This window comes from Sphingorhabdus sp. Alg239-R122, from assembly GCF_900537065.1.
GTDB lineage: Bacteria > Pseudomonadota > Alphaproteobacteria > Sphingomonadales > Sphingomonadaceae > Alg239-R122.
In genome coordinates, this window is sequence record NZ_UNRC01000002.1 from 172,155 (window position 1) to 287,497 (window position 115,343).

At 55.2% G+C, this 115,343-nt stretch carries 108 protein-coding genes and 1 pseudogene (2 of these 109 cut by a window edge); 59 read left to right on the forward strand and 50 right to left on the reverse strand.

Translation table 11 applies throughout. From position 1 onward, the window contains the following. The 4 genes from cysS to G6Q15_RS02740 all read left to right on the forward strand — a co-directional run. Window positions 1-1,001, forward strand: partial view of a cysteine--tRNA ligase gene (cysS, locus tag G6Q15_RS02725; protein ID WP_164115411.1) — the 3' portion only. The gene continues 460 nt to the left of window position 1, outside the view; the window shows 1,001 of its 1,461 coding nt (coding positions 461-1,461); its start codon lies beyond the left edge, outside the window; the stop codon is at window positions 999-1,001. After that, window positions 998-1,942 carry a D-2-hydroxyacid dehydrogenase gene (locus G6Q15_RS02730; protein WP_164115413.1) on the forward strand — a complete coding sequence of 315 codons (945 nt, stop codon included), beginning with the start codon at window positions 998-1,000 and terminating at the stop codon, window positions 1,940-1,942. Before cysS ends, G6Q15_RS02730 begins: the two co-directional genes overlap by 4 nt. A gap of 217 nt (window positions 1,943-2,159) precedes the next feature. After that, window positions 2,160-3,806: an acetolactate synthase large subunit gene (locus G6Q15_RS02735; RefSeq protein WP_164115415.1), complete on the forward strand. Its 1,647-nt coding sequence runs from the start codon at window positions 2,160-2,162 to the stop codon at window positions 3,804-3,806. 48 nt (window positions 3,807-3,854) lie between these two features. Next, window positions 3,855-5,288, forward strand: a complete 1,434-nt coding sequence (locus G6Q15_RS02740) for an aldehyde dehydrogenase family protein (RefSeq protein ID WP_164115417.1) — start codon at window positions 3,855-3,857, stop codon at window positions 5,286-5,288. Between the two features lie 3 nt (window positions 5,289-5,291). On the opposite strand, the gene G6Q15_RS02745 is transcribed toward G6Q15_RS02740, so the two are convergent. Continuing rightward, window positions 5,292-5,969, reverse strand: coding sequence for a cyclic nucleotide-binding domain-containing protein (locus G6Q15_RS02745; RefSeq protein ID WP_164115419.1), 678 nt, complete (start codon window positions 5,967-5,969; stop codon window positions 5,292-5,294). Between the two features lie 251 nt (window positions 5,970-6,220). Between G6Q15_RS02745 and G6Q15_RS02750 the strand changes: the two genes are divergently transcribed. From G6Q15_RS02750 to G6Q15_RS02765, 4 genes are read left to right on the forward strand one after another with little or no spacing between them, the layout of a single operon-like run. Beyond that, window positions 6,221-7,684, forward strand: a complete 1,464-nt coding sequence (locus tag G6Q15_RS02750) for a cytochrome c family protein (protein WP_240330713.1) — start codon at window positions 6,221-6,223, stop codon at window positions 7,682-7,684. Beyond that, window positions 7,684-9,663 carry a heme-binding protein gene (locus tag G6Q15_RS02755; RefSeq protein WP_164115420.1) on the forward strand — a complete coding sequence of 660 codons (1,980 nt, stop codon included), beginning with the start codon at window positions 7,684-7,686 and terminating at the stop codon, window positions 9,661-9,663. Before G6Q15_RS02750 ends, G6Q15_RS02755 begins: the two co-directional genes overlap by 1 nt. Before the next feature lie 9 nt (window positions 9,664-9,672). After that, window positions 9,673-11,607: a hypothetical protein gene (locus G6Q15_RS02760; RefSeq protein ID WP_164115836.1), complete on the forward strand. Its 1,935-nt coding sequence runs from the start codon at window positions 9,673-9,675 to the stop codon at window positions 11,605-11,607. A 1-nt stretch (window position 11,608) separates the two neighbouring features. After that, a complete protein-coding gene (locus tag G6Q15_RS02765) occupies window positions 11,609-15,799 on the forward strand; it encodes a hypothetical protein (protein WP_164115422.1) in 4,191 nt (1,396 codons plus the stop codon). A gap of 64 nt (window positions 15,800-15,863) precedes the next feature. Here G6Q15_RS02765 and G6Q15_RS02770 read toward each other — a convergent pair whose 3' ends face one another. Together G6Q15_RS02770 and G6Q15_RS02775 are read right to left on the reverse strand one after the other, a co-directional pair. Beyond that, window positions 15,864-16,187 (reverse strand): hypothetical protein, encoded by a 324-nt coding sequence (locus tag G6Q15_RS02770; protein ID WP_164115424.1) that lies wholly within the window; start codon window positions 16,185-16,187, stop codon window positions 15,864-15,866. After that, window positions 16,184-16,369 (reverse strand): hypothetical protein, encoded by a 186-nt coding sequence (locus G6Q15_RS02775; protein WP_164115426.1) that lies wholly within the window; start codon window positions 16,367-16,369, stop codon window positions 16,184-16,186. Before G6Q15_RS02775 ends, G6Q15_RS02770 begins: the two co-directional genes overlap by 4 nt. 112 nt (window positions 16,370-16,481) lie before the next feature. Here G6Q15_RS02775 and G6Q15_RS02780 point away from each other — a divergent pair, with 112 nt between their 5' ends. The 5 genes and pseudogenes from G6Q15_RS02780 (at window position 16,482) to G6Q15_RS02795 (ending at window position 19,583) form a co-directional block, all read left to right on the forward strand. Further along, window positions 16,482-17,147, forward strand: coding sequence for a S24 family peptidase (locus G6Q15_RS02780; RefSeq protein ID WP_164115428.1), 666 nt, complete (start codon window positions 16,482-16,484; stop codon window positions 17,145-17,147). Window positions 17,148-17,201: 54 nt separating this feature from the next. Continuing rightward, a pseudogene (locus G6Q15_RS12215) lies at window positions 17,202-17,555 on the forward strand (DUF1428 domain-containing protein); the annotation flags it as partial. A gap of 42 nt (window positions 17,556-17,597) precedes the next feature. Beyond that, window positions 17,598-17,948: a DUF1428 domain-containing protein gene (locus G6Q15_RS12220; RefSeq protein WP_275897586.1), complete on the forward strand. Its 351-nt coding sequence runs from the start codon at window positions 17,598-17,600 to the stop codon at window positions 17,946-17,948. A gap of 60 nt (window positions 17,949-18,008) precedes the next feature. Beyond that, window positions 18,009-18,785: a VOC family protein gene (locus tag G6Q15_RS02790; protein ID WP_164115433.1), complete on the forward strand. Its 777-nt coding sequence runs from the start codon at window positions 18,009-18,011 to the stop codon at window positions 18,783-18,785. Window positions 18,786-18,878: 93 nt separating this feature from the next. After that, a complete protein-coding gene (locus G6Q15_RS02795) occupies window positions 18,879-19,583 on the forward strand; it encodes an MBL fold metallo-hydrolase (RefSeq protein WP_240330714.1) in 705 nt (234 codons plus the stop codon). 65 nt (window positions 19,584-19,648) lie between these two features. Here G6Q15_RS02795 and G6Q15_RS02800 read toward each other — a convergent pair whose 3' ends face one another. Beyond that, the gene (locus G6Q15_RS02800; protein WP_164115434.1) at window positions 19,649-20,044 is read right to left on the reverse strand and encodes an MAPEG family protein; all 396 of its coding nucleotides are present in this window, start codon (window positions 20,042-20,044) and stop codon (window positions 19,649-19,651) included. Window positions 20,045-20,281: 237 nt separating this feature from the next. Between G6Q15_RS02800 and rpmF the strand changes: the two genes are divergently transcribed. From rpmF to G6Q15_RS02825, 5 genes are all read left to right on the forward strand, one after another. After that, window positions 20,282-20,461 carry a 50S ribosomal protein L32 gene (rpmF, locus tag G6Q15_RS02805; protein ID WP_164115436.1) on the forward strand — a complete coding sequence of 60 codons (180 nt, stop codon included), beginning with the start codon at window positions 20,282-20,284 and terminating at the stop codon, window positions 20,459-20,461. A gap of 182 nt (window positions 20,462-20,643) precedes the next feature. Beyond that, on the forward strand, window positions 20,644-21,699 hold the full coding sequence (plsX, locus tag G6Q15_RS02810; protein ID WP_164115438.1) for a phosphate acyltransferase PlsX: 1,056 nt from the start codon (window positions 20,644-20,646) through the stop codon (window positions 21,697-21,699). Then, window positions 21,696-22,664 carry a beta-ketoacyl-ACP synthase III gene (locus tag G6Q15_RS02815; protein ID WP_164115440.1) on the forward strand — a complete coding sequence of 323 codons (969 nt, stop codon included), beginning with the start codon at window positions 21,696-21,698 and terminating at the stop codon, window positions 22,662-22,664. The genes plsX and G6Q15_RS02815 overlap by 4 nt, the downstream gene beginning before the upstream one ends. 191 nt (window positions 22,665-22,855) lie before the next feature. Then, window positions 22,856-23,155: an integration host factor subunit alpha gene (locus G6Q15_RS02820; protein WP_164115442.1), complete on the forward strand. Its 300-nt coding sequence runs from the start codon at window positions 22,856-22,858 to the stop codon at window positions 23,153-23,155. A gap of 63 nt (window positions 23,156-23,218) precedes the next feature. Next, window positions 23,219-23,593 carry a MerR family transcriptional regulator gene (locus tag G6Q15_RS02825; protein WP_164115444.1) on the forward strand — a complete coding sequence of 125 codons (375 nt, stop codon included), beginning with the start codon at window positions 23,219-23,221 and terminating at the stop codon, window positions 23,591-23,593. Between the two features lie 3 nt (window positions 23,594-23,596). Here G6Q15_RS02825 and G6Q15_RS02830 read toward each other — a convergent pair whose 3' ends face one another. Together G6Q15_RS02830 and G6Q15_RS02835 are read right to left on the reverse strand one after the other, a co-directional pair. Then, entirely contained in the window at window positions 23,597-24,163 is a 567-nt protein-coding gene (locus G6Q15_RS02830; RefSeq protein ID WP_345940285.1) for a histidine phosphatase family protein, read from the reverse strand. Window positions 24,164-24,172: 9 nt separating this feature from the next. Beyond that, the gene (locus tag G6Q15_RS02835; RefSeq protein WP_164115841.1) at window positions 24,173-26,962 is read right to left on the reverse strand and encodes an ATP-dependent DNA helicase; all 2,790 of its coding nucleotides are present in this window, start codon (window positions 26,960-26,962) and stop codon (window positions 24,173-24,175) included. Window positions 26,963-27,083: 121 nt separating this feature from the next. On the opposite strand from G6Q15_RS02835, the gene G6Q15_RS02840 reads away from it, so the two are divergent. After that, a complete protein-coding gene (locus G6Q15_RS02840) occupies window positions 27,084-28,676 on the forward strand; it encodes a lysine--tRNA ligase (protein WP_164115446.1) in 1,593 nt (530 codons plus the stop codon). A gap of 5 nt (window positions 28,677-28,681) precedes the next feature. On the opposite strand, the gene G6Q15_RS02845 is transcribed toward G6Q15_RS02840, so the two are convergent. Both G6Q15_RS02845 and G6Q15_RS02850 read right to left on the reverse strand, forming a co-directional pair. Continuing rightward, window positions 28,682-29,602 (reverse strand): YeeE/YedE thiosulfate transporter family protein, encoded by a 921-nt coding sequence (locus G6Q15_RS02845; protein WP_164115449.1) that lies wholly within the window; start codon window positions 29,600-29,602, stop codon window positions 28,682-28,684. Further along, complete coding sequence (locus G6Q15_RS02850; protein ID WP_164115451.1) at window positions 29,599-30,165, reverse strand: TetR/AcrR family transcriptional regulator; 567 nt, start codon at window positions 30,163-30,165, stop codon at window positions 29,599-29,601. The genes G6Q15_RS02845 and G6Q15_RS02850 overlap by 4 nt, the downstream gene beginning before the upstream one ends. 90 nt (window positions 30,166-30,255) lie before the next feature. Between G6Q15_RS02850 and G6Q15_RS02855 the strand changes: the two genes are divergently transcribed. Next, window positions 30,256-30,876, forward strand: a complete 621-nt coding sequence (locus G6Q15_RS02855; protein WP_164115453.1) for a glutathione S-transferase — start codon at window positions 30,256-30,258, stop codon at window positions 30,874-30,876. A 13-nt stretch (window positions 30,877-30,889) separates the two neighbouring features. Further along, on the forward strand, window positions 30,890-31,573 hold the full coding sequence (locus G6Q15_RS02860; RefSeq protein ID WP_164115455.1) for a cupin domain-containing protein: 684 nt from the start codon (window positions 30,890-30,892) through the stop codon (window positions 31,571-31,573). A 4-nt stretch (window positions 31,574-31,577) separates the two neighbouring features. On the opposite strand, the gene G6Q15_RS02865 is transcribed toward G6Q15_RS02860, so the two are convergent. Beyond that, a complete protein-coding gene (locus G6Q15_RS02865) occupies window positions 31,578-32,519 on the reverse strand; it encodes a fatty acid desaturase family protein (RefSeq protein ID WP_164115457.1) in 942 nt (313 codons plus the stop codon). 55 nt (window positions 32,520-32,574) lie between these two features. Here G6Q15_RS02865 and G6Q15_RS02870 point away from each other — a divergent pair, with 55 nt between their 5' ends. After that, on the forward strand, window positions 32,575-32,793 hold the full coding sequence (locus G6Q15_RS02870) for a hypothetical protein (RefSeq protein WP_164115110.1): 219 nt from the start codon (window positions 32,575-32,577) through the stop codon (window positions 32,791-32,793). A gap of 6 nt (window positions 32,794-32,799) precedes the next feature. Here the strand turns inward: G6Q15_RS02870 and G6Q15_RS02875 are convergent, their stop codons facing one another. The 5 genes from G6Q15_RS02875 to G6Q15_RS02895 all read right to left on the reverse strand — a co-directional run bounded on the left by G6Q15_RS02875 (window position 32,800) and on the right by G6Q15_RS02895 (window position 39,627). Beyond that, complete coding sequence (locus tag G6Q15_RS02875) at window positions 32,800-34,365, reverse strand: DUF1570 domain-containing protein (RefSeq protein WP_164115459.1); 1,566 nt, start codon at window positions 34,363-34,365, stop codon at window positions 32,800-32,802. 115 nt (window positions 34,366-34,480) lie between these two features. Further along, on the reverse strand, window positions 34,481-35,644 hold the full coding sequence (gene argE, locus G6Q15_RS02880; RefSeq protein WP_164115461.1) for an acetylornithine deacetylase: 1,164 nt from the start codon (window positions 35,642-35,644) through the stop codon (window positions 34,481-34,483). Next, on the reverse strand, window positions 35,637-37,505 hold the full coding sequence (locus tag G6Q15_RS02885) for a DUF885 domain-containing protein (protein WP_164115463.1): 1,869 nt from the start codon (window positions 37,503-37,505) through the stop codon (window positions 35,637-35,639). Before G6Q15_RS02885 ends, argE begins: the two co-directional genes overlap by 8 nt. A 134-nt stretch (window positions 37,506-37,639) precedes the next feature. Next, on the reverse strand, window positions 37,640-38,311 hold the full coding sequence (locus tag G6Q15_RS02890; protein ID WP_164115465.1) for a 2OG-Fe(II) oxygenase: 672 nt from the start codon (window positions 38,309-38,311) through the stop codon (window positions 37,640-37,642). A 38-nt stretch (window positions 38,312-38,349) separates the two neighbouring features. Beyond that, window positions 38,350-39,627 (reverse strand): amidohydrolase family protein, encoded by a 1,278-nt coding sequence (locus G6Q15_RS02895; RefSeq protein ID WP_164115467.1) that lies wholly within the window; start codon window positions 39,625-39,627, stop codon window positions 38,350-38,352. Between the two features lie 140 nt (window positions 39,628-39,767). On the opposite strand from G6Q15_RS02895, the gene G6Q15_RS02900 reads away from it, so the two are divergent. Next, the gene (locus G6Q15_RS02900; RefSeq protein WP_164115469.1) at window positions 39,768-40,316 is read left to right on the forward strand and encodes a cytochrome b; all 549 of its coding nucleotides are present in this window, start codon (window positions 39,768-39,770) and stop codon (window positions 40,314-40,316) included. Window positions 40,317-40,416: 100 nt separating this feature from the next. Here G6Q15_RS02900 and G6Q15_RS02905 read toward each other — a convergent pair whose 3' ends face one another. Further along, window positions 40,417-41,451 carry an RcnB family protein gene (locus G6Q15_RS02905; protein WP_240330715.1) on the reverse strand — a complete coding sequence of 345 codons (1,035 nt, stop codon included), beginning with the start codon at window positions 41,449-41,451 and terminating at the stop codon, window positions 40,417-40,419. 203 nt (window positions 41,452-41,654) lie between these two features. On the opposite strand from G6Q15_RS02905, the gene G6Q15_RS02910 reads away from it, so the two are divergent. Next, entirely contained in the window at window positions 41,655-42,320 is a 666-nt protein-coding gene (locus tag G6Q15_RS02910; RefSeq protein ID WP_164115471.1) for an MOSC domain-containing protein, read from the forward strand. Between the two features lie 3 nt (window positions 42,321-42,323). On the opposite strand, the gene accC is transcribed toward G6Q15_RS02910, so the two are convergent. From accC to aroQ, 3 genes are all read right to left on the reverse strand, one after another. Beyond that, entirely contained in the window at window positions 42,324-43,685 is a 1,362-nt protein-coding gene (gene accC, locus G6Q15_RS02915; protein ID WP_164115473.1) for an acetyl-CoA carboxylase biotin carboxylase subunit, read from the reverse strand. 9 nt (window positions 43,686-43,694) lie between these two features. After that, entirely contained in the window at window positions 43,695-44,201 is a 507-nt protein-coding gene (gene accB, locus G6Q15_RS02920; RefSeq protein ID WP_240330716.1) for an acetyl-CoA carboxylase biotin carboxyl carrier protein, read from the reverse strand. A gap of 104 nt (window positions 44,202-44,305) precedes the next feature. After that, complete coding sequence (gene aroQ, locus G6Q15_RS02925; protein ID WP_164115475.1) at window positions 44,306-44,746, reverse strand: type II 3-dehydroquinate dehydratase; 441 nt, start codon at window positions 44,744-44,746, stop codon at window positions 44,306-44,308. Between the two features lie 161 nt (window positions 44,747-44,907). Here aroQ and typA point away from each other — a divergent pair, with 161 nt between their 5' ends. Together typA and thpR are read left to right on the forward strand one after the other, a co-directional pair. Beyond that, on the forward strand, window positions 44,908-46,737 hold the full coding sequence (gene typA / locus G6Q15_RS02930; protein ID WP_164115477.1) for a translational GTPase TypA: 1,830 nt from the start codon (window positions 44,908-44,910) through the stop codon (window positions 46,735-46,737). A 51-nt stretch (window positions 46,738-46,788) separates the two neighbouring features. Further along, window positions 46,789-47,319: an RNA 2',3'-cyclic phosphodiesterase gene (gene thpR, locus G6Q15_RS02935; protein ID WP_164115480.1), complete on the forward strand. Its 531-nt coding sequence runs from the start codon at window positions 46,789-46,791 to the stop codon at window positions 47,317-47,319. Here thpR and G6Q15_RS02940 read toward each other — a convergent pair. Both G6Q15_RS02940 and G6Q15_RS02945 read right to left on the reverse strand, forming a co-directional pair. After that, on the reverse strand, window positions 47,316-48,962 hold the full coding sequence (locus G6Q15_RS02940; RefSeq protein WP_164115482.1) for an AbgT family transporter: 1,647 nt from the start codon (window positions 48,960-48,962) through the stop codon (window positions 47,316-47,318). The genes thpR and G6Q15_RS02940 overlap by 4 nt on opposite strands. A gap of 104 nt (window positions 48,963-49,066) precedes the next feature. After that, the gene (locus G6Q15_RS02945) at window positions 49,067-49,495 is read right to left on the reverse strand and encodes a CBS domain-containing protein (protein ID WP_164115484.1); all 429 of its coding nucleotides are present in this window, start codon (window positions 49,493-49,495) and stop codon (window positions 49,067-49,069) included. A gap of 130 nt (window positions 49,496-49,625) precedes the next feature. Between G6Q15_RS02945 and G6Q15_RS02950 the strand changes: the two genes are divergently transcribed. Next, window positions 49,626-49,931: a hypothetical protein gene (locus tag G6Q15_RS02950; protein WP_164115486.1), complete on the forward strand. Its 306-nt coding sequence runs from the start codon at window positions 49,626-49,628 to the stop codon at window positions 49,929-49,931. Beyond that, window positions 49,918-50,355, forward strand: coding sequence for an acyl-CoA thioesterase (locus G6Q15_RS02955; protein ID WP_164115488.1), 438 nt, complete (start codon window positions 49,918-49,920; stop codon window positions 50,353-50,355). The genes G6Q15_RS02950 and G6Q15_RS02955 overlap by 14 nt, the downstream gene beginning before the upstream one ends. On the opposite strand, the gene G6Q15_RS02960 is transcribed toward G6Q15_RS02955, so the two are convergent. The 6 genes from G6Q15_RS02960 to hisS form a co-directional block, all read right to left on the reverse strand. Next, window positions 50,352-51,884 carry a hypothetical protein gene (locus G6Q15_RS02960; protein ID WP_164115491.1) on the reverse strand — a complete coding sequence of 511 codons (1,533 nt, stop codon included), beginning with the start codon at window positions 51,882-51,884 and terminating at the stop codon, window positions 50,352-50,354. The genes G6Q15_RS02955 and G6Q15_RS02960 overlap by 4 nt on opposite strands. Window positions 51,885-51,935: 51 nt before the next feature. Next, window positions 51,936-53,450, reverse strand: a complete 1,515-nt coding sequence (locus G6Q15_RS02965; protein ID WP_240330717.1) for a DUF4139 domain-containing protein — start codon at window positions 53,448-53,450, stop codon at window positions 51,936-51,938. 110 nt (window positions 53,451-53,560) lie between these two features. Continuing rightward, window positions 53,561-54,196, reverse strand: coding sequence for a DUF4167 domain-containing protein (locus tag G6Q15_RS02970; protein WP_164115493.1), 636 nt, complete (start codon window positions 54,194-54,196; stop codon window positions 53,561-53,563). Window positions 54,197-54,412: 216 nt separating this feature from the next. Further along, the gene (gene prmC / locus G6Q15_RS02975) at window positions 54,413-55,243 is read right to left on the reverse strand and encodes a peptide chain release factor N(5)-glutamine methyltransferase (protein WP_164115495.1); all 831 of its coding nucleotides are present in this window, start codon (window positions 55,241-55,243) and stop codon (window positions 54,413-54,415) included. Further along, window positions 55,240-56,325, reverse strand: coding sequence for a peptide chain release factor 1 (prfA, locus tag G6Q15_RS02980; protein WP_164115498.1), 1,086 nt, complete (start codon window positions 56,323-56,325; stop codon window positions 55,240-55,242). Before prfA ends, prmC begins: the two co-directional genes overlap by 4 nt. After that, window positions 56,322-57,575 (reverse strand): histidine--tRNA ligase, encoded by a 1,254-nt coding sequence (hisS, locus tag G6Q15_RS02985; RefSeq protein WP_164115500.1) that lies wholly within the window; start codon window positions 57,573-57,575, stop codon window positions 56,322-56,324. The genes prfA and hisS overlap by 4 nt, the downstream gene beginning before the upstream one ends. Window positions 57,576-57,732: 157 nt before the next feature. Between hisS and ppa the strand changes: the two genes are divergently transcribed. The 6 genes from ppa (at window position 57,733) to G6Q15_RS03015 (ending at window position 62,872) form a co-directional block, all read left to right on the forward strand. Beyond that, a complete protein-coding gene (gene ppa, locus G6Q15_RS02990; protein ID WP_164115849.1) occupies window positions 57,733-58,266 on the forward strand; it encodes an inorganic diphosphatase in 534 nt (177 codons plus the stop codon). A gap of 9 nt (window positions 58,267-58,275) precedes the next feature. Next, on the forward strand, window positions 58,276-58,587 hold the full coding sequence (locus tag G6Q15_RS02995) for a hypothetical protein (protein WP_164115502.1): 312 nt from the start codon (window positions 58,276-58,278) through the stop codon (window positions 58,585-58,587). A gap of 134 nt (window positions 58,588-58,721) precedes the next feature. Beyond that, entirely contained in the window at window positions 58,722-59,921 is a 1,200-nt protein-coding gene (gene sucC, locus G6Q15_RS03000; protein ID WP_164115505.1) for an ADP-forming succinate--CoA ligase subunit beta, read from the forward strand. Window positions 59,922-60,210: 289 nt separating this feature from the next. Then, the gene (locus G6Q15_RS03005; RefSeq protein ID WP_164115508.1) at window positions 60,211-60,957 is read left to right on the forward strand and encodes an electron transfer flavoprotein subunit beta/FixA family protein; all 747 of its coding nucleotides are present in this window, start codon (window positions 60,211-60,213) and stop codon (window positions 60,955-60,957) included. Continuing rightward, entirely contained in the window at window positions 60,957-61,886 is a 930-nt protein-coding gene (locus tag G6Q15_RS03010) for an electron transfer flavoprotein subunit alpha/FixB family protein (RefSeq protein WP_164115851.1), read from the forward strand. The genes G6Q15_RS03005 and G6Q15_RS03010 overlap by 1 nt, the downstream gene beginning before the upstream one ends. Window positions 61,887-61,978: 92 nt before the next feature. Beyond that, a complete protein-coding gene (locus G6Q15_RS03015; RefSeq protein WP_164115510.1) occupies window positions 61,979-62,872 on the forward strand; it encodes a metallophosphoesterase in 894 nt (297 codons plus the stop codon). A gap of 212 nt (window positions 62,873-63,084) precedes the next feature. Here the strand turns inward: G6Q15_RS03015 and G6Q15_RS03020 are convergent, their stop codons facing one another. After that, the gene (locus G6Q15_RS03020; protein WP_164115512.1) at window positions 63,085-64,056 is read right to left on the reverse strand and encodes a cation diffusion facilitator family transporter; all 972 of its coding nucleotides are present in this window, start codon (window positions 64,054-64,056) and stop codon (window positions 63,085-63,087) included. A gap of 142 nt (window positions 64,057-64,198) precedes the next feature. Between G6Q15_RS03020 and G6Q15_RS03025 the strand changes: the two genes are divergently transcribed. Further along, window positions 64,199-65,101 carry an EamA family transporter gene (locus G6Q15_RS03025; RefSeq protein WP_164115514.1) on the forward strand — a complete coding sequence of 301 codons (903 nt, stop codon included), beginning with the start codon at window positions 64,199-64,201 and terminating at the stop codon, window positions 65,099-65,101. A gap of 12 nt (window positions 65,102-65,113) precedes the next feature. On the opposite strand, the gene G6Q15_RS03030 is transcribed toward G6Q15_RS03025, so the two are convergent. Together G6Q15_RS03030 and G6Q15_RS03035 are read right to left on the reverse strand one after the other, a co-directional pair. Beyond that, window positions 65,114-65,653 carry a hypothetical protein gene (locus G6Q15_RS03030; RefSeq protein WP_164115516.1) on the reverse strand — a complete coding sequence of 180 codons (540 nt, stop codon included), beginning with the start codon at window positions 65,651-65,653 and terminating at the stop codon, window positions 65,114-65,116. An 89-nt stretch (window positions 65,654-65,742) separates the two neighbouring features. Then, a complete protein-coding gene (locus tag G6Q15_RS03035; protein ID WP_240330718.1) occupies window positions 65,743-67,530 on the reverse strand; it encodes a VWA domain-containing protein in 1,788 nt (595 codons plus the stop codon). A 276-nt stretch (window positions 67,531-67,806) separates the two neighbouring features. Here G6Q15_RS03035 and G6Q15_RS03040 point away from each other — a divergent pair, with 276 nt between their 5' ends. Further along, window positions 67,807-70,695, forward strand: a complete 2,889-nt coding sequence (locus tag G6Q15_RS03040) for an insulinase family protein (RefSeq protein ID WP_164115518.1) — start codon at window positions 67,807-67,809, stop codon at window positions 70,693-70,695. A 38-nt stretch (window positions 70,696-70,733) separates the two neighbouring features. On the opposite strand, the gene purD is transcribed toward G6Q15_RS03040, so the two are convergent. Beyond that, window positions 70,734-72,008 carry a phosphoribosylamine--glycine ligase gene (gene purD, locus G6Q15_RS03045; RefSeq protein ID WP_164115520.1) on the reverse strand — a complete coding sequence of 425 codons (1,275 nt, stop codon included), beginning with the start codon at window positions 72,006-72,008 and terminating at the stop codon, window positions 70,734-70,736. Window position 72,009: 1 nt separating this feature from the next. Here purD and xseA point away from each other — a divergent pair, with 1 nt between their 5' ends. From xseA to G6Q15_RS03060, 3 genes are all read left to right on the forward strand, one after another. After that, window positions 72,010-73,482 carry an exodeoxyribonuclease VII large subunit gene (gene xseA / locus G6Q15_RS03050; RefSeq protein WP_164115856.1) on the forward strand — a complete coding sequence of 491 codons (1,473 nt, stop codon included), beginning with the start codon at window positions 72,010-72,012 and terminating at the stop codon, window positions 73,480-73,482. A gap of 74 nt (window positions 73,483-73,556) precedes the next feature. Next, window positions 73,557-73,757: a DUF2093 domain-containing protein gene (locus G6Q15_RS03055; protein ID WP_164115522.1), complete on the forward strand. Its 201-nt coding sequence runs from the start codon at window positions 73,557-73,559 to the stop codon at window positions 73,755-73,757. A 143-nt stretch (window positions 73,758-73,900) separates the two neighbouring features. Beyond that, window positions 73,901-74,686, forward strand: a complete 786-nt coding sequence (locus tag G6Q15_RS03060; protein ID WP_240330738.1) for a M23 family metallopeptidase — start codon at window positions 73,901-73,903, stop codon at window positions 74,684-74,686. 3 nt (window positions 74,687-74,689) lie between these two features. Here the strand turns inward: G6Q15_RS03060 and G6Q15_RS03065 are convergent, their stop codons facing one another. Next, entirely contained in the window at window positions 74,690-75,223 is a 534-nt protein-coding gene (locus G6Q15_RS03065) for a hypothetical protein (protein WP_164115524.1), read from the reverse strand. A 279-nt stretch (window positions 75,224-75,502) separates the two neighbouring features. Here G6Q15_RS03065 and G6Q15_RS03070 point away from each other — a divergent pair, with 279 nt between their 5' ends. Continuing rightward, entirely contained in the window at window positions 75,503-78,568 is a 3,066-nt protein-coding gene (locus G6Q15_RS03070; RefSeq protein ID WP_345940283.1) for a TonB-dependent receptor, read from the forward strand. Window positions 78,569-78,689: 121 nt separating this feature from the next. Here G6Q15_RS03070 and G6Q15_RS03075 read toward each other — a convergent pair whose 3' ends face one another. Further along, window positions 78,690-79,466: a hypothetical protein gene (locus G6Q15_RS03075; RefSeq protein WP_240330719.1), complete on the reverse strand. Its 777-nt coding sequence runs from the start codon at window positions 79,464-79,466 to the stop codon at window positions 78,690-78,692. A 362-nt stretch (window positions 79,467-79,828) separates the two neighbouring features. Between G6Q15_RS03075 and G6Q15_RS03080 the strand changes: the two genes are divergently transcribed. Next, window positions 79,829-80,134: a hypothetical protein gene (locus tag G6Q15_RS03080; protein ID WP_164115526.1), complete on the forward strand. Its 306-nt coding sequence runs from the start codon at window positions 79,829-79,831 to the stop codon at window positions 80,132-80,134. Between the two features lie 51 nt (window positions 80,135-80,185). Here the strand turns inward: G6Q15_RS03080 and clpB are convergent, their stop codons facing one another. After that, on the reverse strand, window positions 80,186-82,768 hold the full coding sequence (gene clpB, locus G6Q15_RS03085; RefSeq protein ID WP_164115528.1) for an ATP-dependent chaperone ClpB: 2,583 nt from the start codon (window positions 82,766-82,768) through the stop codon (window positions 80,186-80,188). Window positions 82,769-82,894: 126 nt separating this feature from the next. Between clpB and G6Q15_RS03090 the strand changes: the two genes are divergently transcribed. From G6Q15_RS03090 to G6Q15_RS03100, 3 genes are all read left to right on the forward strand, one after another. Next, complete coding sequence (locus G6Q15_RS03090) at window positions 82,895-85,084, forward strand: acylase (protein WP_205518067.1); 2,190 nt, start codon at window positions 82,895-82,897, stop codon at window positions 85,082-85,084. A 106-nt stretch (window positions 85,085-85,190) separates the two neighbouring features. Next, the gene (locus G6Q15_RS03095) at window positions 85,191-88,175 is read left to right on the forward strand and encodes a pitrilysin family protein (RefSeq protein ID WP_164115530.1); all 2,985 of its coding nucleotides are present in this window, start codon (window positions 85,191-85,193) and stop codon (window positions 88,173-88,175) included. Window positions 88,176-88,253: 78 nt separating this feature from the next. Next, window positions 88,254-88,553 (forward strand): hypothetical protein, encoded by a 300-nt coding sequence (locus tag G6Q15_RS03100; protein ID WP_164115533.1) that lies wholly within the window; start codon window positions 88,254-88,256, stop codon window positions 88,551-88,553. Window positions 88,554-88,856: 303 nt separating this feature from the next. Here the strand turns inward: G6Q15_RS03100 and pal are convergent, their stop codons facing one another. From pal to G6Q15_RS03165, 13 genes are all read right to left on the reverse strand, one after another. Next, window positions 88,857-89,381, reverse strand: coding sequence for a peptidoglycan-associated lipoprotein Pal (gene pal, locus G6Q15_RS03105; protein WP_164115535.1), 525 nt, complete (start codon window positions 89,379-89,381; stop codon window positions 88,857-88,859). 117 nt (window positions 89,382-89,498) lie between these two features. Next, window positions 89,499-90,836, reverse strand: a complete 1,338-nt coding sequence (tolB, locus tag G6Q15_RS03110) for a Tol-Pal system beta propeller repeat protein TolB (protein WP_240330720.1) — start codon at window positions 90,834-90,836, stop codon at window positions 89,499-89,501. Window positions 90,837-90,870: 34 nt separating this feature from the next. Then, window positions 90,871-91,644 (reverse strand): hypothetical protein, encoded by a 774-nt coding sequence (locus tag G6Q15_RS03115; RefSeq protein WP_164115540.1) that lies wholly within the window; start codon window positions 91,642-91,644, stop codon window positions 90,871-90,873. A 4-nt stretch (window positions 91,645-91,648) separates the two neighbouring features. After that, a complete protein-coding gene (gene tolR / locus G6Q15_RS03120) occupies window positions 91,649-92,095 on the reverse strand; it encodes a protein TolR (protein ID WP_164115543.1) in 447 nt (148 codons plus the stop codon). Next, a complete protein-coding gene (tolQ, locus tag G6Q15_RS03125; protein WP_164115544.1) occupies window positions 92,095-92,790 on the reverse strand; it encodes a protein TolQ in 696 nt (231 codons plus the stop codon). The genes tolR and tolQ overlap by 1 nt, the downstream gene beginning before the upstream one ends. Before the next feature lie 10 nt (window positions 92,791-92,800). Then, window positions 92,801-93,250, reverse strand: a complete 450-nt coding sequence (ybgC, locus tag G6Q15_RS03130; RefSeq protein ID WP_164115546.1) for a tol-pal system-associated acyl-CoA thioesterase — start codon at window positions 93,248-93,250, stop codon at window positions 92,801-92,803. Window positions 93,251-93,618: 368 nt separating this feature from the next. Then, a complete protein-coding gene (gene ruvB, locus G6Q15_RS03135; RefSeq protein ID WP_164115549.1) occupies window positions 93,619-94,650 on the reverse strand; it encodes a Holliday junction branch migration DNA helicase RuvB in 1,032 nt (343 codons plus the stop codon). After that, complete coding sequence (gene ruvA, locus G6Q15_RS03140) at window positions 94,647-95,255, reverse strand: Holliday junction branch migration protein RuvA (RefSeq protein ID WP_164115551.1); 609 nt, start codon at window positions 95,253-95,255, stop codon at window positions 94,647-94,649. The genes ruvB and ruvA overlap by 4 nt, the downstream gene beginning before the upstream one ends. Window positions 95,256-95,280: 25 nt before the next feature. Continuing rightward, on the reverse strand, window positions 95,281-95,766 hold the full coding sequence (ruvC, locus tag G6Q15_RS03145; RefSeq protein ID WP_164115553.1) for a crossover junction endodeoxyribonuclease RuvC: 486 nt from the start codon (window positions 95,764-95,766) through the stop codon (window positions 95,281-95,283). Between the two features lie 15 nt (window positions 95,767-95,781). Next, window positions 95,782-96,531 (reverse strand): YebC/PmpR family DNA-binding transcriptional regulator, encoded by a 750-nt coding sequence (locus G6Q15_RS03150; protein ID WP_164115555.1) that lies wholly within the window; start codon window positions 96,529-96,531, stop codon window positions 95,782-95,784. Window positions 96,532-96,614: 83 nt separating this feature from the next. Beyond that, a complete protein-coding gene (locus G6Q15_RS03155; RefSeq protein ID WP_164115558.1) occupies window positions 96,615-96,956 on the reverse strand; it encodes a YbjQ family protein in 342 nt (113 codons plus the stop codon). Between the two features lie 45 nt (window positions 96,957-97,001). Next, window positions 97,002-97,244, reverse strand: a complete 243-nt coding sequence (locus tag G6Q15_RS03160; RefSeq protein ID WP_164115560.1) for a DUF2312 domain-containing protein — start codon at window positions 97,242-97,244, stop codon at window positions 97,002-97,004. Window positions 97,245-97,322: 78 nt separating this feature from the next. Continuing rightward, on the reverse strand, window positions 97,323-97,643 hold the full coding sequence (locus G6Q15_RS03165; protein ID WP_164115561.1) for a DUF1244 domain-containing protein: 321 nt from the start codon (window positions 97,641-97,643) through the stop codon (window positions 97,323-97,325). A 107-nt stretch (window positions 97,644-97,750) separates the two neighbouring features. Here G6Q15_RS03165 and pyk point away from each other — a divergent pair, with 107 nt between their 5' ends. Beyond that, complete coding sequence (gene pyk / locus G6Q15_RS03170; RefSeq protein WP_164115563.1) at window positions 97,751-99,208, forward strand: pyruvate kinase; 1,458 nt, start codon at window positions 97,751-97,753, stop codon at window positions 99,206-99,208. A gap of 33 nt (window positions 99,209-99,241) precedes the next feature. On the opposite strand, the gene G6Q15_RS03175 is transcribed toward pyk, so the two are convergent. The 3 genes from G6Q15_RS03175 to galE form a co-directional block, all read right to left on the reverse strand. After that, complete coding sequence (locus G6Q15_RS03175; RefSeq protein ID WP_164115565.1) at window positions 99,242-99,862, reverse strand: HAD family phosphatase; 621 nt, start codon at window positions 99,860-99,862, stop codon at window positions 99,242-99,244. Between the two features lie 20 nt (window positions 99,863-99,882). Next, window positions 99,883-100,008 carry a type B 50S ribosomal protein L36 gene (gene ykgO / locus G6Q15_RS03180; RefSeq protein WP_011415100.1) on the reverse strand — a complete coding sequence of 42 codons (126 nt, stop codon included), beginning with the start codon at window positions 100,006-100,008 and terminating at the stop codon, window positions 99,883-99,885. 104 nt (window positions 100,009-100,112) lie between these two features. Then, the gene (gene galE / locus G6Q15_RS03185) at window positions 100,113-101,117 is read right to left on the reverse strand and encodes a UDP-glucose 4-epimerase GalE (protein WP_240330721.1); all 1,005 of its coding nucleotides are present in this window, start codon (window positions 101,115-101,117) and stop codon (window positions 100,113-100,115) included. Between the two features lie 102 nt (window positions 101,118-101,219). Between galE and G6Q15_RS03190 the strand changes: the two genes are divergently transcribed. The 14 genes from G6Q15_RS03190 (at window position 101,220) to G6Q15_RS03255 (ending at window position 115,230) form a co-directional block, all read left to right on the forward strand. Then, the gene (locus tag G6Q15_RS03190; RefSeq protein ID WP_164115570.1) at window positions 101,220-101,813 is read left to right on the forward strand and encodes a DUF4136 domain-containing protein; all 594 of its coding nucleotides are present in this window, start codon (window positions 101,220-101,222) and stop codon (window positions 101,811-101,813) included. Window positions 101,814-101,918: 105 nt separating this feature from the next. Beyond that, window positions 101,919-103,046: a M14-type cytosolic carboxypeptidase gene (locus G6Q15_RS03195; protein WP_164115572.1), complete on the forward strand. Its 1,128-nt coding sequence runs from the start codon at window positions 101,919-101,921 to the stop codon at window positions 103,044-103,046. Window positions 103,047-103,128: 82 nt separating this feature from the next. Continuing rightward, window positions 103,129-104,841 carry a S41 family peptidase gene (locus G6Q15_RS03200; protein WP_205518069.1) on the forward strand — a complete coding sequence of 571 codons (1,713 nt, stop codon included), beginning with the start codon at window positions 103,129-103,131 and terminating at the stop codon, window positions 104,839-104,841. 40 nt (window positions 104,842-104,881) lie between these two features. Further along, window positions 104,882-105,352 carry a GNAT family N-acetyltransferase gene (locus G6Q15_RS03205; RefSeq protein ID WP_164115575.1) on the forward strand — a complete coding sequence of 157 codons (471 nt, stop codon included), beginning with the start codon at window positions 104,882-104,884 and terminating at the stop codon, window positions 105,350-105,352. After that, complete coding sequence (gene gpmA, locus G6Q15_RS03210) at window positions 105,340-106,026, forward strand: 2,3-diphosphoglycerate-dependent phosphoglycerate mutase (RefSeq protein ID WP_164115578.1); 687 nt, start codon at window positions 105,340-105,342, stop codon at window positions 106,024-106,026. The genes G6Q15_RS03205 and gpmA overlap by 13 nt, the downstream gene beginning before the upstream one ends. A gap of 43 nt (window positions 106,027-106,069) precedes the next feature. Then, window positions 106,070-106,558, forward strand: a complete 489-nt coding sequence (gene purE / locus G6Q15_RS03215; protein ID WP_164115580.1) for a 5-(carboxyamino)imidazole ribonucleotide mutase — start codon at window positions 106,070-106,072, stop codon at window positions 106,556-106,558. After that, complete coding sequence (locus G6Q15_RS03220) at window positions 106,555-107,643, forward strand: 5-(carboxyamino)imidazole ribonucleotide synthase (protein WP_164115582.1); 1,089 nt, start codon at window positions 106,555-106,557, stop codon at window positions 107,641-107,643. The genes purE and G6Q15_RS03220 overlap by 4 nt, the downstream gene beginning before the upstream one ends. Continuing rightward, window positions 107,628-108,131: a dihydrofolate reductase gene (locus G6Q15_RS03225; protein WP_164115584.1), complete on the forward strand. Its 504-nt coding sequence runs from the start codon at window positions 107,628-107,630 to the stop codon at window positions 108,129-108,131. The genes G6Q15_RS03220 and G6Q15_RS03225 overlap by 16 nt, the downstream gene beginning before the upstream one ends. A 32-nt stretch (window positions 108,132-108,163) precedes the next feature. Continuing rightward, window positions 108,164-109,348 (forward strand): dipeptidase, encoded by a 1,185-nt coding sequence (locus G6Q15_RS03230; RefSeq protein WP_164115587.1) that lies wholly within the window; start codon window positions 108,164-108,166, stop codon window positions 109,346-109,348. Between the two features lie 8 nt (window positions 109,349-109,356). After that, window positions 109,357-110,280, forward strand: coding sequence for a bifunctional riboflavin kinase/FAD synthetase (locus tag G6Q15_RS03235; RefSeq protein WP_164115589.1), 924 nt, complete (start codon window positions 109,357-109,359; stop codon window positions 110,278-110,280). Further along, window positions 110,277-111,245: a glycerophosphodiester phosphodiesterase family protein gene (locus G6Q15_RS03240; protein WP_164115591.1), complete on the forward strand. Its 969-nt coding sequence runs from the start codon at window positions 110,277-110,279 to the stop codon at window positions 111,243-111,245. The genes G6Q15_RS03235 and G6Q15_RS03240 overlap by 4 nt, the downstream gene beginning before the upstream one ends. A gap of 98 nt (window positions 111,246-111,343) precedes the next feature. Continuing rightward, window positions 111,344-114,280, forward strand: coding sequence for an isoleucine--tRNA ligase (gene ileS, locus G6Q15_RS03245; RefSeq protein ID WP_164115593.1), 2,937 nt, complete (start codon window positions 111,344-111,346; stop codon window positions 114,278-114,280). Window positions 114,281-114,284: 4 nt separating this feature from the next. Further along, window positions 114,285-114,821, forward strand: a complete 537-nt coding sequence (gene lspA / locus G6Q15_RS03250) for a signal peptidase II (RefSeq protein WP_164115595.1) — start codon at window positions 114,285-114,287, stop codon at window positions 114,819-114,821. Next, complete coding sequence (locus G6Q15_RS03255) at window positions 114,814-115,230, forward strand: DUF3035 domain-containing protein (RefSeq protein ID WP_164115598.1); 417 nt, start codon at window positions 114,814-114,816, stop codon at window positions 115,228-115,230. The genes lspA and G6Q15_RS03255 overlap by 8 nt, the downstream gene beginning before the upstream one ends. Before the next feature lie 61 nt (window positions 115,231-115,291). Here G6Q15_RS03255 and G6Q15_RS03260 read toward each other — a convergent pair whose 3' ends face one another. Beyond that, window positions 115,292-115,343 carry the end of a hypothetical protein gene (locus tag G6Q15_RS03260; protein ID WP_164115600.1) on the reverse strand. The gene runs 419 nt beyond the window's last position, so 52 of the gene's 471 nt are visible here — the last part of the coding sequence; its start codon lies beyond the right edge, outside the window; it ends in the stop codon at window positions 115,292-115,294.

Sequence of the window (115,343 nt, forward strand, 5' to 3'; positions counted from 1 at the left end):
AGAGCGGGCTCTATTTCGATGTATCAACCGTGGCTGATTATGGTCGTCTTGCCCGCGCCGTGACTGATGATGGTGAAGGCCGGATTGACACGGTCGAGGGCAAGCGCAATGCCGCCGATTTCGCCATCTGGCGCAAGACACCGGAAGGTGAGAGCAGGCAGATGGAATGGGATAGCCCATGGGGCAAGGGTGCACCGGGCTGGCATCTGGAATGCAGCGTGATGAGCGAGGCTTTGCTCGGCTTTCCGTTCGACATACATACCGGCGGAATTGACCACCGCGAAATCCATCACCCGAACGAAATCGCACAAAACCAGGCCCATTCATGCAGTGACCATAGCGGTGCGCGTTTCTGGATGCACAATAACTTCCTGATTGCCCGTGAAGGTAAAATGAGCAAGTCGGCAGGTGAATTCCTGCGCGTGCAATTACTCATCGACAAGGGCTTTCACCCGTTCGCCTATCGCCTGATGTGTCTGCAGGCACATTACCGCAGTGAGCTGGAATTTTCATGGGATAATCTGGCGGCCGCATTCACGCGGCTTAAGCGTATGGTGATGCAGGTGGGGACGCTGCGTGCTCGGCTGGATGATAGTTTCGATGCCGATATGGCTATCCATCATCCCAAAATTACTGCGTTCCTACATGATTTTGATTTGGCCATGTCTGATGACCTGAACAGCAGCAAGGCGCTCACCGTGTTTGAGGAATTGCTTGGTCTCAAGAAAATCGACGCGGCGCAGAAAATGGCGGCGCTGCTGAAAATGGATACCGTTTTGGGCTTGGACCTTGCGACATTGCAACGGGCAGATTTGCGTACCCGCCCCAAGTCTGCGGCTTTATCCGAAGCAGATATCGAAACTCAACTCGCGGCCCGCAAACAGGCGCGGGTGGACAAGGACTTTGCCCGCTCTGACGAAATCCGCGACAGCCTCTCTGCGCAGGGCATCGAGGTGATGGATGGCGACCCGCTGGGCTGGGATTGGAAATTATCAATATGAGTAAAGCTGTTTTATCCGCCATGGTGCGTCCGCTGATTGAACAGCATTTGCCTGCCGGTATTGATGCGCACTGGTTCATGTCGGCGGATGAAGCGAAAGCGGAGATTGTGGATGCGGATATTGCATGGGTCGACCTGAATGACCCCGCTGCCATGCGCGAGGTTGTATCTGCTGGTACTAAACTGAAATGGCTCTCGACCATCTATGCCGGGCTGGATCATTTTCCGGTCGAACAGCTTGCGGCACAGGGCACGGTGGTGACCAATGGCGTGGGTATCAATACCATTGCCGTCGCCGAATATGCCGTGCTCGGTATGCTCAGCCTTGCCAAAGGCTATGCCGATGTGGTGCGTTCCGCCGACAAAGCAGAATGGCTGCAGGCTTCCCCCGGCGTGGTTGAGCTTTATGAAACAAAGGCGCTGGTTATCGGCTATGGCGCGATTGGCCGCGCAATTGGTGCGCGGCTGGAAGGTTTCGGTGTAGAGGTGACAGGCGTCGCGCGCACTGCACGACCCGCAGAAGGCATTATCGGCGCAGATGACTGGCAGACACGTATTGGCGAATTTGACTGGATCATCCTTGCCATGCCTGCAACCGATGAAACCGAAGCGATGTTTGGTGCAGCCGAGCTGGAGGCGATGAAAAAAGACGCATTTCTCGTCAATATTGCGCGCGGGTCATGTGTGGATCAGGATGCCTTGGTATCGGCGCTGCAGGACAAGGCGATTGCGGGCGCGTTCCTGGATGTGGTGACACCCGAGCCGTTGCCTGCGAACCATGTTTTATGGACGCTGCCGAATGTGCAGCTTAGCATGCACCTGTCGGGCCGCGCGCAATCGAAAATGTTTGCGCGTTCGGCGGAGCTGTTTATCAAAAATACACATGCCTGGGTAAATGAGGAACCGCTGACCAACAGGGTGGACCTGTCACTAGGTTACTGAATCATCGCGATGTGACATGTGTCACCGTGCCCACCACGCTGAAAACTATTCTGCACCCGTGACTCAAATGTAAAATTCGCCTATGCCTGTAACGCATAAGCGGGGGCATCGGAATAAGGGGCAGACTCCTTCGAAACAATTCCCGTGGCGGGTCGTAGTTGCACAGATTAACCGGATGGTTCTTGTTAAAGAGGCTGTCCCAGGGGAGACGCATGACATGACGAAAGCATCCGACGTTTTTATCCAATGCCTTGAGGAAGAGGGGGTCGAATATGTTTTCGGCGTGCCGGGCGAAGAAAACCTCGATTTTCTTGATAGCCTTTCACGTTCAAAAAAAATCAAACTGATCCTGACGCGGCATGAACAGGGTGCGGGATTTATGGCCGCGACCTATGGCCGACATACGGGCAAGACCGGTGTTTGCCTCGCGACGCTTGGCCCCGGCGCGACCAATCTGGTCACGGCAGGCGCCTATGCACAGCTGGGCGGTATGCCGATGATGATGATCACGGGCCAGAAACCGATCAAGAAATCGAAACAGGGCCGGTTCCAGATACTTGACGTGGTCGATATGATGGGGCCGATCACCAAATTTACGCAGCAACTGACCTCTGCCGACAATATTCCGAGCCGTGTTCGCGAGGCGGTCCGGCTTGCCGAAGAAGAAAAGCCGGGCGCGGTGCATCTGGAGCTGCCCGAGGATATTGCCGATGAAGATACGGATAGCACACCTATAAAACCCAGCATCTCGCGCCGTCCCACGGCGGAGGCGAAAGCAGTGCGCGCGGCGGTGAAAAAGCTGGAAGAGGCAAGATCGCCCATTCTCGTGATTGGCGGCGGCGCTAACCGCACCATGACGGGCCGGATGCTAAGCCAGTTTATCGAAAAGACCGGTATTCCCTTCGTGACGACACAGCTTGGCAAGGGTGTGGTCGATGAGAATAACTCCAAGTTCATGGGCTGCGCCGCGCTATCGGCGGGTGATTTTGTCCACGCCGCGATCGAAAGCGCGGACCTGATCGTCAATATCGGCCATGACGTGATCGAAAAACCACCTTTCTTCATGCACGATGGCGGCACCGAAGTCGTGCATGTGTCAATGAACAGTGCCGAAGTAGATCCGGTCTATTTCCCGCAGGTTGAGGTAATTGGCGATATAGCCAATGCGATCTGGCAGATGAAAGAAGACATTGTGCCGTCGTCTGATTGGGACTTTGCGCACATGCACAAGGCGCGCTCTGCCGAAGTGGCGCATACGGCGACAATGGAAGATGACACACGGTTCCCCATTTATCCCCCGCATCTGGTAAAAACCATCCGTGAGGCGATGCCCGGCAATGGCATTATCGCGCTCGACAACGGCGTCTATAAAATCTGGTTCGCGCGCAATTACAATGCGCAGATGGCGAACACCGTTCTGCTCGACAACGCGCTCGCCACCATGGGCGCGGGGCTTCCCTCGGCGATGATGTCGGCGATGCTATACCCTGACCGCAAGGTGATGGCGATCTGCGGCGATGGCGGCTTTATGATGAACAGCCAGGAAATGGAAACTGCCGTGCGGCTCGGCCTCAATCTCACCGTGCTGATACTGAATGACAACAGCTATGGCATGATCCGCTGGAAACAGGCTAATATGGGGTTCAAGGACTGGGGCCTGACTTATGACAATCCCGACTTTGTCAAATATGCCGAAAGCTATGGTGCAAGCGGCCACCGCATTGAAAGCGCAGCAGAGTTGCAGAAGACCATTGATCACTGCCTCAGCACCGATGGCGTGCATCTGATAGATTGCGCGGTTGATTATTCGGACAATGACCGGATACTCAATCATGAGATTCAGGAACTGAGTGCGAAAATCTAGCGTTTACTCATAAATCACAGGCAATATATTTCCCGTCAGGAGAAACCGATGGCCACACTCAAAGACGTTTATCCGCTCTACCTGAATAATGAAGCGGCACAGCCCAATACTGATCTGGAAGTGACCGACAAGTTCACCAATGAGGTTGCATTTCGCACCGCGCTGGCAACGCCGGATGTGATCGATGCCGCTATTGCAGGCGCAGTCGAGGCCGCTGAACCGATGGCGCGGATGGCAAGTTATGAACGGCAGGCGGTGCTCGACCATTGTGTATCGCGCTTTCGTGAGCGGTTTGACGAGCTGGCCTATGCATTATGTGTCGAAGCGGGCAAGCCGATCAAGGATAGTGAGGGCGAAGTCACGCGTCTGATCGACACATTCCGTATCGCGGCCGAAGAATCCGTGCGCAATTATGGTGAAGTCCAGCCGCTCGATATTTCGGAGCGTGCAAAAGGCTATCAGGGTATGTGGAAACGTGTGCCAATCGGCCCGTGCAGCTTTATCTCACCCTTTAATTTTCCGCTCAACCTGGCTGCGCATAAAATTGCACCCGCCATTGCCGTGGGCTGTCCATTCGTGATGAAACCGGCGAGCAAGACGCCGCTCGGCGCGATCATCATGGGTGAAGTGCTGGCGGAAACGAACCTGCCCAAGGGTGCGTTCTCTATCCTGCCCGCGAGCCGTGACGGGGCGGACCTGTTTACCGAGGACGAGCGGCTCAAGCTGCTCAGCTTTACCGGATCGCCGGGTGTTGGCTGGGCATTGAAAGCCAAGGCGGGCAAGAAGCCGGTGATCCTGGAACTGGGCGGCAATGCGGCGTGCATTATCGACCATGATGCCGATCTTGACGATGCGCTGGAGCGCGTAATTTTCGGTGCATTTTATCAGTCGGGCCAAAGCTGTATCGGTGTGCAGCGCATAATCATCCATGAAAGCGTCTATGACCGCTTCAGGGACATGCTGGTCGCAAAGACAAAGTCGCTGGTTGCGGGCGATCCCAAAGACCCGGACACATTTATCGGTCCAATGATTTCGGAAGGCGAGGCATCGCGGCTCGATGGCTGGATTCAGGATGCTGTGTCTGGCGGCGCGACATTGCTGTGTGGCGGTAAGCGTGAGGGCAATATGCTCGAAGCTACGTTGCTGGAAAATGTTGATGAAAATGCCGATGCCGTGCGCGAAGAAGCGTTTGGCCCACTCGCTATATTGTCGCGGTTCAGTGATTTTGGCGCGGCGTTAAAAGAAGTGAATGACAGCAAATTCGGTCTGCAGGCGGGCATTTTCACCCGCGATCTGTTCAAAACACTCGATGCCTGGGATGAGCTTGATGTCGGCGGGATCGTCATCAATGATGTGCCCAGCTACCGCGTCGACAATATGCCCTATGGCGGCGTCAAGGATTCCGGCCTTGGCCGTGAAGGCATCCGTTTTGCGATGGAAGATATGACCGAAATCCGCAACCTGGTAATCCGGCGGACTTAAGCTCTAGGTCCCCGCCACTTTCTCGTTCACGGCCTGCAGCTTTTGTTGCAATGCGGCGTTTATATGCCGTTCGATTGCGGGGCGGACATCGTCATGCAATTTTACATAGGCGCGCAGTTCCGGCGCGGCGATGCACCACATCCGGCTGTCTTCATTGAGGGTAACCGTACCGCTGGCAGGTTCCCCGCTTAGCGCGGTGGCATCGCCAACAAGGTCACCCGAACCACATGTTCCGACAGGTTTGCCGTCAAAGGCCACATTCGCACTGCCATTTTCGATATAGAATAAATGGGTGGTGGCTTCATTTTCATGGATCAGCACTTCGCCTTTCCGGCCATCAATCCAGTTGCCCTGGTCGATCAGGTGACGAGCCGAAGAACGCGGCACGTTGCCCAGGAATGCAGCGCGCAGGCTTTCTTCCTCGCCGGTAAAGCTGACTTTGCTCTGCTGCAGGAAATAGACCAGCACCATAACGCCGCAGACCAGTGCAAGCGCGAGCTGCCATGCCGCCAGAATATAGTCGTTCAGCCAAGATACAGCGAAAACCGCACCGACCAGGCCGGACAACATGACCAGCATCCGCATTTTCAAAGCCGGTTTCACCAGCATTGCGGCAAGCAGTAACAAAAGTGAAAGCTGGCCCAGCCAGCCGCCGCCTGTAAAGGATAAGTCGGTGAACATATTTGATCCCCCTGAATAATGCGCGTGCGAGTCTTTATATCGACCCTGCGCCTCATAGCATGAAACGCGCATATATAACCTGACCGCCCCGTAACTATGTGACGGACAAAACCCGATATAGGCCATAAAATGTCACATAAGGTAACAAAATTTGACAAAATCACCCTCTCTTACCTTGAAACATGAGGCCAATAGGGTGATAAGGCTCACATAAGAGGCGGGGTCGCATCGTTACAATAAATCGGCTGGACATGCTGTTAGGGCATGTCGTGAAGGGCGGAGAGGCGATGCAGAAAGACAAAATGGTATCGATGACGCACGGGGAGAACTGGGTCAGGCGCAATAGTTCAGCTTTGCTGGCAAGTCTGCTCTGCCTGTCGTTCGCATTTTTCGCACTTGCTGCCAGTCATTTTTCCACGCCTGTTGAAGCTGCTGCGGCTGAAGACACGCCGCAGGGCCAGTTTCTGGGCGTGGCCACCTGTGCCGGTTCGACCTGCCATGGACGTAATGAAGCTGATGGCGAAATTGTGCGGCAGGATGAGTTGTTGCGCTGGCAGGAAGAATCCACCCCGGGCGGCGCACATAGCCGTGCTTTTCGCGTGCTGCGCGAACCACGCAGCATCGCCATTGCCAAAAAACTGGGCATAGGTGACCCGGCAGCTGCGCAGATGTGCCTGGGCTGTCACACCACACCTGCCTTTTCCAAAGGTCCGCGTTTTCAGGTGGATGATGGTGTTGGTTGTGAGGCCTGCCATGGCCCTGCATCCAGCTGGCTGTCGAGCCATTATGCAGTGGACGTTACCCATGCCCGCAATGTTGCGCAGGGACTGACGCCGCTTGAGAATCCGAAAGCGCGCGCCAATGTCTGTCTCGACTGCCATTTCGGCAGCACTGACGGGGGCCAGTTCGTAAACCATCGCATCATGGCCGCCGGGCACCCACGCATTTCGTTTGAGATGGACCTGTTTTCAGCACTGCAACAGCATCATGATGAAGATGCGGATTACCTCGCACGCAAGGGCCGCACCAATTCACTGCAATTCTGGGCCGTGGGTCAGGCGATGGCGCTTGAACGCTCGCTGTCGCTTTTCAGCAAACCGCAGCTTGGTACGGATGGACTGTTCCCAGAATTTTATTTCTATGACTGCCATAGTTGTCACCGCCGTATCTATGACGGTGCGGATGCCCGGCCGCAGAAGCTGAACAATCCTGCACGTCCGATTCCGGCAGGCATGCCGCCCTATAATGATGAAAACATGATTATGCTGTCAGCTGCGGCGCGGGTGATGGCACCCGGATTAGCGAAAGAATTTGACGCCCGCTCACGCGCTTTTCACGCGGCCATGGCTGAGGGGAGGCCAGCCGCGGTACAGGCGGCCCAGCGGCTGCGTCAGACAGCCATGAAGCTGGCGGATGCGTTTTCGCGCAGTGGTTTTTCACGCGCGCAGACATTCACTATTATGGAAACGATTGCCAGCGAGGCGATCAGCCCGCGCTTCACCGATTATGAAGGTGCGGTACAGTCGGTCATGGCGATCGACACGTTGCTCAACGCCCTGGTCAACCAGGGTGCGGTGAGTGAAAGCGCCGCTAACGACCTGCGCGTGCAGATCAACAATGCCTATGCCGAGGTGGGTGAGCCCAACAGCTTTGAACCACGCCGCTTCCGCCGTGCACTGGGCGGCGCGGTACGCACGATAAGGACGCTGCGGTAATGCGGGGTCCGTGCAGATTGGCCGTATCACTTGCTGCGCTTTTGGCCCTTTCCTCATGCGGGGGCGGTGATAATGGGGGCGGTTCCCCGACCCCATCACCTACACCTACGCCAGCACCCGCACCGCCGCCGAGCGGGCAGCTTTATTCGGTTCCGGCGCAGCAATCGCTTAGTGTTTCGGATGTACAGACGATTATTGCCCAGGCGGTGGGCGAGGCGCAGTCGCGCGGCATGCCTTCCGTTATCACGGTGACCGATAGGGTGGGCAATGTGCTGGCCGTATTCCGCATGAATGGGGCGCTTGCCACGGCCACTACCAGTGCAGTCACGCCATCAGGGACAAACAGCCCGCTGGTCGATGCACAGGGGCTGGCTGTCCCTGCTGAAATGGCCGCGATTTCAAAAGCCATTACCGGGGCATATCTCTCCAGTGCGGGCAATGCCTTTACCACACGCACCGCGAGCCAGATTGTACAACAGCACTTCCCGCCCGCGCCCTCTACGCCAGGCCTTGAAAGCGGGCCGCTATTCGGGGTGCAGTTCAGCCAGCTGCCCTGCTCAGACCTGAACACGCGTTTCGGCGCAGCAGGCGCTGCCGCACTCATCGGACCGAAACGCGCGCCGCTTGGCCTCGCCGCTGATCCCGGCGGTCTGCCGCTATACAAGAACGGCGTTGTGGTAGGCGGCATAGGCGTGATGGGTGATGGCGATTACGGGTTCGATTCCAACATCCTGAATATCGATGTGGATGATGAAGAAGCGATCGCGCTGGCAGGGATGCAGGGGTTCGCGCCGCCTGACACGATTCTGGCCAGCCGGATCACAGTGGATGGTACGAGCCTGCGGTTCAGCGATATGGCAGCATCCGACCTTGCGCCACTGCAAAGCAATTTTGCGGCTGTTAATGGCAGCCAGGGTGCGCTTGTTCCTGTCACGGGCTACAGCGCGGGCGCGATTATTGCCGGCACGGCCTATGGCAGCGAGGCATCAGGTGTGCGAGCCTCGACAGCAGCGGAATTTTCCAATCGCGATGCCTTTATCCTGACCAATGGAGGGGGCGGCAATCGCTATCCGGTGCGCGGCGGGACCGATGGCGCCAGTGTAGGCAGCGCGCTGACTGCTGCAGAATCGCGCGCGATACTGGAAGAAGCCTTTACGGTGATGAGCCGTGCGCGTGCGCAGATCCGCCGTCCGCTTGATAGCCGCGCGCAGGTGACAATCTCGCTGGTCGATACCCATGGTGAGGTCCTTGGCATCGTGCGCTCGCCCGATGCGCCGATTTTCGGCACCGATGTGTCGTTGCAAAAGGCGCGAACGGCGAGCTTTTTCTCCAACAGTGTTGCAGGCCAGCAATTGCTCGCCAATCCGGACGGTGATGTCGCAGCCTTTGTACAGCGGGTGCGTGATTTCCTTGGCGATCCGCAGGCACTGACAGGCATGTTCGCCTTTGCTGACCGCAGTGGCGGGAACCTGTCGCGGCCTTATTTTCCCGACGGCGAAGTCGGGCGGCCCAACGGCCCATTGTCGCGCCCGATTGCGGATTTCAATCCCTTTGCCACCGGATTACAGGTGCAATTGGTGGCGGGTAATATCATTCAGCATGCGCAGTTTGTAGCGGGCGCTTCGGCCACAGATACACCGCCGCGTTGCACCAATACGCCCGATGCTGCGCCGGGACAAAACCGGTTGGAAAACGGCATTCAGATTTTCCCGGGATCGGTGCCAGTGTATCGCGGCGGCGAATTGATTGGCGGGCTGGGCGTATCGGGCGACGGCATTGACCAGGATGATATGATCAGCTTCCTGGGCCTGCATAATGCAGGAACACGGGCCGGATCGATCGGTAATGCACCCAAAGACATCCGCGCCGACCGCATCGTTGTCGACCTGGGCAATGCGACAGTGCGGCTGCGCTATGTCAGCTGCCCGTTCGCACCGTTTCTGGACAGTGCCGAGCAGAATGTGTGTGAGGGGCTGTAAATGGCGGGGATGATGACATCTTTCCTTCCTTTTGTGGCCGCGCTGCCCGGGCAAGGTGGCGAGCTCGCAATGCTGCAAGACCCACAGGCTCCCGAAGAACCGCCGGTCGCGCAAGCACCTGTAGAAGATGAAGCACTGCCTGAGGCCGACCCTGAAGTGGAAGCCGATGATGCGTTAATTGATGGCCGCCGCCGCCCGGGTGTGCAGGCTGAACTCCCCGATCCGGTGACGCAGAATAATCCGGGTGCTGTGCGTGCGCCGCCGCCAGAGGCTTTTCCCACCGACCAGTTTCCCGTGCCGGATCGTTGGCGGCTACTGACCTCGCTCTGCCCCGAAAAGAAAAAAGGCCAGCCAGTGTCCTATGGCGTGTTTGGCGGGCTCTATGAAGTGTGCCAGCCGATCACCGATCCCTATCACCAGAATTGGCTGAAAGGTGATTTGCCAATCCCGGACAAGTACAAGCCGGGCTTCCTGAAAGAGGAAGACTGGTTTTTCGTACTCAATGCGATTTCGGATACAGTGATTGAACCGCGCAGCTTCCCGACACCGGTGGGTGTGCAGACTACGGACCGTCCAGATAGCCTTGATGTGTTTGGCCGCTCCAATTCGCTGGTACTGGCGCAGACATTCATTACCGGGTTTGCGCTTATCAAGGGCGAGACAGCTTATAAGCCGCCTTCGGTCGAATACCGGCTGACACTGGCGGCGCAGGTCAATCATGTTGATGTGCCGGAGCGCCGCGTGTTGCTGGTGGAACCATCCGCGCGCAGCCGCCGCACCGATCATTTTATCGGTGTGCAGGAAGCGTTCGTGGATTATCACCTCGGCAAATATGACACGGCGCGTTATGATTTTATTTCGGTGCGCGCCGGTATCCAGCCGATGCAGGCCGATTTTCGCGGCTTCCTGTTTCAGGATAACCAGCTGGGCGTCCGGTTGTTCGGATCACGCGACAATAACCGGATACAGTTTAATCTGGGCGCGTTCTGGCGGCTGGAAAAAGACACGAATAGCGGGCTCAATAGCATTGTGGACACCCCGCGTGATGACTGGGTGTTTTTCGCGAATGTGTACCGGCAGGATTTTCCAGTTGTTGGCCTGACCAGCCAGGTGTCGCTGACCTATAATATGAACCGCGAACGCGGGTCGTTCAAAACCGACGATAATGGCTTTCCGGTGCGACCTGCACTGCTCGGGGACCTGCGCAGCCGGTCCTATGACGTAGCCTATCTTGGTTACGCGGTCGATGGCCGGATCGGGCGTATCAACCTGACGGGGCAACTTTACGGGGCATTTGGTGAGGACAGGAACAGTTTTTTCACTAGCCGCAAGGCGGATATTCGCGCGTTTTTCGGCGCGGCGGAGGCGAGCTATGATGTCGACTTCCTGCGCTTTCGCGCCTCGGGTCTTTATGCGAGCGGTGATGGCGATCCGTATAACAATGTCGAGGGCGGGTTCGATGCGATTTTTGAAAACCCGATTTTTGCAGGTGCAGACACCAGTTACTGGATAAGGCAGGTTATTCCCTTTGCGGGTGGCGGCCGAGCGGTCGGTATCAATGGCCGCAATGGCATCCTCAATTCGCTGCGTTCCTCGAAAGAGCAGGGGCAGTCCAATTTCAACAATCCCGGCACGGTGTTGCTTGGCGTGGGAGCGGATGCGGACCTGACACCTCAAATCCGGCTGTCCGGCAATATCAACCATTTATGGTTTGCGAAAACGGACACGCTGCAGGCGCTACGCAACGAGGGCAGCATTCCGCGGGACATTGGCTGGGACCTGTCGCTCGCGGGCATATGGCGGCCAAGGGCGAACCAGAACCTGGTGTTCCGCCTGTCGGGCGCGGTGTTCGATCCGGGCAGTGGGTTCAGGGATCTTTTCACGCAGTCAGGCGGTGATGGCCGCTATTATTCGGTGCTTTTAAATGCGATTGTGGCGTTTTGATATGAAACAGGGCTTTACCATATCCCGTATCTGGATTGCCGTGATGGCATTGCTTGCCGGCATCGCGTTTATCGCGGCTCCGCCCCAGCAGGTGCTGGCCGCGGGCAAGGAAAAGCCGCAAAAGGTCAAATACCGTTTCACCCCGCCCGCACCGCAGAATCAGGATTGGGCAGAGGCGGATGCAAAAAGCGCGGGCTGCATCAGCTGCCACACCGCAAGCGACCGCAAAACCATGCACGCGACGCCCGCCGTGGTGCTGGGCTGCACCGATTGCCATGGCGGTGATCCGGCCGTTGTCGCTGACGCATCATGGGATAAAAAGAGCGCGCCGTACTTGCAAGCACTGGCCACTGCGCATGTCGTGCCCAAATACCCCAAAAGCTGGCACTGGCCATCCTCGGCCAATCCCAAGCGTTCCTACGCGCTGCTCGCCAAGGAAGCGCCCGAATTTGTGCGTTTCGTCAACCCGTCCGATTACCGCGTGGTGCGCGAATCCTGCGGCGCTTGTCATATCGAAATTATCGAGGCGTCGGAGCGTTCGCTGATGGCCACCGGCGCGATGTTATGGGGCGGAGCGGCGTATAATAACGGTATTGTTCCTTTCAAAAACTACCTGTTTGGCGAGGCGTTTACCCGTGATGGCAAGCCTGCGATGATCAAATCCGCCGGCACTGAACCGGGCAGTGCGCCCGGCACCGTGACCGAGGCCGAAAAAGCGCGCGGCGCATTGCCCGTCATGTATCCGCTGCCCACATGGCATGTCATTCCGCCTGCCGACATTTTCCGTGTGTTCGAGCGCGGCGGCCGCAATATCAACACGCAGTTCCCTGAAATCGGCCTACCCAATATTGGCGGTATCATCCAGCGGCTGGAGGAGCCGGGACGGCCCGACCTCAAACAGTCAAACCGCGGCCCCGCGACCGGCCTGCGTGTTGCGATACCCGTGCTCAACATCCACAAGACGCGGCTGAATGATCCGTTCCTGTGGCAGATGGGAACGAATGACCAGCCGGGCGACTATCGCTCTTCGGGTTGTGCATCCTGCCACGTTATCTACGCCAATGACCGTGAGCCGCGCCACAGCCTGACCTATGCCAAATATGGCCGTGACGGGCAGACCGCAACTGCCGATCCCACGATCAACTCGCTGCGCGAAGGGCAGATGCGTTTTGGCAGCTATGCCGAATATGACGCCGCGAGCGAACATGGTGATGACCATAACAAGAAAACGAAGTCGCCACATGGAAATGCTGCTGGCCATGGGGAAGATCATGACGGCGGCCATGACAAAGATGCGCCGCTCGAAAAAGGACACCCCATCAAGCACCAGTTCACCAAGGCGATCCCGACAGCGCAGTGCATGAATTGCCATATGCACCAGCCCAATATCTTCCTCAATTCCTACTTGGGCTACACCATGTGGGATTATGAATCCGACGCGCCCTATATGTGGCCGGGACCGGACAACAAGACGCCGCGGCCCGAGGGGATGAGTGACGAGGAATACCAGAAAACCTATAAACAACAGAAATATCCGACCGCCGCCGAAGTGCGCGCCGTGCTCGACCGCAACCCTGAAGGTGCCGCGCCCAAGGGGCTGTGGGCGGATGTGGACTTCCTGCGCAATGTCTATGACCTCAATGAAGAACTGAAAGACACGCAGTTTGCCGATTATCATGGCCATGGGTGGAATTTCCGTGCGATCCTGAAACGCGACCGCGACGGCAACCTGCTCGACAAGGATGGCGCGATTGTCGCGGATGATGATCCCGAGAAATTCCGTAAAGAGGGCGAGGAGAAGTTTGTCGAACCCGGCACTAATCCAGGCAAGAGCGTGCATATGATGGACATCCATGCCGAGGTGGGCATGCAGTGCAGCGACTGCCATTTCGGGCAGGACAGCCATGGCAATGGCCTGATTTATGGTGAGGTTGCCAACGCGGTCGAGATAGGCTGCAAGGATTGCCACGGTACGGCGGATGAATATCCCACACTGCGCACGTCCAACCTGGCGGCGCGGCCACAGGGTAATAACCTCGCATTGCTACGCAATGCCGATGGCAGGCGCCGGTTTGAATGGTTCACCGAACCGGGCGGCAAGCGTGTGTTGGTGCAGCGTTCGATAGTCGATCCAGAGCTTAGCTGGCGGGTCAGCCTGGTGAAAGACAGTGTTGACCGCAATCATCCGAATTTTAACGCCAAGTCTGCGCGCGCCAAAACCGTCGCAAAGTCGGCTTCCGAAACCGGAAAATACAGTTTCGGTAGCGGCGTCCTGCCCGAAGCGCGCGCGCATGATGATGAGGAGATGGCGTGCTTTACCTGTCACCTCAGCTGGACGACCAGCTGCGGCGGCTGCCACTTGCCGATTGAAGCCAACTGGAAATCGAGCGTCCATAAGTATGAGAAAGACGATACCCGCAACTATGCGACCTACAATCCGCAGGTGGCACGCGACCAGATGTTCCAGCTGGGCAAGCACCAGACCACCAAGGGCAATATCACCGCGCCGGTGCGCTCTACCTCGGCGTTGGTGCTCAGCTCCACCAATATCAACCGCGAGCGTATTTACATACAGCAGCCGCCCATATCGGCGATCGGTTTTTCCAGCCAGGCTTTTGCTCCGCATTTCCCGCACACTGTGCGCAAGACAGAGACGAAAGAATGCAGCGATTGCCATTTGAGCGAAGCCAATGACAATAATGCGATCATGTCGCAGCTATTGTTGCTGGGCACCAATTATGTGAATTTTGTCGGCCTCAACAGCTGGGTCGGATTGGACACGGGCTTTGAAGCAGTGCGTGTCACCGAATGGGATGAGCCGCAGGCGGTGATTGGGTCTTATCTGCATAAATATGCCTATCCTGATTATTACAAGCTGCATGTCGAGCGCAACGGGCGCGAGCTGAAAAACTGGGTGCGCGGTGAGACGTTTGACAAGAATTTCTCCGGTGAGACCAAGGCGCTCGAGGAATTTGCCAACGTCGTGCAGGGTACGAAAGACGCGGTTCGCTGTTTGCAGATGCGCGGCGAATATATGTTTGTCGCGGAAGGACGCGGCGGTTTCCGCGTCTATGACATCGCTTCGATCGGCAATAAGGGATTTTCCGAACGGATTGTGAAAGCGCCGTTTTCTTCACTGGGCCAGGATACGCATGTGAAAAGCAAAAACGCGACCTGTATGGCGCTTGCCACCAACCAGCCGATTAACCCGCTGCGCAATACGGAGGAAATGCGCGAGATTAATCAGGAACAGCCTTTCCATCCGATCTATAATTACGCGGTTGTGACTGACAGCGAGGAAGGCCTGATCCTGGTCGATATCAACACGCTGGCGGACGGTGAATTTCGCAACAATTTCTTCAAACGTACCCAGTTCAGCAATGGCAGTGACGCATGGAATGAAAACGGTGTGCTGGCCGGCGCCCGGCACATCACGCTGGCGGGCCATTATGCCTATATCACCGCGGATGCGGGCCTGGTGGTGATGGATCTCGATAATCCAGACAGTCCGCGTTACGTGACAACGATGCCGCTCACCGATGCACGGGCCAGTGCGGTGCAGTTCCGTTACCTGTGGGTGACAGATACAGAAGGCGTAAAGCTGTTCGACATTACCAAAATGGACGCGCCGGTCGCGGTTCCAGGCGGCACGATCCCGCTCGCCAATGCACAGCGGCTCTATCTGGCGCGTACCTATGCCTATATTGCCGCTAAAGATGAGGGGCTGGTGATTGCCGATATCAAGAATCCCGAAGCGCCGACCATATATCGCAAGGAAACGTTTGGCGGCGCGATGAACGATGTGGAGGATGTGGTGGTAGCATCGACCAATGCCACGCTATTTGCCTATGTCGCCGATGGCCGGAACGGCTTTAAGGTGGTGCAGCTCACTTCGCCTGACAGCCAGCCCAAATTTTACGGCTTCTCGCCCGCGCCAAAGCCTGAACTGATTGCATTTGCAAAAACACCATCACCGGCACTGTCCATGTCCAAAGGCCTGGACCGTGACCGCGCTGTCGATGAAACCGGCGGACAGATGGCAGTGTTCGGCCGCCTCGGCTCGCGACCTTTTAACCGCAGCGAGATGGAAAAAATGTTCCTCAACCGCCGCGGCCAGCCTTATAAGGTGCGCGACGAAGTCAGCATGGAAGACTGGCTGGGTACACCCTCGCCGATGGTGATGGCACGTTAGGGTTGCGCAGGTTCCACATGGGATTGCTTCGTGTTCGCTCGTAATGACGCATTAATTCTGCCGCTCAAACATCCTCCACCGTCAGCGCCTCTATTTCGAGTGTGAATGTTCCATCCTGTTCCGCTTCCTGCACGGCATTTATATCTGCAACGATATGGCCTTTCAGGTCGAACTCGCGTTCATTCAGCCGGATAGCTAATGCTTTGCCAGCTGTGACCGCATCGGTCCCTGCAAAATACATTTCGATGCTGTGCCGCATGCCGGCAAAGGTGGCGCTGGCCCAGGCTTTGCCCGTGCGGCGGATGACCCGGCCTTGTCCGCGACTGGCTTCCACCAGCGCAGCGCTCAGCATGTCACCTGCATCGCGGCGTATTTTCGTGTGTATCATTGTGCCTGCTCCCGATATTTGTTCATGAAATGTTCTATATTTTTCCGCATCTCTTCACGTGGCTGGCGGCCGTTGCGCATATCGTCGACCAACCGCGGATCGCGTGCCACCAGCCGCCCGAATTTGGTGCGTGGCATGCCTGTTTCGTTCAAAAACCGTTCCACCCGATAGCCAATATGCATGTCTTTCAATTCCTTTCATTTTTCCCGCGACTCGATGCGCTTTATAAGATATTTCCTAGATGAACGGTGAAATCCTACTTGTCTAGGAAAAATCTTATGCTATGCTTAAAAAATGGAAAATATGGAAATCAGGGAAAATCTCGACCGGTTGGTACGGGAACGCGGCGTCAGCTATAGCGCGCTTTCAGAAATGCTGGGGCGTAATGCTGCTTATATTCAGCAGTTTATTCGCAAAGGTAGTCCGCGTAAGCTGGACGAGGCCGACCGCCGGGTGCTGGCCGAATTTTTTGGTGTGTCCGAGGATATGCTAGGCGCGCCGGGACGCAGCCGGCCCGTAGGAAAATCCAAAGATGGCGGGTCCGGCTTTAATGGCATGCGTTTTATTCCGCGGCTATCAGTGGGGGCTTCCGCAGGCTCCGGCGCACATAATGATGATGAGCTGCAGGCCGGCCGGATCGCTTGTGACGATGCCTGGCTTCAGAAAATCGGCGTATCGGTGGCGAGCGAACCTTCCATTATCCAGGTCGATGGCGATTCAATGGAACCCAGCCTGAAAGACGGCGACGACATACTGGTCGACCGCAGCCCGCAGCGTGCCCGTGATGGCATTTATGTAATTCGCATGGACGACATGTTGATGGTCAAACGTCTCGCCTTTGGCCCGGGAGGGCAGCTATCTGTAATTTCAGACAATAAACAGTATCCAAGTTATGAAGGTATCGACCCTGCAAACGTAACCATTATCGGAAAAGTCGTCTGGCGCGGGGAAAAAATCTGATTTTTGGCCGATACGCCGTTTTGCGATATGATACGCGCTAAGAGGAGACGTGGAATGCCTTATATCGATGGTTTTATCATCGCCTGTCCCACGGCGAATAAGGACAGGTTTATAAAACATGCCGAAACAGCTGACCCTGTGTTCATGGATATGGGGGCAAGCCGTATCCTGGAATGCTGGCAGGACAAAGTGCCCAAAGGCGAAGTGACCGATTTTTTCCGCGCGGTGAAGGCCGAAGACGATGAGGCAGTCCTGTTTTCATGGATCGAATGGCCAGACAAAGACACGCGGGACGCGGCAATGGAAAAAATAAACGCCATGATGGAGGATCCCGAAGCTGACCCGCGTATGGATCCTGAGAAAAACCCGATGCCGTTTGACGGCAAGCGGCTGACCTATGGCGGGTTTGAATCTGTGGCGGAGCATGGCAGTTCAGGCGCGCCCGGTTATGTGCAGGGTTATGTCGCCTCGGCACCTTCTGGCAAGCGTGATGCATACCGCGATATGTGTAGCACGATGGCGGCGATCGCGGTGGAATATGGCGCGCTTCGCACGCTCGATTGCTGGGGAGATGATGTGCCGGACGGAGACATCACTGATTTTCGGCGTGCGGTGAACGCGCCTCAGGACGACACGATTGTCTTCGGCTTTGTTGAATGGTCTTCACGCGAAGAATTTGAGGCGGCGATGCCGAAAATGCACGCCGATAAACGCATGCCCGCGCCGGGCTCTGATATGCCGATCGATGGCAAGCACATGATCTATGGCGGCTTTGTGCCTGTTGTCACGATGGGGGCATAGCCGCTTTCCAAAAAATACACATATCATACACATATCAATGTCTATCCAAGGAGAAAGAAAATGCCCAATAAACACGGTGATTTTATCTGGTACGAACTGACGACCGGTGACATGGAAGCGGCACAGGATTTTTACGGGGAACTGCTGGGGTGGACTGTTGCCGATAGCGGGAATCCGGAAATGGAATACCGGATATTTTCCAAAGGTGAAGCGCAGATTGCCGGGATGATGGCACTGACTGAGGAAATGGAAGCGGGCGGCGGGCGTCCGGCGTGGCTGGGTTATATTGAGGTTGACGATGTCGAGGCCAGTGCAGGGCGCATCAAGGCTTCGGGCGGCGCTGTGCATATGGAGCCTGTCGATATCCCGGATGTGGGCCGCTTTACCATGGTCAATGACCCGCAGGGCGCGTTTTTCTATATCATGCACGACAGCTCTGGTGAAGAGAGCCAGAGCTATGCCAAGACGGAACCGAAAGTCGGGCATTGTGCGTGGAATGAGCTGGTCACATCTGACCCAGAGGGCGCAATTTCCTTTTATACAGAGCAGTTCGGCTGGGAAAAAACCGATGAGATGGATATGGGACCGATGGGCACCTATCATCTGCTGGGCCATGGCTATGGCCTGGGCGGGGTGATGCAGAAACCGGATGAAATGCCGGTATCGGCCTGGGCCTATTATTTCCGTGTGGCCGATATTGATGCCGCGGTGAAGACCATCAATGCAAAAGGCGGGCAGGTCTTCATGGGGCCGCAGGAAATACCCGATGGAAATTTCGTGCTGAACGGCATCGACCCGCAGGGCGCGGTGTTTGCCCTGATCGGCGCGCGGGGTTGAACTGTTCAGCATGGCAGGCGCGTGGACAGCTGAACCAGATGCAATCGGTTTACCATCTTGCATCCTGCGCCGCCGCTTGCCACATAGCTGCACATGAGCAATGTCACTTCCAATATGGGCGCCGCGCCGCAAAATCCTCCAAAGCCGCCGCTACAGGCTGCGATTATTCCGGTTACACCGTTGCAGCAGAATTGCACGCTTTTCTGGTGCACTGAGACCAATAAGGCGGCCCTGGTCGATCCGGGCGGCGATCTGCACAAGCTGAAAGACGCGATTGCCAAGACCGGGGTGGAGATGGAAAAAATCCTGATCACGCACGGCCATATCGACCATTGCGGTGAGGCGGGGAAACTGGCTAAAGAGCTTGGCCTGCCAATTGAAGGCCCGCATGAAGAAGACAGGTTCTGGATTGACCGTCTGGGTGAGGATGGCGTGAAATATGGCGTCGCGGGCGAAGTGTTTGAGCCTGACCGTTGGCTGGATGATGGCGATACGGTGACGGTCGGCAACCTGACGCTGAACGTAATCCATTGCCCCGGCCATACGCCCGGCCATGTGATTTTTCACCACGTCCCGTCAAAACTGGCAATTGTCGGCGATGTGTTGTTTCAGGGTTCGATCGGCCGCACGGATTTTCCGCGCGGTAACCATCAGGACCTGCTTGATGCGATCACGCAGAAACTCTGGCCGCTGGGCGATGATACGACATTCGTGCCGGGCCATGGCCCCACCAGCAACTTCGGCCATGAACGCCGTACCAACGCTTTTGTTGCGGATAGCGTATTGGGGGCAGGGTAGAAGAGTTAAAAAAAGGGACTGCGAATTGTAATTCGCCGCCCCTTTCTTCATGATATTTGCGGTTCCTACATCACGCTCCAGGCCACATAAATGCCGGTGAGCGCAAGGCCCGCCAGGGTCAGCAGGGTGATGATAGTCCCGACAAAGCGGCCCCATTTGAAGCTGCCACCATCCATGCCGAGGCCGTGCAGGACCCGGCCTGCCACATAGGTATAGCCGACTATCCACAGCCACAGGCCGCCCCATCCGGCTAACTCGAGTGCGGCGATAAGGATCAGCACAAGCGGCGCGCTTTCAATAAAATTGGAATGGGCACGCATGCGGCGGATAACGGTTTCATTACCGCCATCTCCGACGCTTACTTTTTCGGAGGTGCGGACCTTGCCGACACGGACCATGAGCCAGATATTGATAAGCGCGGCAGCGGCTGCCATTGTCAGTGTTATTGGTAGAATTGGCATGTATTTCCCCTATTGTGATTGGCACTATGTGTTGAAATTCTTGCCGCAATAGCGCGTTCGTACTTGCAACGCACGTGAAATTCGCTATAGCCCGCGTTCGCAAAGCGTTTTGACGTTTTGCCAGGCCCCGAAAATGATATGAGCCAGCACCGCCAAGCGGGCACAGCTTGTCATGGGTCAGGCAATGGTTTAAATACGCAGAAATACGTTGTTTATTGATTTTATACAGGTGCTGTCATGGCTGTTCCAAAGAGAAAAACCTCACCGTCCAAGCGCGGCATGCGCCGGGCACATGATTCGCTTAAAGTTGCGGCATTTCAGGAATGCCCAAACTGCGGCGAATTGAAGCGTCCGCACAATCTGTGCGATGCATGCGGACACTATAACGGCCGTGAAGTCGTAGCTGTCGGCTTGTAAAAGCCGGATTTACAGCGATCTGCGGCGTCGATAGGCTTGGGTGGAACAGTCGTCCATCCTGCGCTTTTCCTCTCGCGGCTCACTATAATTACGACTTTTACATCTGGCGTTTATACGCTAGGCTTTGTGTCTGCGGCAGAATGAACTGCCGCACTTTGTTTAAGGGGAAATGACCGGTGGGAATGAAGCCGCGAATCGCGATTGATGCGATGGGCGGCGATGAAGGCGTGCGCGTAATGGTCGCCGGCGCCGCTCTCGCCCGTCATGAGCATGAAAGCTTTCGCTTTCTGTTCGTCGGCGATGAAACCCGCATCCAGACAGCCCTGGATGAGCATCCCGGCCTGAAAGCTGCCTCTGAAATCCTACATACAGACGAACAGGTGCTGGGTGAGGATAAGCCCAGTCAGGCACTACGCAAATCCAAAAATTCTTCGATGGGCCTTGCTGTCAATGCAGTGAAACAGGGGGAAGTGAGTGCGGCAGTGAGTGCGGGGAATACCGGCGCGCTGATGGCAATGTCAAAGCTGGCGCTGCGCACGATGCCTGGTATTGACCGCCCCGCATTGTCCGCATTGCTGCCAACATTTGAAGAGACCGACGTGGTCATGCTCGACCTTGGTGCCAATACCGAATGCAATGCACGCAACCTGACGCAGTTTGCCGTGATGGGTGCGGCCTATTCACGCATTATCTTCGGCTTCGACAAACCGCGCGTGAAACTACTCAATATCGGCACTGAAGAGCAAAAGGGCACGGGGCCCTTGCAGGAAGCGGCGGCGAACTTGCGAGCTGCGCCAAACCTGCCCATGGACTTCAGGGGCTTTACCGAGGCGGACAAGCTTTCCCATGGTGATGCAGATGTCATCGTCTCCGATGGTTTTACCGGCAATATCGCACTCAAGTCGCTCGAAGGCACAGCGCGATTTGTGACAGACCTGCTGAGGCGCAGTTTCATGAGCTCGCTCAGATCCAAGATAGGTTTCCTTATTTCACGGCCGGCGACCGAATTGCTGCGGCATCATCTTGATCCCAATAATCACAATGGTGCGGTATTCCTTGGGCTAAATGGCGTGGTTGTCAAAAGCCATGGCAGTGCAACACCTAAGGGTGTCGCCAATGCGGTCAATGTCGCGGCGCGGCTGGTCGAAGAAAGCATTACCGAACGGATCGCGGAAGATTTACAGAGCTTCGAAGATTCGCTTGCCACCGCCGTGCGAAATGGCGGTGACCCCACATGACCCGGCGCGCGGTCATTGCTGGAACGGGCTCCGCATTGCCGCGCACATGCGTGACCAATGAAGAACTGACCCGGCGTGTCGACACCACCGATGAATGGATTCAGGAGCGCACGGGCATAAAGATGCGCCATATTGCCGAGGATGATGAACTGACCTCGACACTGGCCATCGATGCGTCGCGCCACGCACTGGAAGCGGCAGCTATGGATGCAGCTGATATCGACCTTATCATTCTTGCCACGGCGACACCGGACCAGACATTTCCTGCCACTGCGACAAAGGTTCAGGCGGCATTGGGCAATTATGGCTGCACCGCATTTGACGTGGCGGCAGTCTGTTCGGGTTTTCTCTATGCGATGCAGGTGGCCGACAGCATGATCCGTGCCGGCAGTGCAACAAATGCACTTGTGATTGGCGCGGAAACGTTCAGCCGTATTCTCGATTGGGATGACCGGACTACCTGTGTGCTTTTCGGCGATGGTGCGGGCGCTCTCGTGCTCAGCGCAAAAGATGATGCTGAGGCGGGCGAGGGTATATTGGCCTGCCAGATGCATGCTGATGGGCGGCATCATGACCTGCTTTATGTCGATGGCGGCCCGTCAACCACACGCACTGTCGGCAAATTACGCATGAAGGGCCGTGAGGTTTTCCGCCACGCCGTGGTCAATTTGGCCGAAGTCATGCACGAAACGCTGGAACAGGCGGGTGTATCTGTTGCTGATATTGACTGGGTCATACCGCATCAGGCCAACGCCCGGATACTTGACGCCACGGCGCGCAAGCTTGGGCTGGACCCGGGAAAGGTTGTGGTGACCGTTGACAGGCATGCCAATACTTCTGCTGCTTCGGTGCCGCTCGCGCTTGATACGGCCATTCGTGACGGACGTATACAGCGAGGCGATCTGCTTGTACTTGAGGCAATGGGCGGCGGATTTACATGGGGCGCATGTATAGCGCGCTATTGAACCATTGAGCTATTATGGTTAACTAGCAGTCTAAATATATGTTCCAAAACAGGACGAATCGCAAATTTTGTTTCGATAAAGTCGTGTTTATACAATGAATATGGCAGAAAACCTGTATTTATAAGGGTTGTATATTTTACATCGTGATAGATTTGCGTTAAGCAAACGGTTAATACTTCGGGAGGCATATAATGAGATCAGTGGGCACGCTCACACGGGCCGATTTGGCCGATACTGTAAACCAACAAGTTGGATTGTCACGCGCGGATTCCGCACAAATGGTCGAGTCCATTCTTGGTCATATGACAGACGCCATGGAAAACGGCGAGAATGTCAAAATTTCGGGTTTTGGTACTTTTCTGCTGCGTGACAAGGGCGAGCGGATTGGACGTAATCCGAAAACGGGGGTCGAAGTGCCGATCACGCCGCGGCGTGTGCTGACATTCCGCGCCAGCCAGATGATGAAAGACCGGATTATCGCTGGTAATTGAATCACTTGGCCTGAAATTTCCCGTAAATTTGCATCTACGGATTTTTCGCGCTAAAACAATTACATGACTGGTAAATCGAAAGATGCGCTGCGCACCATTGGTGAAGCTGTGCGCGAAATTGGCGTCAAGCCGCATATCCTGCGTTACTGGGAAGAGCAGTTTCCTATGCTCGAACCGCTCAAGCGTGCGGGGTCACGTCGATATTACCGACCGGAAGACATGGACCTGCTCAGGCAGATTAACGTGCTGCTCAATGAGCAGGGTTATACAGTCAAGGGTGCCGTCAAATACCTGCAATCAGGTGGCGGCAAGGGTGAGCCAACTGTGGCGGCACCGGTACAGTCTGAATTTACACCTGCTATGCCGCAACTGGGCGATGACAAGATCCAGAAACTGCGTGATATCCGTGAAGAGCTTGCTACAGCGCTGGCAGCCTGAGCGCTAGCGCCGGTCCATTTGCGGACCGAGTGAGGCATCCATATCACGCGGGCGGATGAGTTTGGTGAAAACTGCTTTGCCATTACCGACATCCGACCATTTCCCAATATCCAGCTCCAGCACGGCCAGCGCTGCCGTTGGAAATTTCTGTTCGACCACATCACGCAGTTCCTGCGTGCCATCATCGGGAACAAGGTCGAAGATCAAGTCTTCAAGTCCAGGGTTATGCCCCACCATCATGACATGCTGGGGATCACCTTCTACACTGCGCAGTACGTCCATCAATGTCGCTGAAGAAGCCAGGTAGATACGACGATCCCATTCGGGGTTGAGCGCGATATCAAGGTTTTTTTCCAACTGATCGATTGTCTGTGTGACGCGGGTGGCAGGTGAGGCCAGCACCAGATCGAACTCAAGCTCTTCGCGCCTTATCCATGCCGAAATTAGCTTTGCACCGGCTTCGCCGCGGGCATTGATCGGTCGATCAAAATCACGGGTGCCGCGATCACCCCATTCGGACTTGGCATGGCGCAGAAGGGTTAGTGTTTTGGCGATGATGATGTCCTTTATGTCTGCGCTTTATATCGGAAGGGAATCATCCAACGGCTTGGCATCCATTGAAAGCCCAGAACGCACCGATTGTAAAGCCTCCGCAAGCGTCACCCGGCGGATCGGCGTGCCTTCAGGAAACGCTGTGAGTAGCCGGGAGGGGAAAGCGGCGCTGAGCATCACAAACTGGCCGTTATCGTTGCGGCTGCGGATCAGGCGTCCGAATGCCTGTGCCAACCGTCCACGGATAATCATATCGTCATAAGTGTTGGAGCTGGTTTTCAATGGCGCAGTGACTGTTTCATCTCCATCCACAAATTGTTGCTGAGAAGCAAAATAAAGCTTGCGTGCGCGGTGCAGGATATTGGGCTTGGGCCATGGTACACCCTCCATCACCACCAGCCGGAGCGAATGGCCAGGTACATCAACCCCATCACGCATCGCATCGGTGCCGAGCAGACAGGCACGCGGGTCATCGCGGAAAATATCCACCAGCGTGCCGGTGTCAATCGGGTCGACATGCTGCGCATAGAGCGGCAGGCCAGCTTCCGCCAACCGGTCGGCAAGGCGGCCATGCACGCTACGCAGCCGCCGGATTGCGGTGAACAGGCCCAGAGCGCCGCCGCCCGCCGCTTCAAACAGCTGCGCATAGGCACCCGCCAGCCCAGCCATGTCGCCGCGCTTGATGTCAGTGACGATCAGCACCTCGGACTGGCTGTGATAGGCAAAGGGGCTTTCGACCGCAAAATGCGATGCCGCGCGGTCAAGATGCCGTGCGCCGCTGCGTATTTCTGCGCTGGCCCAGTTCTGTCCGTCACGCAGTGTAGCCGATGTGACCATGACACCATGGCTGGGCTTCACAACTGTTTCGGCGACGGGCCGTGCCGGGTCGAGCCAGTGACGGCGCAGGCCGATATCATATTCACGGCCTTCAAAGCGTTCGACGGCCATCCAGTCGACAAAATCCGGATCGGCTGGTCCACCGATCCGGCTGAGCAGTGACAGCCACGCCGCCAGCATATCTATCCGCCAACCCAGTGAAAACAGCGCGCCGTCCATCCGCGCCCGTGCTGCCGCATCCATCCAGTCAGGGCCTTCTTCAATCAGCGCTTCCAGCCTTTTGCCCAGCACGATGAGCGGTTTTATGAGCGCGTCCATCGCCTGTGCCGCTTTGGCCGCATGTTCGACAATTGGCCCATCCAGATCGGTGAGTTCGGTTTCCAGGCCATAGCCTGCATCCGCGCCGCCGCTCTCATCGCGTGCATAGACGAGCGTACGGATCGCACCCAAAAGCTGTTCAACCTGTCCCCATGGCGCGCCTTCCTGAAGCCTGCCCAGCCAGCCTTCGCCTGGCAATGTTTCGGCGGCTTTGCGTGCGGCTTCTATCGCTTTGCCGCCTTCCTCGTCATAGCTGCCAACGTCGGCAAGCCGTGCAGCGAGCCCGCGCCTGCGCCCTTTCGATTTGCCTTCCGGTCCCATAATCCAACGGCGCACCTCAATGGTTTCCTGCCCGGTAAGCGCGGCAGAGAACATCGAATCCGCCGCATCGAACAGGTGATGGCCTTCATCAAAAACGATCCGTGTAGGGCGGCCGTTCTGTTCACGGCCTCTGGCTGCATTGACCATCACCAGTGCATGATTGGCGATCACGATATCGGCATCCAGGCTGGCGCGGGCGGCGTGCTCAATAAAACATTTGCGGTAATGCGGACAGCCGGCGTAAACGCATTCACCGCGCCGGTCGGTCAGCGCCGCAACACCGCGTTGGCGAAATAATGTGGTGAGCCATCCGGGCAGATCGCCGCCAATCATGTCGCCATCGCGGCTATAGGCAGCCCAGCGCGCCACCAGATGGGCAAGTATGGCTGGTCGCCCGGCAAAGCCGCCCTGCAGGGCATCTTCCAGATTGAGCAGGCAAAGATAGTTTTCGCGGCCCTTGCGCACGACAACACGCTTTTTGAAAGTATCAGGATTTGGGTAAATCCGTTCCGTTTCTTGAGAAAGCTGGCGCTGCAACGCCTTGGTATAGGTTGACACCCATACCGCTCCGCCCGCTGAATGCGCCCAGAGCGAAGCAGGAGCAAGATAGCCGAGCGTTTTGCCAATGCCTGTGCCTGCTTCAGCGAGCAGCATGTGGGGAGATTTATCAGATGCGCGCGGCGCAAACACCTGCATTGCTGCCTCAGCATAGTCGCGCTGGCCTTGCCGCCGTTCTGCACCTTCGCCGGTCAGATGGTCCAGGTGTGCGGTGACATCGGTGTTGTCCAATTCGATACTGCGCGGGGCCGTGCGGGGCGGAACTTCTTCCCATTCAGGCAGGCGGGAGAACAGCCAGCGCTCGGGCCTTTCCGGTTTTTTCAGATGCTGCGCAACGGTTCCCGCCCATGGCCAGCGCAGCCGGGACAATGCCTGAGCGCTGTCCCACGCGCCCTCCCGCTCCGGCCATGCGGGGTCAGCGAGCGTGGCGAGAAGCTTGTGCGCCGCCGCCTGATAGATAAGCGGAATATCATGTTCTTCAATTTCGTCTGCTGCGCCAAAATCAATGCCCAAGACCTTTACCAGTCCCGCTGCAGTCGGCACCATAAACCGTGCCGGGTGCACAAATGCGAACAGCTCCAGCAGATCAAGCCCCGACAGCTCCCCATAACCCAGGCGCTGTCCCAGCAGCGGGGCATTCATGACTATCAATGGCGTTTCGGCCGCCCGGCCAATGGCTTCCCCCTTGGATATTGCCTTCACGCGTCCATCGCCGTCCGTCAGCCAGATACCACTATGGCTTGCATGCAACGCAGGAAAGTTTAGGGAAGGAGGTGTGGTGATGAGTGGGTCCTTGAGTCTTTTTGGTTCGCTCTCGCTCACGTTGCGGTACCGGCCCGCTCCCGACTTATCGCCGTGAGGCGATTAAAAGATAACACACAAGAACGAAAAGGAAACAGGCAAAGTGACCGATTACAGGGAAGCCGCCGAAAATTCGAAAGCATGGCCGTTTGAGGAAGCTCGCAAGCTTGCCAAACGCTATCGCGGTGAACGCGGCAAACCTGTGCCCAAACCGGATGGAGATGGCGGCATCGCACCAATGCTGTTTGAAACCGGTTATGGCCCCTCGGGCCTCCCGCATATCGGGACGTTCAATGAAGTGCTGCGCACCACCATGGTGCGCCGTGCCTATGAAACGCTGACCGGCAATCCCACGCGGCTGATTGCCTTTTCGGATGATATGGACGGTTTCCGCAAAGTGCCGGGCAATGTCCCCAATCAGGATATGCTCGCTGAGCATCTGCACAAGCCGCTTACACAGGTGCCCGATCCGTATGAGAAATATGAAAGTTTCGCGCATCACAATAATGCGATGCTGCGCAATTTTCTTGATCGTTATGGTTTTGACTATGAGTTCATGTCCTCGACCGAGCAGTATCAAGGCGGCGCATTTGACAAGACGCTGAAACTGGTACTGGCGCGTTATGGCCAGATTATGGACATCATGCTGCCGACACTGGGTAAAGAGCGGCAGGCGACTTATTCGCCGGTCATGCCGGTCAGCCCGAAAACGGGTCATGTCCTGCAGGTACCGGTTGAAGTCGTTGACGCTGATTCAGGTTTAGTGCGCTTTGAAGATGATGGCGACACGGTCGAACAAAGTGTGCTGTCGGGCGGCGCAAAGCTGCAGTGGAAAGTCGACTGGGCGATGCGCTGGGTTGCGCTGGGCGTGGATTATGAAATGTATGGCAAGGACCTGACCGACAGCGGCGTTCAGTCTGGCAAGATTGCCAAGGTGCTCGGCGCGCGCAAGCCCGAAGGTCTGATTTATGAAATGTTCCTCGATGAAAAAGGTGAGAAGATTTCCAAATCCAAAGGCAATGGCCTTAGCCTCGATGAGTGGCTGGAATATGGATCGCAGAACAGCCTGGCATTTTATATCTACCGCGAACCCAAATCAGCAAAGCAGCTGCACATGGGTGTGATCCCGCGTGCCGTGGATGAGTATTTTCAGTTCCGTACCAATTGGCACGAACAGGAAATCGACAAAAAACTCGGTAATCCGGTACACCACGTGCATGGCGGCAATGTACCCGCAAACACCATTCCGGTTACATATGGACTTTTATTAAACCTTGTTGGTGTTATGGGTGAAGCCAATAAAGAGCAGGTTTGGAGCTATTTGCGTCAGTATGCACCCGATGCCACGGCGGATAAATATCCTGACCTGGATGAGTTGATTGACAATGCCATGGCGTATCACCGCGATTTTATCGCGCCCACGCTAAATCGCCGCAAGCCGGAAGGTATCGAAGTGGCGGCACTACAACGACTGGACAGTGAATTGGCGGGTTTGTCCACTGAAGCGGTAGCTGAAGATATCCAGACCATTGTCTATACGATTGGTAAAGAGGGCGGATTCGACAATCTGCGCGATTGGTTCACGGCGCTTTATGAAACACTTCTGGGCAGCTCGCAGGGGCCACGCATGGGCAGTTTTATCTCGCTCTATGGTGTCAGTAATACGCGCAAGCTTATTGCCGAGGCCTTGGGTTAGCTCTGTCAGGCGTGACTGCCCCGCCGCCGCATCGTCCACATGATCGCGGCTATGGTTGCGATCATGACCAGATAGGCAGCCACGCCATATATCGCGAGGCCGGGAATTGTCCAGAGCAGCAGCAGATCATTGCCGCCCGGTACCGCCAGCGCGCCGACACCCATCAGGAAACCGCCGATGAAGTTCATCGATGCCAGCCGCATATTGCTGAAATGCGGGCGAAAACGATCGCGCAGGGCGGAACTGACTATCGCGCCGCCGAACAGTGCAAATATACTGAGCTCGAGCGCCATGCCTGACGACAACCCTGCGCCGTTGACCAGATTGTCCATCACCTGAGTATAGCCCCAATTATCACTGGAACCGAAAATCAATGCGGCGCTGATCCCGACTGTACACAGCGCCATCATTGCGCGGTTTCGGTCTTTTACCATCCTGTATAGGCTGATCGCGGCCAGCACGGCGAATACCAGATAGGCCGCAATACGGCCGCTGTCTTGCAATATCGGCGCATTGGCTTGTGTTACCGTAACGTTGTCCATAAACGCCATGCCATGTCCGATCCACATCGCGAGTGCCAGTCCGGCAAAAGTCAGCAAATAGGCGAAATCCCCCGTGCCAATTTTGCTGACTGTTCCCACAAAACAGGCGCGGTTCAGGAAAGCACCAATACCCATCAAAATCGCCGCAACCACCATCTGCCACCCCATCACCAGATCAACTGGCAGGTTTGCAGTACCATCCGTGGTCTGCACAAGCGCAAATAGCGTTAGGCCTGCCCATCCGGGAACCACCAGCAATCCGAACATCCAGTCCCATTTGCCTGCGATCACCAGCCGGCCGGTGGCGGCAACGGTGCATGTCGCGGCGCGGGCAAGCGCAAAGCCGAGTATGAAAGCGAGTGGGATAATGGCGAATGATGTCATCCGCGTTCACGTGCTGCAGTGAGTAATTCCTCTGCAATCCGGTCAAGATGTTTTGCATCGCCAGTGGCCACAGACATGATCATTGCGCCCTGCAACGCGGAAATAATATGCGCAGGTGAAATTGCGTTTGCTTTGCCATGCCCCAATGCCCGGTCCGTCCAATTCAGCAATCGCTGAAAGAAAAGCGAAACAGCAGTCTGTACCTGCTTTGGCAATTCACTGCTTACTGCGCCCATGACAGCGCACAGGCAGCTACTGCCTGAATCCTGATAAGCATTTTGATAGGCTATCGTGAGCCGTTCCAACCTTTGCAGAGGGTTTTCATCGTGCGTGTCCGGGGCGCCAAGGCCCGCCAGAAAATTGTTCGTGTAGCGCTCCACAACGGCTTGCCCCAAATCTTCCTTGTGCGCAAAATGGTAATGTACGGAGGCACTTTTTATGCCCAGCAAGGCCGCAATATCGCGGTAGCTCAGCGCAGCATATCCGCCCTGACGATAGCCGTTTTCGGCCATATCAAGTATCTGCTCTCGCATCGGTTTACGGGAAACGGTTTTATTCATCATGTTTGCCTATCACAAGATAGGTGTTGACGGCCAGTCTGTATTGCAATATCTATCTATCAGTAGATAGGTAAATTATGAAAGGCTGTCCCTATGAAGATATATGATTTTGAAGGTTTCCCGAATCCTGCCCGTGTTCGTATTGCCCTAAAAGAAAAGGGGTTGTTTGATGATGTGGAATTTGTGTCCATAAACGTACCGGGTGGCGAGCATAAGAAACCGGAATTTCTTGCCAAAAACCCGTCCGCTGCTGTGCCGGTACTGGAACTGTACGATGGCACATGCATTTCGGAATGCAGCGCGATTACCGAATATTTGGACCATCTGGATGGGGCGCCTGTCCTGACGGGAACGTCACCTGAAAAACGCGGCCGAATTGCGATGATGCAGCGCCGTGCGGAGGCGGGTCTTCTAGATGCTGTGGGTGCATATTTTCACCATGCGACGGATGGTCTGGGTCCCGATATTGAAGGGTATCAAAATGCCGAATGGGGCAATCAGCAAAAGAAGCGGGCTGTGGCCACAATGGGATATCTGGATGATGTGCTGGCGGGTCAGGATTATCTGGCTGGGGATGAATTTTCTGTTGCTGATATCACTGCTTTTGCCGGATTGTCCTTTGCCGATTTTGTGGGCATTGAAACCCCGCAGGCACATAAAAACCTTGCATCCTGGCGCTTCAGAATGGAAGCAAGGCCGAGTATTGGCGGCTAAGGACTATTTCAGTATGCGTATCAATGCAGATTTTTCAAAGCAAGCCGTTGTTCGTCCGGGTGATGTCGACTGGGTCCCTTCGCCGCTGCCCGGTGTGGAGCGGCAGATGTTCGACCGGATTGGCGGGGAAGTGGCACGGGCCACCACAATAGTCCGTTATGCTGCAGGCAGTTATTTTGACCCGCATACTCATGGCGGCGGCGAAGAGTTTCTGGTGCTGGATGGCGTGTTTTCAGACGAACATGGTGATTATCCGGCAGGCACCTATGTGCGCAACCCGATTGGTACGGCGCACAAACCGTTCAGCAGGGATGGCTGCACCATATTGGTGAAGCTGCACCAGTTTGCACACAATGATACGCGCCAGTTTTTCGTCCATTGGGACGATATGAAATTTGAAAATGGCGGCGTACCGGGTGTCGATTTTGCGTGGCTGCACCATCATGGGCCCGAACAGGTTAAAATGGTGCGCTGGGCCGCGGGCAGCAGCTTCCCCGAACATATCCACCCGGGCGGGTCGGAAGTCTATGTGCTTAAAGGCACGTTATCAGATGAGGACGGTGATTATCCGGCGGGAACCTGGATCCGCCACGGCGATGGTTCGCAGCATGCGCCTTATTCGAAAGATGGCGCTCTCACCTGGACAAAAACGGGACATTTAAGTGCAGATGTGTTGGGGAAGTGGGCAGGTAGGTAACTGCCTAAGAAGGTTTTACCGTCACTTCACGCAGCACCGCGGCATATCCCGGCGCGATAATCATATCCTTATGTCTATCCTTTTCACCCAGCATCCGGTGTGCGGTTTTCAGGTTGTAACAAGGTACGCCCATAAACAGGTGATGTTCGCTGTGATAATTTACCCAATAGGGCGCAACCATGGTCTGCGCCAATGGACCAGCGCGCGTCGTGCGGGCATGGCTGAATGGGTCTTCGCTGCCGGTTTCGGTACAGGCATGTTCGGCAATATTGCGGATACGCAGGAACAACTGGAATGTGGTGGCGAGCGATCCTAGCCAGAGCAGATAGGGAAGTGCCCCATAACCACTTGCAAAGGACAGCGTAAGCAGCACCAGCTGCGCAGCAAGGAATTTCAGAAAGGTTTTGCCGATAAAGACATTCTGTTCCTTTGCGCCCGGTGAAATACCCTTTAGCGCCATCAGCATCTGCGCGCCCCGCTGTTTCAGGAATGTGAGACCGGTCAGGTCGCGTAACACCTTGCGTATCATGCTGGAGCGTGTCACCGGGAATGGCGCGGATAGACCCAGGTCGGGATCCTCCGGCTGCTGCGTATAGCGATGGTGGGTAAGGTGGTAGGTGCGATAGGCATGCAGGTCCGTGCCCACCGGCACGCCCGTCAGCCATTGGCCCAGAAAATTATTGATCCTGCGTTTCGGGTGCATATGGCCATGCGCTGCGTCGTGCATGAGTATGGCCAGCCCCAGTTGCCGGCCGCCAATGATGATAATTGCCGCAATCCAGGCCAGCCAGTGACTCATCCATACGGCAAATGCAATCGCGGCAAAAATAACCGCCCAAGCATGTATGACGAGCGCAGTGCCCTTCCAGCGTGAAACATTCGTCAGCGCGGCCCATTCACCGCGCGCGAACACGTCGGTCGGTCTGGCGGCTTTTACCGCTGGCATGGATGCATCTGCTTTGTCATGGTCTTGTTATAGGCGTATAAGGCCGTGAGGTAAAATGCGGATTTTTACAGGGCACACAGCTGCCATCATCCGTGCCGTTAAAAATGTGCTGGAAGGGGAAGGCTTCGGGTTGCCTAAACCGATTTATCGCCTGCGCTTTAATGGGCGCAGTCAACCGAAGATGATATCCTCAATGATCACAGCCCGATTGAACAATACCTATTTCAACTCCTCCGCCAATCGCTTCATAAATGCCGCGCTGCGTGCGAATTGATCTTTTTCAGGTATCTGCTTCTTTTTCCTCTTTCTCATCATCTTCATCCTCTTCCGGCGGCATTGGCACTTCGCCTTTTGATGTCGCCACATCGAGATACTGGTTGGCTTTTTTGATCTGTTTGTCATCGCCATGCGCACTATATGCCAGTGGCAGGAGCGTATAGACCGCATCGGGATAGCGTTTTTCCTCTAGCTGCTGCCGGGCGACCTGCAATCTCAAAGCACTATCGAACGGGGCAAGTTCCAGCGCCCACTCCAGACCTGTCACGGCTGCTGCAGGCGGAGTAGTTCCAGTCTCTTTATATGTCTGGAAATACTGGATCAGGGGTACAGGGTAGTTATTTTCAACCTTGTTTGCTGCCAATGCAACTTCCCGCGCAGCGAGAAGATATGTTTCCGGATTGGCATCACCTTCTTCATCCTTCGCTTTTTCAGCAAGTCGCAAATAAGAATTCGCCTTCTGGACATATGCATTCATTTGCGAACCATCCAATGCAATAGCCTTGTCGGCGGCGGCAATGGCCAGCGCATCATTTCCGGCATCAAACTCTGCTTCGGAAAGTGCGTTCAGGACAGTGGCGTTACCGGGGTATCGAGCAGCGACTTTGCGCGCGTCCTGTAAAACTTCTTCTGCCTGTTTTTTATCGACACCGCGCTTGGAAATCATCACAACTGGCATAATCGCAGCTTCGCCGTCATTAAGTTTGCGTATATCGATATCACCAATTTTCAATTTATCCGCAGGCACTTTTGCATAGCTCATGCGGCCACTGCGCAAGTATCTGTCAACTTCACGCTCCAGCTTCTTGAGATCACCAAAGGCAGCTTTTGCCGATTCCAGTTCACCCTTGCCGGTTATTAACTCCTCAAAATATTTTGCCAGTTGTCCCTGCCGATTCGGGGAAAATTGCAGATAATGGTAGAGCGCCCAGCTTTGTCCGTAAAACCTGTCATAAACTGAACTGTTCTTCTTGCTTTCCACATATGCCTTTGTGTCGAGCATGAGCTTGAACGGTACTTTTTTCGCATAGCGAATTTCGTTTTCGCGGTGCTTGGCAGGATAGCCAAGACCGACAGTGCCATCTCTTTCGAATTTTGCGGTGGCGTAATATTCGGCAAAGCCTTCAGTAAACCAGAGGGGGTAGGCGCGCTGGGCCGCCAAAAACATGTAATGGTGCGTATATTCATGCAGCAGGACCGTTTCTGAAAAATCCTGCTCGATGCTGCGTATTTTCACTTTCGGAATATAGGCCACAGCACCGGTTGCGCGCGGAATATAAAAACCCGCTACTGCAGAATTTACGTTGCCTGACAGTTTGCGTACTTCATAGAGGTTTTCGACAACAAAGATTGTTACACGATTGGATGGGCTAGGAATTCCTCGTTTGCTGGCAAAATTCGCTTTTAGAGCGCTGTGATATTTTTCAAGGCGCTCGGTGAATTCGCGTAAATCATTTTCGGATTGATCAGCGTAGACGATAAAGTGGTCACTACTTGCTTTTGACCATTCTGCGTGCGCAGCTTGCGGCAACGCTAACAGCATCACGATGGCTAACAGTAAACGAATCATTATAACTCCCCATAAACTTCCAGATCACACATCATCAGGATTTGTTCCGAAAAGTAAATCTTTGGCTTAAGTTTTTACGTTCTTGCGCTACAGATCCCATATGAGTTTATGGCCATTATTCTTTTTGGTTTAGCGCAAGCGCCAGCCTCTCCATAAGCGCCGCGCCGCGTGCGAATTGATCGACAAGAATATACTCATCCGCCTGATGCGCCTGTTCGATCGAACCGGGGCCACATATCACGGTGGGGAAACCTGCCTGCTGGAACTGTCCGGCTTCGGCAGCATAGGCCACTGCGCCTGCGGGATTATTATCGCCTGTCAGTTTGCGGACAAAGGCTTCTGCTTCACCGCTGTTTTGCGGGGTGAGCGGCGGAGCGTTTGCAAGCCGTGTGAGCTGCACACCGCAACTTGGAAAAGCCTCCCGAAGTTGGCCGTCAAGCGCCGTGATCTTTTCCTTGAATGGTTTCAACACTGCTTCGCCATCCACATTTGGCGGGCAGCGAAGATCGAACATGAACTCTGCATGTCTGGCAAGAATATTGGCGGCTGTTCCACCCTGCATCGTGCCAATGGTCAGTGTGGCATGCGGCGGGACGAATGGCGATTCAGGGTCGCTATTTTCCCATAACCGACGTGCCAATACATTCAGGTCGTGCATCAGGTCCGCGGCAATCATATTGGCGGAAATACCCATATGGGTGAGGCTACTATGCGCTTCATGACCGATGATTTCGACCTTATGCACCATAATGCCCTTATGCCCGGTAATGACGTGCATATTTGTCGGTTCACCGATGATGGCGAGGGCGGGTTCGGGCAGATTCGCCGCCATATCGGCAATCATGTCCGGCGCGCCAAGGCAGCCGACTTCTTCATCATAGCTGATGGCGATATGAACGGGCTTTGCGCCATTCTTAAATAACGGAACCGCCGCGAGCGCGAGGGCGATAAATCCCTTCATATCGCATGTGCCGCGCCCGAAATATCTGTCACCACGCGTGGTTAGCGTAAAGGGGTAGCTTGACCAGTCCTGGCCATCCACTGGCACGACGTCACTATGTCCGGACAGAATGATGCCGCCTGGCACATTCGGTCCGGCAGTGGCATAGAGATTGGCTTTGCTGCCATCCGCATTTGCAACGCGTACCGCATCAACGCCGTGGTCGCGCAAATAGCTCTCAACCCATTTTATCAGGTCAAGATTGCTTTTGCGCGATGTTGTATCGAAACCAACCAGAGTTTCGAATATCGATAGTGCGGTCTGGTGCAGTTTATCCACCTGGCTGCTGCATCATCCTGAGTTTGCCGTCGATCCAGCGGTCAATTTTAGATTCAAGCACAGTCATCGGTAATGCGCCGGTGTTCAGCACTTCATCATGGAATTCACGCGGATCGAACCGGGGGCCTAGCCGTGTTTTCGCCCTGTCTTTGAGCCGCTGAATGGTAAGCGCGCCGATTTTATATGCCAGTGCCTGTGAAGGGATGGCGATATAACGCTCAACTTCGGCGGTGGCGTCGGTTTCGCCCATTGAGCTGTTGTCGAGCATATACTTAATCGCTTTTTCGCGGCTCCATGCTTTAGAGTGTAGACCAGTATCGACCACCAGCCGCATCGCACGCAGCATTTCGTCATCGAGATGGCCAAAACGCTGGTATGGATCCTTGAATAGCCCCATGGGGAAACCCAGTTTCTCGGAATAAAGTGCCCAGCCTTCTACATAAGCGGTGTTGCCGCCATAGCGCATGAAATTGGGTAATGCGTCATTTTCCTGTGCCAGCGAAATCTGGAAATGGTGCCCCGGCGCACCTTCGTGCAGATAGAGCGTGGTCATACCCGATGTATTGCGCGAAGGCAGGTCATAAGCATTAAAATAAAATATACCCGGCCGTGAGCCGTCCGCCGTGCCGCTGCTATATGAACCGCCGGCCTGGAATTTTTCAATCGACTTGTCATAAGGTCGGATTTCAAGCGGCGATTTCGGCAGCACCTTGAACTGCGTATCAATCACCTTATCGACCTGCTTGCCGATGTCATAATAACCCTGTGTCAACGCCTCACGTGATTCCGGATGGAATTGCGGGTCAGTGCGGATGAAGGTGAAAAATTCAGCCAATGTGCCATCAAAGCCAACCTCTTTCTTGATACCTTCCATCTCACCCTTGATGCGCGCGACTTCGCTCAGGCCCAGCTCATGCACTTCAGCAGGATCCAGCGGCAATGTCGTCGTCCCCTCAATCAGGAAACGGTACATGGTATCGCCGCCCTTCATCGAAGACAGACCAACTTCCTCACGTGCCACTGGCAGATATTCGTTTTTGAGGAAATCATGCAGCCGCTGATAGGCAGGATAGATGTCATTTTCGATTACGGTTTTATACCGCGCGGCGAGCTCCGCCTGCTTTGCTTCGTCTATACCTTCAGGAAACTTTTTGATTGGACCGTAAAACGCGGATTCTTCGGTCGGCAGCGCCAGCTGGGTGGCAAGTTGCTCGATCACGTTATTAATGGTGAGCTTTGTTTCAACGACACCACTGGTCATGCCTTCACGGAAACGGCCGATAGAACGGTCGAGCAGAGTCACAAAACCGGAATGGCGTTTCAGATTGTTCTCGTAGTCCTCAAGCGTATTGAAAGGCGCGCCGCTGCTGCCATTTGCAAATGTCGGATAAAATGTATGAAAGCCCGAAAAGTGATTGATGGGGCGCGGATTGGTGAGTGCCAGTATCTCTGGCGTCAGTCCCTTGAGTGTGTTTTCGGTATTGCGTTTGAACACGTCATAGGCAATCGCATCGACAGAGCCCAGTTTGCTACGGTCAATCTGCATGAGTGCATCAAGATCAGATTTGGCTGCCGCGCGTTCTCCATCCATGTAAGCGTCGGTGATATAGTCGCCAAACTGACCTGCATAGCGCATGTCGCCGCGAAACAATGCGGTGAGTGGGTTACGCTTCAGGCTTGCTTCATCGCTTGCAGCGAACAATTCACGCAGCCTTTCACCCTCGCTCTGGATCTTGACGGTCACGTCATCGCTTGCGCTTTTCTGCTGCGTTGGTGAACTGGCTGTTTTCGCATCGCTGGACGCACAGCCTGTAAGCGACAGGGTTGCCGCCGAAGCGAGCAGAAGAATACGGGTGGTCATGGGTTTGGATCCTCAATACTATTGGCTGGCAAAGTCATTAGCATGACGCTGTAACTATGCGCAATTCGCAAAGCTGCAAAAACACGACAGATTTCGACGGAAATGCACGGTATCGTGCTATACGAAGACAAGCGCTATTTCCAGATTCCTTCACGGAACCATTTTGTGATGATGTATTTTGTGCCCTTTATTACAGGGTTGCCGCTGTGCAGGGTATCGGCATTCACCGTGCCATCGGCGTTCAGATTGTTCCAGGTCAGCAGCATCCCGGTATAGGGCGGCACCTTGAAACCTGCGTTGGTAAAGCCTGTCTCACCGCCCTCTATGGGTTCGTTCAGATACACCATGGCGGTCCAGGTGCGCTGCCCACCGCGATGCTTTTCCTGCTGCCAATATTCCTGACTGACATGGAAATAGTCCTGATGTGGTTTGAACTGCTGTCCCACATCATATCTTTGTCCCTGTATTGTTTCCCCGCGCGCGGGCTTGATGCCGAGCAGTTGGCAGATGCGTTTGTCGATTGTCTTGATGAACGGGTCGAACGGATCAACATTGCCGCTATAGCTTGTACGAAATTCCTTATCAGGGTCCTGCTTGTACAAAGTGGAAGGCTGGGCAGTGCTGTCGATCATGCGCATCATCCGCATACATTCCTGCGCATTCATGAATTCACGAACGACAAAGGCATCGAACAGGTCGCAATCGAGTTTTTCGGTGTGCTGGTTTTTTTCAAGCCGCTTGGTGACTTCGCGGCTGAACTTGCTGCGTGCCTGCGCGGCGGTATCGGGAACGGTTACATAGGCCATGACGGTTACTTCAAATATATGATTCGATCACACTCAATCTAGTCAATAACCTTTCCGCGCACCATAACCCAGTCCACTTTTTCCAGTGCGGTGATATCTTTCAGCGGATCACTATCCACTGCAATGATATCGGCGCTATAGCCTGTTGCAATGCGGCCTATCTCATTTTCCAGGTCCATGAGCTTTGCTGCCTCGGTCGTGGCGCTGGCCAGTACTTCGCGCGGTGACATACCAATATGTTTTATCATCAGCGCAAATTCCTCGGCATTACGGCCATGCGGATAAACGCCGCTGTCCGTACCAAATATGATAGGGATGCCAGCTTTTCGCATGGCGGTTGGCGCCTTGCCAAGCTGTGACAGGGTGGCACGGATTTTTGCTTCTACGGGCGGGGTATAAACACCTTTGCCCAACCCCTCCTGCACGCCGACAAATGCCATCAATGTTGGCACACAGGCAGTACCATTTTCTTTCATTGCACGGATCGTGGCATCGTCGGCAAAAGTGCAATGTTCGATGGTGTCGACACCCGCTTTTGATGCGGCCTCAATACCGCGCGGGCCGTGTGCATGTGCTGCGACCCGCATGCCGAGCGCGTGGGCAGAACTCACAATCGCTTCCATTTCCGCATCGGTGAAATGCTGGTCGAGCCCGCGCGCCTGCTGACTGAGCACGCCGCCGGTGGCGGTAATCTTGATGAGGTCTGCGCCATTTTTTGAGGCTTCCCGTACCGCGGCAGCACATTCTTTCACGCCCGTACAGGCAGAACCATCGGCCAGCGCCGCATTCACTTCCGGACGAAAGCCTGATACGTCACCGTGCCCACCGATAATAGCCAGCGATGAGCCAGCAGACTGGATGCGCGGGCCTGGAAGGATGCCTTCTGCCGTACCGCGCCGCAGTACAAATCCCACCTGAGGCGCGCTGCCTACATCACGCACAGTCGTAAAGCCGGCCAGCGCTGTCAGTCGCGCATTTTTTGCACCCACAACCACGCCCCACTCATCTGGTTCAGTGGCTTGTCTCCAGAAGTCACCACCGGGATCGCCTGACAGATGGACATGCATGTCAATCAGCCCTGGCAGAACAGTTTTATCGGAAAGGTCGATAACCTTGCCATCATTTGGGCGTGTAATGCCGCTTTCGATAGAGACAATCCTGCCATCACGCACGGTGATGGTGGCCGGACCAGTTGCACCGGTATTTGCATCCGCAATCAGGTTACCGGCCAGAATAACCTTATCCTGCGCAGCGGCGGGAAAAACCATCAGCGTTAATGCCAAAAATGCGGCCCATATCTGTGTTAATGTCCGCATTCCAACTCTCCTGATCATGTGTGAAAAGCGGATTTATGCACACCAGCACCATGTTTGCAATGCAATAGCGCGTGACATGGCCTTGCCAGCCCCGTCGTTTCAGGTTTATCCTGCATATCGCATCAATCAGGGAGCAGGCCATGACACATGATTTAAACAGATATTCGCGCGGCGCTATCGCCTTTCACTGGATTATTGCAGCACTGGTGCTGGCGAATTACGTCCTGGTGAATATTGCTCATGATCTGGAGCGGTCTGCCAAAGCTGTATATATGGACCCGCACAAGGCAATCGGCATTACCATATTGGTGCTTACTGTATTGCGCATTATCTGGCGATTGACGCACAAGCGCCCTGATGTGGCCCATGGTGTGAAACCGTGGGAGGCGATGCTTGCGAAAACCGCGCACTCTCTCTTCTATATATTGCTGATCGCCATTCCGCTGACCGGCTGGATGATGGTGTCGGCCTATGGCAGCAGCGGCGTGGACTGGTTTGGTATTTTTGAAATTCCCGCACTGCCTGTTGAAGAAAGCCGGGACGTGGGCGGGCAATTGCACGATATTCACGAAATTATAGGTAAAGCGATGTTTGTGTTGATCATCCTGCACGTACTTGGCGCGCTCAAGCATCAATTTTTTGACAAATTACCTGTTCTTGCCAAAATGGGTTTGGGCCGTAACGTATAAAATGTGCGAAGCATAAAAAGAGGGGGCCGGAATGTTCCAGCCCCCTTAAGGTGATCCCGAGGAGGGATTTCGTAAAGCTTTAGCCTGTCCTGGCCGGAGCTTAATAGTAAAAATCGTAAATAATATCGACTATATAACCAGTATAAATGTCAACCAGCAAGACGTCATCATAATAACGTACCCAGCGATAGTCACCATAAGCTGGCGGTAAGCGGTAATACGACGGATCACTTATCCAGTAATTGCGGGCATAAAACCCCGAGCCCAGGTAGAATCCGATACCAAAGCGCTTATAGCGGTGGCTGCGATAAGGCGCATAATACCGGTTTGCACGATATAGATGGCGATTATATTTACGGTAATTGCGCCAGTTATAGCGGCGGTCATTACGCCAGCTGCGCTTCCATGCTTTGCGGTAGTCACGCCGCGCGTTACGATAGCCGCGGCGATAATCGCGACGATCCCGCTTATATCGCTTGTCACGGCGGTCGGCACGATACCTGCGATCTATCCGGCCATCACGGTTGTGGTCCCAGCGACGATCTACCTTACCATTATGGTTGCGGTCATATCGGCGGTCAATCCGACCATCACGATTCCGGTCCCAGCGACGATCGACGCGACCATCACGGTTGCGGTCGCCACGGGCGTTGGCACGACGGTTGCGGTTTACGCGGCGCTGTGCCTCGCGGACGATACGTTCCTGTCTGTTCAAGCGGCGATCCTGACGTACCCGGCGCTGCTCATTGGTTGCGCGGCGCTGCTGACGCTGCTGTGTGCCTTGATGGCTTGCACGGCGTTGCTGCTGTTGCTGCGCTTTTTCGCGCTTCGCACGACGTTTTTGACGCACCTCGCGGTTGCCCTGACGTTCTGCACGTGCTTCGCGATTGGCTCTGCGCTGCTGACGGGCCTGCTTGTTCTGGCGTCGTTCTCCGCGCGCTCTGCGTTCACCGCGTCGCTCACGGCTTTGCTGGGCCGTTTCATTTAACTGTATGGCCAGAGCGGGGCTGCCTGCTATTGCAGAGCCTGTATTGACCTGTGCCTTGGCGGTGATTTCAGCTGCATCTGCTTCACCAATTACCAGAGGTGACAAAATGGTGGCGGCCATCAGGCTGACATAATATAATGGGCGCATATTCTTTACTCCTTGGGCCTGATGAAAATTTCTATTTCCGGTCAGAAGCTGACCAGATTTCCCACGACCGTTCCGTTAGTGTTGATCACGTTATAGGGACTTACGTGTTACCCCAAACTGAACCACGCTGTTGCCTTTTGTTAATATTAGCAGCAACTTTTATGAACACTTGCTTTTTGGCAGAAATCAGCGGTAAATGGCTTATGCAGACACCAATCCTTACACTCAATATCGGAAAACCTGTCTCTTTTCGCGGAGATGGCGAGCACAGCGCAATTGCCAAATCCCCGGTGGATTCGCCTGTCTTTCTGGGGCGCACCGGCATAACGGGTGATCAGGTTGCCGACACGGTGCATCATGGCGGACCGGACAAAGCGCTGCACCATTATCCCTATGACCATTATGATTATTGGCGTGGACGCCTGCCGGGCCATGCATTTCTGAAAAAACCAGGTGCATTTGGCGAGAATATATCCACGACCGGCATTATCGAAAGCGAAGCACGCATTGGCGACCGGTTTCGGCTAGGCGCGGCGCTGATAGAAATTAGCCATGGCCGCCAGCCCTGCTGGAAACTCGATCACCGTTTTGGGGTAAAAGGCAAAAACAGCGTGATGGCGGACATTGTGCGCACCGGCAAATGCGGCTTTTATTACCGTGTGATCGAAGAAGGCATGGTGGCACCCGATGCAGTCATGAAACGGGTGGAGCGCGGATTGGCGGAATGGACGGTGGAGTGCGTCTTCATGCTGCTAATCGGTGGGCGCGGCAAAAAAGACCCGGCGGCATTAAGGCAATTGCAGGATATGGAACTGCTCGCGACGAATTGGCGGGAACGCGCGGCCAGGATACTGGATAACCCGGGCTAAAACCTAGGTTTCATCGCTTTCCGCATTTTTGGCGAGCCATTCTTCCAGCCATTTGATGGTATAGTCACCATTCTGGAATTCCGGATCGTCGAGCAATTCGCGGTGGAGCGGAATGGTGGTTTTCATGCCCTCGATCACAAATTCATCCAGCGCACGGCGCAGGCGCATCAGGCACCCTTCGCGGTTCTTGCCATAAACGATAAGCTTGGCAATCATACTATCATAATAGGGGGGCACGACATAGCCGTGATAAAGCCCGCTATCGACGCGCACATGCATACCGCCTGCGGGATGGTATCCGGTCACTTTGCCAGGCGACGGTGTGAAATTTTTCGGATCTTCGGCATTAATCCGGCATTCGACCGCATGGCCGTGGAACTGGATATCTTCCTGCTGGAAAGAAAGCGGATGTCCGTCGGCCACGCGGATCTGTTCGCGTACCAGGTCGATACCGGTGATCATTTCCGTCACGGGATGTTCAACCTGCAAACGAGTGTTCATTTCGATAAAATAAAACTCGTCATTTTCGTACAGAAACTCGATCGTACCCGCGCCGCGATAGGCCATATCAGCCATTGCCTTGGCCACAGTCGTACCCATTTCCGCGCGCTGCGCGTCCGAAATAACCGGTGAAGGCGCTTCTTCCAATACTTTCTGGTGGCGGCGCTGCAACGAACAATCGCGCTCGCCCAGATGTACGGCATGGCCATTGCCATCGCCAAACACCTGAAATTCGATATGCCGCGGATCGCCCAGATATTTTTCGATATAGACGGTTGGATCGCCAAAAGCGGCCTTGGCCTCATTTGATGCCTGGCTCATCAGGCTTTCCAGCTTGTCGGGGCTTTCCACCACCTGCATGCCTCGGCCTCCGCCGCCTGATGCTGCCTTGACAATCACTGGATAGCCGATTTCTTCGGCAATGCGTTTGCCATCCTCGATATTCTCAACCGGTCCGGGAGAGCCCGGGACAAGCGGAATGCCAAGCGCGCCAGCGGTGCGTTTTGCCTCTACCTTGTCGCCCATGGTACGGATATGTTCGGGCTTAGGACCGATCCACTTGATGCCATGCGCTTCAACAATTTCGGCAAATTTGGCATTTTCCGATAAAAAGCCATAGCCGGGATGGATTGCATCGGCATGGCTGACTTCGGCTGCCGAAATAATGTTCGGGATATTGAGATAACTGTCAGTGGCGGGCGGCGGGCCTACACAAATGGCTTCATCGGCAAGCCGGACATGCATCGCATCTTCGTCAGCAGTGGAATGCACCGCTACTGTCTTAATGCCCATTTCATGCGCAGCGCGGTGGATACGGAGTGCGATTTCGCCGCGATTGGCTATCAATATCTTTTTGATGGTCATGCCGCAGGCTTACTCCACAACCACCAAAGGCTGGTCGAATTCGACCGGCTGTGCGTCCTCGACCAGTATCTGTGCGACCTTGCCTGCCTTGGGTGCGGTAATCGGGTTCATGACCTTCATTGCCTCGACAATCAGCAGCGTGTCACCCTTGCCCACGCTGTCGCCGACCTTGACGAATTGTGCGGCGCCTGGTTCCGGCGCCATATAGACCGTGCCGACCATAGGTGATTTGACGGCATTTGCCATATCGGCGGCAGGGGTAGCCGCTTCTTCTACCGGAGCAATAGGAGCAGGCGCTACAGCAGGCATTTCGTGTACCGGCGCAGGCATAGGAGCCGCCGCCATCATTGCACCTGGGGCACCACGTGACACGCGGATCTTGCGCTCGCCATCTTCGACTTCGATTTCAGTGAGGCCGGTTTCACCCAGTAATTCGGCAAGTTCACGGACCAGCTTTCCGTCCACCTGCATTGTGCCTGATTTGGATGTACTGCCCTGATTCTGCTTTGCTGCCATGAATTCCTCTTGGAGTATTGTCCGCGTGTACGAACCGTTGCAAATGTAACATGATTGCCCTGCCTATGCCCGCAAACCGGGGGGCAGGGCAATATCTTTATGCGCTAAATCTTCGCTGCCGCCTCCAGCGCCATGACATAGCCATAAGTGCCAAAGCCACAGATGGAGCCGCGTGCGACGGGTGCAATCAGGCTTTTATGCCGAAATTCTTCCCGCGCCGCGGGGTTGGAAATATGCACTTCGATTACCGGCGTTTTGATGGCTTTGACAGCATCATATAGTGCTACGGATGTATGCGTCAGCGCGCCAGCGTTCAGGATAACCGCATGCACACCTGCGCCCTGGGCCTCATGCAGCCAGTCGGTGAGGTGCCCTTCATGATTGGACTGGCGCAGGTCGATTTCGAAGCCGAGTTCTTTCCCGCGATCTTCCAGACTATCCGCAATATCATCGAGCGTGTCCGACCCATAAATTTCCGGCTCACGCAGGCCGAGCAGGTTAAGATTGGGTCCGTTGAGGACAAATATGGTTCTGGTATCGGTCATAGTGCGATGCGCCCCTTTGACATATGCTTATAGCGGCTGTTGCAGGCAGGACAAGCGTGGCCGGTTTGATATTGCACTGCAACACAAAGCCAGCTATACGCGCGCCAATTGTGGCGTGCGCGCATAGCAGCCGTCCTCCTCTTACGATAAGCAGAATAAACATGTCCCTTCGCAATATCGCGATTATCGCGCACGTTGACCACGGCAAAACCACGCTGGTGGATGAGCTTTTCAAGCAATCGGGTACCTTCCGCGAGAATCAGCGGGTGGAAGAACGCGCGATGGATTCAAACGATCTGGAAAAAGAGCGCGGCATCACGATTCTGGCCAAGTGCACGAGCGTCGAATGGGAAAATGAAGGCGAAACCACGCGCATCAATATTGTCGATACGCCGGGCCACGCCGATTTTGGCGGCGAGGTGGAGCGTATCCTGTCGATGGTCGATGGTGTCATCCTTCTGGTCGATGCTGCCGAAGGACCAATGCCGCAGACGAAGTTCGTGACGGGCAAGGCGCTCGCGCTCGGCCTCAAACCGATTGTAGTTGTGAACAAGATTGACCGCCCGGATGGCCGTCCTGATGAAGTGCTCGACGAATGTTTTGACCTGTTCGTGAACCTGGGTGCCAATGATGAGCAGCTCGATTTCCCCGTGCTGTATGCATCGGGCCGCAATGGCTATGCGAGCGAAGATACCGAAGCGCGCGAAGGTGATTTGCAGCCATTGTTCAAGAAAATTGTCGAACATGTGCCTGCGCCAACCGTGGATAAAGACGCGCCTTTCAGCTTTCTCGTAACGCTGCTGGACCGTGATAATTTCGTCGGGCGTATCCTGACGGGCCGTATTGCTACGGGCACGCTGAAAATCAATGACCCGATCAAGGCGATGGATATTGATGGCAATATTGTCGAACAGGGCCGCGCGACCAAGATTATGGCGTTCCGCGGGTTGGAGCGTGAGCCGGTCGATTTTGCCGAGGCAGGTGACATTATCTCGCTGGCAGGCCTGACCGATGCAACCGTGGCCAATACCATTGCCACGCCTGACCTGATGGAACCGATCGCATCGCAGCCAATTGATCCGCCAACGCTGTCGATGCGCTTTGCCGTCAATGACAGCCCGTTTGCAGGCCGTGAAGGCGACAAGGTCACAAGCCGCATGATCCGTGACCGGCTGGCCAAGGAAGCTGAATCCAATGTTGCCATTCGCATCACTGAAAGCGCGGACAAAGACAGTTTTGAAGTCGCGGGCCGCGGTGAATTACAGCTGGGCGTACTTATTGAAACGATGCGCCGTGAAGGTTTTGAACTTGGCATTTCGCGTCCGCGTGTTCTCTACCGTGAAAATGAAGCGGGTGAGCGCGAAGAGCCGTACGAGACTGTCGTGATCGACGTCGATGACGAGCATAGCGGCACGGTGGTCGAGAAAATGCAGATGCGCAAAGCCGAGTTGACCGACATGCGTCCATCCGGCACGGGCAAGACGCGGATTACTTTTTCTGCGCCGTCGCGCGGCCTGATCGGCTATCACGGCGAATTCCTGTCTGACACGCGCGGCACCGGCCTGATGAACCGCCTGTTTGAAAAATACGGGCCGTACAAGGGCAGCATTACGGGCCGTCAGCTTGGCGTGCTGATTTCACGCACCACAGGCGAAAGCGTTGCCTATGCGCTGAACAGTCTGGAAGAACGCGGCGAGCTTTTCATCGGTTCGAACGTGGCGATATACGAAGGCATGATTATTGGCGAGAACGCCAAGCCCGAAGACCTTGAAGTCAATGCGATGAAATCAAAGCAGCTCACCAACTTCCGTTCGACCGGCAAGGATGACGCGATCCGCCTTACCCCGCCGCGTCTGATGAGTCTGGAGCAGGCAATCGCCTATATTGACGATGATGAAATGGTTGAGGTCACGCCCAAGTCGATCCGCCTGCGCAAACGCCATCTTGACCCCAATGTGCGTAAAAAGGAAAGCCGCAAGAAAGAAGGTTAAGGGTAAGGGCAGTTGATTTACTGCATGTCTGCGGTGCTGTAAGCGAACGGCATGCGCCTGTTCTTCACACTTGTTCCACCGCATGATATCCGGCAGCGGCTTTGCCTGCTGATGGGCGGTATTGAGGGTGCGCGGTGGCAATCGGATGCGCAGCTGCATCTGACGATGCGCTATGTCGGTGATGTGGAAGGGCATGTCGTGGATTTGCTGGTGGCGGAAACGGACCGGCTTCCATTGTCTCCAATAGAAGCGCGGTTGGACGGCATTGGCCAGTTTTCGCGCGGTGATCATGTGCAGCAGCTTTGGGCCGGGGTTTCCCCGGCACAGCCGTTTGCCCATCTGCACCGGCAGATTGAACGCATCTGTGTTTCGGCGGGGCTGAAGCCAGAAAAACGCAAATATGTGCCGCATATCACTTTGGCGCGATTACCGCGCAGTGGCGGATCGCCTGCACAGTTCATGGAATCGCATATCGGCCTTTCGAGCACGCCATTTACATTTGACCGACTGGTGCTGATGCAGAGCCATCTGCGCACCAGCGGCAGCCTGTATGTGCCGCTGGCCGAATGGGATATGGCTTAAGGCGCAGCCGCAGGAACCGCAGCTTGCGGAATGGCATAGCTGACCGATGCATCGGGGCCGAGCGGAATGCCGAGATAGACCCACAGCACCAGCAGCAATGTACCGCTGACCAGAAGCCATACCGAATAAGGGATCATCATCGCGGTCAGGCTGCCGAGCCCGAAATCTTTCTGCCAGCGCTGCGCAAACACAAGGATAAGCGGGAAATAGACCATCAGCGGCGTGATGATATTGGTCGCGCTATCGCCGACGCGGTAGGCCGCAGTCGCGCCTTCGGGGCTTACACCCAGCAGCATCAGCATCGGTACCAGCACCGGCGCAAGCAGCGCCCATTTGGCACTTGCCGATCCGACAAACAGGTTGAGCAGGCCCGAGAACAGCACGATCAGGCCGAGCACGAGTGGCAGTGGCAGGCCGGTGGATTCAATCCCGGCGGCACCATGCACCGCAGTAATCAGGCCCAAGTTTGACCAGCCAAACATCGCCACGAAGTGCGCAGCGGCAAAGGCTAGCACGAGATAGTAACCCATATCCTTCATCGATTCCGCCATCATGTTCACCAGATCGCGGTGATCGTTGATTGTGCCGGCTGCCTTGCCATAGGCCCAGCCGCACGCGAGGAAGAGTACGAAGAAACCGGCAACCAGCGACTGATAGAATGGGCGCAGCGTGGTGTGCACCGAACAGTCACCGCTGGCAATGGTACCGGGTGCGCAGGCTTCTTCGTTGATCAGCGGCGTGCCGGGGCCGAGTGCCATGATGGCCCAAAGCGCCACCACGCCCAATGTAGCGAGGCCAGCATATTTCAGGCCCTTTTTCTGCTCAGCAGACAACTCGCCATCATCATCCTGGGCGTAAGTTTCCGCCATGTCGCCTTCCGGGATCCATGCGCCCAGACGCGGCTCAATCACCTTGTCGGTGACATACCAGATGATTGGCAGGAAGATGAAAGTCATCGCGGCGATAAAATACCAGTTACCAGCAATGTTCATTGTCCAGCTTGGATCAAGCGCGCTGACATTCACCGCTTCTTCGGTGATGCCGAACAGCAGCGCATCAAGCTGCCCCGGTGAAACATTGGCGGAAAAACCACCTGAAACCCCGGCAAATGCCGCCGCAATGCCTGCCAGTGGATGTCGCCCTGCCGCGGCGAACAGCAGTCCAGCGAGTGGAATCAGCACGACATATCCTGCATCGGCGGCGTGGTTGCCGATCATGGCGACCAGCGCGACAACAGGGGTCAACAGCGACACTGGCGCGCTTTTGACGGCGGCGCGCATACCGCTGGCAAAAAAGCCCGACCGTTCGGCCACGCCCGCACCCAGCATCACGACCAGAACATAGCCAAGTGGATGGAAGTGGGTGAATGTCTTGGGCATTTCGACCCACAGCTTCTGAATATTTTCAGGTGCCAGCAGACTGACCGATTTGATCACCAGTGCTTTGCCATCTTCCCCCAATTCGGTCGGATGCAGCGCTGAAGCGCCCATGGCCGCCGCGATAATTGAAATCACGATCAGTGCAATGATAAGGTAGAGGAAAATAAATACCGGATCGGGAAGCTTGTTGCCGGTCCGTTCAACCCAGGCCAGAAACCCTGTGGTTTTGGGGCCATTTGTCACATTCTCTGCTGTATTTGCCATATACCTCTTCCCGAATTATGGTTTTTCCGGGAATCTTAGCGCAAGTTTCAAAAACCGCAATGGGGTAGGTATCAGGCGCAAGAGGTGCGTCAGATGCTTTGGATTCAGGCGCTCTGGATATAGTCGCGCATGGCGGCGGCTTCGCTCTCGATCTTGTCGATGCGGTATTTCACAAGATCGCCGATTGATACAAAACCAACAAGTTTTTCACCCTCGACGACTGGCAAGTGACGGATGCGCCGCTTGCTCATGAGCGACAATGCAGACAAGGCAGTCGCATCGGACGCGATAGTGATGGCGGGCGCGGTCATGACATTCGAAACCGGTGTGTCCAGAACGCCTGCCCCGTCACTTTGCAGGCAGTATATAACATCGCGTTCGGAAAATATGCCTGCCACCTTGCCACCAGCCATAACCGGCAGGGCACCGATGCGTTTTTCGGACAGCATTGCGATGGCATCCATGACGCTGTCATCCCCATGGCATGTAAAAAGTTCGCCAGAGCGATTTTCCAATATTTTGGCAACTGTCATGATTTTCCTCCGCTTAATGGATCGATTATGTCCGATTCTCTGTGCTTGTACAGATAAATGTAACACAAAATATATCGTCCGTCATTCAGCCGGGCTTGATGCCGCGTATAAAAGCGTCCAATAGATTCCCATGCCGCGTCCATCCAATCTTGATGATCCCGATTATGCCCGTTTCGCCTGGGCGCGTTATCGCCGCCTTATGTGGTTTATGGCGCTCGTAACACTGGGTGTTGTCGCGGTTGCCCTGGGTATCATGTTCGCGCTGCATGGCTGGGTATCCATCCATCTTTATATTGCAACAGCATTGGCCGTCGCGGCGGCGATGCTGCTCACGGCGGCATTAATGGGGCTGGTGTTCCTGTCCAGCGGGACAGGCCATGATGAGGCGGTGGAAGATGAAATTTCAAAGGAAATATATGGCGATGACGAAAAGTGATCATATTGGCGTAAAGCCCGCACTGACGTCGCGTGAGGATCCGATCCTGCGTGTCGTGCCGGGGCCTGCCGATATCAATTCCAACGGCCATATTTTTGGCGGCTGGGTGCTGAGCCAGATGGATACGGCGGCGGGCATTGTCGCTGCGCGGGCAACGCAAGGTGCGACGGCCACTGTGGCCATAGATGCAATGGAATTTATCGCGCCCATACTGCTGCGTGATGTGATTTCGGTCTATGCCGAGGTGGAACGGATAGGCCGCACGTCGCTGGCCATTCGCATCGATGTGATCGCTACAAGATCGCGCGGGGCAGAGGAAGTGCGGGTCACAAGCGGCCTGTTCACTTTCGTGGCGCTGGATGAAAACCACCGGCCCAGAGTCATTGATAAGAGTAACTTGCCTGAGGGCCTGAAGGGCGTTTAGTCCTCTTTCACATCATAGCTGCGATAGCGCAATTTGCGCTCACCGTTTGCAGGGACAGTCGCGCGCCATATGATACGGCCATTCTTCCTGAATGTCCTGCCTTTGAACTTTTTGAGTGTTTCCTCGTCGTTCGGGTCGAACCGGACTTCGAATGTCACCGGGAAGGCATTGGCATTTTTGACAGTAACGACGTGACTGTCCCAGTTTTTGCCTTCCTTGTCGCCATAATCATGGTCGATAGTGACATTGCTGGCCCCGCCCAGCATCAATTCGATTTCCTCGCCGACCGCTTTGTCATCCATTGATGCCTCACCGACCAGCTGGCGCAGGCCTAACACGCGCTGGAAAAAAGTGAATTGTCCGGAAGGAAGGGGTTCGCCCAATCCGGATTTCTCTTCATTTTGTATGACGAAAAGTCGTTCGATATCGCCTTCGTCACTGCTGTCTGAAAAAGTGGAGCGGTAGATAATCTCGCCCTCGACCTGTTTTTTCGACAGGAACGCGACCTGCTTCTGGCTTTTCGCAGCCACAGTTACGGGGAAGGGGATGCGATAGAGCTTGAGGTCGCCCAGCTCCTCACGTTTAGCGACACGTGTGCCAGTCACTACAATGAATTCATCGGCTGCAGACTCCATGCGCATGGCAATAGGGGCAGAGGCAGGGGGCGGTGGAGGAGGTGGCGGCGGTATCGCGCCATACCTGGCTCTGCCAAGGCCGCTAGTTGTGGTGCCATAGGGCCAGCAGTTAAAGCTGATATCCTGTCTTCCGGAGGGCGAGCTACCTGCTCCATTCCTATCATCGTCCACACGGTTGACTGTCCCCGCGATGGCATTGGCGCTGGCATTCACAAAGCTGGTATCATCTGCGCTCGCCATGGTCATCCAGCCGAGCAGGTCTATCCGGTTGCCAGCACTGTTCAGTTCCGCCACATAATTCGCCTGCCAGTCGAAATTGCTGGCGAGATAGGTAAGGGTGACCTGCATGCGCCCGCCCGGTTGATTACCCATGACCACCGAGAGTGTGGGTTTGGCGGTCAGGCCGCTTGGGACGGAGGGAAACAGTAGTGTCTGGTCCAGTCCGGTGCAGTAGAGCGATTCAAAACCCGCCTCTGTCTGCAATATTACGCGGTCGGGGTCGGAGCGGATTGTGCCGCTTTCCGTGGTGACCTCGCCCGTTGCGGGGTTGGTGCGGCGGATGGTCACCCGCTGCCCGGTAAAAGCGTCCAGCAGCCCGCGCTGTGACAAAAGCCGTGCATCGCGGTTTTTCTCTTCAATGCCGATGCCGCGTACCAGCGCGCTTTGCGGTAAGATGCCGCTGGCCACACCTTCAAAACGGAGCGTGACGGGTCCTGCTGGCAGGTTGACTTCGCGTGTTTCGGTGACGAGTGCAAAGCCTTGCAAATAGTCCAGTTCAAGCGGACTTTCCGGATCGGCATTGGGGTTGCGATATATCGACACTTCCACGGCATCCGGGCCTGCGGATGTCACAACCGCATCATTTGCACCCTGCGCCAGGGCGGGTATGGCCATAATGACTGGCAATATTGCCAATAAAGATAAGAAGATACGCATTGACCCGCCTTACCAGCGTGTATCGTATGTGACTTTCAATATGGTTTCGCCATTGGCGGGCACGGGCACCTGCCACACACGGGTATCGGCGGTCCGTTGCTTGCCAGGAATGCTTTCGCTTGGGATGCGTGTGTCGTTCCAGGAATAATAACGCTTCAGCCCCATCTGCGCGACATCGACTGTGACCGGCTGCGATTTCGCATTGGTTACTTTATAGTGCATGACGGTGCGCCAGAAGTTTTTTTGTCGCTCCACCGTGACCGTTTCACTGCCGCCGTCACTGCTGCTGATGCGGTAGCGTGCGGTGGTTTCCCATTCGCCGGGCGAGATTTTGTCGCGGCTGACCATGATGGGCTGCACTTTCACATCAAACGCTTCACCGGTTTTCAGCGCCAGATCGCTGCCGCCGGGCGTATGGGATATCCGGTTCTCACCGATAAACTGCGCCTGTCCGCGCTGGTCGCGCATATAGACGCGCACTGTGCCCGCAGGCAGCGCATCGCCGAGGCCACCTTCGCGTGAGGTTGAAAATTTGAGTACTGTATCGGCGCTCTGCGCCTGGTCACTACTGCCCATCCAGCGGTTGGTATATTGATACGCTTTGGCGGCGGCTGCATTTGCAACATCAAGAAAACTGACCTGTTTCTGCTGCGCATTGGCGATAGTGGTGCGTTTGGCGAGCGGATAGATATAAAAATCGGCCAGCGCTTCGGCAGAACCGCTTTCAGTACCCGGACTGTTGCCCCGGGGCTGATTTCTGCGACGGTTATTATACCGGTTCTGCTGTGCCTGTGCGACTTCGCCGGCGACCAGCAATGTTTTTGCGTTATGGAATGTCGTGCCAGTATTGTTGCGCAGCGTGATCCAGCCCTGCACATCAATGCTGCCCTTCTGTTCATCAAACAGCGCGACATAATCGGCGTTCCAACCCAGCCCGCGGGAGAGGTAACTGAGCGTGAGCGGGCGTGTGCCAGCACGGCGCGAATCCACCGTGACCGACAAAGTCGGTTTGGCGCGCAGATTGGGCGGGATGCGGTCGAATATGACGCGCACGGGCAGGCCATCATCACGCAGGACCTCGATCCGGTTGCCGATCTGCATCACCACACCGCCATTGACGGCCAGTATTTTTGCACGTTCGCGGGTCTGTGCGCCCGTTGCGGGGTTGGTGCGCAGCAATGTCACCTGCTGCCCCACGGCTTTTTGCATCAATGATGCTGGCGACAGCAGGTCAAAATCGAAATTCTGTTCCATAATGTCAAAACCGGTACCGCCCAGCGTGACGGTCTCGGGCCGGATTTGTGCGGAAACATCAGGAAAGGGAATGCGGGTGACAGAGGCGGGCACATTCACCTGTCGCACGTCTTGTACCAGCGCCAGATTGCCATTATAGATGGTGACGGAGACATCGCCCTGGGCGGTGCTGTCAGGGTCATTAGCGGGGACCTGTGCCGTAACAGGGCCAGCCAGTCCCCCAGCAACTCCGAACGCAACTATGGATAAGGATATACTATGGGCGCGCATCGTTCATCTCCCTCTTTTGCAAGGGGATGATGCTGCATTTTACCCGTTTTGAACAGGGAAATCTTGAAGGGAGAAGTTTTCAGGCGATCCTGGATAGGAGGCGCTGATACCTATTCAGCAGCAACCGCCGGCTTGTCGTCATCCGCCTTGTCAGTTTTACGGGCACGGGTCCGTTTCGGTTTTTCCTGCGCATCATCGCTGCTGCCAATGGCGGGCGGAAGTGCCGCCATATCGACGGTGGCTTTCGCATCTTCTTTTGGCGCACCTTCTTTTGGCGCATCCTCTTTCGGCTTGCGGGTACGGCGCGGTTTGGGTTTCTCTGCGGCATCCGGCTTGTCCGCCTCCACATCTGGGCTGTCCGTATCAGCATGCGTCCGGCGCGGATTGCGGCGAGGCTGGCGGCGATCATTGTGCTCACTGCCATGGCTGTCGTCGTCATCGCGGTTTTCATGGCGCGCGGCGCGCTCTGCTTCACGCTTGGCGCGTTCTTCTTCCTGACGCGCTTTACTGTCGGCCAGTACGCGGAAATAATGATCGGCAAACTGCAGATAATATTCGGAGTTGACGCCGTCGTCATTCATCGCGGCATCATTGGCCAGCTTCTTGTATTTATCCAGCATCTGGGCTGCGTTGCCGCGCGCCCTGTTGTCGATCCTGTTGGCTGTATCCATTCCACCACGATTATTCGGGCCGCGATTATTGTTGCGGCTGCGGCGGCGGTTATTCTGTCCGCGGTTATTGCTCAATTTTGTCATTCCTTACATGTCTGACATGAGTTTCGCCTGCTCTCAGTGGAGAAGCCTTGCGTTGCAGAGCGTGTCCAATTTTGGCAGGAACAAGATCCAAAAGACGGGGATTTCGTGCATCCATCCTTGATCTTCTCTTTAAAGCCGTAGCGAGAGTTTACATGCTTGCCAAGCAAAAACTGGATATTGGTAGTGGATAACGAAGTAAATTACTGATTAATCTATGATAACTGCGCGTGGGTGCCCTGCCAGATCATGCTTTATCGTGCTGCGGAAACCATTTTCCGAGGCGATTGCAGTGACCATTTCGGCCTGCGCTGCCCCGATTTCAAATATTACAGGGGCATTTTGGGCACGCAGTTTATCCAGAACAGGTATTAACAGGCGATAGTCATCCAGCCCGGTCTCACCTGCAAACAGCGCATCATGAGGCTCGTAATCTGCCACATTGGGCGCCAGTTCGGCATTGGTTTCAACATAAGGCGGGTTGCATAGAATAAGGTCAAACGGGGTATCCAGCTTGTCGGTCCATCCCTCACAGCTCCAGTCAAGCCGATGGAATGTAGCGCGGTCAGTCAGATCCAAATGCCGGGCATTGTGCTTTGCCACCTCCAGCGCCGCCGCACTCTGGTCAATACCGGTCCCGTGCGCTTCATTCCATTGTGACAATGCGGCGAGCAGCAACGCCCCTGACCCTGTACCAAGGTCCAATATGCGCATGGGCGGAGCTTCTTTCAGTGCCTCAATTGCCGCTTCGACCAAGGTTTCACTGTCCGCGCGGGGGATCAGAACATCGGGCGTGACGGCAAAATCCAGCCCCCAGAATTCCTGATGCCTGGTGATATAGGCAATGGGTTCATGCGCGATGCGGCGATCCAGCAAGGCCCGGAATTCATGAGGCGGACCAGCCTGCATATGGTTCAGCAGCAATGCTGAGCGGCTGACATCCAGCGCGTGTGCCATCAGCAGCTCTGCGTCGAGACGGGGGGTATCGCTGATGCCGTCCAACTGCTGTGCGGCGTTGCGAATGGCCTCTGCTACACTCACGCCCCATCCATATTGGCAAGTTTGGCGGCCTGGTCTTCCGCCGTCAGTGCATCGACCAGTTCGCCCAGACCCGGGCCTTCGAGTATCTCCGCCAGCCGGTGTAGCGTCAGGTTGATACGGTGGTCCGTGACGCGGCCCTGCGGGAAATTATAGGTGCGGATGCGTTCGGACCGGTCGCCGCTGCCGACCATCGATTTGCGCGCATCGGCCTGTTCGCTTGCCGCCGCCTCGCGTTCCTGTTCATATAGCCGCGCGGCAAGCACTTTCATCGCCTGCGCCTTGTTCTTGTGTTGCGATTTGCCGTCCTGGCACTGCACCACAAGCCCGGTGGGCAAGTGCGTGATACGGATCGCGCTGTCCGTCTTGTTGACGTGCTGTCCGCCTGCACCGCTTGCACGGTAAGTATCGATACGCAGGTCTTCCTGATTGATCTGGACATCGACTTCATCGGGTTCGGGCAATACAGCCACGGTCGCCGCCGACGTATGGATGCGCCCGCCGCTTTCGGTTTCGGGAACGCGCTGCACGCGGTGTACACCGCTTTCCCATTTGAGCCGCCCGAATACATTGCTGCCGCGCACCGACATTACCACTTCCTTGAACCCGCCTACATCGGATGCATTGGCGGAGACCATTTCTGTGCTCCAGTCATTTTCCTCGGCAAAGCGTTGATACATGCGTGCCAGATCGCCCGCGAACAGCGCGGCTTCATCGCCCCCCGTACCAGCCCGTATTTCGAGCATGGCAGGGCGCGCATCGGCACTGTCCTTTGGAAGGAGCTGCAGCGCCAGTGCCTTTTCTGCCTCAGGCAAAGTGCTGCGGATATCGGCGGCCTCCTCTTCGGCCATTTCCTTGATTTCCGCGTCCTGCTCCTTCTCGTCAATCAGGCCCTGCAGCACTTCCAGCTCTGCACGCAAGCGGCGGACATGCGCGGCGGCCTTGGCCACGGGTTCGACTTCGGCATATTCTTTCGACACCGCCACAAACGCATCACTGTCCAGCTCCCCACTAGCCATTTTGGCTTGCAGTTCGTCAAAACGCGCTTCGATCTGCGCGATGCGTTCGGCGGAAATGCTGGTCATTGTACGTGCGATACTTTCCGGGCAATTTCATCCAGCGGTACTTCAACTTGCGTACCGGTGCTCAGGTCCTTGACCGCCGCTTTGCCACTTGCGAGTTCGTCATCGCCGATAATGACCGCGAAGCGTGCACCCGCATCATTGGCTTTTTTCATGCGCTTTTTCATATTGCCGCGATAGGCCATATCCGCCGTGATGCCATTCCTGCGTAGATCGGCAATAATGCCGCTTGCTGCCATTTCCGCTGCTTCGCCCAAAGGTATCACAACGGCATCAACTACGGGCGCTTCCTTTTCACCGACCAGCATAGCCAGTCGTTCGATGCCTGCAGCCCAGCCGACAGATGGCGTATGCGGCCCGCCCAGTGCCTCGACCAGCCCGTCATAGCGGCCGCCGCCCAAAACGGTACCCTGTGCACCCAACCGGTCGGTGATGAATTCAAATGCCGTGTGGCGGTAATAATCGAAACCGCGTACCAGCCGCGCATTGCGGGTCCATGCTACACTAGCCGCGTCCAACCCGGCAGTGACTTTATCAAAGAAAGTGCGCGCCTCGTCCGTCAGGCTGTCATCAATAATTGGGGCCTCATCCACAATGGGCCGGTCGCGCGGGTCTTTGCTATCCAATATGCGCAGCGGATTTACATCCAACCGGGTCTGGCTGTCCTCGGACAGGTCGCCGCGATACTTCTCAAAATGCGTGACCAGCGCTTCGCGCCACGCCGCGCGGCTCTCCGGATCGCCCAGCGTGTTGAGGTGCAGCGTTACACCGTCATCAATGCCCAGTTCTTTCAAAAGCTGGTCGGCCATCACCAGCAGCTCGACATCGGCGGCAGGTTCGCCTGCGCCCAGTATCTCGGCATCAATCTGGTGAAACTGGCGGTAGCGCCCCTTTTGCGGGCGCTCATAGCGGAATAGCGGGCCGTGTGTGGCCAGTTTGAGCGGGGCGTGCTGCTGCCACCCGTTTGTAAGGTAAGCGCGCACGATACCGGCAGTGAATTCGGGGCGCAGGGTGAGCGAATCCCCGCTACGATCATCGAACGAATACATTTCTTTCGATACTACATCAGTGGTTTCGCCCAGCGAGCGGGCAAAGACTGCCGTCGGTTCGAACACCGGCATTTCGGCGCGCTTGAAATTATACAGCCGCCGTACACGTTCGAATGTATCAATAACATGGCCGAACGCTTCTTGCTCCGGTCCGAAAATATCCTGTGTGCCGCGCACGGGTTTGGGCGTGTTTATCTTGCTCATAGGAGAGCGCCTTTAGCGCCTTTTTCGCAGAATCCAAATATGCATGATGAATTATTTATACGGCAGTCCGTGGCACTTCCCCCTTTCGCAGGTGCAGCATTTTGGCTATGTGGCACGAAAGATTCTCTCATTTGATTCACTGAAAGACACAATTTCCATGAACATTAACGCAATCCCCATTGGTGATAATCCACCCGAAAGCCTGAACGTCATTATCGAAGTGCCCGTTGGCGGCGAACCTGTGAAGTACGAGTTTGACAAGGAATCAGGTGCGCTTTTCGTGGACCGCATCCTGCACACGCCGATGCGTTACCCTGCCAATTACGGATTTATCCCGCACACCTTGTCGCCCGATGGCGATCCGCTTGATGCGTTGGTGGTGGCCCGTTCACCGTTTATGCCGGGCTGCGTGGTGCGTTGCCGCCCGATTGCGGTGCTCAACCTGGAAGACGAACATGGCGGTGATGAAAAGCTGCTCTGCGTGCCGATTGACGCTACTTTCCCCTATTACCGCAAGATTGGTGAGGGCGGCGACCTGCCCGAAATCGTGATGCAGCAGATTGAGCATTTCTTCACGCACTATAAAGACCTGGAAAAAGAAAAATGGGTCCGTGTCGGCAAATGGGGTGATGCAGAAGAAGCCAAGCAGGTCGTGCTGGAAGCGATTGAGCTGGCGAAGCGGGGCAAATAAGGCCTGGGCATGAAAAACATCGCGGTCCTGATAGTTGTTTCGCTTTCGCTCACTGCCTGCGCCACGCCCGAAACGCGGGTGCGCTCAGCGCTGATGGATGCGGGGCTTTCCAGGCCTGTGGCTGCATGCATGGCCGAACGTATGGTGGACCGGCTATCACTGGTGCAACTTAACAAGTTTAACGGCCTCAAAAAACTGAAAGGCCGTGATGCAGGCGATATCAGCATCAATGAATTTGTAAAACGCACCAGGGCTTTGCAGGACCCGGAAATCCTGGGCGTGGTCAGCTCTTCGGGTGTGATCTGCGCAGTGCGATCATAAAGCCTGTTGCATGGTCCGGGTCTGCGCTGCATTCCATGCATTTGGCCCCTTCCATTTATCCGCCGCCTATGCTTTAGCTTGGCACCAACAGATGGACTCGCATCAGGTTTTTTCAGAAAGGTGAATTCCCTCCCATGAACATCCATGAATATCAGGCAAAAGAACTGCTCGCGAAATATGGCATTGGCATCCCGACCGGCCATGCTGCGATGAGTGTCGAAGAAGCTGTGGCGGCAGCGGAAAAGCTGCCCGGTCCGCTCTATGTCGTGAAATCGCAGATTCATGCAGGTGGCCGCGGCAAGGGCAAGTTCAAGGAACTGGATGCGGATGCAAAAGGCGGTGTGCGCCTTGCCAAATCGGCAGATGATGTGCGTCAGGATGCGACTGACATGCTTGGCAACACATTGGTGACTATCCAGACCGGAGATGCGGGAAAGCAGGTCAATCGGCTGTACGTGACCGATGGCGTCGATATTGAAAGCGAATATTATCTCTCCATGCTGGTTGACCGTGCCACAGGCCGTGTGTCGATGATTATATCAACCGAAGGCGGCATGGATATTGAGGCAGTGGCACATGACACGCCCGAAAAAATTACCACCATCACAATTGATCCCGCGCAGGGTTTCATGCCGCACCATGGCCGTGCCGCTGCTTTTGCGTTGAAACTGGACGGTGCGCTTAACAAGGCATGTCAGAAGCTGACGAAGCAGCTTTACACCGCGTTTATGGATCTTGACTGCGAGATGCTTGAAATCAATCCGCTGGTAGAAACCAAGGACGGGCAACTCTTGGTGCTTGATACCAAAATGAGCTTTGACGGTAACGCCATGTTCCGCCATCCCGATGTTGAGGCGCTGCGCGATGAAACCGAAGAAGATCCGGCAGAAGTCGAAGCCAGTAAACATGACCTCGCGTACATCAAACTTGATGGCAATATCGGTTGTATGGTGAACGGTGCGGGCCTTGCCATGGCAACAATGGATATTATCAAGCTGAACGGCGCGTTCCCTGCCAATTTCCTCGACGTAGGCGGCGGCGCGACTACTGAAAAAGTAACTGCGGCGTTCAAGATCATTCTCGCTGATCCTGCTGTGGAGGGCATTCTCGTCAATATCTTTGGCGGGATTATGAAATGCGACATTATCGCGCAAGGCATTGTTGAAGCAGCGAAAGAAGTGAACCTGTCGGTACCGCTCGTTGTTCGTCTGGAAGGCACGAATGTACAAAAGGGCAAGGACATTTTGGACCAGTCTGGTTTGCCTATCGTCAGTGCGAGTGACCTTGGTGATGCAGCGCAGAAAATAGTGGCGCAGGTGAAAGAGGCGGCTTGATATTAATCTCCGCCATTCCCGCGAAAGTGGGAATTTTCCTCACCCACCCCGCATAATATGTGCAGTTGTTATGAAATATAGCCCCAGCCAAGCTGGGAATGACGAACGAAGGATAGAATGATTGACCTATAGTTGACGTTAACGTGAACGTTAACTATAAGCATCGCAGCATTTCGGGCTAATGCCCACCTCTGCTCAGGCTGAGCTTGTTGAAGCCAGAGTGGCAAAACCCTTTAAAGGCTCATGAATGAGCAGGTGAGGGACGTATGAACAACAGGAAGGAAAACACATGAAAATCCTGGTACCCGTAAAAAGGGTGATTGATTATAACGTCAAGCCGCGCGTCAAATCGGACGGTAGCGGCGTGGATCTCGCCAATGTCAAAATGTCGATGAACCCGTTTGACGAAATCGCAGTCGAGGAAGCCATCCGCCTGAAAGAAGCAGGCAAGGCTGAAGAAGTGGTCGCCGTTTCGATCGGCCCCGCAAAGGCGCAGGAAACGTTGCGCACCGCGCTCGCCATGGGCGCTGACCGTGCGATCCATATCCAGACGGACGATGAAGTCGAACCGCTAGGTGTGGCTAAACTTCTCGCCAAGGTTGCCGAAGAAGAAACGCCTGGCCTTGTGCTGCTGGGTAAGCAGGCGATTGACGATGATTCGAACCAGACGGGCCAGATGCTGGGCGCACTGCTTGGCTGGGGTCAGGCAACATTTGCCAACACCGTTGAAGTTGACGGTGACAGCGCCACTGTGAAGCGCGAAATTGATGGCGGCTTGCAGACAGTGAAGGTGAAAACGCCTGCGATCATCACCACCGACCTGCGCCTTAACGAGCCGCGCTATGCGTCGCTGCCGAACATCATGAAGGCAAAGAAAAAGCCGATGGACACGAAATCACCCGCCGATTACGGCGTGGACATTTCACCGCGGCTTACCACCACCAATGTTTCCGAACCGCCGGTGCGCAGCGCGGGTATCAAGGTGGAAGATGTGGACCAGCTGGTCGCCAAGCTTAAAGAAATGGGAGCAGCATGATGAAAACTCTTGTTTGGGTAGAACACGACAATAGTGAAATGAAAGACGCCACACTGGCCGCGGTGACCGCTGCTGGCCAGCTGGGCGAAGTGCATGCCATCGTCGCTGGCTCCGGCTGTAGTGCGGTTGCTGACCAGGCGGCGAAAGTCGCAGGCGTTGCCACGGTGCATGTCGCCGATGACGCGGCCTACGCGCACGCGCTGGCTGAAAATGTCGCGCCGCTTATCGCGGACCTGATGGGCAGCCATGACGCGTTCGTTGCGCCTGCCACCACCACCGGCAAGAATATCGCGCCCCGCGTCGCAGCCTTGCTCGATGTGATGCAGATTTCCGATATCCTTTCGGTCGAAGGCGACAAGACTTTCACGCGGCCTATCTATGCCGGCAACGCGATTGCGACCGTGCAGTCGAGCGATGAAAAACTGGTCATCACCGTGCGCGGCACCGCGTTTGACAAAGCCGCCACCGAAGGCGGCAGCGCCGCTGTCGAAGCTGTTTCTGGTCCAACCGATGCAGGTCTCTCCGAATTTGTCAGCGAGGAAATCGCGGAAAGCGAACGCCCCGAACTGACATCGGCAAAAGTTATTGTATCAGGCGGCCGTGCTCTTGGCAGCGCTGAGAAGTTCGAGGAAGTCATCACGCCTCTCGCCGACAAGCTGGGCGCGGGTATCGGTGCATCACGCGCCGCGGTCGATGCGGGCTATGTGCCGAACGATTATCAGGTCGGCCAGACCGGCAAGATTGTCGCTCCCGAAATCTATATCGCGATCGGCATTTCCGGCGCGATCCAGCACCTTGCGGGCATGAAGGACAGTAAAACCATCATCGCCATCAACAAGGATGAAGACGCGCCGATTTTCCAGGTCGCGGATTTGGGACTGGTCGCGGACCTGTTCGATGCTGTGCCGGAGTTGACTTCGAAGCTCTAAGACGTGTCGTTCAAACTGTGCTTTGAACGAGGTTGAAATCAGGAAAGCCCCTGCATTGTATTGCGGGGGCTTTTTCTTTAGCGAGAATATCTATGATCCTCCGCCGCCTCTTCCTTCTCGCCATCCTGCCCGGCCTTGCGCTGGTCGCTTTCATGTATCACATGGCCACGCGTGATCCGGTGGTGCGCGAGGCGGTGGTTGTTGCGCCTGCATGGCCCGAAGATGTGCTGGAGCAGCGGATTGTGCTGATATCCGATGTGCATGTTGCAGGGCCGGATATGCCGCCTGAAAGGCTGGCGCGGATTGTGGAGCAGGTCAATGCATTAAAGCCAGACCTGGTGCTGTTCGCGGGCGATTTTGTGAGTGACAAGGTTTTGTCCACTCATACCTATGAAGCAGACGAAGCTTTGGTGCCGCTGACTGATCTGAAAGCGCGGCTCGGCGTGGCGGCGGTCATGGGCAATCACGACCATTGGCGCGAACGTGACAGGCCAGAGGATATTGCAATTGCCGAGGCATTAAAGGCGGCGAATGTCCGCGTTTTGAGTAATGAGGCCGCGCGCTTCGGCCCATTCGTGGTAGGCGGAGTGGATGATGACTATACTGGCCATTCCGATCTGCCCAAAACCTTGACCATGATGCAGGCGCTGGCGGGATCATCTGATCCGGGTGCACCGCCGCCCATGCAGATAGTGCTTAGCCATAGCCCTGATATTTTCCCTGATATGGCATCACCCGGCAATACGGCTGATGCCATGCTCATGCTCGCGGGACACACCCATTGCGGGCAGATTGCACCGCCATTTGTGGAGCCACTTGCCACCGCATCCAAATATGGCCGCCGCTATGTATGCGGCCGTGTGGATGAAGATGGCAAGACGCTGATCGTTGGTGCAGGGCTTGGCACATCAATACTCCCGCTGCGCCTGGGTGCTGTGCCCGATATGTGGCTGATTACAGTGGAGGGTGAAGAAGCGGCGCGTTAAGGCTTATTGAAACAACGACCCGCCTCTCCTGTCCTACACCCGCGCCACCATGCTAGCCGCACTTTAGCCCTTTCATACAGTTGCGTCTTCCCGTCCCGCCAAATCCAACAATATCCAACAAAAAACAGCCGAAATGGCGGATTAAAAGGCTTCCTGGGTGCGAAGCTAAGGGAAGTTAAGCGGTATTTGGTGCGTTTGGGCACTGCGCCGGTTCACCCGCAGCTCTGATCCTCGCATTCGGCCTCGCCCTGTTCAATCTCAACCGTGGCATGGCCGATATCGAACTTTTCGGCGAGGCGGATCTTGATCGCGCGGCAGGCGGCATGACTGTCCAGGCCATCGGCAATGCGTGCGTGCAGCGTGATGACAGGGCGCTCTTCGGTCAGTGACCAGCTGTGGATATGATGCACATCGGTTACGCCCGTCACATGGGATTTGAGGTCGGTGGCAATGAACTCCGGCTCCAGCCCGTCGGGTGCACCCTGCAACAATATATGCGCCGAAGAACGCGTTACCGCCCACGCCCCGCGCAGGATGATAAGCGCAACCAGCACGGATAGCAGCGGATCGATCATGAACCAGCTGGTGGCCATGATGATGCCTGCCGCGGCAATGGCCGCGACCGAGCCGAGCAAATCGCCCATAACGTGCAGCATCGCCGCGCGGATATTAAGATTGTCGGGATCGGCGCTGCGCATGATCTGTAGCGCGACGAGGTTGACCAGCAGTCCGAGCACGGCAATGGCCAGCATCGGCCCTGCAAGCACAGGCTGCGGATCGGCGATGCGGTGTGCTGCCTCATAGATGATCCATGCAGCGATGAGGAACAGCGACAGCCCGTTGACAAACGCGGCCAGCACCGAAAACCGGTCAAAGCCATAGCTGCGTTTCCAGTCACTCGGCCGCTGGGCAATGCGGAAGGCAAGCCATGCAAGCGCCAGGGCGGCAAAATCGGTGAGCATATGCCCGGCATCGGCGATGAGAGCGAGCGAACCGGATATGACACCGCCCACAACCTCGGCAATCATGAATGCGCCGGTGAGCAGCGCGGCGAGCCCCACGGCCCGCACGTTGCGCGCGCTCACTTTTGGTGCGTGATGGTGATGGCCGCCATGATCATGACTATGGTCCGCACGGCCGTGATCCGTATGCGCGTGATCTGAATGGCTGTGCTGCGTCCCCATCGTGCACAGCTTATCGGGGCAAGGGTAAGGGGGCAAGTATTTCAATTCGCATATTTCGCCGCATAGTATCAGTTTGAACGCAAGAAACGGGACGCAGGAATACTGGACCGGAGTTAATGTGCCGACATAAGGAGGAAATAATATGATCAACCAGCAGATGTCTCGGTTTGACTGGGCAATGCTGGTCGCATTGTCGATTCTATGGGGCGGCTCCTTTTTCTTTGTGGAAGTGGCGATTGAAGTAATCCCGCCGCTCACACTGGTCTGGCTAAGGGTTACACTCGCTGCTTTGGCGCTATGGGCGTTCATGCTGTTGCGGGGTACGGCCATCGCCAAAAACTGGGAGCTATGGGCCGCATTTGCCATGATGGGCCTTCTTAACAACATGCTGCCATTCGTCCTGATCGCGTGGGGCCAGCAGACTGTATCATCAGGCCTGGCTTCTATATTGAATGCTACAACTCCGCTATTTACCGTAATAGTCGCCGGGTTTTTCCTGAAAGACGAGCAGTTCACCAAGGCAAAATTGATGGGTGTATTGTGCGGTCTTATGGGCATAGTCCTGCTGATTGGCATGGATGTGTTACACGGCATAGGAGCAAATATTATCGCTCAGCTGGCGGTGTTATGTGCTGCCATTTCTTATGCTTTTGCAGGTGTGTTCGGACGACGGTTCCAGGCGATGGGAGTAGAGCCGGTTATGGTCGCCTTGGGGCAGCTTGTCATGTCGGCACTATTCCTGCTGCCGATGGCGTTTTACTTTGACAACCCTCTGGTGCTTGTCACGCCGGACTACCCGGTATGGCTGTCCATCATCGCATTGGCGCTATTTTCAACCGCGCTTGCCTATATCCTGTATTTTCGCCTGCTTGCCACGGCGGGTGCGACAAATTTGTTGCTGGTCACTTTCCTGATTCCGGTTTCGGCTATTGCCCTTGGCACCATTTTTTTGGGCGAAACGCTGGGATTGACAGATTTTGCCGCCATGGCACTGATTGCGCTGGGCATGGCTATTATAGACGGGCGACTGTTCGAAAAGGAATAGTGCTATGACTGCTTATAGCGCCCCATATCTTGCTTTGAAGCCGTCAATATCGCCTTTGGCAAGATAGCCTGCCTGTTCGACCCAGCTGTCGCGTTCGATGCGGCCCTGGAACGTGCCCAGATACTGGTCGACCTCGGCGATTTCGGCCGGTCCCCACGCGGCGATCTGGTCATAGCGGGTGATGCCGAGTTCGGTGAGGCGCTTTGCGAGCTTGGGGCCAAGGCCTTTTATCTGGCGCAGGTCGTCAGGGTCGCCAGTTGCAGCGGGCACATTGGGCATACCATCTGTGCCGGTATCCGCTGTGGGTGCGGTGAATGTGGCGGGTTCAGGCCTTGCTACAGGCTCGGGTGTGGCTGATGCGGATACATCGTCGGGCAGCGGCGTTTCATCGGGCAACAGCTCACCATCGGCCGCTGGATCCTGTACTGCATTATCGTCTGGTACGCCTGTTTTCGCACTGTCCCGGCCCGCGCGCAGCCACCAGATGACCAGAAGTATGACAAATAGGCCAATGGCGAGATAGAGCCAGTTCTGGGTGATGAATTCTTCCATGATATGTCCCTCGAATATTCAGCTGTTGAGGGTAGGATTAACGCTTGCGCCAATGATTGCCAATATAGAAGTGAAATCAAAAAGATTCCTCAATCCCCCGACTGGCTATCGGCAAGTTGCGCCAGCCGCAGGAATTCCTGCCGCCAGTACACGTCCTGCCGTCCGGCAAGGTCGCGGATATCATCAAAACTGTAATCGCCCATATATTTGTCGCCGCGCAGCTTCTGTCCGAAAGCTGCGACTGACACGGCAAAGGCCATGTCACCGCGCGGTGCACCGGCTCCGCGCATGGCCGCGGCGGGGACAGTCCGGTCGATCAGACGGGAGCGATCCTGCCCAGGCAATTTATAGCGCAGCTTCACATGCGCCATTTCACGGTCCAGATCGCCGGAAAAATCACTCGTGACCCGAGCTTTGCCCTCAGTCTGGTTGGCAGGATAGCGCCGCCGCGGCAACCAGCCATTCGTGCCTGCAGGCATGATTTCATAAATCGCCGTAACCTGATGACCGGCTCCGATATCACCGGCATCAATCTTGTCATTGTCGAAATCTTCTTCGGCCAGCGCACGGTTTTCATAGCCAATCAGGCGGTATTCCTTGATGTGTTCGGGGTTGAATTCGACCTGGATTTTCACATCCTTCGCGATGGTGAAAAGTGTGGAACTGAGCTCGTCGGACAGTACTTTCTGCGCTTCCATCGCGCTGTCGATATAGGCGTAGTTGCCATTACCCGCATCGGCTATCTGTTCCATCAACTCCTCGCGGTAATTACCGGTGCCATAGCCGAGCGTGGTGAGTGTAACGCCCGATTCGCGGTTCTTTTCAACCATGTCCAGTATCTGCGGGGTGCCGGTCACGCCCAGGTTGAAATCACCATCAGTGGCCAGGATGATGCGGTTGATACCGCCTTTCATGAAAGAACTGCGCGCCGCTTTATAGGCTAGTGCCAGCGCTTCGCCGCCGCGTGTGCCACCGCCTGAATTCATACAGGCAACGGCTTCTTTCATATGTTTCTTATTATTTGTAGGTGACAGCAATGTGCCGACAGCGCCCGAGTATACCACAATTGACACGCGGTCATCTGCACGGAGCTGGTCGGCGACCATATTGAGCGTGGATTTGACCAGCGGCAGCTTATTCTGGCTCGACATTGAACCTGACACATCGACCAGAAAGACCAGGTTGGCAGGCGGACGTTCATCCTTTGCGACATCATAGCCGCGCAGCCCGACCCGCATCAGGCGGCTGTCTTCATTCCACGGCGTGGCGCTGACATTGGTGGTTACGCTAAACGGTACATCACGGCTTTCAGGACGCGGATAGTCATAGCGGAAATAATTGATCATTTCTTCGGTCCGCACGGCGCTTGATGGTGGCACACGGCCTTCATTCAGGAAGCGGCGGACATTGGAATAGCTGCCGGTATCGACATCAACACCGAATGTGGAAACCGGTGCAGAAGCAACCGATTGGATAGAGGCGACTTCATTGCCTTCATAACGCTCGCGGTCCTGTAGGCGGGGATAGGGGCGCGGCGGATAGATGCCCGGACGGGTAACGCGCTGACCAGAAACGACCATGGCTTCTGCCGCCGCTTCTGCCTGTGGTGCAGGCGCGGATGGAGCCGGAGGTGGGGGTGGTGGTGCCATGACTGGAGGTGGTGGAACCGCGCGGCCGGATTGCCGCTTGCCCGCCCGCATCACGACATCGTTATAATGACCGAACATTGAACAATTTACAGGATTGTCGGCAGTAGGCGGAGCGATAGAGCGTGCCGCATGTGCGGATGACGTGTCTGTGCCTGAAATGGTCAGTACGGTAACCGCTGTGATAGCGACCATCGATACGCCTGCAGCGGTTTTATGCAAAAGACTCATGTTCCCTCTCCCAATATATGTAATACTATAACATGAACATGTTGACTGAACGAAATGTGAATGTACGAGGATATGTATTGCTGCGGAGCATTGCCGAAGATAGGCGGACGCAATAGTGGCCGATTTGACCGTTTCGATTAACAAGCTTCATTTTTGGACCAGTTTACTGGTAATATTATACAATCTCACTAGATACGTTCAGAAGAATAATTTCGAGCGAACGCCAACCCTGTTTGCAAATGGACTTGGCGGAGCATTCTAAATTGGGGATTAAGCATGACAGGTTTTCGCAAAGGTTTCGTGGCAGTTTTACTGGTAGGCGCTTCAACTCTATCGGCATGTGCTACATTGCCTGCCAATAGTCCTGCGGCAACAGCGCAGGCCGCGCAGGTTGAAACGAAAAAGACGGCAGCACACCCATGGGGTATTGAAAACGTTGACCTTACAGCGGATTCTGACATCAGGTACGGTGTTCTTTCCAACGGTATGAAATATGCCATCAGTCATAATGAAACGCCCAAAGATGGCGCGTCGATGCGGATGCAGATTGATGTGGGCTCGATAGCGGAAGCGGAAAATGAACGCGGCCTTGCCCACTTTCTGGAGCATATGGCGTTTAATGGATCAAAAAATGTCCCTGAAGGCGAAATGACCAAATTACTGGAGCGTCAGGGCCTTTCATTTGGTGCGGACACCAATGCCTCCACAGGTTTCGATGCGACGACATATAAACTTGATCTGCCAAATGTGGATCAGGATACGCTTGACACTTCCTTTTTCCTGATGCGGGAGACTGCAAGTGAGTTGACAATCGCCGCTGGCGCGGTTGAGCGTGAGCGCGGGGTTGTGTTGTCCGAACAACAGACACGCAACAGCTTTGGCCTGCGCCGGATCAAAAAACAGTTACAGACCCTGCTTCCCGATATGCCGTTTGGTAACCGGTTACCGATTGGCACGACCGAAGTTTTAAAAAACGCACCTGCCGAACGAATCCAGAATTTCTATCGCCGGTATTATCGTCCCGAAAATGCAACATTCGTCGTCGTTGGTGATGTTGACGTCGACGCGATGGAAGCGAAAATTAAAGAAACATTTTCTGGTTGGCAGGGCGTTGGCCCTGCTGGCGCACCTTTGGACCGCGGTACGGTGAGCGCGAGTGGGAAACCGATGATTGGCACATTTGCTGACCCCGCTACGCCGGTGCAAGTTGTTATCAGCCGGGCAGAACCATATGCGCAAGCGCTCAATAGCAAAGCCGCAGTACGTGACCAATTGCTGGATGTTCTTGCAGGGTTGATTGTGAACCGCCGGCTTACGAAACTCGCCACCAGCGAAAACGCGCCTATTGTGGGCGGCAGCATGTCGATAGGACCGCAGCTTTACGCTGTTGAACAGGCGTCCATGACGCTCCGCGGTAAGGAAGGCGAATGGGAAAACACACTTGCCACTGGTGAGCAGGAATTGCGCCGCGCGCTGCAGTACGGGTTTACCGAAGGGGAATTGAAAGAGCAGATGGCCAATCTGGAAACCTCATTTGCAGATGCAGCTCAGCAACAAGATAGCCGTCGCAATTCCCGCGTTGCCGATGAAATTATCCGTTCGGTTTATGATGGTGGGGTTGTTGTGAAGCCAGCACAGCAACTGGAGCTTTTCAAGGGCATAAAGTCCACCTTGACTGTTGACGCTGCAAACGATGCGCTTCGCAAGGCTTGGGGGCAAGGCCCGAACGGTGTTTTTGTGGCGACCAAGAAAGAAATCGAAAATCCAGAGCAGACTGTTATGGCAGCAGTGGCAAAGAGCAGCCAGGTTGCTGTAGCGCCGCCGAGCGATGCGGAGGTCAAAGCTTTTGCATATGACAATTTTGGAACACCCGGCAAAGTTGTATCCGACAAGAAGGTAGAAGACCTTGGAATCCGAGAAGTCCGTTTCGCTAACAATGTGATGCTCAACATCAAGAAAACTGACTTTGAAGCGGGTAAAATCCGCTATTCTGTACGTGTTGGGGATGGGAAGCTGGCTTTGCCGAAAGACAAACCGGGTCTTGATTTCTTTATGAGCAATATGTTCAATGTGGGTGGGCTGGAAGCACATGAATTTAATGAATTGCAGCAGATACTGGCAGGCCGTTCAGTGAGTGGCGGCTTGGCCGCTAACGACGATGCTTTTGTTACGCAAGGTTCTACTACGCCACAAGATATTGAATTACAGCTTAAACTGACCGCAGCTACTGTAACTGCTCCCGGATACCGCGGTGCAGCTGATACACTATGGCAAAATGCGGTTCCCGGCTTTGCGGGCACTTTGGACGCCACGCCGCAGGCAGTTTCCGGCACACAGCTACCGACCATATTGGCGGGCGGTGATAAACGCTTTGGTGTTCCACCTGTATCTGACCTGCTGGCGCGTAATATGACTGAAGTGAAGGTGGCTGTTTCAGAGCAACTTAAGAACGGTCCCGTTGAAATAGCGCTTGTGGGGGATATTGATGAGCAGACAGCAATCGACCTGGTGGCGAAAACATTTGGGGCTTTGCCGCAGCGTGCGGCAAACTCCCCTGCATATATAGCGGAGCGCGCAGTATCCTTTGCGCCGAGCAGCAAGAATCTCAGCCTCTATCATAAGGGCGCAGAAGATCAGGCGATGGTATTTACCTATTGGCCAACCACTGACAATAAAGATTATAAGTCCGTTGTCGCACGCCGCATGCTGGCCGAAGTCATGGGATCGCTGTTGCTGGATGAAGTACGGGAAAAACTAGGTGCGACATACTCTCCGCGTGCAGGTTCAACAGCGTCGAGCGTCTATACTGGCTATGGTTATATCCAAACACAAATTGTGGTTGACCCGAGCAAGATTGACCTCGTCTTTGCCACTGTGAGTGATATCGCCAAATCATTGCGCGAGACCGAAGTATCGGAAGATGTACTGCTTCGCGCGCGCAAACCATTGCTGGAAAACTTTCAGCAACAAGAACGTGAAAATGGCGCCTGGTTGAGGCTGATCAATGACGCGCAAACTAACCCGTACTGGCTGGACCGTCGCCGTCAGCGCAAAGCGGCATATGAGGCTATCACTGTGACAGACATAAAGGCCGCAGCGCGTGAATATTTGACAGATGATACCATGGTAAAAGCGCGGATTGTGCACGAGAGCATGAAGAACTAGACTAGCTCTTTTGACGCAGCCTCAGTTGCTGGGCTGCGTCAGCTTGCTTCGCGTTCCACTTCGCGCCAGCCGATGTCGCTGCGGGTGAAACCGGTTGGGAAGTTGATGGCATCCACGGCTTTATAGGCGGCAGCTTGCGCGGTGGTAACGTTGTGCGCCACCGCAGTTACATTTAGCACGCGGCCACCATTTGCGACAAGCCTGCCATCCTTGATCGTAGTTCCGGCATGAAATATTTTGATATCATCCGTTTCGGCGGCTTCGATATTGCCAATCACGCCGCCCTTTTCGGGCGTTGCTGGATAGCCCCTGGCGGCCATGACGACTGTCAGCGCGCTCTGATCCGCAAAAACCGGTGCATCAATATCGGCAAGCTTTCCCTCCGCCGTCGCCAGCATCAGTTCCACCAGATCAGAGCGCATCCGCATCATCAGCACCTGGCATTCCGGGTCACCAAAGCGCGCATTATACTCGATCAGCTTTGGACCTTGGTCCGTGAGGATAAGACCTGCATAGAGCACGCCGCTATAGGGCATGCCCTCAGCGCGCAGCGTATTCACTGTGGGGTACAGTATCTCATCCATCACACGGCGCTCCAGTTCGGGTGTGAGCACAGGAGCCGGGCTATATGCGCCCATGCCGCCGGTATTGGGGCCAACATCGCCGTCACCAACGCGCTTGTGGTCCTGCGCTGATGCAAGCGGAACAATGGAGATGCCATCGGTAACGGCGAAAAAACTCGCTTCCTCACCGGTCATGAATTCCTCAATGACCACCTCTGTACCCGCATTGCCAAAGCCGCCATCAAACATGTCCTTGACTGCAGCCTCTGCATCGGGGCGGCTTTCGGCAATGATGACGCCCTTGCCTGCTGCCAGGCCATCCGCCTTGATCACGACTGGGATGGAAAATCCATCCAGCGCGGCCAGTGCATCGGGCACATTATCCGTCCGCACATAGGCAGCGGTGGGGATACTGGAACGCGCGCACAGATCTTTGGTAAAACCTTTTGATCCTTCAAGCTGCGCAGCCTTTGCCGATGGCCCGAATACAGGCACGTTCGCCGCACACAGGCTGTCGGCCAGCCCGTCCACCAGCGGCGCTTCGGGGCCAATCACGACCAGACCAATAGATTTGTCGTGGCAAAAAGCGGTGACTGCGGGGTGATCGGTACTGTTCAGTGATATGGCTTCCGCTTCGGTCATGCCGGGATTGCCAGGCGCGGCAAAGATTTTTGTCACAAGGGGGGATTGCGCGAGCTTCCAGCACAGGGCATGTTCGCGGCCACCCGAGCCGATTAGCAGGATATTCATGATGAGCTCCCCTTTTGACGATGACAATGGTTCTGGCCTGTTAGCGCAGCCAAAGGCTGGCGACAATGCGCAGCCCATGACTATTTCGGAAATATCCACGGCATTGAAGCGCACTGTGGAGGATCGATTTGGCCGGGTCCGGTTGCGCGGGGAGATTTCGGGCTATAAGCGTGCGGCATCGGGCCATGTCTATATGTCGCTGAAAGATGATAAAGCCGTGATTGACGGCGTGATCTGGCGCGGGAATGCAGGACGGTTGGCTTTTGCACCTGAAGACGGGGTCGAGGTGATCGCGACCGGCAAGCTTACCACCTATCCTGGACGGTCAAAATACCAGATCGTGATCGACACGATGGAGATCGCGGGCGAAGGCGCGCTGATGCAGCTGTTTGAAAAGCTGAAAGCCAAACTCGGTGAAGAAGGCCTGTTTGCGCCGGAGCGCAAGAAAGAACTGCCCTATCTGCCGCGCACCATAGGTGTGGTGACGTCGCCCACAGGTTCGGTCATCCGCGATATACTGCACCGGCTCGCGGACCGCTGCCCCAGCCATGTTCTTGTATGGCCGGTGCTGGTGCAGGGGGAAGGCGCGGCAAAGCAGATTGCGGGTGCAATCCGTGGTTTTTCTGCACTAGATACTGATGATGCGGTGCCTAGGCCTGATCTGGTGATTGTCGCACGCGGTGGTGGCTCGATCGAGGACCTGTGGAGTTTCAATGAGGAAGAGGTGGTCCGGGCAATTGCGGACTGCACCATCCCGATCATTTCTGCCGTAGGGCATGAAACCGATACCACATTGGCTGATTATGCTGCGGACCGCCGTGCACCCACACCTACGGCTGCGGCGGAAATGGCGGTGCCGGTACGCGCGGATCTGCTGGCGTTTATTGATGAACTCAGGCTCCGGGCGCGGCGCGCGGGCCAGCGCGGTGTATCGCTTGCGAAAGAACGGCTGCAAAACCAGATCCGGTTGATGCCTAAGCTGGATGTGTTGCTTCAGCCGCAGCGGCAGAAGACAGACGATCTGGCATCCGCTCTGAAACGCGGCTTTGAATTGCGACTTGTCGGGGCGTCTGGCGCACTCGCACAAAAATCAGGTGCGCTGCGTCCTGCTTTGCTGCGCCGCAAGCATGAAAATGCCGTCGCAGCACTGAAACGACTGACGCTGCGCCCGGCGGCATTGCAGAAACAGCTGCATGATGCGGGTGACCGGCTGGACCGGCTATGGCGGCTGGCCGAACAACTCCATCCTGACCGCCCGCTTGAACGCGGTTATGCCCGCGTAACTGATGCCGATGGGCAGACACTCACGTCACGCAAGGCCGCCACGGCACATGTAGCGCTTGGCCTGGTATTCCGTGATGGTGATATGTCTGTGTATACGGATGCGAACAGCGCGCGAGCCAGGCGCGCGCCAAAGAAAAAGCGTGCAGTGCCAAAGACCGGTAAGGATGAAGACCAGCAGAGCCTTTTTTGAGTTCAAATCAAATTGCCCTGCTGCGCAAACTTCTGTAAAGCATCCGTAAATAATGACGCGAGTATAAAACCCCTATGTTGATGTCGAACAAGAGCAAGGCAGCCAAGCTGCATTATATGGCCAATAGTTTCCGTATGCTGTCCCCGGGCGATCATGTCGCCTGCGCGGTCACGGGCGAAAAAGTGGCGCTGGAGGATCTGCGCTACTGGAGTGTGGCGCGGCAGGAGCCTTATGCCTCAGCGGAAATTTCCGTACAGCGGGAGCTGGCTGAATGATACGCATGCAATGGTTGGCCAAAGCCGGCCTTACCTTATCTGTCGCCGCACTCGCATTGGGTGGATGTGCGATTGTTCCTGAAGCGGAATCTGCACCTGCCGTGACGCAGCAGACTAAAGTGCAACCTGCGCCTGAGCCCGTCATGCCCGCGGCAAAATCGCAGAGGCCCGCACAGATTATCTTGAGCGGTGATGCCATACAGGGCGGTGTCATGCTCGGCACGGTTCCGGGTGGCACCACTTCGCTGCTTTTTGGCGGACAGGAAATCCCGTTCGATGATGAAGGCAATTTCATCATCGCCTTTAACCGCGATGCGCCATCCAGTGCCTATGTTTCGGCGCTGCTGCGTGACGGGCGCAAGATTGACAGGCGAATCAATGTCGCGCCGCGCAAATGGAATATCGAGCGCGTCAATATCGCGCGCCGCCGTTCGGGCCCCAGCGCGGCATTTCAGAAAATCCGCGCCCCTGAAATCGCTCAGATCGTCGCGGCGCGTAAAATCCGTTCCGACAGTCAGGGCTGGCGGCAGAAATTCATCTGGCCGGCGAAGGGGCGGATTTCAGGTCGTTTTGGGTCACAGCGTATCTATCGCGGCGAACCGGGCAGCTATCATAGCGGCATGGATATCGCGACGGGCGAAAGCGGTACGCCATTTGTGGCCCCCGCGGATGGCGTGGTGATACTGGCGACCAAAAGACCGTTTTCGCTGGAAGGCAACCTGTTGATGATTGACCATGGCATGGGGCTGAACAGTGCATTTCTGCACCTGTCCAAAATTGCGGTGCGCGAAGGTGATACCGTGCGGCAGGGTCAATATCTTGGCAATATCGGTTCGACAGGCCGCGCCACTGGCCCGCATCTGCACTGGGGCATGAAATGGAATGCCGCACGCATTGATCCGATTCTGCTTACCGGACCGATGCAATAGGTTCTATCTTACACGTATCACTTTTATAGATGGCCTGTTTTCTACAACAGCCTTAAAACTACCTAACGCGCCACGTGATATCACGATGCTGTGTCCAGCTTTGGGAGAGCGTCCGATTCTTCCTTCCGTATGCTGCCATGCGGATCCGTCTTCAAGCACAAAAACCCGTTTGCCGCCCCGACCGCTGCTAAGGGATTTTATTGTCGAGCGTATTTCGCTTAACTGCCCTCCATTCTGGCCTGTGAATAAAGGATTGTCCGCGGCTTTAAGGCCAAAGACATCTCGTCTTGCCTTGTCCACGACTTCCTTCTCGGCCACCAGAAGCTCCCCACTGGTTTGCGCATCGTCAAAAACCGCAACTTTTTGATCATAGCATGCCAGCCTTGCCTGATCATCTTCTATAGAACGACATGCCACCATGTCTTTTACCTTTGCGGGGGCTTCCTGCGCTGCCGCAGGTACGTTTGCGCCAGCGAGAATAATGGTGATAGCCAGAATAACATTACATTTTACATTTGCGTGCTTTGTGGGGGTCATGGCAATTTTGTCCTTGCTGGATTTGACACTTGATATGGATGCATAGCACATTTTTTTCCCATTATTTGCAGCTTATAAGCCATTTTGACAATACTCAACCGCGTGTTGCATATATGCCTCACCTTCTAGGAAATGCTGCATTTTAGTCATGTAACTATTTACACTTCCGTTTCGAGGATGCACAGACTGCCGCAGTTTATATGCGTATAAATGCGTATGACTCACTCAAATAACCAAGGAATGCCCCGTCTCCGGGGTAATGACAAAAGGGGATACCCAGTGAAGAAACAGATATTTGTAAACCAACTCAAGACCGGTGTAGCGCCGGCTATTTTGGGTTTGGCCATGCTTTCTGCACCTGCATATGCGCAGGATGCGGATGAAGCAGTTGAAGATGACGGCAATGTTATTGTCGTTACAGGTTCATTGATTTCCGATCCAAACCTCGAACGCTCCTCACCAGTGAACGTTACAGGTGAAGAAGAAGTCGAACTCAAACTTTCTACAAACGCTGAAGAGCTTATCCGTGACGTACCAGGTCTTGTTACGGGTATTGGTTCAAACGCAAACAACGGTAACAACGGTACGGCAACAATTGACCTTCGTGCTCTTGGTTCAAACCGTAACATTGGTTTGCTTGACGGTACACGCGTTACACCAAACGACCTTTCTGGCCAGTTTGACCTTAACAATGTGCCTCTCGCGCTTGTTGAGCGTGTTGAAGTTCTGACCGGTGGTGCTTCCACTACATATGGTGCTGACGCGATCGCAGGTGTTGTGAACTTCATCACCAAGCAGGACTTTGCCGGTTTCGAAGCAGAGCTTTCAAACCAGATCACTGAAGTGGGCGATGGTAACATCTTCCGCGCTGACGTTACTGTCGGTGCAAACTTTGATGATGGCCGTGGTAACGTTGTTTTGAGCCTGGGTTACCAGGAGCGTGACGCCGTATTCCAGGGCGACCGTGACATTTCACTGTTCGGCATCAACTCCTTCAACGGTAACCGCGGTGGTTCGACTACCTCTGTTCCTGGCCGTTTCTCGGTTCCAGGTAGCGGAAACCTTCAGATTGATCCTACCAGCAGCACGCTTGTTGCTGGTTACCTGCCGTTCAACTTCAACCCGTTCAATATTTACCAGACGCCATATGAGCGTTTTAACATCTATTCAGCGGGCCGGTATGAAATTACCGATGATATTGAAGTGTACGCTCGTGGCCTGTTCTCGAAAAACAACGTAAGCACGATCATCGCGCCATCGGGTTCTTTCGGTTCAAACCAGACGATCAACATCAACAACCCGTTCATTGCACCAGGAATGCGTGACATTTTCTGTGCCAATAACGACTTTGATCCAAACACGGCTGGTGTACAGACACTGGATCCAGCTACCTGTCTTGCGGCAGCCAGCGATCCAAATGGTCCTACGCTTGCTGATGGCAGCGTGAACCCGAACTACCAGACGTTCACAACCAACGTACGTCGTCGTACGGTTGAGGTTGGTCCTCGTCTTGGTGATTACGGCACAACCTTGTTTGACTATAAACTTGGTTTCCGTGGTGGCCTGACCGACACGATCGACTGGGACATCTATGGTGCATATGGTGAAAGTCAGCGTATTTTGACTCAGGATAACTATGTTCTGAACTCACGCTTGGGTGACACATTGCAGACTGTAGACGGTACAACGTGTGTGAACGCTTCTGCCGCAAACTGTGCGCCTGCCAATGTCTTCGGCCAAGCTGGTGACATTTCTGTAGCAGCCGCCAACTACCTGCGTGGTCGCAGCACGACCGAACGTCGCGCTTCACTGGCACAGTTCCGTGCTGTGTTGAACGGTGATGTAGGCTTTGCTTCTCCATGGGCAGCTGATGCAATCGGCTTCGCTGTGGGTGGTGAATATCGCAAGAACACTGGCTTCCAGCAGGCTGACGCTTTGGCAGAAACGCCAGGTGAACTTGGTGGTGCCGGTGGTGCTGCTGTTCCGATCCGCGGTGCTTATGATGTTTACGAAGCTTTCGGTGAATTGATTCTCCCGATTGTTCAGGACAAGCCGTTCTTCGAAGACCTCACACTTGAAGCTGGTATCCGTTATTCGGACTACACAATTGATGCTCCAAGCAATCCTGGTTATAGCACAACGACCTGGAAAGTCGGCGGTAGCTGGAGCCCAGGTGCTGGCGTCAAGTTCCGTGGTGGTTTCAATCGTGCGGTTCGTGCACCTAACATTTCTGAACTGTTCACGCCGGTCAGCACGCAGTTGACCAACTTGAACAACGATCCTTGTGCGGGTGCGGCTCCGGCCAACGATGCCAACCTGCGGGCAGTATGTCTGGCCCAGGGTGCACAGGGTTTCCAGATCGGTGTTATTCCTCCACCAGTGTCTAACCAGGCAAACATCACAACAGGTGGTAATATCAACCTTCAGCCTGAAACAGCCGATACTTATACTGTCGGTTTCGTATGGCAGCCGGACTTCGTTCCTGGCCTGAACTTCTCGGTTGACTATTACAACATCAAGATCACCGACGCGATTACGGTTGCGACACCTGGTGATATTGTGAGTGCCTGTTTTGATAACATCACTGCGGCATCAGCAACGGACCCTGCTTGTACCTCTTTCGGACGTAACCCGTCTGACGGTGGTCTCAGCGGTGACCCTGCTGTGACTCCAGGCCTGTTCGGTGCTTTGTCAAACCTTGGTCAACTTTCTACCGATGGTGTTGACTTCATCCTGAACTACAAAACAGATGTTGGCTTTGCTGACCTGTCGTTCGGTCTGAGCGGTAACTGGACAAACTCAACCAAGTTCCAGGCAACTCCGACTTCGATCAACCGCGAATGTGTCGGTTTCTACAGTGTCAACTGTAGTGCCTTCAGCGGCGCGATCCAGCCTGAGTGGTCGGCTTCGGCAAGAACGACGCTAAGCTTTGACACAGTCGATGTGTCACTTCTGTGGCGTTACATTGATTCGGTACAGTATGAGCCGCTTCAGTTTGCTGCTGACGTAACTGCTGCTGAACTGTCCAACGTTGACGCGAGCGGTGCGCTGCTTCCTGTAGCTGATCAGGGTTGTCCTGACTTCCAGGGCGCTGATACGGGCGGTTGTTTGGTTGAACCTGCGTTCCGTAGCATTGATGCGGCTCACTATTTCGACCTGACCGCACGCTGGCAGATTTTTGACAACCTGCAGCTGACGTTCATTGTTCAGAACCTGTTTGACAAGAGTCCACCACTTGTTGGTAACGATGTCGGTTCGACAACGTTCAACAGCGGTAACACCTACCCGTCAACATATGACGCTCTGGGTCGCCGTTATGGTGCATCAGTTAAACTTACCTTCTAATGTGAAGACATAAGTTAAAGAGAAGGCGGGTCCCCGGACCCGCCTTTTTTATTGTAGAAGGCGCAAAAGAATCCGGTGAGAACTCAACTGAGTCGGTAAGCTCAGACTAAAGCTAATGGATTCAGATTAAGGCTGCATCAAGCTGCATGGGAATGCGCATTTTTTCACCCATAACCCTTGCCCACTCTGCGACTTTTTCAATCTCGTCTGCATGTAGTGAGGCAATGTCAGAATGTTCTTTTTTGCGCGTGCTTGCATCAAATTCGGTGTCCAGCTTTGAATGCTTTGTAAAGGCAGGCCCTGCCAGGACTTCATCAAGCTTGCCTTGATCCATTCCAAGCCGGAAAAGGCCAGACATCTGCTCCATTGATGCATGCCGGTTGGCAAGAAAATCTTCACTGTTCAGAGACCTGACTCTGTCACGGCCATATTTGGCTATAACTGCATTGAATAGACCATGCTGTGCCAGCCAGGTTACAGCGGCCACCTGCAGGTCTGATAGTTGCAGCAGATCCTCGTTCGTCATTCCAAATGGTGCGATCATCTGATCTGTTATCTGCCCCACCAGGAGCTTGCGGACCCATAAACGTCCCCAAAGATCTTTTTTGGCAATTGAACCAAGATATTTTTTCAAGGGAGCGTAAAGCAGCACAGCGTTGGCATCGGGCCGCATGGCCAATATGGCGATGATGAGGCAGTTTACGATATTTGACGGTTTTACAATAATTGCTTCACCATCTGAAAAGGGTTTGGCTAGCCAGTTCATTGACTGGTCCAGAACTTCAGCGACTTTTGCGGGCTGCCCGCCACGTCTTTTCCAACCAACCATGTCATTTAATATTACAGGCTCTTTCAGGCCCATTGACACGCCTTCTATATCGAATGCCCGTGCCAGCATAGTTGAGCAACAATAGGCAGAATGGAAAATGAAATGAATTGGCGCAGTTTGTGGCGGATGTGCTAAAGTTTCGTTGCGCCGCAGAACGGATTTTCCGATATCTGCAGGCAAATGCTCATCTGTCATAAAAGGACATTGCCTGTGCAATGCGCGCGGGGCTTCTATGAATTGATAATTATCATTCGTTTCATCGTATCGATGCAGCAGAAGGTCTGGGTTTTTCGAGATTTTCTGCAAATAATAATTTCTATCTTTCAACTCAAATCCTCTGATTTCGCCAGTTTCAATGGTGATAGGCTTCACCCGTTTGCAAACCTATCATACTTGGGGTAGTACAGCGCAATCAAAAATAGGAGATCAAGATGAAATCCCCCCTTATTGCAGTTTTCGCAGCAGCCCTTATTTGTGCGCCCGCATCGGCAGGTGAAAATAAGGCAGAAAGCACAGAAAATAAAGCTGCAGTTGCAACCGAGGCTAAAGCAAATGCCAAGGACAAGCCTGCCGATAGCAAAATCAAATGCCGCAAGCTTGAAGTGACCGGTTCATTGGTCAAGCGCAGAAAAATATGCCGGACCATTGCTGAATGGAGAGAAATCTCCCGGGCAGGAAATCGTGCTGCGCGAACAATGGTTGACCATGCAAATCAGGGCACCACAAACGGGCGCTAAACTGGGCGGGTAACAAATAGCGCACAAGCTATACGGACCAATCTTCCGTTGCTATGATTCTATAACCATCTTCAATTCCCCATCGCCATCTTTGACTTTCACCGTTGAACCGTCGGGTATATCGCCGCGCAGTATCATGTCGGCGAGCGGGTCCTGCAGGTAACGCTGGATTGCGCGTTTGAGGGGGCGTGCTCCGTAAACGGGATCATAGCCGACACGGCCGATCCACTTGCGGGCGTCATCGGAAAGGTCGATAGTAATTTTGCGGCCTTTGAGCAGCTTTTGCACACGGGCTACCTGAATATCGACAATCGGGGCCATATGCTTTTCTGCCAAGCGGTGGAACAGGATGATCTCGTCAAGCCGGTTCAGGAATTCAGGACGGAAATGCGCGCGCACAACGTCCATCACCTGTGGTTCGACATCGGTCACTTTCTGGTCATCAGCCATTGATGCGAGATGCTGGCTGCCCAGGTTCGAAGTGAGGATGATGAGCGTATTGCTGAAATCCACCTTGCGGCCCTGCCCATCGGTCAGGTGACCGTCATCCAGTACCTGGAGCAGCACATTGAACACGTCGGCATGCGCTTTTTCGACTTCATCGAACAGGATGACCTGATAGGGCCTGCGCCTTACGGCTTCGGTCAGGACGCCGCCTTCGTCATAGCCGACATAGCCGGGAGGCGCACCGATCAGGCGGGCGACGGAATGTTTCTCCATAAATTCCGACATGTCGATGCGGACCATTGCCTGATCATCATCGAACAGGAACCCGGCCAAAGCCTTGGTCAGCTCTGTCTTGCCCACACCCGTGGGGCCGAGGAACAGGAACGAGCCGAGCGGACGGTTCGGATCTTGCAGTCCAGCGCGTGAACGGCGCACGGCTTTGGATACGGCTTCGACCGCATCGGTCTGGCCTATGACGCGCTTGCCAATCGCTTGCTCCATATTGAGCAGTTTTTCACGCTCGCCCTCCATCATCTTGTCGACGGGGATTCCGGTCCAGCGCGATACGACAGAGGCAATATCCTCCGACGTCACTTCTTCGCGCAGCAATGCGCCCTCGGTGGCAGCAGCGGCTTCTTCCAGTTTGCCTTCCAGTTCGGGAATCTTACCATAGCTTAGCTCGCCTGCCTTGGCGAGATCGCCTGCGCGCTGCGCCTGTTCCAGCTCTAGCCGTGCGGCATCCAGCTCTTCCTTCAGCTTGGCTTCGGCGTTGATTTTGTCTTTTTCATTTTGCCAGCGGGTGGTGAGTTCGGAGGACTGTTGCTCCAGATTGGCAAGGTCTTCCTCGATTTTTGCAAGCCGGTCCTGTGACGCGGTATCGCTTTCCTTGGACAGTGCCTCGCGTTCAATCTTCAGTTGGATAATCTTGCGGTCGAGTGTTTCGATTTCCTCGGGTTTCGATTCGACTTCCATACGGATACGGCTTGCAGCCTCATCCATCAGGTCGATAGCCTTGTCGGGCAGGAAACGGTCGGAAATATAGCGGTGTGATAGTGTGGCAGAGGACACAAGTGCACCATCTGTGATGCGTACACCGTGGTGGAGTTCATATTTTTCCTTGAGACCGCGCAGGATCGATATTGTGTCTTCAACATTGGGCTCACCCACATGCACGGGTTGGAACCGGCGCTGCAGTGCGGGGTCTTTTTCGACATATTTCTGATATTCGTCCAGCGTCGTCGCACCAATGCAATGCAGCTCACCGCGCGCCAGCGCAGGCTTGAGTAGGTTAGAGGCGTCCATTGACCCTTCCGATGCACCCGCACCGACAAGCGTGTGCATTTCATCAATAAACAGGATGATTTCGCCGTCCGCACCTTTGACTTCATCGAGTACAGACTTAAGCCGTTCCTCAAACTCACCGCGATATTTTGCGCCTGCAATAAGCGCGCCCATATCAAGGCCCATCAGGCGGCGGTCCTTCAGGCTATCAGGTACATCACCATTTGCGATACGCAGCGCCAATCCTTCGGCAATTGCGGTCTTACCCACACCGGGTTCGCCGATCAGTACTGGATTGTTCTTTGTGCGCCGCGCCAGGATCTGCACCGTGCGCCGAATTTCCTCATCACGGCCAATCACCGGGTCGAGCTTGCCGTCCCGGGCCGCTTCGGTCAGGTCGCGGGCATATTTCTTCATCGCCTCATAGCTGTCTTCGGCAGATGCCGTCTGCGCGGTTTTACCGCCGCGCAGTTCATTAATCGCGCTGTTCAGTTTTTCTGGTGTCGCGCCTGCCTTGGCAAGCGTATCGGCAACCTTAGTCCCCTTGGCAAGCGTGAGCGCGAGTAGCAGCCGCTCAACAGTGACATAGCTATCACCGGCTTTTTCGGATATCTGTTCTGCCTGGTCGAGCAGGCGCACTGTATCATTATCAAGGCCGGGGGTCGTTTGCGCGCCCGAACCTGAAACGGCAGGAATCCTGGTCAGCAATGCATCTGTTTCGGCCTGAGCCAGCCCCGCATTGCCGCCAGCGCGACCAATCAGGCCGGCTGCCATACCTTCATTATCTTCCAGCAGCGCTTTCAGCAGGTGTACAGGTGAAATACGCTGGTGATTCATGCGGATCGCAACTGTCTGTGCACTTTGCAGAAAACCTTTGGCGCGGTCGGTAAATTTTTCCAAATTCATCTGTGTTGTTCTCCTATACCACCTAGATAATGTTGCGTATGTGCAACACAAGTGGTTCGCCGAAAATTATCATTACTGGCATTCATGTCAGTGGACCTGTGCGACATGCTGTGTAATGTGCGGGTTATGGGAAAAACATTCAAGCGTCTCGCCATTGTCCTTATCGTACTATTGCTCATTATCGGCCTTTCGCTGCTCATATGGGAACCGCTGGCCGCTGATGATGCCGCGCCGCCGCCTGCACGCGAATATGATGTCGAAATTGTCCGTGATGAATTTGGCGTACCGCATATTTTTGGCAAGACCGATGCTGATGTGGCCTACGGTATTGCCTATGCCCATGCGGAGGATGATTTCCTGAATATCGAGGAAGTCGTGGCGATGACCCGTGCACGCTATGGTGCAATCAAGGGCACAGAAGGGGCCAAGATTGATTATATCGCGCATCTGCTGGATGTGCGCGGTACGGTGGACCGCAAATATGATGCGTTGCCCGCAGATGTGCATGCGTTGCTTGATGGGTATGCGGCAGGGCTCAATCGCTATGTTGAAACGCATCCGGAAGAAGCGCAGTTATCGGGCCTCTTTCCTGTGAATGGGCGTGATATTGCGGCGGGCTTTGCACTACGATCGCCCTTCTTTTTTGGCCTGCAAAATGTGATTGGACCTTTGGCGGAAGGATCTCCATTGCGGCAGGAAGGCGGACCGGTTCTTAATGAAGGTGCCGCCCCGCTTGAACATGGCGATCTGCTGGACACATCCTATGCTGCGCCTACGGGCGAAGATGCCGATATGAATGGTTCCAATGCTTTTGCCGTGGCACCAGAACGTTCTGCCGACGGCAAGGTGCGGCTCATTTCCAATTCGCACCAGCCATGGCGCGGGGGAGTCGCCTGGTATGAACTGGTGGTGCATAGCGAAGAAGGCTGGGATTTTGCCGGCGCGACGTTTGCGGGCGCGCCTTATCCGTTTCTGGGCCATAACCGCAATCTCGGCTGGACTAACACAGTGAATCGTCCTGATTTGGTCGATGTTTATGAACTTGAAGTCAATGATGCGGGCGACCAGTATAAGCTGGATGGCAAGTGGGCGCCGCTCATGCAAAAACGCGTCTGGCTGGGCGTGAAAATGGGGCCATTCACCATTCCCTATCCGCAGACGGTGTATCGCAGCGCACACGGACCGGTGATCAAAAATGACAATGGCTATTTCGCCTTCCGCTATGCGGGCATGGACGACCTCAAAATGCTCACCCAATATTACCGGCTTAATAAAGCACAGGATTTTGAAGAGTGGAAAGCGGCAATGGCGATCCAGGGCGTGTCGGGCACCAATTTCATCTATGCGGACCGTGAGGGTAATATAGCGCTTGTGTACAATGCGCTGTTTCCGGATCGTAAGGAAGGCGCGGACTGGCGGACTGTCCTGCCGGGGGATCGTAGCGAACTCATCTGGGAAAACCCGGTTGACTGGGCCGAATATCCCAAGCTGTTCAACCCTGCGAGCGGCTATATCATGAATGCCAATAACACGCCCTATGTGGCGGCGGGGCCGGGCGATGAAATCGACAGGGATAGTATATCGCCGCTTTTGGGTGTTGAAGATGACATGACCAACCGCGCGCGCCGGGCGATTACTCTGCTGGAGCAGGTCCTGGCTGAGGGTGATGGCAAAATCAGCCGTGAAGAGCTAATGGAGATTAAATATGACACGAGCTATGCGCGTGATGGCTATGCCGGATCATGGATGGCAAAGATTGCGGCGCTGGACCTTGCTGACTCGCCAGAGCTCAAAAAAGCGCAGGACCTGCTGACCCGCTGGGACTGGACAGCAGATGGTAAGGGTGAAGGCGACGCACTGGCGGTGATGGTGCTGCATGAGGCAATGCGGACTAGCTATGCGCGCCTGCCCGATCCCGACCCGCGCGAAAAACTGCAAGAAGCGTCAGAGCATCTCGTAAAATATTTTGACACGCTGGACCCGCCGCTCGGCGATGTCATCCGCCTGCGGCAAGGGGATGTCGATCTGCCCCTAGATGGCGGTAGCGACACGCTGCGTGCGTCGACCTTATGGGACATTGAAGATGATGGACGGCTATCGATCCGGCATGGCGATAGCTATATCCTGTTCGTTGAATGGGACAGTGAGGGGCGGGTGAGCTCGCGCTCCATCCAGCCTTTTGGCGCGGCTATGACCCGGCCAGATAGCCCGCATTATACGGATCAGGCCGAACTGTTCGCACGCTATGGCACAAAACCAGTGCGTTTCGACCCCAAGATTTTGGAGGGTCATGTTACACGCCGCTATCGCCCTTAATCTATATTATTTGAAACACGGCATATTTGCTGTAATATGCCGCCAAACAATAAGAGAATTCCTTACAACCTAAAAAAATTCAATTTCTTTGAGAGGAAATGCCCCTATGAATACCCGTTTTTCACATAAGATCCTGTCTGCTGTCATGGTTTCTGCCATCGCGCTGAGCGCGCCTGCAGTTTACGCGAGTGAACCGGCACCGGTATCCGAACTTGTCGCAGCAGTGGATATCCCGCATGAGGAATTCAAGCTGGATAATGGCCTTACAGTCATCGTTCATGAAGACCGCAAGGCGCCGGTTGTAGCGGTTTCCATATGGTATGATGTGGGCTCGAAACATGAACCCAAAGGCAAGACAGGTTATGCCCATTTGTTTGAACACATCATGTTCAACGGGTCGGAAAATGCGCCTGGCGACTATTTCAAATATACTAAGCAGATTGGCGCGACTGATCTGAACGGGACAACCTGGCTTGACCGCACCAATTATTTCCAGACAGTGCCAAAAGCGGCTCTGGAAGCAGCTTTGTTCCTGGAAAGTGATCGTATGGGGCATTTGCTGGATGCTATCGATCAGGAAAAGCTCGATAACCAGATCGGTGTTGTGCAAAATGAAAAACGGCAGGGTGATAGCCAGCCTTACGGGCTAGTCAGCTATCGCCAGCTCGAACTGGGGATGCCGAAAGGTCACCCCTATGCGCATAGTACTATCGGTTCTCTGGAAGATCTTCAGGCGGCATCGCTGGAAGACATGAAAGACTGGTTCCGCGATCATTATGGCCCGAACAATGCCATTCTGGTGCTGGCGGGTGATATTGATACGGTGGAAGCCAAACCTCTCGTCGAAAAATGGTTTGGCGATATTCCTGCCGGCAAGAAGGTTCAGCCCGTAACGGCCAAAGTTCCGGTTCTGGAAAAACCCATTGTCGATGTGATGAAGGATAAGGTAGCGAATACGCGCATCTACCGCACATGGGCGGTGCCTGGCATGACTGATCCGGAATTTACTGCACTTAATTCCGGCGCAAGCGTTCTGGGCGGACTTGCCAGCTCGCGGCTTGACAACATACTGGTCCGTGAAGAACAAAGCGCAGTTAGTGTGGCTGCATATGTACAACCTTTTGTCATTAACAGCTTCTTTGAAGTTCGTGTCGACGTGAAGCCGGGCGAAGATGTGGAAGCTGTTTCCAAGCGGCTGGATGAGATTATGGCGGACTTTATCGCCAATGGCCCGACACAGGATGAAGTAAACCGTGTGGCTACCAACACTGCGGCGGCACGTATTGCCGGACTGGAGCAGGTGGGCGGCTTTGGCGGGAAAGCCACTGCGCTGGCACAGGGCAAATTATTTGCCGGCGACAGCGATTATTACAAAAAGGAACTGGGACGGCTGGCCAGTGTGACCCCGCAATCCATTTCCGCAGCAATGAAGAAATGGCTGTCCAACCCGGCGCTGGAAATCCGCGTCGTTCCCGGTGATCGTGAAGAATATAAAGAAGTTGGATCCGGTGCCAGCGGTGATGTGACAGGTATATCCATGGCTGGCGCCCCGGCGCAGGTAACAGCCGATGGCGCGAAGCTGGGCATGCCCGAGCCTGAATATTATTTTAAACCGGAAACGGCCGCTGCCGAACTAGCGCTGGCTGAAGCAGCTTCGTCAGCGGCTACACCTGTATTGGCCTCTGCCGCGGCGCAGGCAGGTACTGTGGACCGCAGCAAGTTTCCTGAAGTTGGTGAAATCCAGAATGTCGACTTCCCTGATGTAGAAGAGACAGTGCTCTCCAACGGCGTAAAGGTTTATTTTGCCAAGCGCGATGAGATTCCCGTAGTGCGCGTAGCCGTCAAATTCGATATTGGCAGCGCGGCTGATCCGAAAGAGCGGCTGGGTACGCATGGCATGGTCGTGTCGATGATGGACGAGGGCACGACGTCGCTGAGTTCGACAGAGTTTGCAGAATCACAGGAGCGGCTTGGTGCCAATATTGGTATCGGTGGTGGTCTTGACTCAACTACTGTAAGCGTACGGGCTGTTGAGCCCAATCTTGCGGCTTCGCTTGATTTGCTGGCTGATGTCATCAAGAATCCAGCGTTCGATTCCAAGGAATTGGAGCGTGTTCGCCAGCAGCAGATGAATGCGATTGCAGCGGAAAGTACGCGACCTATCTCCATCGCGCTGCGCAACCTGCCGCCACTTATCTATGGCGAGACGCACCCATATGGCGCTTCGTTTACTGGTACGGGTGACCCGGAAGTGGTTGCCAGCCTGACACGCGACGAGCTTGTGAATTTCCACAGCCGTTGGATGCGCCCTGAAAAAGCGAAAATCTTCGTTGTCGGAGATACCAGCCTGACTGACATCAAGCCAATGCTGGAAAAGCGTTTCGGCAAATGGATGCCATCTGGAGAGGCAGCACCTGCCAAGAATATTGATGCGGTTATTCCTGAACAGAAAGAGCGTATCATTGTCATCAACCAGCCCAACTCACCGCAGTCGCTGATCTTTGCGGGTCAGGTTCTGGACAAAAAGGGCACGGATGATATTTTCGACCTTCAGGCTGCAAATGAGATACTGGGCGGAGACTTCCTGTCACGTATCAATTTCAATCTGCGTGAAACCAAGGGCTGGTCCTACGGTTCGCGAACGTTATTACAGCGCCCTGATGGCCAGATTCCGATGTTGATTTTTGCAGCAGTGCAGACAAACCAGACCGGGCCATCTGTATCTGAAATCATCAAGGACATGACAGACTTCCTAGGTGAAAAAGGCGTCACGGGAGAAGAGCTGGAGCGTACAGTCAACGGCGGAATTCGCGAACTGCCAGGTAGTTATGAGCGTTCAGCCGCTGTGTTGGGTCAAATTCAGCGCGATGAAAATCTGGGCCGTGATTTTGGCTATGTCGAAACGCTGGCTGACCGGTATCGCGGTCTTGAGGCCGAGGCGCTGAATGCAGCCATGAAGGAAGTGCTGGACGTGGATGCTTTCACTTGGGTCATTGTCGGTGATGCGGCGAAAATTCAGGAGCAGATTGATGCGCTGAACATGCCAACCGAATATCGCGGCTATGATCCAAAAGCACAGGGCGGAGAATAATCCGCCCTGCACTGGAAAGCGCAAAATAAATACCTAAATAAAACCTATCTTGAACAAGAATTCTAAAGGGAGAATATTATGTCAGTAGAAGGTGCATATGATTGCGTCACAAAATCACCCATGGGCGACCAGCAGTCGGTCCTGACGGTGAATGTCGACGGTGATACATTTACCGGTACGAATGCAGGCGCAATGGGCGCATTGGACATTGAAGACGGCAAAGTGGATGGCAACAAGCTCACCTGGAAAATGCAGATGAAAGTACCGATGCCAATGGAACTGAACTGTGAAGCCACTGTGGATGGCGATACAGTTACCGGCACGATTAATGCCGGTGCATTCGGCTCCATGGCGATGTCAGGTACACGCCAAGCGTAAACTTTCGTCAGTTTAACTTATACGAAAGGCCGCGTTCCGGATTGGGATGCGGCCTTTGGTTTGTTTCGCTCTCGTCTGGAGCGCTTATTTGGCCGATTCTCGTTCGCAAGCCTGTGCCGCCCCGCTCCCAGCTCTACCTCTCAATAATGTATCCCGTTAGTATATCGAAAGGGTAGGGCGGGGAGCGGGTGGTATCGCACCGTGAGCGGACGTGAAAAAAAAGGATTCAAATCAAGAACGAAAAAAACAAGCCAGGCGTACAAGCCTGGCTTGCTCCTTGATTATCACCGTGAAACGACCAAATTAACGCACCGTAACGGTCACAGCACGCCGGTTCTGCGCCCATGCGGACTCATTTGATCCAAGCGCCTGCGGCCGTTCCTTGCCGTAGCTGACTGTACGGATGCGTGATGCAGCCACACCCAGCGTTATGAGGTGGTTTTTTGCACTGTTGGCGCGGCGCTCGCCAAGGGCAAGGTTATAATCCCGCGTGCCGCGTTCATCGGCATGCCCCTCTACAACAATGCTGACGTTTGGATATTGCGACAGCCACTGTGCCTGGCTCTGCAGGACACGCTGATCTTCGCCATCAACATTGAATTTATCGGTATCAAAAAAGATACGGTCTGACATGACGGTGGCAACGAAATCTTCCTGCGATCCGGGAGTTGGACCTGTTTGCTGATTTGCAGTCGGGTCAACATCAGTGTCGCTTCCAGAGGTCGTATCAACCGGTTCTGGCGGGAGTGTTTCAGGTGGCTTTTTTGCGCAGCCGGCCATAGTGGCCGCCAAGGCAATGGCAATCAGGGGAGTGGATAATTTTTTCATGCTCTGTCTCCTAAATGTCCAGGCCGCTTCAGTAACGGACATGGTAACGAATTATTGCCCCTTTGCATATTGCAGGCGAGTGAAGGCCCCGCTGCAATAAAGTCTATGGCCTCAAGATCATGGTCGTACTGGCCCCCATGCAGGGTCGGAGCCATCAACCGGTGTCTTCAACCGCCTTTCCTCACCGCCTGCAACGTCAACCTGCCAGATGCTGGTCTTGCCGGAACCACGACGGGTGCGGAAAAACTGGATCACGCGGCCATTGGGGGCCCAAGTCGGTGCCTCATCCTGCCAGCTATTGGTAAGCACACGTTCACCGCCGCCATTCGGACGCATCACGGCAATGCGAAAATTTCCCGCGATTTTGGTGAAGGCGATCAGGTCACCGCGCGGACTCCATTCAGGTGTTGCCGCACGGCCTCCACCAAAGCTGATGCGGCGTTGGCCTGAACCATCGGCATTCATGACATAGATTTGCTGGCTGCCCGAGCGATCGCTTTCAAACACAATTTTCGAACCGTCAGGGGAATAGCTGCCCCCCACATCAATGCCCGGACTGTTGGTCAGGCGCACTGTCCGTCCGCCATTTGCGGAAATGCGGTAGATATCGGTATTGCCCGCAATGGCCATGGAATAGAGGATATTGCGGCCATTGGGCGACCAGCGCGGCGCAAATGTTGCATTATTGGTGCGCGTCACCAACCGCTGTTTGCCGGTGCCTATCTCGTAAATATAAATGGCGGGGCTTCCGCCGGAATAACTCAGATACAGGATTGACTTGTAATCAGGTGAAAAGCGCGGCGTCAGCGCAGTGCCACCGCTGGTCAGGAAACGGTGGTTGGCACCGTCACTGTCCATTACGGCCAGACGCTTGGTGCGATTATCCTTCGGCCCGGTTTCGGCAATATAAGCGATGCGGCTATCGAAAAACGGCGATTCCCCGGTCAGGCGCGAATAGATGCTGTCGGCGCATTTATGTGCCGCGCGGCGCCAATCGGCCGGTTCTACAATAAAACCATGCCGCGAAAGCTCACTGCCCAGCGCCACATCATAAACATAGCATCCAACAGTCAGCTTGCCATCGCCGTTGGAACGCACAAACCCTTGAATCAGCGATTCCACATTACGGCCCGACCAATAGGGGAAGGCGGGTGAGGTAACTTCGCTGTAACCGATCGCGCGCACCCGGTTACGGCCAACCGGGTCAAACAGCCCGCTCGAACGCAGGTCAGCGACAATAACATCGCTGATCTGTTTGCCCAGCTGTTCGGTTGTACCTGCCGCAGTCGGCAGCACCTGCGGCGTGGGTAGAGCGGGAACGGCAACTGCAATCTGGTTGCGGCCGCTATCGTCGGTCACCGTGCCTTCAAGCTGCGCCGCCGCTGGAGAGGGCAGGACGACCAGCGCAAACAGGGCAGTCAGAAATGCAGTGAGTGCAGGGAAACGCTGTGTCATGGGGAATGCCTTTTTCATCTCGCTGTTCATATCATCACAATTTGCGGTCGAAACTGAATACCACGTCTTTCCACGCATCGTAAAATTTATCAGGAAGGCTGCTGAACGGCTGGGCGCGCATTATGGCCGCCTTGGCGCGTTCGCAGTGCCGGCCAACCTGCGGCCTGTTGCTGGGCGTCACCTTACCGACCTGACGGCAGCGCGGGCTGCCTTTCAGGCTGCCATTACTGTTCATGCTCCACGAGACTTTTGTCACGAGCAGTTCCGCGTCGGCACCAGTGGGGGCGGTCCAGTGCGGTTTGAGCTTGCGCGCTATTTCGCGTTCAAGCGCTGCCACCTCGGCAGGCCCAGCCTTGGCAGCGGGTGCATTGGTGTTTTTGGATTTTGATGCCTTGTCGGATTTACCATCCAGGAAATTTCCAGCCAGTCTGGATGTGCGCTTTTTTTTCGTGGGCGGTTTCTTCGTCGCTTTTTTTGTTTCCGGTTTTTTTGCTGCTCTGGTGCTATTTTTGGGTGCAGGTTTGGGGTCCGGCTCTGCCACTGGGCGCGCTTCTTCAGGCTCTTGTATATCAGGAACGGCTTCCATTTCACCCAGTTCCGGGGCGATCAGCGGAGCTGCATCCTGTGCCGGGTTCGGCGTGGTTGATTCCAGTCCGATTTCCTCACTCAGCTGCACAGTAATGGTGGGGGCAGGCGGGGTCACCGGCCCGTCTGTCCAGCCCACAGACAGCGACAGCGCGCCCAAAAGCGCGGCATGGCCAAGTGCGGCGATGGTCAGCCCGATGGTCTCGGATTTTTCCATACCCATCAGCTTATGGCGCTCCAGATGAACTTGTGGTGACTAATGAAACTTTGCTTAAACCTGCGCGGTTTAACTCGCCCATCACCTGCATGACGCGGCCATAATCGAGGCCGCGGTCGGCGCGGAGCGTAACTTGTGGCTGGTTGTTGCCATTCCCGCGAATCTGCGCGAGCAGGGCTGGCAGGTCATTATCCGCCACCTGTTCGTCCTGCACAAAGACAAAGCCATCCGAATTGATGGAAATCTGCACCGGGTCATTATCCTGCTCCAGCGGCCTGGCGTTGGTTTCGGGCAGCTCAACTGGCACACCGGATACCAGCAAAGGCGCGGTTACCATGAAAATGATGAGCAGCACCAGCATGACATCAACAAAGGGCGTGACGTTGATTTCCGACATGGGCGCCCGCGCGCCGCCCCGTCCGCGCCGCCCACCGGATGAGGGAAGCTGCATCGCCATCAGGTGTTCTCCAGCTCACGGCTCAATGTACCGTGGAAACGGTCGGCAAAGCGGAACAGGTGCGATTCAAACTTGTTCAGCCGGTGTGAGAACCGATTATAGGCAATCACTGCTGGAATCGCTGCAAACAGGCCGATAGCGGTGGCAAACAGCGCCTCCGCGATACCCGGCGCAACAACAGCCAGCGAGCTATTCTGTTCCGCAGCAATAGCCGTGAAGCTGCGCATAATGCCCCAGACCGTGCCGAACAGGCCGACAAAAGGCGCAACTGACCCGACCGTGGCCAGGAAATTGAGCCGGTCGGACAACTTGTCAATTTCATGGGTGACGGCGGCATTCATGGCAGTGGCAAGGCGCGCCCTTGTGCCTTCACGGTCCACCGCAGTGCCGCCGGTCGATTGCCGCCATTCATATACGCCCGATGCCAGCACGCGTGCAGAGGGCAGATCTTCCTTGCCGCGTGTCTTATGAAACGCGTCAATATCCTCTGTCCTCCAGAATTCATCTTCATAACGGTCAGAACGGCGCCTTATCTTACTGATCTTCATCGCAAAGCTGATAATGATGGCCCAGGTCCAGATGCTGGCGAGCGCGAGACCGATCATCACCAGCTTGACGATAATGTCGGCTTCCAAAAACAGCTTTACCGGCGATAGCGTGACGGCATCATTTGCAAGGCCAATATTTTCGATCATGTCTTTCCTGTCATTCTGGTTCGGTGAGGACGGATTGAAACGCCTCTACCCATGGTTTCGGTTGCCTGCGCGGGCGGCCTTCGGGGCTGATAAAGGCGGCCACCACATTGGCTGTGCAGACTATGTTATCACCGCGCATGGCTATTTGCTGAATATGGCATGCGGCGGCGCGGATTTTGTGGACTTGGCTCTTGATGACCAGCGCGTCATCCAGCTTTGCCGGCTGTATGTAATCGATATGCATTTCCGATACGGCGTAAACGCCATCCCCCGCTTCATGCGCCGCGCGTTGGTCGATGCCAATGGCACGCAGCATGTCCGAGCGTGCACGTTCAAAATAACGCAGGTAATTGGCGTGATAGACAATCCCTGAAAAATCCGTGTCCTCATAATAGATCCGGCACGCAAAATAATGCGTGTCACCTTTAAAATAGCCGGAGAACGGGACGGGATCGGTCATATGTAAAATGGATTACGGTGTTTTGCGAGTTCTGGAAAGATGGGAAATGCAGCGATGGTTCAGACTGCCGCGTGAAAGACTCGGCTGGGCGCTATTTTGATTTCACGGCGAGATGCTTCGCATCCGCCTCCAAATGGGTTCGGCCCAATAAGGGCCGGCGCGCAGTCGCGCTTGCGAACGGCAATTTAGCCGTTCGATATTTTGCCATAAGTAACGTTTCGTTTTACTTAGACACACTGATGATTATCGTTTCGCGCTGTCCGGTGTTGCGTCCAGCAGCGCCGCAAGGCCGACTGGCCGCCGGGCCTTATTGGCCCGCCCCACCGGAGGCATTCACGAAGTGAATTGCCGTGAGGTCAAAAAGAATCCTATTTCCCTCCAAACAGCCCCGTCTGAGACCCTTCGGGTGGATTGAGACCCAGATGTTTCCAGCCGCGATCGTTGAGCATGCGGCCGCGCGCGGTACGGGCGATCAGGCCGAGCTGGATCATATAGGGCTCGACCACTTCTTCGACGGTGTCACGCGGCTCGCTCAGGCCTGCGGCGATGGTTTCAATGCCCACAGGTCCGCCCTTATAGACATCGGCGACCATATGCAGATAGCGCCGGTCCATCGCGTCGAGGCCGAGCTTGTCGACTTCGAGCCGTGATAACGCGCCATCGGCAATGTCTGCGTTAACCGTAGCTGCGCCCGCGACATCAGCAAAATCGCGCACCCGGCGTAGCAACCGCCCGGCAACACGCGGCGTTCCGCGTGCACGCTTGGCAATTTCATGTGCGCCATCTTCGGCAATGGCAAGGCTCAGCAGACCTGCAGCGCGGCGCACTACCTGTTCCAGCTCCGGGATAGAATAGAAATTGAGCCGCACCGGAATACCGAAACGGTCGCGCAGTGGCGTGGTCAGCAGACCCTGCCGCGTGGTCGCGCCGATCAGCGTAAAGGCGGGCAGGTCAATACGCACACTGCGCGCCGCCGGACCTTCACCGATAATCAGGTCAAGCGCGCGGTCCTCCATTGCAGGGTATAGCACTTCCTCGACCACCGGATTGAGCCGATGGATCTCGTCGATAAACAGCACATCGCCTTCTTCCAGATTGGTCAGCAGCGCGGCGAGGTCGCCTGATTTGGCGATCACCGGACCCGACGTAGCACGGAAACCCACGCCCATTTCACGCGCAATAATCTGCGCCAACGTGGTCTTGCCCAACCCCGGCGGCCCGAAAAACAGCACATGGTCAAGCGGCTCGGAGCGCGTCTTTGCCGCCTCGATAAACACCCGCAAATTTCCGCGCGCTGCTTCTTGCCCGATAAACTCATCAAGCGTTTTGGGACGCAGCGCGGCGTCGACATCGTCGATTTTGCGCTCGGGGGAAAGGATGCGGTCTTCAGGGTTGGTCATTTTGCCGCTTTCTTAAGTGCCAGCCTCACCAGCGCGCTCATTTCGGCGTCTTGGCCTAGTTCGTTGCTGGCCTGCGCCACGGCGGCGCTCGCGATGGCGGGTTTGAAGCCGAGGTTTTGTAGCGCAGATACAGCGTCTGCAGATGCGCCTGCGGGGTTTGTTACTGCGGCTAAACCGCCCGCAACGGCAGGGCCAAGGTCCATACCGCCGACTTTGTCTTTCAGCTCGTTGACAATGCGCTGTGCCAATTTCGGCCCGACGCCATTGGCGCGCGCGACCATGGCTTTGTCGCCTGTGGCGATTGCATGGCCGAGTTCGGATGGTTCGAGCGTGCCTAAGATAGCGAGTGCGACTTTGCCGCCCACGCCCTGCACGCTGGTGAGCAGCCGGAACCAGTCACGCTCCGCGCCGCTGGCAAAGCCCATCAGGCGCATGTCATTTTCGCTGACTTGCATTTCGGTAAAGACTTCAGCAGCTTCGCCCACGGCGCCAATGCTGCCCAATGTGCGCGCGCTGGCATAGACGAGATAGCCTACGCCCTGCACATCGATAACCAGATGGTCGATGCCAAGTTCGTCGATAATGCCCTTGAGTTTCGCGATCATGCAACCGTTCTAGCGCTTTTTGACCTCACGGCAATACGGTAGTTTTCCGATTATGCGCATGGGTGATCGCCACCGCGAGCGCATCGGCAGCATCATGCCCCGCAAGCCTCACGCCGGGCAGCAGCCGGGAGATCATCATCTGCACCTGTTTCTTGTCCGCGCGGCCCACACCGACCACGGTCTTTTTGATAAGCAACGCCGAATATTCGCCCACTTCTATCCCGCCGCGCGATGCCCCTAGCAGTACAACACCGCGCGCTTGACCCAGTTTGAGCGTGCTCTTCGGGTTGACGTTCAGGAACACTTCCTCGACCGCCGCAGCATCGGGGTTAAATTCTTTCATGATGTCGGCGATTTCCAGATCAAGCTTGAGCAGCCGGCTGGGCAAGGACATTTTGGGGTCGGTCTTTATCTGTCCATTGGCGATATGCGACAATCGGCTACCCACAGATGAAATCACGCCCCACCCGGTGGTGCCCAGGCCAGGGTCAAAGCCGATAATGACGGTCATTATTCGGTTCCTGACCTATTCCTGGCCCAGTTTCTCCATGATCTCATCGGAAATATCATAATTGCCCCATACGGTCTGGACGTCATCGTCATCATCGAGCGCATCGATCAGTTTGAAGAGCGTCCGCGCGGCGTCTTCATCGACTTCGACTTTAACTTGCGGACGCCATGCGAGCTTAACGCTTTCTGCTTCACCAAGCGATTTTTCAAGCGCGCTGGCAACTTCGTGCAGGTCTTCCATGCCGGTCCATATTTCATGACCGTCTTCGCTCGTTTCGATATCTTCTGCGCCCGCTTCCATTGCGGCTTCCAGAACCTTGTCTTCATCACCAACAGTGGCGGGATAGGAAACCAGGCCGAGTCGGTCGAAACCATGGCTGACGGCTCCTGCGCCGCCCATATTGCCGCCATTGCGGGAGAATGTGGTGCGCACGCTGGTTACGGTGCGGTTGCGGTTGTCGGTCAGCGTTTCGACGATCAGCGACACGCCGCCCGGACCAAAGCCTTCATAGCGGATTTCTTCATAATCATCGCCTTCACCGCCCGTTGCCTTGTCAATCGCGCGCTGGATATTGTCCTTGGGCATCGACTGTGCTTTGGCGGCGTTGACTGCCACGCGCAGGCGTGGATTCATATCCACATCGGGCATGCCCATTTTCGCGGCCACGGTAATCTCGCGGCTCAGCTTGGAAAATAGGTTGGATCGCTTTTTGTCCTGGGCACCCTTGCGGTGCATGATGTTCTTGAATTTGGAATGGCCTGCCATGACTGCCTTCAGCTAATTAATGATTTGATGGAATTGCCCTAATCAGATGCACGTAAAAGTGCAAGATTTCGCTCAAAATTTGCCTAGCGAACGGCTTGCACTGATTGTTTGAATTTCACTGCTGTGCCAGTGGCCGAAATCATCAGCATGGATCCGCCCTTGCCGACGACTTCATAGTCAAGGTCGACACCAATGACTGCGTCTGCCCCCATTTTGATGGCGGCATACTGCATTTCCTCAATCGCTTCCTCACGGCCGCGTTTCAGGACATTTTCATATTTTTTGGAGCGTCCGCCAACAATATCGGTGAAGCTGGCGAAAATATCGCGGACAAAATTGGCGCCCGCGATTACTTCACCGGTGACGATGCCCAGATATTCGTCAACGTCGTGCCCTTCGAGAGTGTGGGTTGTACTAACAAGCATATCTGTCTCCGCTATTATCTGATGTCAGTCTGCCTTTACTGGATACTATGCAATACCGAGCGCAGATTTATAGGTATCGAGTATGGCTTCCATTTCCTGACGGTCATGGGGTTCCATTTTGCGCAGGCGCACGACTTGACGCATGATTTTGGGATCATAGCCGACCGCCTTGGCTTCGGCATAGACATCACGGATATCATCGGCAATGCCCTTTTTCTCTTCTTCAAGCCGTTCAATACGCTCGATAAAAAGCCGTAATTGTTCGGAAGTTACATTGGCGTCGCTCATGGGAATATCTTTCTGTTCTGCGTGCAGGCGTCCATGTCAGGACGTGCGAATCTATGGGTTAATCTGTCTGGGCCTGCCTTAATGGCCGGACGCATTTTTGGCTACGCTCTTTTTCATGTCGATCAGCTGCTGCTCGCTGGCCTCGCTCTGATAGCGTTTTTTCCATTCCGCATAGGGCATGCCGTATATCAGCTCACGTGCCGCTTCCTTGTCGATATCACCGTCCGCTTCGGCCACCCAGTCGGCGAGGCAATTGCGGCAAAACCCGGATAGCCCCATCAGATCGATATTCTGGGCATCATGGCGATGCCGTAAATGGTTGACGAGCCGCCGGAAAGCGGCAGCAGCCACTTCATCGGAGATATTCAGGTCGGTTGATGGGTCATTATCGGTTGGCATACGTATTTCCGGTTGTGATTGCGCGGTGTGACTCTATCATAGAGCGCAGATACGGGCGTTGGCCAGTGGGGGCCGGGCAAAAACCTGTGCAGAAGAGGGTGAAACGAGTGGCAAAAAATATCGGACCACGTAGCCGCAAGGTAAAAATACTGGCCACCGTTGGTCCGGCCAGCAGTTCACCGGAAATGCTCGAGAAACTCTACCGCGCAGGCGCAGATGCCTTTCGCGTCAATATGAGCCATGGCGAGCATGAAACGCACGCCAAGACTATTGATGCCATTCGCACACTGGAAAAGAAAATCCAGCGGCCGATCACGATATTGTGTGACTTACAGGGCCCCAAGCTGCGTGTCGGTAAATTCAAGGACGGTGCGGCTTTTATCAAGCATGGCGCGCATTTCACGTTCGACCGTGATCCGGCACCGGGTGATGACAGCCGTGTCTGCCTGCCGCATCCGGAAATTTTCGATGTGTTGAAAAAAGGCGACCGGCTTTTGCTCGATGACGGCAAGCTCAGGCTACGTGTCATACGTGCTGGTGCGGATGAAATACTGACCAGCGCAGAGGTGGGCGGGCCATTGTCGGATCGCAAGGGACTGAACGTGCCAGACGCGGTTATCCCGCTGGCAGCACTTACGACAAAGGATCGGCGCGACCTTGTTTTTGCGCTCGACAAGGGTGCTGACTGGATTGCGCTCAGTTTCGTGCAGCGGCCCGAGGATGTGGCCGAGGCAAGAGGCCTGATTGGCGGCAAGGCTGCACTGATTTCCAAGATTGAAAAACCCGCAGCCGTAAAGCGACTCGACGAGATACTGGAACTTTCCGACGCAGTGATGGTGGCGCGCGGGGACCTGGGCGTGGAACTGGCGCCTGAACAGGTGCCGCCTTTGCAGAAACAGATAGTCGAAAATGCCCGGCGGCGCGGCAAGCCCGTTGTGGTGGCGACGCAGATGCTCGAATCGATGATAAAAGCGCCTGCGCCAACCCGCGCTGAGGTGTCCGACGTGGCGACCGCAGTCTATGATGGCGCCGATGCGGTAATGCTGTCGGCGGAAACCGCAGCGGGTGACTGGCCGGTCGAATCAGTGAGCATCATGGACCGGATAGCGATCAGCGTGGAAAGTGACCCGGCCTATGCTGACCGGGTACATTTTACCGAGACATTGCCCGATGAAACGACGGCAGATGCGTTCGCCGCCGCGAGCAGCAAAATTGCCGAGACGGTCGAGACGGCGGCTATTATATGCTTCACCAATACAGGCTCCACCGCGCGGCGTGTGGCTCGTGAGCGGCCTTCGGTACCGCTTTTGGTGCTTACGCCCTCACGCAATACTGCCCGGCGTGTGGGAATTTTATGGGGAACCTATGCGGTTACGACGCAGGATATTGGCAGTTTTGAAGAAATGATCGCCAAGGGCAAGCGCATGGCGCTGCGCCATGGTTTTGGCACGGCGGGGACCAAGTTGATCGCGCTGGCCGGGGTACCGTTCGGCACGCCGGGTTCGACCAACGTGCTGCATGTCGTGACGCTGACGGGTGACGAGCTCAAGGGCTATGAGAGATAAAACTTTCTACTCCTGTTTTCGCAGGAGCAGGACCTATAACAGGTTTTCCGATACCAAGTTCGCCTGCAAAAGGTTCGCATCCTGAAACAGATGCGTGTTCAGCCCGCATGCCCGCGCGCCTTCCACATTGTCCAGCCGATCATCGATAAACAGTGCGCATGCCGGATCGATACCGAATCGACGGATTGCAAGTTCGTAGATGGCGGCGTCGGGCTTCACCAGTTTTTCAGTGCCGGACACCAGTATATCCTGAAAATGACTGAATATATGCTGGCGATCTGCGGCAAACGGCCCCCAGAATTCATCGCTGAAATTAGTGATGGCATAGAGCGGCACATTTTTATGGGCGAGTTTAACCACCAATTCTTCCATGCCCGGCACTGGCCCCGGCACAGTCTCGTTAAAACGCGGCCCGAACTGGGTGATTAAGTCTGCATATTCTGGATGTTGGGCACTCAATTCGCGCGATGTTTCGGCAAATGGCCGCCCGGCGTCATGCTGAAAATGCCATTTGGTTGTAATGACATGCTCCAGGAACCATTCCAGTTCCTGCGCGTCGTCGATCAGCTTTTCATAGAGTGCACGAATCTCCCATCGGTAAAGTACATTACCGACGTCAAATATAACGGTGTCGATTGGGGTGGCGGAAGGCATAGCCGACCCGCCCGTATCAATTAGCCCTGACGCGCTTTAAAGCGGCGGTTGGTCTTGTTGATGACATAGGTGCGCCCACGACGACGAATCACACGGCAGTCGCGGTGACGGTTTTTGAGCGACTTTAATGAGTTGCGTACTTTCATGAGGGTATTCGCTTCCAAATATCTTTAAATTTTCTGAGTGAACGGGGCAATTAAGGGCGCGGCGGGGTAAAGTCAAGCCGTGAATCTGTCCCGTGAACCCTAAATTACCCGCTTTTTTCAGATAATTTCCTTTCCCATGCCAGCGCATGGGCGACAATGATATCCAGATCATCATATCTTGGCTGCCAGGGTAACGTCTGTTTGATGAGGCGGTTGTCCGAAACCAGCGAATCGGGATCACCGACGCGGCGGCCCTGGATGACGCGGGGTATTTCCTGATTCGTTACCCTGTCCACTGCGTCGAGCACGTCAATCACGGAAAAACCCCGACCATAACCGCAATTCATGATGTGGCTGGTGTCCGGGTCCTGAATCAGTTTTTCGAGTGCAAGCACATGCGCTGCAACCAGGTCGGAGACATGGACATAGTCACGTGTGCCGGTGCCGTCATGCGTGTCATAATCGGTGCCGAAAACCGCCACGCTGTCACGCTTGCCCAATGCGGCTTCCACAGCGACCTTGATTAGGTGCGTTGCGCCTTCGGTGGACTGCCCCGACCGGCCTTCAGGATCCGCACCCGCCACATTGAAATATCGCAGCGCGCAGAAATTGAAATCATGCGCGGCGGCGACGTCAGTCAGCATGGATTCGGTTATCAGCTTGGACATGCCATAGGGATTGGTGGGGTGTTTCGCGGTATCTTCGGGTATCTGTACCAGGCCGGTGACGCCATATACCGTGGCGGTGGAAGAGAAGATGAAATGCTTCACGCCGTTTGTAACTGCGCTTTCGATCAATGTGCGGCTCTTCGCGCTGTTATTGTGATAATATTTGAGTGGATTTTCGACTGACTCAGGCACGATAATTGACCCTGCGAAATGCATGATGGCGCCAATACCATGCTCTGCGATCAGGCGGGCGACGAGCGCGCTGTCTTCAATATCGCCTTCGGCAAAAATGGCATCATCCGGCACGGTCTGGCGAAAGCCCGTTGTCAGATTGTCGAGCACGACAACATCATAGCCGCTATCGAGCAGCGCCAGTACGGCATGGCTGCCAATATAGCCTGCACCGCCGGTGACCAGCACTGTAAAATCTTTTGTCGACACGCCTTTTGCCCCTTGCCGTTTTGCTAACTTTAGCCGTTTATGCGTGTTTATGGTATATATGAAGCTAACAAAACGGTTTTTCCGAACAAAGGATATTTGAAAATGCGTAAATTCATACCTGTAATGGCCCTGGCACTTGGCCTCAGCGCATGTGTGACCCCTGTGGGGCCCGTTGAAGTGACCCGGTTCCATGCGGCTGATGCCGTGCAGGAACTGGGCAAAGGGACCATTGCCGTGATGCCAGGAGCGGACGAAAACGTGGAATCGCTTGAATATCGCACATACGCTGCGGCGGTAATGCGTGAACTGGAGGCGCAGGGTTATACGTCGCCTGTAGCCGGGGAAAGCTCAGAATATAATGCGCGGATCAGCCTGGATCGCTTTGCCCGCGATTCCCAAGGTCGCCGTTCTCCGGTCAGTGTCGGTGTAGGAGGTTCTACCGGCAGCTATGGTTCGGGCATAGGTGTCGGTATCGGCATTAACCTGGGCGGAGGCTCCAAACCGCTTATCATAAGTGAGCTTTTCGTTGCGATTACACGCGACGGTGAAACCGCAAACCTGTGGGAAGGCCGCGCTATTTCGGAAGCGCGCAAAGGTTCTCCTGCTGCGGAAACATCACTGTCCGCCGCCAAGCTGGCAACCAGCCTGTTTACAGGCTTCCCGGGTGAAAGCGGCGAAACGGTTGAAGTCGAGTAATTTCAGGTTTATCGCAGACGCCTGATTCATGCGGCGTATCTGTGCTCTGCCATTGGGCTGTGTCATTGGAACGTCTATTCATAACCTGAAACTATCCGAGGCCCCATGACCATCAAAATAAGTAGCGCATTCGATTCCGGCAATATCAAGATACATGAAATTGACGGGAACACCGCCCGGCTTTCGATCAACCAGGACCGTGAGAGCGAGTTCAAACAGTGGTTTCATTTCCGTGTATCGGAAACAGGCGGCGAAGAAGTCGTGCTGGTCATTCAGGATCTGAAAGATTCGGCTTATCCCGAAGGTTGGCCTGATTACAACGCGTGCGTCAGCGAAGACCGCGATTATTGGGCCCGCGCGGCGAGCAGCTATGACAAAGCCAAAGGCGAGCTTACCATCACCTATCAGAGTGCGAGCGACATTTTCTGGTGCGCGTATTTTGCGCCCTATTCGATGGACCGCCATCATGACCTGGTAGCCGAAGCTGCCGCATCGGAAGGCGTAACCTATCGCCAGCTGGGCGAAACTCTTGAAGGTCAGCCAATGGATTGCCTGGAAATGGGTGAGGGCGACAAGCATGTATGGCTTTATGCACGCCAGCATCCCGGTGAAACGCAAGCCGAATGGTGGATGGAAGGCGCGCTGGAAATGCTCACCGATCCGGCCAATCCGCATGGCCGCATGCTGCGCCAGAAATGCCGCCTGCACATCGTGCCCAACATGAATCCGGACGGATCGCGCATGGGCCATCTGCGCACCAATTATGCGGGCACCAACCTGAACCGTGAATGGGAAAACCCCACGGCGGAGAAAAGCCCCGAAGTATTGTGTGTCCGCAACTATATGGATGAAACCGGCGTCGATTTCGCGATGGATGTACATGCTGACGAAGCAATCCCTGCGGTTTTTATCGCCGGATTTGAGGGCATCCCGTCATGGACCGACGAACTGGGCGACAAATATCACGCCTACCGCGACAATCTCGCGCGCCGCACGCCCGATTTCCAGACTGAGCTCGGCTATCCGATCAGCAAGCCCGGCACAGCGAACCCATCCATGTCGACCAATCAGGTTGCCGAACGGTTCGGCTGTGTCTCGATGACGTTGGAAATGCCGTACAAGGACAATCGCGACCTGCCCGACGCAGAGCAGGGCTGGAGCCCCGAACGCTGCAAATTGCTCGCACATGACTGCCTCGCTGTGCTGGCGGAAATGATCGACGAGATTGCTTAAGTCATTCAACAAGACAGGCTTGTTTATCGTAGCGTTCCTTGTGCTGCCTATAGCCGCGTTTCTTGCGCTGCAAATGCTGTCTATGGCTGCCGCCAATGAGGCAGATAGTGCTGCAAAAAGCATCAAGGCCGACACAGAGTTCCAGTCAAGTTCTGGAATAGAATTATCGGAGCTGAACGACCGCCAGACAACGGACCTGGTATTGTTGGGCCAGATATGGGCTTTTTTGAAATATCATCACCCCGAAGTGGCCGGTGGGGCATATCATTGGGATTATGAGCTCTTTCGTATCATGCCCAAAGTGCTGGCTGCGACTTCGCGTGAGGACAGGAACAAGAAGATTGCGGCCTGGATAATGGGGTTGGGTGCAATAGAAAAGTGTGATCCTTGTACGCAGAAGCCGGAAAAGCCTATTTTCGCAGCTGAGCTGGCTTGGCTTTCGGACAGTGCAGTTTTGGGCGAAGAGCTATCCGTCCTTCTTATCCGGGTACATGAAAACCGATATGCCGGCAGGCAGCAGGCTTACGTCCGGTTAGCGCCCAATATTGGCAACCCCCAATTTCTGAATGAGCAACGTTATGCCGATATGTCCGACCTTGATGCAGGCTATCGGATTCTGGGCCTGCTGCGTTATTGGGGCATGATCGAATACTGGTTCCCCTATCGCGATGTGATCGGGCGGGACTGGCAAGAGGTCCTGCCACAATATCTGCCACAGATTGCGCGCGCGAAAAATGATGCTGAATACCGGCAGGTCATGATGCGGGCTATCGCTGAAGTAAATGATTCGCACGCTTTTTGGTATCATGAAAAGGATAGCACTCCGCCGGCTGGAAAATGCCAGGGGCCATTTCATCTGCGCACGATTGGCGACAGTTTTGTAGTTAGCGGTTATCGCATCGCCAACGGAGCTGAAGACAGTGTGGTACAAAAAGGCGATGTCATTGCGGCCGTTGATGGACGGCCTGTGATGGAACTGGTCAAAGAACTTATGCCATTCTACGCCGCCTCAAACCGGGCCGGAAAGTTCAGGAATATCGCGGCCCGGCTACTTGCTGGCCCCTGCGGCCCGGCATCTTTGACAGTAGATCGTTCGGGCCGCCATCTTGATATGGTGTTCGAGCGTGTGGAGCTGAAAAATCTTGCGTGGCAGCAGCGTACATTGCCGGGCGATGTGTTCCAGATGATAGGCGATGATATTGCCTATGTGACATTCAAACAGCACGGCGACAAGCAGCCAGCGTCTACTGATGCCAATGCCCAGGCTGCTTCCTTTATGGAAAAGGCTATGGACAGACAGGGCATTATCTTTGATCTGCGTACTTACCCTGGATTCCAGGTTGTCGACACCATTGCGAAATATCTCTCCCCCAAGCCTCGCCCGTTCGTGCAGTTTTCAAAGATAGACATTCAAAATCCCGGATATGCAGTGCCATTTGTCGCATTGAGTGTAGGCGGCGGACGGGATCATGCATATAAGGGGAAAGTTGTAATTCTTGTCGACGAAACGACACAAAGCGCAGCGGAATACCATGCCATGAAGCTTCAGGCTGTATCGGATGCGACCATTATGGGCGTGCCGACCGCCGGTGCAGATGGCAATATATCGCGGTTTGTCCTGCCGGGTGGTATAGTCACAGGGATTAGCGGCATTGGTGTCTATTATCCCGACTGGTCACCGACACAGAGGATTGGAATACAGCCGGATATCTTTATTGAACCGACGGTGCAGGGGATAGCGCAAGGCCGTGATGAAGTGCTGGAACGGGCAAAACAGTATATTCGAGAGCAGTGATTATGGGTGTTTTATGCATAACCAGCCAGAGAGCGCTGCAATGAAAATCATTCGTGATGACCTTACCGATCCGCAGGTTCTTGCCCTGCTGGAGGAGCATTTTTCGGGGATGCTTGAAAATTCACCGAAGGACCAGTGCCATTTTCTGGATATCGAAGGTCTGAAAAGTGACGGAGTCACTTTCTGGTCGATATGGGATGGCGATAGGCTGGCTGGAATCGGCGCGGTGCAGGAACTTGATGACCGGCATGGCGAGATCAAATCGATGCGGGTGTCGGAAGAATATCTTGGCCGTGGTGCAGGCCGCAAAATGCTGGATCACATCATTGCGGAAACCAAGGATCGAGGCTACAGCCGCTTGAGCCTGGAAACAGGTTCGGGCGAAGCATTTGCGCCTGCCATATCGCTATACAAAAGCGCGGGTTTCGATATATGCGAACCATTCGGCGATTATAAGGCCACTCAATTTAATCAATATATGTCATTGGAGTTACATACATGCCCCAGTTAATCCTTCTCCGCCATGGCCAGTCGCAATGGAACCTGGAAAACCGTTTCACCGGGTGGTGGGATGTCGATGTTACTGAAAAAGGCGTGGCCGAAGCGCGTGAGGCGGGGCGGCTCATGAAGGAAAAGGGCATTGATGCCGATCTGTGCTTTACCTCACTGCAAACGCGGGCGGTCAAGACGCTTAATCTGGCGCTGGAGGAAATGGACCGCATGTGGTTGCCGGTCGAGAAGGATTATCGGCTGAATGAACGCCATTATGGCGGGCTCACCGGCCTGAATAAACAGGAAACGCGCGACAAGCATGGCGATGAACAGGTGCATATCTGGCGCCGCAGTTTCGATACGCCGCCGCCGCCAATGGAGGCAGGCAGCGAATATGAAATGCAGGATGATCCGCGCTATGCGGGCATTACCGTGCCGAGAGCGGAAAGCCTGAAAGACACGATTGAACGTGTGCTGCCTTACTGGAACGCGCGCATCGCGCCCGAGCTTAAAAAAGGTACACGCGTGCTGATTTCCGCACATGGCAATTCACTGCGCGCGCTGGTCAAGCATCTGTCAAATATCCCTGATGATGAAATTACCAGCCTGGAAATCCCGACCGGACAGCCGATTATCTATAATCTGGACGATGATCTAGGCGAGATAGAGCGTTATTACTTGAGCGAACGCTAAGAGCGTATTACAAGGCTGTGCTTCCGGTACAGATGGGGCCAATATGACCGAAGCGACATCCGATATTGCAATTATCATGGGCAGCCAGTCCGACTGGTCGACCATGTCGGCCGCGGCTAAGATACTCGATGAGCTGGATGCCAGCTATGATGTCAGGATCGTGTCAGCACATCGTACGCCGGACCGGCTGGTGGCCTTTGCCAAGGGTGCGGTGGATGCAGGATATCAATGCGTGATCGCGGGTGCCGGCGGCGCGGCGCATCTGCCTGGCATGGTGGCGTCGATGACACGGCTCCCGGTATTTGGCGTTCCCGTGCAATCCAAGGCGCTGAGCGGCATGGACAGCCTGCTTTCCATTGTGCAGATGCCCAAGGGCGTGCCGGTGGGTACATTGGCCATTGGCGAGGCGGGTGCGGCCAATGCGGCGCTGCTAGCGGCGGCGGTGCTGGCAAATAATGATGCGGAGCTGGCTAGCCGGCTTGATGACTGGCGCGCCGCGCAGAGCGAGGCGGTAGGTGAAACACCGCAATGAGCGTTTCCGAAGTGAACAGGGCCCTGCCACCCGGCTCCGTAATCGGTATATTGGGCGGCGGGCAATTGGGCCGGATGCTGGCCGTATCGGCAACGCAGCTCGGTTATAACTGTCATATCTATGCGCCAGAGGAAAATAGCGTTGCTGCCGGAGTGGCACAGCATTTCACCTGTGCGGCCTATGACGATACAGCGGCACTGGAGGCATTTGCCAGGGCCTGCGACGTTATCACTTATGAATTTGAGAATGTGCCAGTGGAATGTGCGAAAATCGTGGCGCGCCATGTACCGCTGCGGCCCGGCTATAAAGCGCTGGAAGTTGCGCAGGACCGGGCGGAGGAAAAAGAATTTGCCCGCGCGTCAGGCGGGGTAACGGCGGATTTTGCGCTGGTGGGAAGCGAAGATGAGCTGCGGGCCGCAGCGGCAGAGATAGGTCTGCCTGCCATATTGAAAACCAACCGTTTCGGCTATGATGGCAAGGGGCAGGTGCGACTGAAATCGGCGGACGATATTGCGGCTGCATGGCATGCTGTGGCCGGACAGCCTTGCGTGCTGGAGGGCTTTGTTGATTTTGCGGCAGAATTCTCTGTCATATTGGCGCGTGCCCTGGATGGTACGATTGCCACATACGATAGCGCGGAGAATGTGCATGAAAACGGCATATTGGCGCTCTCCACTGTACCTGCAAGCGATGCGGTACTGCGGCAGATTCCAGCGGCGCGCGATATTGCCGCAAAAATTGCGCAGCGGCTGGACTATGTGGGCGTGCTGACCTGCGAATTTTTTGTGGGCACGGGTGGCCCTGTGCTCAATGAAATAGCTCCGCGTGTACATAATAGTGGGCACTGGAGCATGGAGGGTGCGGTCGCGAGCCAGTTTGAAAACCATATCCGCGGCGTGTGCGGGCTTCCATTGGGTTCCACCGCGCTGACGGGCACGCGGGCGGAAATGCGCAATATCATCGGCGATGCGGCCAATGACTGGGCAAATTACCTGGCTGACCCGGATTGCCACCTGCACCTTTACGGCAAAGGGGAACCCCGGGAAGGCCGCAAAATGGGGCATGCGACATGGGTTGCAAAGTGAACGGGCAGACCGAAATATTCCTGATCCTTGCCCGCGCCGATAACGGTGTGATTGGCCGGGACGGAGCCTTGCCATGGCATCTTCCCGCTGACCTCAAACATTTCAAGGCGCTCACCATGGGCAAGCCGATGGTGATGGGCCGCAGGACCTTTGAAAGCCTGCCTGGACTGCTGCCAGGGCGGCGGCATATCGTGCTGACGCGCGATTGCGGCTGGCAGGCGGAGGGCGCAGAGCCTGTGGCATCGTTGGAAGAGGCCATTAAATTGGCAGACGCACCGGAAATCGCAGTGATTGGTGGCGCGGAAATCTATCGCTTGTTTCTGCCTCATGCGGACCGGATCGAGCTCACCGAAGTGCATATCAACGCCGATGGTGATACGGTGATGGAGCTGTTTTGTGCGGATACATGGGAAGAAACAGCGCGTGAAACCCACGCAGCCAAGACGGCATTTCCATCCTATAGCTTCGTGACATTGCGGCATAGGTAGGACATCTAATCATAATAAAAGGGCCGCAAACAATGTTCCGTAAAATCCTGATCGTTCTCGCCATCTTGCTGCTGCTCGGTATCGGTTATGTCACCCAGATCCTGCCCGGCAAGTTTGAGGCGGAAACCAACGTGGTGACGGGTGAAAAACTGCCCGAAATCAGCGCAGAGGCAAAGGCGCTGCATGACAGCCTGTTCATCGCAGACCTGCACGGGGACACGCTGCTATGGAAACGTTCGATGCTACAGGAAGCGGATCGCGGCCATATCGACCTGCCGCGTATGCATACCGGTAATATGGCGCTGCAGGTTTTCTCTTCAGTCACGAAAACGCCCAAGGGGCAAAATTACGACAGCAACCCTTCGGATACCGACAATATCACGCTGCTCACTATGGCGCAGTTGCAGCCCATCCGTACCTGGACCTCGCTTGTGGAGCGTTCGCTATATCACGCTGAAAAACTGCAAGATGCAGTGAATGCTTCAAAAGGAGAAATGGTGTTTATCCGCACGCCTGCTGACCTTGAGGGCCTGATTGGCCGCCGTACCATCAAGGGCAAGGGCATTGGCGTGCTGTTTTCTGCTGAAGGGCTGCATAATCTGGAGGGCAGGTCAGAAAATCTGGACCGGCTTTATGATGCGGGCATGCGTATGGCCGGGATCACGCATTTTTTCGACAATGAACTGGGCGGGTCGATGCATGGCGAGGAAAAAGGCGCCCTGACACCATTTGGCCGCGAAATTATCCGCAAGATGGAGGCCAAGGGCATTATTGTCGATATCGCGCATTCGAGCCATGCCAGCGTGAAGGAAATACTGGCCATGGCGACACGGCCCGTGGTCTCCAGCCATGGCGGCGTGCAGGCGACCTGTGATGTGAACCGCAACCTGACCGATGAAGAAATCCGCGGCGTGGCGGCCACCGGGGGTGTGATCGGCATCGGTTATTGGGATGGCGCGATCTGCGACACAAGTCCCGCAGCCATTGCCGCGGCGATCAAGCATGTGCGTGACCTTGTCGGTATAGATCATGTTGCGCTGGGCAGCGATTTTGACGGCGCGGTCACCACGGGTTTCGATGTGTCGCAGGTGGCGCAGGTGACACAGGCGCTTCTTGGTGCAGGTTTTACCGCAGAGGAAATCCGCGCGGTGATGGGGGCAAATACCGTACGTGTGTTGATGCAGGGCATTGCGCCCTTGCCCTCAACGCATCTATAGCAGTTCGCATGACACGTTTGGGTAGCGGCGCACGGATTTCCGATGCGCTTCGCGGGGGCATTATCGCCCTGGGCAATTTTGACGGATTCCATGCCGGGCACCAGCAGGTGGCGGCAGAGGCGATCCGCTGGGCGCGCTCCGAAGGACGCGTAGCGATTATTGCGACATTTGACCCGCATCCGGTGCGTTTTTTCAAACCTGACGTACCGCCGTTCCGGCTGACCACGCTCGATCAGCGCGAACGGCTCTTTACGGAAGCGGGCGCAGACGCGATGCTGGTCTTCGATTTCAATGCCGAACTGGCAGGAACCACAGCGGAAGATTTTATCGACACGTTGCTGATCGACCGTTTCGGCGCTGCGGGAGTGGTGACGGGTGAAGATTTCACCTTTGGCAAGGCGCGCGGCGGCAGCGTTGCCATGCTTGCCGATTATGGCACGGCGCAGGGCCTGAAAAGCCGTGCGGTGGGCGCGGTTGCAGATAGCGGCGCGATTATTTCCTCCAGCCTGGTGCGTGATGCGCTGCGTGAGGGAGACTGCGCGGCTGTCACTAAATTGCTGACCCGCCCTTTCACGATCCAGGGGACGGTCCAGCATGGCGACAAGCGCGGCCGCACCATCGGCTATCCTACCGCGAATATCGATATGGATGCCTATCTGCGCCCGCGTTACGGCATTTACGCGGTGACGGGGCATCTGCCCGATGGCCGCGTGCTGAAAGGCGCAGCCAATCTGGGTATCCGCCCGACCTTCGATCCGCCCAAAGAGCTGCTTGAGCCGTACTTCTTCGATTTTGATGAAGACCTGTATGGCCAGGAAATCGAAGTGGCGCTGCACCATTTCCTGCGGCCGGAGGCAAAGTTTGACGACATGGATGCGCTTGTCACGCAAATGAATGCGGATTGTGCCCGCGCAAAGGAATTGCTGACATGAAATGGGTGAAAATTATCGGGCTGGTTCTGGGTCTGGCCCTGCTGGTGCTCAGCTTTATGAACGCCTCGTGGATGGCCTCGACCCCGCGCGGCAAGGCGACGGTGATTGCCGACCGCAATGTCTATCAAAGCTTCAGCCGCGAAGGATTGGGGCCGGATGACTGCACCGCCACGCGGATTGACACGCCGACCCATAAATATCTTGAAAACACGGTGGCTTCCGCGACCAAGGCGGATCAGGCCGATGCCGATATGCTGGGTTTCCATGTGGCATTGACCAAGGACGGCGAAGTCGTGCTATTCCATGACTGGACGCTTGATTGCCGCACTGATGGCAGCGGGCCGATCCGCGACAAGACGCTGGCTGAGCTGAAAGAGCTGGATATTGGCTATGGCTATAGTGCCGATGGCGGCAAGACATTCCCGTTTCGCGGGAAACATGTGGGCGCGATGCCGACCATAGAGGAAATCGCCTATCCGTTCCGGCACCGCAAGATGCTGTTCCGTCTGAAATCAAAAGATCCCAAAGAAGCCGATGCACTGATCGCTGCGCTCAAAAAAGCGGGCATTACCGATATGAAGCGCATGGCATTCATGGCACCGGCGCCGGTGGCGGCACGCCTGCGTGAATTGACACCGGAAAGCTGGGTGATTGACCCGGTGGCGGCAAAGCGGTGCACAAAGGATTATGCGCTGCAGGGCTGGTTCACCATGACACCCGAAAGCTGCCGCGGCGAAACGCTGATCGTGCCGCTTAATTACCAGTGGCTGGTCGCCGGCTGGCCGAAACGGACAATCGAGCGCATGGAGGCGGTGGACGCGAAAATCCTGCTCACTGGCCCCTATATTGATGGCAATGCGATGCAAGGGTTGACCACGCGCGAGCAGATCCGCGATGTCCCGTTCGACTTTAACGGTTACGTGATGGTGGACAATATTCAGGATATTGGCCCTGCAATGCCCTGAATCGATAAGTTGAATCGATAAATTATGGGTAATTTATGCTGCGCCGCGCAAATACGGGTCTTGCGGGCGGCGCGTAGCTGTCCTAACGCTCCCAAGCTATGACTGATACGCCTAAACCTGACGCTGATAAAAGCGCCTCCGATTACAAGGACACGGTATTCCTGCCGAAAACGTCCTTTCCGATGAAAGCTGGCCTTGCAAACAAGGAACCAGGCATATTGGCGCGTTGGGAAGAAATTGGCCTGTACGAACGGCTGCGTGAGGAGCGCAAGGGCAAGGAACAGTTTATCCTGCATGATGGGCCTCCATACGCCAATGGCAATATCCATATCGGCCACAGCCTGAACAAGATCCTGAAAGACCTGGTCGTGCGCTCGCAGAGCCTGCTTGGCAAGGACGCGCCTTATGTGCCCGGCTGGGACTGTCACGGGCTTCCGATCGAATGGAAGATCGAGGAAGCGTACCGCAAGAAAAAGCGCGACAAGGACGAAGTGCCCGCGAAGGAATTTCGCGCCGAATGCCGCGAATATGCCGATAAATGGGTGGGCGTGCAGCGCGAGGAGTTCAAGCGGCTCGGCATTATGGGGGAATGGGACAAGCCCTATCTCACCATGGATTATGACGCCGAGGCGACGATTGTGGGCGAGCTGCTGAAATTCGCCGAAGCAGGGCAACTATATCGCGGCGCGAAGCCGATCATGTGGTCGCCGGTGGAGAAGACTGCACTGGCCGAGGCCGAAGTTGAATATGAAGATATCACGAGCACGCAGATCGATGTGGCGTTTAAGATTGATAAGTGTCCGAATACCCCTGAGTTAGAAGGTGCACATGCGGTAATCTGGACGACGACGCCGTGGACGATTCCGGTGAATCAGGCGCTCGCCTATGGGGCAGATGTTGAGTATCGGCTAGTTTGGGCTAACCCAGATACATTGCCAGATGATCCTGAACTTCGGGGGTGTTTCGACGGGAAACGGTTTTTAATAGCGAGCCAGTTGGTTGGACAGTTTGGTGATCGTTTGGAAAAACTCTACGGCATCAATATTGTAATGGGCTCATCTGAAGATGTCGTCTTAGGCTCCCAACTTGCTGGAGCAATAGCCAAACATCCTATGGCGGACCGTTTCTCCAACAGTGAATTCTACACCAAACCTCGCCCGTTCCTTGACGGCTCCGACTTCGTCACGACCGAAGCGGGTACTGGCCTTGTGCATATGGCGCCCGACCATGGCGAGGACGATTTTGACCTGTGCAAGGCGAACGGCATCAATCCTGTGTTCGCTGTCGAGGGCGATGGCCAGTACCGTGAAGATTGGTCCTGGTTGCCGCGCTCTGGCTCGGTCATCAACAAGAAATTTGTTGCTCCTGATGGACCCATTTGTAGTGACCTTAAAGAAGCCGGTGCTTTGTTGTCTGCAAAGAATGATGAAAGCACCCTTCACAGCTATCCGCATAGCTGGCGCTCCAAGGCAAAGGTTATCTACCGCTGCACCCCGCAATGGTTTGTGCCGCTCGATACGCCGCTGACTGCGTCATCTGATGTTCCGCCGGTCGAGGATGCGGAAGGCGAGATGGTGCAGGGCCACGCAGAGGGCATTGCCGCGACATTGCGCGAAACCGCGCTGTCCGAAATCGACAAAACCCGTTTCGTGCCAGAGCGCGGCAAACGCCGGTTGCAGTCGATGGTAGAGGGCCGTCCCGACTGGGTATTGTCGCGTCAGCGCGCATGGGGCGTGCCGATCGCGCTTTATGTCGACCGTAAATCGGGCGAATATCTGAACGATCCGGCGGTGAACGCGCGTATTATCGAAGCGTTCAGGGCAGGGGGCGCGGATGCATGGTTCGATGCGGATCATGCCGCGCTGCTCGGTTCCGATTACAGCCTTGATGACTATGAAGTCATTACCGATATTCTTGATGTCTGGTTTGACAGCGGTTCGACGCACAGCTTTGTTCTGGAAAGTGGCAAATGGCCGAACCTGCGTTCGCCCGCCGACCTTTATCTGGAAGGCAGCGACCAGCATCGCGGCTGGTTCCAGTCATCCCTGCTCGAAAGCTGCGGTACGCGCGGAGTTGCGCCGTATAAGGCGCTGCTAACGCACGGCATGACGCTGGACAAGACGGGCAAGAAAATGTCGAAATCGCTTGGCAATACTCTTGATCCGCAGAAAATCATCAATGTGAATGGGGCGGATATCCTGCGCCTATGGGCGGCGAGCGTTGACTTTACCGAAGACCACCGCATCGGCGATGAAATCATTCGCGGTGTAAGCGATACGTACCGCAAGCTGCGCAATACATTCCGCTATATGATTGGCGGGTTGAATGATTTTGATGATAGCGAACGTGTCGCGGTTGCCGATATGCCTGAGCTGGAGCGTTATATCCTGCACCGGCTGGCCGAAGTGGATGCCGAGCTGAAGCAAAATGTGAATGATTTCGCATTCGGCCCGTATATGCGGACACTCACCGCCTTTATGCAGGAAGAACTGTCGGCATTTTTCTTCGATATCCGCAAGGACTGCCTCTATTGTGATGACCCGGCAGACATGAAACGTCGCGCGTATCGCACCGTAATGGATGTGCTGTTCCACGCGCTCACCCGCTATATCGCGCCGGTGCTGTGCTTTACTGCCGAAGAAGTGTGGCAGGCACGGTTTGAGGATGCGAACGATTCAATCCACCTGAAAGTGTGGCCTCAGGTTGATGCGGGCTGGATTGATGCGAACCTTGCCGGCAAATGGCAGACCATCCGCGAGGCACGCGAAAAGGTGACCGAGGCGATTGAGCCGCTACGGCAGGAAAAGACGATCCGCTCCAGCCTGGAGGCCGAAGTCACCTATCCATTAGCCGATTTGCCGGTTGATGCCGTTCAGTTTGCTGAAATCTGCATTGTTGCAGATGTCACGGATGGCGAATCCGTTTCCGTTACCAAAACCGCGCATGCCAAATGCGGTCGCTGCTGGCGTTTGCTGCCCGATGTGCCTGAAGACGGCGCATTGTGCGGGCGCTGCGACAGTGTGTTGAACGGGTAGCATCATGGAAACCGCCAATAACAACCGCATCTGGGGCCTTGCCATCGCGGCCTTTATTTTCGTGATGGACCAGTTCGTCAAGTTTCTGGTGACAGGTCCACTGGGCCTCAATGAACTGGGCGCAAATATGCAGCTCCTGCCGTTTTTCGACCTCACATTTGCGAAAAACTACGGTGTTTCGATGGGGCTGCTGACCGCGGATAGCGAGTGGCAGCGCTGGTTGCTGGTCGCACTGACCGGCGTAATTGCCTGTGTCGTGCTGGTGTGGATGTGGCGTGAAAAGGAACGCGGTGATATCTGGGCACTGGCACTGGTGCTTGGCGGGGCGCTGGGCAATATTGTCGATCGGGCTCGGCTCGGCTATGTGGTCGACTATGCCGATTTCCATATTGGCGATTTCCGGCCATTTCTGATATTCAACGTGGCGGATGCCGCGATTACCATCGGCGTGGTGATATTGCTTGCCCGCGTGCTGTTTATCGGCGAGAAGGATAAAGAATCTGCGGGGGCAGAAAACAAGTTGGAGAATGAAAATGCGTAAACTGGTTCTGATCGGCACAATGACCGCCATGGTGGCGAGCCTTTCGGCCTGCGGCTCTGGCGGCGGAATATTCAACCGCGACCGCCCCGATGAATTTGCAGTGTCTCGCCAGGCACCGCTCGTGATCCCGCCCGATTTTGCTATGGCACCGCCGCAGCCCGGCGCGCCGAGCGCACAGTCAAGCGATGCCAGCCAGCAAGCGCTGGAAGCGCTGTTTGGTGGGCCGCAGGCGCGTAGCACAGCCGAAGCCGCTGCCGTACGCCAGGCGGGCGAAGCTACCCCCGGTATCCGCTCATCAGTGGGTGATCCGGAGACAAATACGGTGAACAAGGGCACCGTGACCCGCGACATTATCGCCGCGCCCGAAGGCGACGGACAGAATGCGCAGTCGAGCATTCCCGAAGGTTAAGCCGGGTTAACAGAGAAAATAAAAAGCGTGCCACACGAGGCGCGCTTTTTTTATCTGCTTATCATGCGCATTTTATAAGAATAAGTTCTTCTTCGCCAATCCGTTTGGACATT

Bases quoted from the DNA above. Each gene is read 5' to 3' on its own strand.
- G6Q15_RS02730 (WP_164115413.1), top strand. From the start codon at position 998: ATGAGTAAAGCTGTTTTATCCGCCATGGTGCGTCCGCTGATTGAACAG.
- G6Q15_RS02735 (WP_164115415.1), top strand. From the start codon at position 2,160: ATGACGAAAGCATCCGACGTTTTTATCCAATGCCTTGAGGAAGAGGGG.
- G6Q15_RS02740 (WP_164115417.1), top strand. From the start codon at position 3,855: ATGGCCACACTCAAAGACGTTTATCCGCTCTACCTGAATAATGAAGCG.
- G6Q15_RS02745 (WP_164115419.1), bottom strand. From the start codon at position 5,969: ATGTTCACCGACTTATCCTTTACAGGCGGCGGCTGGCTGGGCCAGCTT.
- G6Q15_RS02750 (WP_240330713.1), top strand. From the start codon at position 6,221: ATGCTGTTAGGGCATGTCGTGAAGGGCGGAGAGGCGATGCAGAAAGAC.
- G6Q15_RS02755 (WP_164115420.1), top strand. From the start codon at position 7,684: ATGCGGGGTCCGTGCAGATTGGCCGTATCACTTGCTGCGCTTTTGGCC.
- G6Q15_RS02760 (WP_164115836.1), top strand. From the start codon at position 9,673: ATGATGACATCTTTCCTTCCTTTTGTGGCCGCGCTGCCCGGGCAAGGT.
- G6Q15_RS02765 (WP_164115422.1), top strand. From the start codon at position 11,609: ATGAAACAGGGCTTTACCATATCCCGTATCTGGATTGCCGTGATGGCA.
- G6Q15_RS02770 (WP_164115424.1), bottom strand. From the start codon at position 16,187: ATGATACACACGAAAATACGCCGCGATGCAGGTGACATGCTGAGCGCT.
- G6Q15_RS02775 (WP_164115426.1), bottom strand. From the start codon at position 16,369: ATGCATATTGGCTATCGGGTGGAACGGTTTTTGAACGAAACAGGCATG.
- G6Q15_RS02780 (WP_164115428.1), top strand. From the start codon at position 16,482: ATGGAAAATATGGAAATCAGGGAAAATCTCGACCGGTTGGTACGGGAA.
- G6Q15_RS02790 (WP_164115433.1), top strand. From the start codon at position 18,009: ATGCCCAATAAACACGGTGATTTTATCTGGTACGAACTGACGACCGGT.
- G6Q15_RS02795 (WP_240330714.1), top strand. From the start codon at position 18,879: ATGAGCAATGTCACTTCCAATATGGGCGCCGCGCCGCAAAATCCTCCA.
- G6Q15_RS02800 (WP_164115434.1), bottom strand. From the start codon at position 20,044: ATGCCAATTCTACCAATAACACTGACAATGGCAGCCGCTGCCGCGCTT.
- rpmF (WP_164115436.1), top strand. From the start codon at position 20,282: ATGGCTGTTCCAAAGAGAAAAACCTCACCGTCCAAGCGCGGCATGCGC.
- plsX (WP_164115438.1), top strand. From the start codon at position 20,644: ATGAAGCCGCGAATCGCGATTGATGCGATGGGCGGCGATGAAGGCGTG.
- G6Q15_RS02815 (WP_164115440.1), top strand. From the start codon at position 21,696: ATGACCCGGCGCGCGGTCATTGCTGGAACGGGCTCCGCATTGCCGCGC.
- G6Q15_RS02820 (WP_164115442.1), top strand. From the start codon at position 22,856: ATGAGATCAGTGGGCACGCTCACACGGGCCGATTTGGCCGATACTGTA.
- G6Q15_RS02825 (WP_164115444.1), top strand. From the start codon at position 23,219: ATGACTGGTAAATCGAAAGATGCGCTGCGCACCATTGGTGAAGCTGTG.
- G6Q15_RS02845 (WP_164115449.1), bottom strand. From the start codon at position 29,602: ATGACATCATTCGCCATTATCCCACTCGCTTTCATACTCGGCTTTGCG.
- G6Q15_RS02850 (WP_164115451.1), bottom strand. From the start codon at position 30,165: ATGATGAATAAAACCGTTTCCCGTAAACCGATGCGAGAGCAGATACTT.
- G6Q15_RS02855 (WP_164115453.1), top strand. From the start codon at position 30,256: ATGAAGATATATGATTTTGAAGGTTTCCCGAATCCTGCCCGTGTTCGT.
- G6Q15_RS02860 (WP_164115455.1), top strand. From the start codon at position 30,890: ATGCGTATCAATGCAGATTTTTCAAAGCAAGCCGTTGTTCGTCCGGGT.
- G6Q15_RS02865 (WP_164115457.1), bottom strand. From the start codon at position 32,519: ATGCCAGCGGTAAAAGCCGCCAGACCGACCGACGTGTTCGCGCGCGGT.
- G6Q15_RS02870 (WP_164115110.1), top strand. From the start codon at position 32,575: ATGCGGATTTTTACAGGGCACACAGCTGCCATCATCCGTGCCGTTAAA.
- G6Q15_RS02875 (WP_164115459.1), bottom strand. From the start codon at position 34,365: ATGATTCGTTTACTGTTAGCCATCGTGATGCTGTTAGCGTTGCCGCAA.
- G6Q15_RS02885 (WP_164115463.1), bottom strand. From the start codon at position 37,505: ATGACCACCCGTATTCTTCTGCTCGCTTCGGCGGCAACCCTGTCGCTT.
- G6Q15_RS02890 (WP_164115465.1), bottom strand. From the start codon at position 38,311: ATGGCCTATGTAACCGTTCCCGATACCGCCGCGCAGGCACGCAGCAAG.
- G6Q15_RS02895 (WP_164115467.1), bottom strand. From the start codon at position 39,627: ATGCGGACATTAACACAGATATGGGCCGCATTTTTGGCATTAACGCTG.
- G6Q15_RS02900 (WP_164115469.1), top strand. From the start codon at position 39,768: ATGACACATGATTTAAACAGATATTCGCGCGGCGCTATCGCCTTTCAC.
- G6Q15_RS02905 (WP_240330715.1), bottom strand. From the start codon at position 41,451: ATGCGCCCATTATATTATGTCAGCCTGATGGCCGCCACCATTTTGTCA.
- G6Q15_RS02910 (WP_164115471.1), top strand. From the start codon at position 41,655: ATGCAGACACCAATCCTTACACTCAATATCGGAAAACCTGTCTCTTTT.
- accC (WP_164115473.1), bottom strand. From the start codon at position 43,685: ATGACCATCAAAAAGATATTGATAGCCAATCGCGGCGAAATCGCACTC.
- accB (WP_240330716.1), bottom strand. From the start codon at position 44,201: ATGGCAGCAAAGCAGAATCAGGGCAGTACATCCAAATCAGGCACAATG.
- aroQ (WP_164115475.1), bottom strand. From the start codon at position 44,746: ATGACCGATACCAGAACCATATTTGTCCTCAACGGACCCAATCTTAAC.
- typA (WP_164115477.1), top strand. From the start codon at position 44,908: ATGTCCCTTCGCAATATCGCGATTATCGCGCACGTTGACCACGGCAAA.
- thpR (WP_164115480.1), top strand. From the start codon at position 46,789: ATGCGCCTGTTCTTCACACTTGTTCCACCGCATGATATCCGGCAGCGG.
- G6Q15_RS02940 (WP_164115482.1), bottom strand. From the start codon at position 48,962: ATGGCAAATACAGCAGAGAATGTGACAAATGGCCCCAAAACCACAGGG.
- G6Q15_RS02945 (WP_164115484.1), bottom strand. From the start codon at position 49,495: ATGACAGTTGCCAAAATATTGGAAAATCGCTCTGGCGAACTTTTTACA.
- G6Q15_RS02950 (WP_164115486.1), top strand. From the start codon at position 49,626: ATGCCGCGTCCATCCAATCTTGATGATCCCGATTATGCCCGTTTCGCC.
- G6Q15_RS02955 (WP_164115488.1), top strand. From the start codon at position 49,918: ATGACGAAAAGTGATCATATTGGCGTAAAGCCCGCACTGACGTCGCGT.
- G6Q15_RS02960 (WP_164115491.1), bottom strand. From the start codon at position 51,884: ATGGCCATACCCGCCCTGGCGCAGGGTGCAAATGATGCGGTTGTGACA.
- G6Q15_RS02965 (WP_240330717.1), bottom strand. From the start codon at position 53,450: ATGCGCGCCCATAGTATATCCTTATCCATAGTTGCGTTCGGAGTTGCT.
- prfA (WP_164115498.1), bottom strand. From the start codon at position 56,325: ATGACCAGCATTTCCGCCGAACGCATCGCGCAGATCGAAGCGCGTTTT.
- hisS (WP_164115500.1), bottom strand. From the start codon at position 57,575: ATGAGCAAGATAAACACGCCCAAACCCGTGCGCGGCACACAGGATATT.
- ppa (WP_164115849.1), top strand. From the start codon at position 57,733: ATGAACATTAACGCAATCCCCATTGGTGATAATCCACCCGAAAGCCTG.
- G6Q15_RS02995 (WP_164115502.1), top strand. From the start codon at position 58,276: ATGAAAAACATCGCGGTCCTGATAGTTGTTTCGCTTTCGCTCACTGCC.
- sucC (WP_164115505.1), top strand. From the start codon at position 58,722: ATGAACATCCATGAATATCAGGCAAAAGAACTGCTCGCGAAATATGGC.
- G6Q15_RS03005 (WP_164115508.1), top strand. From the start codon at position 60,211: ATGAAAATCCTGGTACCCGTAAAAAGGGTGATTGATTATAACGTCAAG.
- G6Q15_RS03010 (WP_164115851.1), top strand. From the start codon at position 60,957: ATGAAAACTCTTGTTTGGGTAGAACACGACAATAGTGAAATGAAAGAC.
- G6Q15_RS03015 (WP_164115510.1), top strand. From the start codon at position 61,979: ATGATCCTCCGCCGCCTCTTCCTTCTCGCCATCCTGCCCGGCCTTGCG.
- G6Q15_RS03020 (WP_164115512.1), bottom strand. From the start codon at position 64,056: ATGGGGACGCAGCACAGCCATTCAGATCACGCGCATACGGATCACGGC.
- G6Q15_RS03025 (WP_164115514.1), top strand. From the start codon at position 64,199: ATGATCAACCAGCAGATGTCTCGGTTTGACTGGGCAATGCTGGTCGCA.
- G6Q15_RS03030 (WP_164115516.1), bottom strand. From the start codon at position 65,653: ATGGAAGAATTCATCACCCAGAACTGGCTCTATCTCGCCATTGGCCTA.
- G6Q15_RS03035 (WP_240330718.1), bottom strand. From the start codon at position 67,530: ATGAGTCTTTTGCATAAAACCGCTGCAGGCGTATCGATGGTCGCTATC.
- G6Q15_RS03040 (WP_164115518.1), top strand. From the start codon at position 67,807: ATGACAGGTTTTCGCAAAGGTTTCGTGGCAGTTTTACTGGTAGGCGCT.
- purD (WP_164115520.1), bottom strand. From the start codon at position 72,008: ATGAATATCCTGCTAATCGGCTCGGGTGGCCGCGAACATGCCCTGTGC.
- xseA (WP_164115856.1), top strand. From the start codon at position 72,010: ATGAGCTCCCCTTTTGACGATGACAATGGTTCTGGCCTGTTAGCGCAG.
- G6Q15_RS03055 (WP_164115522.1), top strand. From the start codon at position 73,557: ATGTTGATGTCGAACAAGAGCAAGGCAGCCAAGCTGCATTATATGGCC.
- G6Q15_RS03060 (WP_240330738.1), top strand. From the start codon at position 73,901: ATGCCCGCGGCAAAATCGCAGAGGCCCGCACAGATTATCTTGAGCGGT.
- G6Q15_RS03065 (WP_164115524.1), bottom strand. From the start codon at position 75,223: ATGACCCCCACAAAGCACGCAAATGTAAAATGTAATGTTATTCTGGCT.
- G6Q15_RS03075 (WP_240330719.1), bottom strand. From the start codon at position 79,466: ATGCTGGCACGGGCATTCGATATAGAAGGCGTGTCAATGGGCCTGAAA.
- G6Q15_RS03080 (WP_164115526.1), top strand. From the start codon at position 79,829: ATGAAATCCCCCCTTATTGCAGTTTTCGCAGCAGCCCTTATTTGTGCG.
- clpB (WP_164115528.1), bottom strand. From the start codon at position 82,768: ATGAATTTGGAAAAATTTACCGACCGCGCCAAAGGTTTTCTGCAAAGT.
- G6Q15_RS03090 (WP_205518067.1), top strand. From the start codon at position 82,895: ATGGGAAAAACATTCAAGCGTCTCGCCATTGTCCTTATCGTACTATTG.
- G6Q15_RS03095 (WP_164115530.1), top strand. From the start codon at position 85,191: ATGAATACCCGTTTTTCACATAAGATCCTGTCTGCTGTCATGGTTTCT.
- G6Q15_RS03100 (WP_164115533.1), top strand. From the start codon at position 88,254: ATGTCAGTAGAAGGTGCATATGATTGCGTCACAAAATCACCCATGGGC.
- pal (WP_164115535.1), bottom strand. From the start codon at position 89,381: ATGAAAAAATTATCCACTCCCCTGATTGCCATTGCCTTGGCGGCCACT.
- tolB (WP_240330720.1), bottom strand. From the start codon at position 90,836: ATGACACAGCGTTTCCCTGCACTCACTGCATTTCTGACTGCCCTGTTT.
- G6Q15_RS03115 (WP_164115540.1), bottom strand. From the start codon at position 91,644: ATGGGTATGGAAAAATCCGAGACCATCGGGCTGACCATCGCCGCACTT.
- tolR (WP_164115543.1), bottom strand. From the start codon at position 92,095: ATGGCGATGCAGCTTCCCTCATCCGGTGGGCGGCGCGGACGGGGCGGC.
- tolQ (WP_164115544.1), bottom strand. From the start codon at position 92,790: ATGATCGAAAATATTGGCCTTGCAAATGATGCCGTCACGCTATCGCCG.
- ybgC (WP_164115546.1), bottom strand. From the start codon at position 93,250: ATGACCGATCCCGTCCCGTTCTCCGGCTATTTTAAAGGTGACACGCAT.
- ruvB (WP_164115549.1), bottom strand. From the start codon at position 94,650: ATGACCAACCCTGAAGACCGCATCCTTTCCCCCGAGCGCAAAATCGAC.
- ruvA (WP_164115551.1), bottom strand. From the start codon at position 95,255: ATGATCGCGAAACTCAAGGGCATTATCGACGAACTTGGCATCGACCAT.
- ruvC (WP_164115553.1), bottom strand. From the start codon at position 95,766: ATGACCGTCATTATCGGCTTTGACCCTGGCCTGGGCACCACCGGGTGG.
- G6Q15_RS03150 (WP_164115555.1), bottom strand. From the start codon at position 96,531: ATGGCAGGCCATTCCAAATTCAAGAACATCATGCACCGCAAGGGTGCC.
- G6Q15_RS03155 (WP_164115558.1), bottom strand. From the start codon at position 96,956: ATGCTTGTTAGTACAACCCACACTCTCGAAGGGCACGACGTTGACGAA.
- G6Q15_RS03160 (WP_164115560.1), bottom strand. From the start codon at position 97,244: ATGAGCGACGCCAATGTAACTTCCGAACAATTACGGCTTTTTATCGAG.
- G6Q15_RS03165 (WP_164115561.1), bottom strand. From the start codon at position 97,643: ATGCCAACCGATAATGACCCATCAACCGACCTGAATATCTCCGATGAA.
- G6Q15_RS03175 (WP_164115565.1), bottom strand. From the start codon at position 99,862: ATGCCTTCCGCCACCCCAATCGACACCGTTATATTTGACGTCGGTAAT.
- ykgO (WP_011415100.1), bottom strand. From the start codon at position 100,008: ATGAAAGTACGCAACTCATTAAAGTCGCTCAAAAACCGTCACCGCGAC.
- G6Q15_RS03190 (WP_164115570.1), top strand. From the start codon at position 101,220: ATGCGTAAATTCATACCTGTAATGGCCCTGGCACTTGGCCTCAGCGCA.
- G6Q15_RS03195 (WP_164115572.1), top strand. From the start codon at position 101,919: ATGACCATCAAAATAAGTAGCGCATTCGATTCCGGCAATATCAAGATA.
- G6Q15_RS03200 (WP_205518069.1), top strand. From the start codon at position 103,129: ATGGCTGCCGCCAATGAGGCAGATAGTGCTGCAAAAAGCATCAAGGCC.
- G6Q15_RS03205 (WP_164115575.1), top strand. From the start codon at position 104,882: ATGAAAATCATTCGTGATGACCTTACCGATCCGCAGGTTCTTGCCCTG.
- gpmA (WP_164115578.1), top strand. From the start codon at position 105,340: ATGCCCCAGTTAATCCTTCTCCGCCATGGCCAGTCGCAATGGAACCTG.
- purE (WP_164115580.1), top strand. From the start codon at position 106,070: ATGACCGAAGCGACATCCGATATTGCAATTATCATGGGCAGCCAGTCC.
- G6Q15_RS03220 (WP_164115582.1), top strand. From the start codon at position 106,555: ATGAGCGTTTCCGAAGTGAACAGGGCCCTGCCACCCGGCTCCGTAATC.
- G6Q15_RS03225 (WP_164115584.1), top strand. From the start codon at position 107,628: ATGGGTTGCAAAGTGAACGGGCAGACCGAAATATTCCTGATCCTTGCC.
- G6Q15_RS03230 (WP_164115587.1), top strand. From the start codon at position 108,164: ATGTTCCGTAAAATCCTGATCGTTCTCGCCATCTTGCTGCTGCTCGGT.
- G6Q15_RS03235 (WP_164115589.1), top strand. From the start codon at position 109,357: ATGACACGTTTGGGTAGCGGCGCACGGATTTCCGATGCGCTTCGCGGG.
- G6Q15_RS03240 (WP_164115591.1), top strand. From the start codon at position 110,277: ATGAAATGGGTGAAAATTATCGGGCTGGTTCTGGGTCTGGCCCTGCTG.
- ileS (WP_164115593.1), top strand. From the start codon at position 111,344: ATGACTGATACGCCTAAACCTGACGCTGATAAAAGCGCCTCCGATTAC.
- lspA (WP_164115595.1), top strand. From the start codon at position 114,285: ATGGAAACCGCCAATAACAACCGCATCTGGGGCCTTGCCATCGCGGCC.
- G6Q15_RS03255 (WP_164115598.1), top strand. From the start codon at position 114,814: ATGCGTAAACTGGTTCTGATCGGCACAATGACCGCCATGGTGGCGAGC.